This window comes from Geodermatophilus bullaregiensis (assembly GCF_016907675.1).
Classification (GTDB): domain Bacteria; phylum Actinomycetota; class Actinomycetes; order Mycobacteriales; family Geodermatophilaceae; genus Geodermatophilus; species Geodermatophilus bullaregiensis.
The window spans coordinates 1,259,903-1,374,362 of sequence record NZ_JAFBCJ010000001.1 but is presented as its reverse complement, the minus strand read 5'-3'; the positions used below and the strand labels follow the sequence as shown (position 1 = coordinate 1,374,362).

The window sequence follows — 114,460 nt, the reverse complement described above, 5'->3', positions numbered from 1 at the left end:
GTTCTCCGGCCCGGTCGGCGGCACCCGCGTGGCGCTGGTCGACGGTCAGTGGATCGGCTTCCCCACCCACGCCGAGCTCGAGGACGCCGTCTTCGACATGGTCGTGGCCGGCCGCCTCCTCCCGGACGGCGACGTCGCGATCATGATGGTCGAGGCCGAGGCCACCGAGAAGACGATCCAGCTGGTCGCCGGCGGCACGCCCGCCCCGACCGAGGAGGTCGTCGCCCAGGGCCTCGAGGCGGCCAAGCCGTTCATCAAGGCGCTGTGCGAGGCGCAGAGCGCGCTGGCCGACAAGGCCGCCAAGCCGGTCGCGGACTTCCCGCGCTTCCTCGACTACCAGGACGACGTCTACGCCGCCGTCGAGGCGCAGGTGGGCGACGAGCTCACCCGGGTGCAGGCCATCGCCGGCAAGCAGGAGCGCGAGGCCGCGACCGACGAGCTCAAGGAGCGGGTCAAGGCCGCGCTGGCCGGCCAGTTCGAGGGCCGCGAGAAGGAGGTGTCGGCCGCCTTCCGCGCCGTCACCAAGAAGGTCGTCCGGCAGCGCATCCTGCGCGACAAGGTCCGCATCGACGGCCGCGGCGTCACCGACATCCGGCCGCTGTCGGCCGAGGTCGAGGTCGTGCCGCGGGTGCACGGCTCGGCGCTGTTCGAGCGCGGCGAGACGCAGATCCTCGGCGTCACCACGCTGAACATGCTCCGCATGGAGCAGCAGCTCGACACGCTCTCGCCCGAGACGCGCAAGCGCTACATGCACAACTACAACTTCCCGCCGTACTCCACCGGCGAGACCGGCCGCGTGGGCTCGCCCAAGCGGCGCGAGATCGGTCACGGCGCGCTCGCCGAGCGGGCGCTGCTGCCGGTGCTGCCCGACCGCGAGGAGTTCCCCTACGCGATCCGGCAGGTGTCCGAGGCGCTGGGCTCCAACGGCTCGACGTCGATGGGCTCGGTCTGCGCCTCCACCCTGGCCCTGCTCAACGCCGGTGTGCCGCTCAAGGCCCCAGTCGCCGGCATCGCCATGGGCCTGGTCTCCGACGAGGTCGACGGCAAGACCGAGTACGTCGCGCTCACCGACATCCTCGGGGCCGAGGACGCCTTCGGTGACATGGACTTCAAGGTCGCCGGCACCAAGGACTTCGTCACGGCCCTGCAGCTGGACACCAAGCTCGACGGCATCCCGTCCGACGTGCTCGCCCAGGCGCTGACCCAGGCCCGCGCCGCCCGCCTGCACATCCTCGACGTGATGAACGAGGCCATCGACGGCCCCGACGAGATGAGCCCCTACGCCCCGCGGGTGACCACGGTGCGCATCCCGGTCGACAAGATCGGCGCGGTCATCGGCCCCAAGGGCCAGATGATCAACTCGATCCAGGACGAGACCGGCGCCGACATCACCATCGAGGACGACGGCACGATCTACGTCGGCGCCTCCGACGGCCCCTCGGCCCAGGCCGCGGTGGACCGGATCAACGCGATCGCCAACCCGCAGATGCCGAAGGTCGGCGAGCGCTTCCTCGGCACCGTCGTCAAGACGACGCCGTTCGGCGCCTTCGTCTCGCTGCTGCCGGGCAAGGACGGCCTGGTGCACATCAGCAAGCTCGGTGGCGGCAAGCGCATCGGCAAGGTCGAGGACGTCGTCAACGTCGGCGACAAGCTGCAGGTGGAGATCACCGACATCGACGCCCGCGGCAAGATCAGCCTGGTCCCGGTGGCCGCCGAGGGTGCCGGCGACGGCGACGGCGACGCCGCTACCCCGGCCGAGACCCCCGCACCCGCGGAGGCCTGACACGGCCGCCGACCCGATCACGACCGGGGCCGGGGTGGGAGCTGCGTCCGCGGACCTGGCCACCGCCCCGGCCCCGGTCGGTGTCCCCCGTGTCCTGGACGTCGACGAGGTCGGCGGCCGGGTGGAGCGCACGGTGCTGCCCGGCGGGCTGCGCGTGCTCACCGAGACGATGCCGGGCGTGCTCTCGGCCACGCTCGGCATCTGGGTGGGCGTCGGCTCGCGCGACGAGACCGACCGCGTCGCCGGTGCCTCGCACTTCCTCGAGCACCTGCTCTTCAAGGGCACCCGCAGCCGCAGCGCGCTGCAGATCGCGACGGCCATGGACGCCGTGGGCGGTGAGATGAACGCCTTCACCGCCAAGGAGCACACCTGCTACTACGCCAACGTGCTCGCCAGCGACCTGCCGCTGGCCGTCACGCTGCTCGGCGACCTGGTGACCGATGCGCTCAACACCGCCGAGGACCTGGAGTCCGAGCGGACGGTGGTGCTCGAGGAGATCGCCATGCGCGACGACGAGCCCGCCGACCTGGTGCACGACCTGTTCTCCGAGACGCTCTTCGGCGGGACGCCGCTGGGCCGGTCCGTACTCGGCACCGTGGACTCCATCGAGGGCCTGACCCGCGACGACGTCGACGGCTGGTACCGCTCCCGCTACGCCGTCCCCTCGATGGTGGTCACCGCCGCCGGCCGGGTGGACCACCAGCAGGTCGTCGACCTGGTGACGGCGGTCTTCAGGAACCGCCTGTCCGGGTCGGTCGAGCCGACGCCGCTGCGTCGCGGCGAGGACGTCTCCCTCGACCGGCCCGCGCGGCCGGCCGGGCTGGTGTCCCGGCGCACCGAGCAGACCCACCTGCTGCTCGGCAGCCTGGGCCTGAGCCGCTTCGACGAGCGGCGCTACGCCGCCGCGGTGCTCGAGACGGCGGTCGGCGGCGGGATGAGCTCGCGGCTGTTCCAGGAGATCCGGGAGAAGCGGGGGCTGGTCTACAGCGTCGGCTCGGCCCTGACCTCCTACGCCGGCACCGGGTCGTTCTCCGTCTACGCGGGGTGCGCCAAGAAGCGGGTGCCCGAGGTGCTGCGCCTCGTCCGCGAGGAGCTGACCCGGGTGGCCGCCGAGGGGCTCACCGCCGAGGAGGTCGGCCGTGGTCGCGGCCAGCTGCGCGGCGGGACCGTCCTCGGGCTGGAGGACACCGGCTCGCGGATGAGCCGGCTGGGCAAGAGCGAGCTGTCGCACGGGGAGTACGTGCCGGTGCGCGAGGCGCTCGACCGGATCGCCGCCGTCGACGAGGACCAGGTGCGCGACGTGGCCGCCGACCTGCTCGGGCGGGAGACCTGCCTGGCCGTCGTCGGCCCGTACCGCGAGTCCGACCTCGACCGGCTCTGACCCCGACCGGCTCCTGATCCGTCCGTCCCGGAGAGCGCTCGCATGACCGTCCGCCGTCCGCACCCGGCACTGCAGGTGCACGGGACGCTCTCGCGCGGCGCGTTGGCGGTGACGGTGCTCGTCTCCCTCGCCGTCCTGTTCGCGCCGGGCTCCGACGTGCCGTCGGCACCTCCCGGCGTGGACAAGGTGGTGCACCTGACCCTCTTCCTCGCGCTGGTCCTCGCCGGGCGCTGGGCGGGGGTCCGGCCGGCGCCGCTGGTCGTCCTCCTCCTCGCCTACGGCGCGGTGAGCGAGGTGGTCCAGGCGCTCGCGCCGCTGCAGCGGTCGGGGTCGGTCGTCGACTGGCTCGCCGACGCCGCCGGCGTCGTCCTCGGGGTGGCCGCCTGGGCCGTGGGGGAGCGGCGCTCCGCGCTGCGCTGAGACCCCGACCCGGGGCCGCCTTGCGCCGGGTCAGGCCGCCGGGAAGCCTGATCCGGTGACCACCAGCTCCCCCGCACCGCACCAGCAGGCACCGGGCGCAGAGGCGGCGGAACCGCCGCGGATCTCGGTCGGCGTCCTGGGCGCGCGGGGCCGGATGGGCACCGAGGTGGTGCGGGCGGTGAACGCCGCCGACGACCTGGAGCTGGTGGCGATGGTCGACGACGGCGACTGGCTGTTCAACGTCGCCGACGCCGGCGCCCAGGTGGTCGTGGACTTCACCCGCCCGGACGTCGTCATGGACAACATCCGCTTCTGCATCGACCAGGACATCCACTGCGTCGTCGGCACCACCGGTTTCGACGAGGACCGACTGGCCACGGTCGCGCAGTGGCTGGAGCCCAAGCCGGACGTCGGCGTCGTCATCGCGCCGAACTTCGGCATCGGCGCGGTGCTGCTCATGCGCTTCGCGCAGGAGGCGGCCCGCTTCTTCCCGTCGACCGAGATCGTGGAGCTGCACCACCCGAACAAGGTGGACGCCCCGTCGGGTACCGCCGTGCGCACCGCCACCCTGGTCGCGGCCTCCCGCCGCTCGGCCGGCCTCCCGCCGTCGCCGGACGCCACGATCGACGCGCTGCCCGGCGCCCGCGGTGCGGATGTCGACGGGGTGGCCGTCCACGCCGTCCGGCTCTCGGGACTGGTGGCGCACCAGGAGGTGCTCATGGGTGGACCGGGGGAGACCCTCACCCTCCGGCACGACTCGTTCGACCGTGCCTCCTTCATGCCGGGGGTGCTGCTGGCCGTCCGTGAGGTCGGCCGCCGGCCGGGCCTCACGGTGGGCATCGAGAGCTTCATGGGTCTCTGATCCCGACGGTCCGGTCCCCGCCGGACACCCCGTGCGCGCCCCCGCGGAGTGGTGTACTGTTCTCTTCGCGCCGGACGGGCCCGGGAGGGCCGCGGAGAGCACCCGAGCGGTGCGGAGCTCCACGAGCCGGCGTACAGTAGGACAAGCCGCTACCGAGGAAGCCCGTGAGGGTGGAGTTGGTGTGCGTCCGTTCCTTGAGAACTCAACAGCGTGCCGAAAGTCAGTGCCAAGTAACAATCCTCGTGCCGGGGTCCTTCGGGGTTCTGGTGGGGGTTTCTTTGAGGTTGTGTGTCCGAGATCTGTCAGGTCTCGGTTCTCGGCCTGGTGTCAAATCATCTACGGAGAGTTTGATCCTGGCTCAGGACGAACGCTGGCGGCGTGCTTAACACATGCAAGTCGAACGCTGATCCATCTTCGGGTGGTGATGAGTGGCGAACGGGTGAGTAACACGTGGGCAACCTGCCCCCGGCTCTGGGATAACTCCAAGAAATTGGGGCTAATACCGGATGTCCTCTGCTGGCCGCATGGTCTGGTGGTGGAAAGGGTTTCCGGCTGGGGATGGGCCCGCGGCCTATCAGCTTGTTGGTGGGGTAGTGGCCTACCAAGGCGACGACGGGTAGCCGGCCTGAGAGGGTGACCGGCCACACTGGGACTGAGACACGGCCCAGACTCCTACGGGAGGCAGCAGTGGGGAATATTGCGCAATGGGCGGAAGCCTGACGCAGCGACGCCGCGTGGGGGATGACGGCCTTCGGGTTGTAAACCTCTTTCAGCAGGGACGAAGCCGGAAGGTGACGGTACCTGCAGAAGAAGCACCGGCCAACTACGTGCCAGCAGCCGCGGTAATACGTAGGGTGCAAGCGTTGTCCGGAATTATTGGGCGTAAAGAGCTCGTAGGCGGTTCGTCGCGTCGGCTGTGAAAACCTGAGGCTCAACCTCAGGCCTGCAGTCGATACGGGCGGACTGGAGTTCGGCAGGGGAGACTGGAATTCCTGGTGTAGCGGTGAAATGCGCAGATATCAGGAGGAACACCGGTGGCGAAGGCGGGTCTCTGGGCCGATACTGACGCTGAGGAGCGAAAGCGTGGGGAGCGAACAGGATTAGATACCCTGGTAGTCCACGCCGTAAACGTTGGGCGCTAGGTGTGGGGGCCATTCCACGGTCTCCGTGCCGCAGCTAACGCATTAAGCGCCCCGCCTGGGGAGTACGGCCGCAAGGCTAAAACTCAAAGGAATTGACGGGGGCCCGCACAAGCGGCGGAGCATGTTGCTTAATTCGATGCAACGCGAAGAACCTTACCTAGGCTTGACATGCACGGAAATCTCGTAGAGATACGGGGTGCCTTTGGCGTCGTGCACAGGTGGTGCATGGTTGTCGTCAGCTCGTGTCGTGAGATGTTGGGTTAAGTCCCGCAACGAGCGCAACCCTCGTTCCATGTTGCCAGCACGTGATGGTGGGGACTCATGGGAGACTGCCGGGGTCAACTCGGAGGAAGGTGGGGATGACGTCAAATCATCATGCCCCTTATGTCTAGGGCTGCAAACATGCTACAATGGCCGGTACAAAGGGCTGCGATACCGCGAGGTGGAGCGAATCCCAAAAAGCCGGTCTCAGTTCGGATTGGGGTCTGCAACTCGACCCCATGAAGTTGGAGTCGCTAGTAATCGCAGATCAGCAACGCTGCGGTGAATACGTTCCCGGGCCTTGTACACACCGCCCGTCACGTCACGAAAGTCGGTAACGCCCGAAGCCGGTGGCCCAACCCCTCGTGGGAGGGAGCCGTCGAAGGCGGGATCGGCGATTGGGACGAAGTCGTAACAAGGTAGCCGTACCGGAAGGTGCGGCTGGATCACCTCCTTTCTAAGGAGCATCTCGCTCATCGGTTGTGCCGGTGGGTGCAGAGCCGCGCCCGGCCCGAGACGGGTCCTCGACTGTGGGGAACCGCGGGTGGTTGGGGTGGTGCTCGAGGGTGGAACGCTGACCAGTTCGGCCGGCAGCCGGTGGCTGCTCCTAGTACGGCGTCGTGCCCCCTGGCGGGGGGACGGGGTGAGGAACGGGGTGGGTGCGGGTGGGTCGGTCGTAGGCACGCTGTTGGGTCCTGAGGGAACGGGCCTCCCGTGGTCGTGTCCGGTGTGTGCCGGGTGCGGGCGGGGGGTGGTTGTCTCTGGTCCGGGGCCTTCCTGGTCTCACATCGCTCGTCTCGTTGGTCCGCCGGTGGGCGGGTCGGTGGGGTGGGGTCTGGTGGGGTCGTGCGGAAGGTGGCTGGTTGGTCGTTGAGAACTGCACAGTGGACGCGAGCATCTTTTGACCCGCGCGGGGGTTCCGGTTCGTCCGGAGTGTCCGTGCGGGGTCGAGTTTCTTGTAGGTGTCCCGCCCGCATGGTTCGCACCGGGTCTGGTCCTTTCGGGGATCGGGGTCCGGTGCGGGGATGTGGGTGGGTTTTTGTGTGGCCAAGATGTTGAGGGCACACGGTGGATGCCTGGGCACCAGGAGCCGATGAAGGACGTGGGAGGCTGCGATATGCCTCGGGGAGCTGCCAACCGAGCGTTGATCCGAGGGTGTCCGAATGGGGGAACCCCGCACCAGTCATGTGGTGTGACCCGCGCCTGAACACATAGGGCGTGTGGAGGGAACGTGGGGAAGTGAAACATCTCAGTACCCACAGGAAGAGAAAACAACCGTGATTCCGTGAGTAGTGGCGAGCGAAAGCGGATGAGGCTAAACCGATCGCATGTGATAGCCGGCAGGCGTTGTGTGGTCGGGGTCGTGGGACGATTCTGTCGGGGCTGCCGCCCGGGCGGGGAGTGAGAAAGCGTCAGTGTTAGGGGAAGGCCTCTGGAAGGGGTCGCCGCAGAGGGTGAGAGCCCCGTACCCGAAAACGCTGCGTCTCCCGAGTCGTATCCCAAGTAGCACCGAGCCCGTGGAATTCGGTGTGAATCTGGCGGGACCACCCGCTAAGCCTGAATACTCCCTGGTGACCGATAGCGGACGAGTACCGTGAGGGAAAGGTGAAAAGTACCCCGGGAGGGGAGTGAAATAGTACCTGAAACCGTGTGCCTACAAGCCGTGAGAGCCGTGAAGCGCGCACCTTGGGGTGTGCGGCGGTGATTGCGTGCCTTTTGAAGAATGAGCCTGCGAGTTAGTGGTACGTGGCGAGGTTAACCCGTGGGGGGTAGCCGTAGCGAAAGCGAGTCCGAACAGGGCGGTGGCACTTCGGTGTCGACAGTCGCGTGTCCTAGACCCGAAGCCGAGTGATCTACCCATGGCCAGGTTGAAGCGCGGGTAAGACCGCGTGGAGGACCGAACCCACCAGGGTTGAAAACCTGGGGGATGAGCTGTGGGTAGGGGTGAAAGGCCAATCAAACTCGGTGATAGCTGGTTCTCCCCGAAATGCATTTAGGTGCAGCGTCGCGTGTTTCTTGCCGGAGGTAGAGCACTGGATGGCCGATGGGCCCCACAAGGTTACTGACGTCAACCAAACTCCGAATGCCGGTAAGTGAGAGCGCGGCAGTGAGACTGCGGGCGATAAGGTTCGTAGTCGAGAGGGAAACAGCCCAGATCATCGGCTAAGGCCCCTAAGCGTGTGCTAAGTGGAAAAGGATGTGGGATCGCAGAGACAACCAGGAGGTTGGCTTAGAAGCAGCCATCCTTGAAAGAGTGCGTAATAGCTCACTGGTCAAGTGGTTCCGCGCCGACAATGTAGCGGGGCTCAAGCACACCGCCGAAGCCGTGGCACTCCGCCGTGCACCCGTCTTCTGTCTTCGGACCGGAGGCCAGGTGGTGGGGTGGGTAGGGGAGCGTCGTGTGGCGGGTGAAGCGGCGGAGGAATCCAGCCGTGGACGCCATGCGAGTGAGAATGCAGGCATGAGTAGCGAGAGGGGAGTGAGAACCTCCCCCGCCGGAAGACCAAGGGTTCCTGGGCCAGGCTAATCCGCCCAGGGTGAGTCGGGACCTAAGGCGAGGCCGACAGGCGTAGTCGATGGACAACGGGTTGATATTCCCGTACCCGCGAAGGAACGCCCATGCTCAGGCCAGCGATGCTGACCCACCGAAACCGCTCCACGCCTTCGGGTGTGGGGTGGGAGTAGCTGGGGACCCGGACTGGTAGTAGGCAAGCGATGGGGTGACGCAGGAAGGTAGTCGGGCCGGTGAGTGGTAGTACCGGTGCAAGGGTGTGGCCCGTGGCGTAGGTAAATCCGCGCCGCACGCAGGGTGAGGCCTGACGCATAGCCGAATGAGGCGAATCCGATGATCCTATGCTGCCGAGAAAAGCCTCTAGCGAGTTCCGAGCGGCCCGTACCCCAAACCAACTCAGGTGGTCAGGTAGAGAATACCGAGGCGATCGAGCGAACTGTGGTTAAGGAACTCGGCAAAATGCCCCCGTAACTTCGGGAGAAGGGGGGCCGGTGGGTGTGAACACTCTTGCAGTGGGCAGCACCGGCCGGCCGCAGAGACCAGTGAGAAGCGACTGTTTACTAAAAACACAGGTCCGTGCGAAGTCGTAAGACGATGTATACGGACTGACGCCTGCCCGGTGCTGGAACGTTAAGGGGACGGGTTAGTGCGCCCTTCGGGTGTGCGAAGCTCAGAACTCAAGCGCCAGTAAACGGCGGTGGTAACTATAACCATCCTAAGGTAGCGAAATTCCTTGTCGGGTAAGTTCCGACCTGCACGAATGGCGTAACGACTTCTCAGCTGTCTCAACCACAGGCTCGGCGAAATTGCACTACGAGTAAAGATGCTCGTTACGCGCGGCAGGACGGAAAGACCCCGGGACCTTCACTACAGCTTGATATTGGTGTTCGGTTCGGCTTGTGTAGGATAGGTGGGAGACCGTGAAGCGGGCACGCCAGTGTTCGTGGAGTCGCCGTTGAAATACCACTCTGGTCGAATTGGATGTCTAACCTCGGTCCGTGATCCGGATCAGGAACAGTGTCAGGTGGGTAGTTTAACTGGGGCGGTTGCCTCCCAAAATGTAACGGAGGCGCCCAAAGGTTCCCTCAGCCTGGTTGGCAATCAGGTGTCGAGTGCAAGTGCACAAGGGAGCTTGACTGTGAGACCGACGGGTCGAGCAGGAGCGAAAGCTGGGACTAGTGACCCGGCACCGGCAGGTGGAAGCGGTGTCGCTCAACGGATAAAAGGTACCCCGGGGATAACAGGCTGATCTTCCCCAAGAGTCCATATCGACGGGATGGTTTGGCACCTCGATGTCGGCTCGTCGCATCCTGGGGCTGGAGTAGGTCCCAAGGGTTGGGCTGTTCGCCCATTAAAGCGGTACGCGAGCTGGGTTTAGAACGTCGTGAGACAGTTCGGTCCCTATCCGCCGTGCGCGTAAGAGACTTGAGAAGAGCTGTCCCTAGTACGAGAGGACCGGGACGGACGAACCTCTGGTGTGCCAGTTGTACCGCCAGGTGCACTGCTGGTTGGCTACGTTCGGCAGGGATAACCGCTGAAAGCATCTAAGCGGGAAGCTCGCTTCGAGATGAGGTCTCTCACCCAGTCAATGGGGTAAGGCCCCCGCCCAGACCAGCGGGTTGATAGGCCGGAAGTGGAAGCACCGCGAGGTGTGGAGCTGACCGGTACTAACAGGCCGAGGGCTTGACCACACACTCCACCCCTCAAGCAGACTCATCGAGGGTGTCTCGCGTCCACTGTGCGGTTCTGAACGCACCCAACCACCCCCCCCCCGCCTTCCTGGTGGCGGCCCGGGGGCGGACGGTTGGTCGTTCGTCGTGTTACGGCGGTCATGGCGAGAGGGAAACGCCCGGTCCCTTTCCGAACCCGGAAGCTAAGCCTCTCAGCGCCGATGGTACTGCCCTGGAGACGGGGTGGGAGAGTAGGACACCGCCGGACAACCATTCCCTGAAGGGCCTCAGCCACCACGGCCGGGGCCCTTCAGGCATTCCCGCCACGATGCACTCGCCGCCGACACCCGCCCGGGGCCCGGCAGCGCGACGAGGGCGACCAGGACGCGTCCGGGGCCGGTGTCCCGGACCCACCGCTCGCAGCGGCCACTGCCCTAGCGGCGGCGGAGCTCCTTGGTGGTGGCGCCGACGTTGTCCGCCAGCCATGCGTTGAGGGCCACCACGTCCCGCCAGGCCGAGCGCACGTGGTCGAGCGCCTCCCGTCGGTGCAGCCAGTCGGCGAAGGGGAACAGCCGGCCCGCGTGCAGGGAGCGGTGACGCAGCAGGTCGGCTCGGGCGTCGTCGACCTGGTAGCCCTTGGGGACGCGGGTGAGGCGGTCCCCGTCGATCTCCCAGTCCCCACCCGCGAGCCGGTCCACCTCCGCCCGCAGCCGCGGACCCTGGACGTCGTCGGCCACCGCGCGCCGGTAGCGGTCCACCTGGTCGGACTCCAGACGCCAGGCGCCGCCGGCCACGCGCAGCCCCTCGGCGGAGATCTGCACGTACCAGGCGCCCGCGCCGCGGCCCTCCGGGTTCACCACGGCGCCCTGGTGGGTCTTGTACGGCGTCTTGTCGTTGCTGAAGCGCACGTCCCGGTACGGACGGAACAGCTTCGCCGTCCCGAACTCCGGGGCCAGCTCGTCGACCAGGGCCTGCACCGGCGCGCGCACGCAGGCGTCGTAGACCGCGCGGTGCCGGGTCCAGTAGGTCTTCGAGTTGTCCGCCTCCAGACCCTCGTAGAACATCAGACCCTCGTCGGGGAAGCCCTCGAACGTCATGCGTCCCCTCCCAGGAGCGCGTGCCACCGCACCTCGCGCAGGGGTGTCCCCGCCGCGTCCAGGGTGCGGGCCCAGCCGTCGCGCGCCCACCCGGCGGACTCGAGGAAGGCGGCGGTCACCGCGTCGCGTTCGGCGACCCACGCCTGCAGGCGCGCCGCCCCGGTCCCGGCCGCGAGGTCCGCCACCGCGGCCAGCAGCCGGCTGCCGTGCCCGCGCCGTCCCCACCGCGGCTCCACCAGCAGGACGGCCAGCTCCGTGCTCGGGCCCTCGGGGTGCGGCTCCTCGCCCGCGCCGAGCTCCGGCGGCCCGTAGGCGGCGAAGCCGACCACCTGCGCCCCGTCGAGGGCCACGAGGACGCCGTGCGCGGGCGTCGGGGGAGCGGTCACCGCGGCCGTCCACGCCGCCGCCGCGGCCGCGGCGTCCCACTCGTCGAGCACCGCGTCGGGCAGCACGCCGCGGAAGGCGGCCTGCCAGGTCGTGCCCTGCACCCGCGCGACGTCGGCGGCGTCGGCGGGCACCGCCGGGCGCACCGACACGTCCGCGGTGCCGGTCAGGCGCGGGAAGGAGGGCCGGGGGTCCACGCGGGCAGCCTAGGTGGGCGCGCACCGGCGGCGGACCGTCACCGGGGCACGGCAGGATCGGCCCGTGGCCGCCCCCGCCGTCGACCGGCTCCCCGCAGCGCTGGCCCGACGGATCGCCCTGGCCGCCCAGGGTCTCGCCGACCCGCGGCCGGCAGGCGTCGTCGACAGCCGGCAGCTGCGCCGGCTGACCGACCGGCTGGCCGTCGTCCAGATCGACTCGGTCAACGTGCTCTCGCGCTCGCACTACCTGCCGGCGTTCAGCCGGCTCGGCGCCTACCGGCGGCCGGTGCTCGACGCCTTCACCGCCCGCCGGTCGGAGGTGTTCGAGTACTGGGCGCACGAGGCCTCCTACCTGCCGGTGCGGCTGCACCCGCACCTGCGCTGGCGGATGGCCGCGGCCGAGGACCACGCCTGGGGCTCGATGGTCCGCATCCAGCGCGAGCGGCCCGGCTACGTCGCCGAGGTCCTCGACCGCGTCCGCGAGGCCGGGCCCACGAGGGCCAGCGACCTCGCCGAGCCGCGGCCCGACCGGCCCGGGACCATGTGGAACTGGCACGCCGGGAAGGTGGCGCTCGAGTGGCTCTTCTACACCGGCGTGCTCACCGCGCGGGCGCGGACGACGTCCTTCGAGCGGGTCTACGACCTCACCGAGCGGGTGCTGCCGGCCGCCGTCCTGCAGACGCCGACCCCCGAGCCGGCCGACGCCGTGCGCGAGCTGGTGCGCACCGCCGCCCGGGCGCTGGGCGTGGCCACCGAGCGCGACCTGCGCGACTACTTCCGCCTCCGGCCCGGACCGGCCCGCGCGGCCGTCGCCGAGCTCGCCGACGCCGGTGAGCTGCTGCCGGTCGAGGTCGCCGGCTGGGGGACGCCCGCCTGGCTCGACCCGGCCGCGCGCCGACCGCGGTGGGTGCGCGCCCGCGCCCTGCTCTCACCGTTCGACAGCCTGGTGTGGGAGCGGCCGCGGGTCGAGCGGCTCTTCGGCTTCCGCTACCGGCTGGAGATCTACACGCCGGCCGCGCAGCGGGTGCACGGCTACTACGTGCTGCCGTTCCTGCTCGGCGACCGACTGGTGGCCCGGGTCGACCTCAAGGCCGACCGGCAGTCCGGCGTGCTGCGCGCCCAGGCCACGCACGCCGAGCACGGCGTCGACCGGGCCGAGGTGGCCGACGCGCTCGCCGCCGAGCTGCGGCTCATGGCCGGGTGGCTGGAGCTCGACGACGTCACCGTCGCCGACCGGGGTGACCTCGCGGCCGACCTCACCAACGCACTGGCCTCCTCGCCGGCCGACGTCGCCTAGGCTCGGCGGCCGTGGGCAGCACCAGCGGACCGGTCGACACGCAGTACGAGGACCTCCTCCGGCGCATCCTCGAGCAGGGGAGGCCGAAGTCCGACCGGACCGGCACCGGCACCGTCAGCCTGTTCGGTGAGCGGCTGCGCTACGACCTCTCCGAGCGGTTCCCGCTGGTCACCACCAAGAAGGTGCACTTCCGGTCGGTCGCCGTCGAGCTGCTGTGGTTCCTGCGCGGCGACGGCAACACGCGCTGGCTCCGCGACAACGGCGTCACCATCTGGGACGAGTGGGCCGACCAGAACGGCGACCTCGGGCCCGTCTACGGCGTCCAGTGGCGGTCGTGGCCCACCCCGGACGGCGGCACGGTCGACCAGATCGCCGGCGTCCTGGACACGCTGCGCGCCGACCCCGACTCGCGCCGCATGGTCGTCTCGGCCTGGAACGTCGCGGCGCTGCCGGACATGGCGCTGGCCCCGTGCCACGCGCTGTTCCAGTTCGCCGTCCACGACGGGCGGCTGTCCTGCCAGCTGTACCAGCGCAGCGCCGACATGTTCCTCGGTGTGCCGTTCAACATCGCCAGCTACGCCCTGCTCACCCGCATGGTCGCCGACCAGGCCGGCCTGCTGCCGGGGGAGTTCATCTGGGTGGGCGGCGACTGCCACGTCTACAGCAACCACGTCGAGCAGGTGCGCGAGCAGCTCTCCCGCCCGGTGCGGCCCTTCCCGCACCTCGACCTGGCGCCGTCGGCCTCGCTGTTCGACTACTCCTTCGAGCACTTCGCCCTGCGCGGGTACGACCCGCACCCGGCGATCCGCGCCGCCGTCGCGGTGTGACGGTCGCCTGCATCTGGGCGCAGGCCCACGACCGGGTCATCGGCGCCGGCGGCCGGCTGCCCTGGCACCTGCCCGAGGACCTGCGGCTGTTCCGGCGGCTGACCACCGGCGGCACCGTGGTCATGGGCCGGCGCACCTGGGAGTCGCTGCCGGAGCGCAACCGCCCGCTGCCCGGCCGGGTCAACGTCGTCCTCACCACCGACCCCTCCTGGTCGGCCGACGGCGCGCGGCGCGCCGGCTCGGCCGGCGAGGTGCTCGCGTCCCACCCCGACTGCTGGGTGATCGGCGGGGCGGCGGTGTACGCGGCGTTCCTGCCGCACGCCGGCCGGCTCGTCGTCACCGACGTCGACCTGGCCGTCGACGGCGACACCCGCGCCCCCGTCCTGGACGCCGGCTGGCGGCGGATCTCCCGCACACCCGAGGACGGGTGGGCGACGTCGACGACCGGGCTGGCCTACGCCGTCTCGGAGTACCTGCGCGCCTCCGCCGCCGGGCCGGTCGGCACCGGCGCCGGTCGGTAGATTCAGCCGCATGACCACCGACCCTGCCCGGCCGTTCGGGCGCGTCCTCACGGCGATGGTCACCCCGTTCGCCGAGGACGGCTCGATCGACCTCGCCGGGGCCCAGGAGCTGGCCGCGCACCTGGTCGACCGGCAGGCCCACGACGGACTGGTCGTCCACGGCACGACGGGGGAGTCGCCGACCACCAGCGACGCCGAGCAGCGGGCCGTCCTCGAGGCGGTCCTCGACGCGGTCGGCGACCGCGCCACCGTGGTCGCCGGGGTCGGCACGAACGACACGGCGCACTCGATCGACCGGGCGCGGGAGGCCGAGCGGCTGGGCGTGCACGGCCTGCTCGTCGTCACCCCCTACTACAACAAGCCCCCGCAGGCCGGTCTGCTGCGGCACTTCACCGCGGTCGCCGACGCCACCGGTCTGCCGGTGATGCTCTACGACATCCCGCCCCGGTCGGTCGTGCCGATCGAGGTCGAGACGCTGGTGCGGGCCGCCGAGCACCCGCGGATCGTCGCGGTGAAGGACGCCAAGGCCGACCTCGGCGCCGTCGCCTGGACCCTGGCCCGCACCGACCTCGCCTACTACTCCGGCGAGGACATGCTCAACCTGCCGCTGCTGGCGATCGGCGCCGTCGGCGTGGTGAGCGTGGTGGGCCACCTGGTGGGGCAGCGGCTGGCGGAGCTGATCGCCGCCGTGGAGGCCGGCGACCTCGAGCGGGCGCGCAGCGTCAACCAGGCACTCCTGCCGGTCTACACCGGCGTCTTCCGGACCCAGGGCGTCATCATGGTGAAGGCCGCGCTGCGCGAGCTGGGGCTGCCCGCCGGCCCCGTGCGCCCGCCGCTGGTCGACGCCACGCCCGAGCAGATCGCGCAGCTGCGCACCGACCTCGCCGACGGAGGCATCGCCCTGTGAGCACCGCTCCATGACCGTCAGTTCCGCTGGACAGGCCAGCCAGCCGCACCTGGACCTGAAGCACCCGCCGCCGCTGCCGACCGGCGGCCTGCGGGTCATCGCCCTCGGCGGGCTGGGCGAGATCGGCCGCAACATGGCCGTCCTCGAGTTCGACGGCACGCTGCTGGTCATCGACTGCGGCGTGCTGTTCCCCGAGGCCGAGCAGCCCGGCGTCGACCTGATCCTCCCGGACTTCGGCGTCATCGAGCACCGCCTCGACGACGTCGCCGCCGTCGTCCTCACCCACGGGCACGAGGACCACATCGGCGCGATCCCCTACCTGCTGCGGCTGCGCGGCGACATCCCGCTGGTCGGCTCCCGGTTCACCCTCGCGCTGGTCAAGGCCAAGCTGCGCGAGCACCGGCTGGACCCGGTGCTGGTCGAGGTGGCCGCCGGCGACGACCACGTGGCCGGGCCGTTCCACTGCGAGTTCATCTCGGTCAACCACTCGATCCCCGACGCGCTGGCCGTCGCCGTGCACACCCCCGCCGGGGTCCTGGTGCACACCGGTGACTTCAAGATGGACCAGCTCCCGCTCGACGGCGTCCTCACCGACCTCGGCGCGTTCGCCCGGCTCGGCATCGAGGGCATCGACCTGCTGCTCGCCGACTCCACCAACGCGGAGATCCCCGGCTTCGTCGTCCCGGAGCGGGCGATCGGCCCGGTGCTCGAGGACGTGTTCCGCCGCGCCACGCAGCGGCTCATCGTCTCCAGCTTCGCCAGCCACGTGCACCGCATCCAGCAGGTGCTCGACGCCGCCGACGTCCACGGCCGCAAGGTCGCCCTCGTCGGGCGCTCGATGGTGCGCAACATGGGGGTGGCCCGCGACCTCGGCCTGCTGCGCGTCGCGCCCGGCCTCATGGTCGGCCTCGACGAGGCGACGTCGATGCCGCCGGAGCAGGTGGTGCTGGTGAGCACCGGGTCGCAGGGCGAGCCGCTGTCGGCGCTGGGCCGCATGGCGCGCGGCGAGCACCACCAGGTGACCATCGAGGCCGGCGACACGATCGTGCTGGCCTCCTCGCTGGTGCCGGGCAACGAGACCGCCGTCTACAAGGTCATCAACGGCCTGGCGCGGCTGGGTGCGACGGTCGTGCACAAGGAGACGGCGATGGTGCACGTCTCCGGGCACGCGCCGGCCGGGGAGCTGCGCACGCTGCTCAACGTGGCCAAGCCGCGCTACCTCATGCCGGTGCACGGCGAGTGGCGGCACCTGCGGGCGCACGCGGCGCTGGCCGAGCAGACCGGCATGGCCGCCGACCGGGTGCTGCTGGCCGAGGACGGCGTCGTGGTGGACCTCGTGGACGGCAAGGCCTCGATCTCCGGGTCGGTGCCGGTGGGCAACGTCTACGTCGACGGGCTCAACGTCGGCGACGTCGGCGAGGAGTCGCTGCAGGAGCGGCGGATCCTCGGCGACGAGGGCTTCGTGGCGCTCACCGTCGTCGTCGAGCCGTCCACCGGCACGATCGTGCGGCCGGTGCACCTGTCCACCCGCGGCTTCTCCGACGACCCCACGGCCTTCGACGAGGTGCTGCGGCTGGTCGAGGACAACCTCAAGCGGGAGCTCTCCGACGGGCAGAGCGACGCCCACCGGCTCTCCCAGGTGATCCGCCGGACCGTCGGCAAGTGGGTCTCGGACACCCACCGCCGTCGTCCCATGATCATCCCCACCGTCCTCGAGGTCTGAGGACGGACCGCCCTGCCCCCCACTTGCGGGGAGGCCGCGGGTGTCACGGAGTGCTGCGCGCGGCGGTGACGACGAGGTTGTCGACGTAGCTGCGGGCGCCGCGGTCGAAGGCGCCGGTGCAGGTCACCAGCCGGAGCACGTCGTCGGCGGTGGCCCCGAAGACGGCTGCGGTGGGGAACTCGTCCTTCGGGAACTGCTCGGTACCGACGACCTCGTAACGCGCCACCGACCCGTCGGCGACGGTCACCTCGACGACGTCCCCGGGACCGAGGTCGCGCAGGTCGTGGAAGACGGCGGGACCGGCGGTGGAGTCGACGTGCCCGAGCAGGACGGTGGGCCCGCGCGCCCCGGGCCGGCCGCCGCCGGTGAACCAGCCGACCCGGTCGAAGTCGGCGGGCACCTCGGCGGTGCCGTCGGCGCCGACGCCCAGCTCGAGGAGCTCGTCCCTCACCCCGATCGCGGGCACCGAGACCGCGACCGGCTCGGGCACGGTGGCCGGGTCGACGACGGCCGGCCCGCCCGGCGCAGGCACCGCCGACGGCGGCACCGGGCCGGACGGGTCCGCCGTCGCGGTGGGCGGAGGGGGAGCCCCGGACCCGGCTGTGCCCGAGGCGGCGCAGCCGGCGAGCAGCACCGCCGTCACCGCCAGCGTCACCGCGAGGCCGGGGCGCACCCTCAGGCGCCGGTCGTGGTCCGACGGCGCAGCGCCACCGCGCCGGCGGCGACCAGCGCAGCGAGGCCGGCCGCCGGGAGCAGGGCCGCCCCGTCCGCGGTGTCCTCCGCCGTGCCGCCGGCGCCGGTCTCCACGCCCCCGGCCGGGACCGGGGTCAGCTGACCGCGCACGGCGCCGGCCGGTGAGGCGGCGGTGTGGGTGTCGGTGGAGAAGGACGACGGGTCGGCCTCGAGCTGCGCGAGGCTGAAGCCGGCGCCGGTGTCGGCCCCGTCGGTCACGACGCCGGTGGTGAACGGCCCCTGCAGGCAGCCGCTGCTCACCAGCCGGCCCGAGCCGTCGTCCTCGGGGTTCGGGAAGGCGAGCCGCGGCGGCCCGGCCTGGCCGGCGGCCGCCTGGTGGACGTGGGTGGCCGTCTTCGCCGGGCTCTGGAAGGGCGGCGTGACCCCGGAGAGGGTGATGTCGTAGCAGATGATCTCCAGGTCGGAGTTGATCCGGTACGTGAAGGTCCCCGACGCACCCGGCGTGCCCGGGGTGGGGACGCCGTCGCTGTTGATGACCGCATCGGGCGTCGCCATCGCCGTGAAGGCGCTGGTGAAGGTGGCCGGCTCGGCCACCTCCGTCTCGGCGGAGGCACCGCCGGAGCCGACCAGGACCGCGGCTCCGGCGAACCCGGTGACGACAGCGGTGCGGGCCAGGGACGAGTGGAGTCGGGACACGGGGCGCTCCTCGGTGCGGGGACGGTGGTCACCAGGGGGTACGGGGCCGGGCCGTCCGGCGTTCAGGCCCGGCAGCGCCCCGGCCGCTCCCGAGAATTCGTGTCCGGGTGGTGAACGGGACGCGGCTCGCCGCCGTATCCCCCTCTGTGCGGCGTCCGGCAGGCGGACGTCGCGGACCCCGAGGGGAGCTGCCGTGCGATCCACGACCCGGCGTGCCGGCACCGCCGGCGGCCCCTCGACCGTCGCACTGCTCCTGCTCGCCGTGCTCCGGGACGGCGCCGGCGTCGACGGCCCGACGGTGCCGGGCGAGGCCTGACCACCGACCCGCACGGGGGCGCCGACCACGGGGCGGCGCCCCCGCTGCGCGTCCGGGGCCGGTCAGAACTCCGAGCGGGCCACCACGTCGCCGTCGGCGTCGACCACCTCGAAGGCGACCGCGTCGGCCCGCAGCACCGAGGAGTTGAGGTTGCAGCGCATCGGCTGGGGGCCCACCCCGAGGAACTCCCCGGCCGGCACCTCACGCCCGTCGTCGGCGGTGACCGCCACCCGGTACACCTCCCCGGCGTCGAAGCCGGTGCCGGTGAGCCGCACCTCGACGCCCCAGGTGTGCGGCACCAGGTCGGCGCGGGCCTCGACGTCGGACGCCACGGCCTGCACGGACACCGGCTCCAGCGGCACGGGGTCGGGCACCGGGCGCGCGACCCAGCCGACCACGGCGCCGGCCGCGGCGACCCCGGTCACGGCGGCACCCAGGGCGACCCGGCGGCGCACCGTCGTCCTGCGGCGCAGTGGCACGACCCGGCGCTCCTCCTCGGCGATGCGGGCGAGCACCGCCTCGCCCAGGCCCGGTGGGGGAGTGGGCGTCTCGTCGAGGGCGTCGGGGTCGACGGCGGACAGCCGCCGTCCGAGCGGCACCAGCTCGGCCAGCTCGGCCCGGCAGGCGGCGCACCCGTCGAGGTGGGCGCGGACCCGGTCGCGCTCGGGCGGGTCGAGGTGGCCCAGCGCGAAGGCGCCCAGCAGCTCCCGGAGCTCCCGGTGCTCGTCCCTCACGGCTCGACCCCCATCTCGTCGAGGGCCAGGCGCAGCGCCTTGAGCCCGTAGAACACCCGGCTGCGCAGCGTCCCGACGGGGACGCCGAGCTCGGCCGCCACCTCCGCGTACGGCCGGCCGCGCAGGTGCGTCTGCACGATCACCGTGCGGTGCTCCTCGCTGATCCGGCGCAGCGCCTCCTCGACCACCCAGGCGTCCACCAGTCCCTCGTCGGCGGCGGCCGCCGCGGGCGCCTCGAGGTCGGCGCCGTCGGTGAGCTGCTGCTGCCACGGCCGGACGGCGAAGCGGCGGGCCTCGTCGACGACCACGTTGCGGGCGATGGCGAACAGCCACGTGCGCAGGCTGGCCAGCTGGGGATCGTAGGAACCCGACGCCCGCCAGGCCCGCAGGAACACCTCCTGGACGACGTCCTGCGCCGCGCCGCCGTCCCCGAGCTGGCGCAGGGCGAAGCGGTACAGCTCCGCACCGTGCGCGGCGTAGGCGGCCCGCACGTCCAGCGGTGCCGCCGGCACCGGTGTGTGCCGTCCCATCCACACCCTCCCGGGCCTCGGGTCACCCTGTCACGGGGACGTACGCACGCGAGACCCCGGCCGTTCAGCGACTCAGCGCACGACCTCGATCGGCACGATGCCCTCCTCCGCGGGCAGGCCGAAGCCCCACACCTGCGCGTAGAACGACAGCTCGCCGTCCAGGGCGGCGCGGATGTTCTCCGCCCTGCGGAAGCCGTGCTGCTCGCCGGGGAACAGCAGGTAGGCGTGCGGCACGTGCTCGTCCCGCAGGGCCGCCACCAGCACCTCGGCCTGCTCCGGCGGGACGACGCGGTCCTCGTCGCCCTGGAAGACCGCCAGCGGGGTGTCCAGCGCGTCGACGTGCGTGATCGGCGAGCGCTCGGCGTAGACGTCCGCGCCCTCGGGCCAGGGCGCCACCAGCCCGTCGAGGTAGCGGGACTCGAACTTGTGGGTGTCACGCGCCAGGGCGGCGAGGTCGGCGACTCCGAAGTGGCTGGCGCCCGCGGTGAAGACCCCCGGCCGCCGGGTGAGCGCGGCCAGCGTGGTGAACCCGCCGGCCGAGCCGCCGCGGATCGCCATCCGCGCGGGGTCCACCCGCCCGGTGCCGGCCAGGTGCCGCGCGCAGGCGACGACGTCGTCGAGGTCGACCACGCCCCACCTGCCCTGCAGCGCGTCGCGGTAGCGGCGGCCGTAACCGGTGGAGCCCCGGTGGTTGACGTGCGCGACGCAGAAGCCGCGGGAGGTGAAGTACTGGATCTCGAGGTCCAGCGTCCGCGGATGGGCCGACGTCGGGCCGCCGTGGACCATCACGACCAGGGGCGGCAGGTCGCCCTCGGGCGCGCCCACCTCCGGCGCGGTGGGCGGGTAGACCGCCGCATGGGCGAACGGGATGCCGGTGCCGAGGTCCTCGGTCGGGAAGGTGACCGGCTCCGGGACCGAGATCCACGCGGGGTCCAGGCCCGGGTCGCGGGCCGGGCGCAGCACCTCGGTGGCGCCGTCGCCGACATCGACCCGCACGACGACCGGCTCGGTCGTGGGACCCGCGGCCGCGCAGACGACGGCGCCGTCCTGGGCCCGCACCTGGGTGAGCGCTGGGTACGGGAGATCGACCTCGTGCACGTCGCCGCCCGGGGACAGGACGGCGAGGCGGTCGGCGCCGTCCCGCGGGAGTGCGAGCGCCACCCGGCCGTCCCCGAGCGGGGTGGACCGGCTGGCGGCGAAGCGCCACTGCGGCTGGGCGAGGTCGGCGCCGGTGTCCAGCACGAGCTCGGCGGTGCCGCCGGGCCGGCGGCGCCAGAGCGCCCACACGTCGGTGCGGTCGCAGGAGAAGAGGAGCGAGCCGTCGGCGTCCCAGGTCGGCTGCACCACGGACTCACCCGGTCCCCCCGCCACCACGGTCTCGGTGCCGTCGGCGGCGCGGACCACCAGCTGCGCGGCGTCCCAGGGCATCGCCGGGTGGTCCCACTGCAGCCACGCCAGCTGCCCCTCCGGGCCGGGACGCGGGTCGGACACGAAGTCCGGCCCGGTCACCAGCACCTCGACGGTCCCGTCGGGGGCGATCCGCACCACCTCGTTGCGCACGTCGGCCGCGGCCCCGCTCGCGGTGTGCGTCTCCCGGACGGCGAGCAGGGAGACCCCGTCGGCGTCGAGGTGCAGGTCGGCGTACCGGACCCCGGCGGGCAGCTCCGGCTCCGGGGTGAGCGCGACCGGCGCGGCGTCGCCGGGGCCGAGCCGGTACAGCCGCTGGTCGGGGAGGTGCGCGAACCACAGGACGCCGCCGGCCACCGTCCACGCCCCGCCGCCGTACTCGTGCACCCGCGTCCGGGCGTCCCACGGAGCGGGGAGGACGTCGGTGACCGTGCCGTCGGCCGACCGGCGCACCAGCGCGGTGCGCCCGCCCTCGGCCGGGCGTGACTCCGCCCACCAGACGTCGGGGCCGTCGACGGCGACCTCGCCGAGCCGCGCGGCGGCGCGCACGACGAGCGCGGAGGTCACCGGGGTGGGCCAGCTGCCGTACGGGAGGGGTGCTGCGGTGGGCATGCGCCCGACCGTAGGGCCGGGACACGACGCTGCGCCTGCCTGGGAGACGGCTGGGTGGCGGCTACCGTCGGCGCATGCCTGCCCGCACCACGCCCTCGCGCCGGCCGGCCGGCTCGGCCCCGAAGGGCCGGTCCGGGTCGACGGCCTCGGGGAAGCGGCCGGCCCCGCGCACCCCTGCCCGCAACGGCAACCGCAAGCCCCCGGCCCGCCGGCCCGCCCCGAAGCAGGGGCCGGGCGCGGCCGCCGGCGTCTGGCGGGCCACCGCCGGCGCCTGGTCGCTGCTCGCCCGCGGCGCCGGCGGGCTGGCCCGCTCGGTCGCCCGCCCGGAGGAGGCCGAGCCACTGGCCCCCGAGCACCGCCGCGACGGTGCGGGCCTGGCCGTCCTCGGTCTCGCCGTCGTCCTCGGTGCCGCCGCGTGGTTCGACGGGATCGGCCCGGTCGGTGCCGGCCTGGCCGACGCCGTCCGCTGGGTGGTCGGCTCGCTGCTCGTCGTCCTGCCCGTCGTGCTCCTCCTCGCCGCGCTGCGGCTGCTGCGCCGCGGCCCCCGACCGGAGGCCCGCGGCCGGCTGGCGATCGGCTGGCTGTGCGCCGTGCTCGCCGTGCTCGGCATCGCCTCGGTGGTCGGCACCCAGGGCGACCCGCTGGCCGGCCGGCCCGGCACCGGCGGCCTCGTCGGCTGGGCGGTGGGGACGCCGCTGACCGCCGGCCTCGGCGCCGTCGTGGCCGTCGTGTTGCTGTCCCTGCTCGCGGTCTTCGCCGTCCTCGTGCTCACCGCGACGCCGCTGCACCAGGTGCCCGAGCGGCTGCGCGCCTTCGCCGACCGGGCCACCGGCCGCTCGGACGGGGAGTGGGACGAGGACGGCTACGAGCAGGACGGGTACGAGGAGGAGCCGGAGGAGGCGCCGCGCCCGCGCCGCTCGAAGCAGGCCGCGCTCGCCGAGGCGCTGGCCGAGGACCCCTCGCCCGACCTCACCAGCACCGGCCCGATCGACCACGTCCCGGCCGCCGAGGTGCAGGAGGCCGTGCGGCACGAGCCGGCCCCCGCGCCCGCGCCGCGCCGCCCGGTGGAGGACCGCACCGCCCCGCCGGAGGACCTGCCGCCGATCGAGGAGCCGCAGCAGCTGGTCATCCAGCCGGTCGAGGGCGACTACGTGCTGCCCTCGATCAGCACCCTGCGGCCCGGCACCCCGCCGCGGGCGCGCTCGCAGGCCAACGACGTCGCCATCGAGGCGATCACCGGCGTGCTCGAGCAGTTCAACGTCGACGCCGCGGTCACCGGCTTCACCCGCGGCCCGACGGTCACCCGCTACGAGGTCGAGCTCGGCCCCGCGGTGAAGGTCGAGAAGATCACCGCGCTGACGCGCAACCTCGCCTACGCCGTCGCCAACGACAACATCCGCATCCTGGCGCCGATCCCCGGCAAGTCGGCGGTGGGCATCGAGGTGCCCAACACCGACCGCGAGACGGTCAGCCTCGGCGACGTCATGCGCTCGTCGGCGGCCAAGCAGGACCCGCACCCGATGCTTGTCGGCCTGGGCAAGGACATCGAGGGCGGCTTCGTCTGCGCCAACCTGGCGAAGATGCCGCACCTGCTGGTGGCCGGTGCCACCGGCGCCGGCAAGTCCAGCTGCATCAACTCGCTGCTGACCTCGCTGCTGCTGCGGGCCACGCCCGACCAGCTGCGGATGATCCTGGTCGACCCGAAGATGGTCGAGCTCACGCCCTACGACGGCATCCCGCACCTGATCACGCCGATCATCACCGACCCCAAGAAGGCCGCCACCGCGCTGGCCTGGCTGGTCGAGGAGATGGAGCAGCGGTACCAGGACATGCGGGCCACCGGGGTCCGGCACATCGACGACTTCAACCGCAAGGTGGAGCGCGGCGAGATCACCGCGCCGCCCGGCAGCGAGCGGGTGTACCGGCCCTACCCCTACATCCTGGCGATCGTCGACGAGCTCGCCGACCTGATGATGGTGGCCCCGCGCGACGTCGAGGAGTCGATCGTGCGGATCACCCAGAAGGCGCGCGCCGCCGGCATCCACCTGGTGCTGGCCACCCAGCGGCCCTCCGTCGACGTCGTCACCGGCCTGATCAAGGCCAACGTGCCCTCGCGGCTGGCCTTCTCCACCTCCAGCCTCACCGACAGCCGGGTCATCCTCGACCAGCCCGGCGCGGAGAAGCTGATCGGCATGGGCGACGCCCTGTTCCTGCCGATCGGCGCCGGCAAGCCGATCCGCGTGCAGGGCGCCTACGTCTCCGACGCCGAGATCGAGGCGGTCGTCGAGTTCACCAAGCGGCAGGCCGAGCCGGAGTACCGCGAGGAGGTCTTCAGCGCCGCCGCGGCGGAGAAGAAGGAGATCGACGAGGACATCGGCGGGGACCTCGAGCTCCTGGTCCAGGCCGTCGAGCTCGTCGTCACCAGCCAGTTCGGGTCGACGTCGATGCTGCAGCGCAAGCTGCGGGTCGGCTTCGCCAAGGCCGGCCGCCTCATGGACCTCATGGAGACGCGCGGCGTGGTGGGCCCGTCGGAGGGCTCCAAGGCCCGCGACGTGCTGGTCAAGCCCGACGAGCTCGAGTCGGTGCTGTTCACGCTGCGTGGCGGCACGCTGCCCGCCGGCGAGTAGGAGGACCCCGTCGCGGACGGCGCCTACGATGGACCGGTGACAGCTCCGCCCTCCCCTGCGCGCAGAGTGGCGGTGGTGACCCTCGGGTGCGCCCGCAACGAGGTCGACTCCGAGGAGCTGGCCGGCCGGCTGGCCGCCGACGGCTACCGGCTGGTCGAGGACGCCGAGGGCGCCGACGCCGTCCTGGTGAACACCTGCGGCTTCATCGAGTCGGCGAAGAAGGACTCCGTCGACGCGATCCTCGCCGCCACGGACTCCGGTGCCGAGGTGGTCGCCGTCGGCTGCATGGCCGAGCGCTACGGCGCCGAGCTCGCCGGGGCGCTGCCGGAGGCCACCGTCCTCGGCTTCGACGACTACGCCGCGATCGGCGACCGGCTCGACGACGTCCTGACCGGCCGCCCGCTGGTGCCGCACTCGCCCCGTGACCGACGCACGCTGCTGCCGATCAGCCCGGTGGCCCGCACCGCGGCGGCCACCGCCCCGGAGGCCCCGGCCATCCCCGGCCACGGCTGGGTGCAGCGCCGCCGGCTGGCCGCGGGACCGACGGCGGCACTCAAGCTCGCCTCCGGCTGCGACCGCCGCTGCGCCTTCTGCGCCATCCCCACCTTCCGCGGCTCGTTCGTCTCCCGGCCGCCGGCCGACGTGCTCACCGAGGCGCGCTGGCTGGCCGGGCAGGGCGTCACCGAGCTGGTGCTGGTCAGCGAGAACTCCACCTCCTACGGCAAGGACCTCGGCGACCTGCGCTCGCTGGAGCGGCTGCTGCCCCAGCTGGCCGCGGTCGAGGGCGTCGTCCGCGTCCGGGTGGCCTACCTGCAGCCGGCCGAGCTGCGGCCGGGCCTGCTCGAGGTCATCGCCGCCACCGACGGGATCGCGCCCTACTTCGACCTGTCGTTCCAGCACTCCTCGCCCGGCCTGCTGCGCCGCATGCGCCGCTTCGGCGGCACCGACGACTTCCTGGCGCTCGTCGAGCGGGCCCGGGCGCTGGCGCCCGACGCCGGCTTCCGCACCAACGTCATCCTCGGCTTCCCCGGGGAGACCGAGGACGACGTCGCCGAGCTCGAGCGCTTCCTCACCGAGGCCCGGCTCGACGCCGTCGGGGTGTTCGGCTACTCCGACGAGGAGGGCACCGAGGCGATCGGCCTGCCCGGCAAGCTCGACCAGCCCGGGATCGACGCGCGGGTCCGCCGGATCACCGACCTGGTCGAGGAGCTGACCGCCCAGCGCGCCGAGGAGCGCGTCGGCTCGCGGGTCGAGGTGCTGCTCACCGAGGACCTCGCCGCCTCCCCGGACAGCGAGGAGGGGCCCGGGGTGTGGGCCGGGCACGCCGCCCACCAGGACCCCGACGCCGACGGCACGACGAGGGTCACCGGGGTGCCCGCGGACGCCCGGCCGGGACAGCTGCTGACCGCCGAGGTGGTCGCGACCGAGGGCGTGGACCTCGTCGCCGCCGCGCTCGAACCCGCCCTCCCCGGGCCGGCCACCCGGTGAGCGCCCGGTGAGCGACGTGGCCCCCGACCCCGCGGCCACGCCCCCGCAGTCGGCGCGGCTGGTCAACCTGCCCAACGCGCTGACCGTGCTGCGGCTGGCGGTCGTGCCGGTCTTCGCCGCCCTGCTGATCTCCGACGGCGGGGTGGACGACGGCCGGCGGGTGTGGGCCACGGTGTTCTTCGGGCTGGCGATCATCACCGACCGCTACGACGGGCTCATCGCGCGGCGCACCGGTCAGGTGACCGAGTTCGGCAAGCTGGCCGACCCGATCGCCGACAAGGCGCTCACCGGCACCGCGCTCATCGGGCTGTCGGTCCTCGGGCTGCTGCCCTGGTGGGTGACGCTGGCGATCCTCGTCCGCGAGGTCGGGGTGACCCTGCTGCGGTTCTGGGTGATCCGCCACGGCGTCATCGCCGCCAGCCGCGGCGGCAAGGCGAAGACCGTCGTGCAGGCCCTGGCGATCGGCCTCTACATCCTGCCGCTGACCGGGCTGCTGGCCAGCGCCCGCTGGTGGGTCATGGCCGCCGCGCTGGTACTGACCCTGGCCACCGGCCTGGACTACGTCTACCGAGCGCTGACGCTGCGCCGGACCAGTGCCCGGGCCATGCGCGCGGCCACCGCCCGGCGTGCCGCCGGGCCGGCCGGCTCCCGCAGCGACACCGTCGCCTGACCCCGACGCGCCCACCGGTCGGGGACGGAACGTCCTGGTCGGTGGCGGCGTTACGCCATGAGCGGACGTGACCGCGCCGGGCCGGTGCGCGTCAGACCGGCCAAGTACCGTGGGCGCACGGCACCGGCGGGTGCCGCCGCTCTTCCCCCGCCAGACAGGAGACGGCCATGACGCTGCTGCGCACCCAGCTCGGGCGGACCCTGCGTGGTCACCGCCTGCGCCAGCGGCGGACGCTGCGCGACGTCTCCGGTGCCGCCCGGGTGAGCCTGGGCTACCTCTCGGAGGTGGAGCGGGGCCAGAAGGAGGCCTCCTCGGAACTGCTCGCCTCCATCTGCGACGCCCTCGACGTCGAGCTGGCCGACCTGCTCGCCGAGATCAGCACCGAGCTGCGCGGGCCCGACGGCCGGGTCCGTCCGCTCACCCCCGCCACGGCCGGCGCCGCCGTCGGGGGCCCCGTGGAGGACGCACCGGCCGAGCCGGTCGCCGTCCCCGCCGACGCCGGCACCCCGGCGCCCGAGCCCGCGCTCGCGCTGGTCGGCACCACCACCCGCGCCGCGCACCGCGCGGGCAGCGCCGTCTCCCTGGCCGCCTGAGGCCGGTCGCGGCGCCCGCGGCGGGACGCCCCGAGGGGGCCGGCAGCGGGGGACACCGAGGACGGGCGGGCGACGCGCCCGGGGAACAGCGGAGGGTCGCCGGAGGCGCGCGACGGCGTCACGGTCGTGGCATGGTGAGGCCGGCAGCCCCACCGTGTGCGGTCGGCTGCCGACCGCCCAGCCACGGAGGTCGCCGTGCGGTACCTGTTCCGTCCCCCGGGGACGGACGGCGCGAGGTTGCTCGCCCTGCCCTGGGACCAGCCGCTCGAGGAGTGGGACCCCGGACTCCTGCTCGAGGTGCCGCAGCGCGGCATCTCGCGGCACGTCGTGCGCTTCGTCGCCGAGCAGGGCGCGGTCTTCGCCCTCAAGGAGATCGCCGAGCCGCTGGCCAGGCACGAGTACGCGCTGCTCGGCGAGTTCGAGGCGGAGGGCCTGCCGGCGGTCTCCGTGCTGGGCATCTGCGTGGACCGGCCCCACGGGCAGGACGCCATCCTCGTCACCCGCTACCTCGAGTACTCGATGTCCTACCGCTACCTGTTCTCCCGGCCCAGCGCGCGGCAGTCGGTGGACCAGCTCATGGACACCCTCGTCGTGCTGCTCGTGCGCCTGCACCTGGCCGGGGTGTTCTGGGGTGACTGCTCGCTGTCCAACACGCTCTTCCGGCTGGACGCCGGTGCGCTGGCGGCCCACCTCGTCGACGCCGAGACCGCCGAGCGCCACCCGCAGCTGAGCCGGGGGCAGCGCGGCTACGACGTCGACCTGGCGCGGGAGCGCGTGGGCGCCGAGCTGCTGGACCTGCAGTTCGGAGAGCTGCTGCCGGCCGGCGTCGACCCGATCGAGGTCGCCGACAGCCTGCCCGTGCGCTACGAGTCCCTGTGGGAGGAGGTCAACCGCGAGGAGGCCTTCCGCGCCGAGGAGCAGCGCTACCGGGTGGCCGAGCGGCTGCGGCGGCTCAACGACCTCGGCTTCGACGTCGGCGAGGTCGAGCTGGTGACCTCCGAGGAGGGTGCGCGCCTGCGGGTCGAGACCCGGGTCTCCGCGCCGGGACAGCACCGGCGGGAGCTCTTCCGGCTCACCGGCCTGGAGGTGCAGGAGAACCAGGCGCGGCGGCTGCTCAACGACCTGCGCACCTACCGCGCCTACCTGGAGCAGAGGAGCGGCGCCCCGGTGTCGGAGGCGGTGGCCGGGGCCCGCTGGCTGTCCGAGGTCTACCAACCCGTGGTCGACGCCATCCCCGCGGAGCTCGCCGGGCGGCTGGCACCGGCCGAGGTCTTCCACGAGGTGCTCGAGCACCGGTGGTTCCTCTCGGAGAAGGCCGGGCGCGACGTCGGCACGACGGAGGCCACCCGGTCCTACGTCAGCACCGTCCTCGCGGCCACCCCCGTGGAGCTCACGACGCCCTCGGTGATCGCCACCCGGCCCTGATCCGTCCGGAACGCCGCACCCCTGGTCACACGAGGGACACGACCGGGTTGCGGCGGCCTGTGAGGTGGGCCACCGTACGGGAGCGGTGATCGTCAGAGCTCGCCGAATCGGGAGGCGATGAGGTTGTCCATCGGGAAACGACCGGGGCCGGACGCCGGGGGGCGCCGACCGTCCCGCACGCCACGCAGGCGACGCCGACGCGTGCTGGGCGGGGCTGCGACCGCGTTCGTCCTGGCGTCCACCCTGGCAGCCTGCGGTGGCGGGGGAGAGGACTCCGCCACCCCGGTCCTCAACTGGTACATCAACCCCGACTCGGGGGGACAGGCGACCATCGCCGAGAGGTGCTCCGAGGAGTCGGACGGCGCCTACCGGATCGCGGTGTCCATCCTGCCACGGGAGTCCTCGGCCCAGCGCGAGCAGCTCGTCCGCCGGCTCGCGGCCAACGACGCCTCGATCGACATCGTCAGCCTCGACCCGCCCTACATCCCCGAGTTCGCCCAGGCCGGCTTCCTCGCTCCCGTCCCGGCGGACCTCGCCGACCGGGTGACCGAGGGCGTCGTCCAGAGCTCCATCGAGGGCTCGACCTGGAACGAGGAGCTGGTCACGGTGCCGTTCTGGGCCAACACCCAGCTGCTCTGGTACCGCAAGTCGGTCGCCGAGGCCGCCGGGCTGGACATGACCCAGCCGGTCACGTGGGAGCAGATCGTCCAGGCCGCCCAGGACACCGGGACGATCGTCAGCGCCCAGGGACGGCGAGCCGAGTCGCTCACCGTGTGGTTCAACGCGCTCATCGAGTCGGCGGGCGGCTCGGTCATCGAGGAGAACTCCACCGACCCCGACCAGATCCAGCTCGGCCTGACCAGCCCGGCCGGTGAGCGTGCCGCCGAGGTCATGGCGCTCGTGGCGGACTCCGGCGTCGTCGGGGCGGCCTTCTCCACCTCGAGCGAGGACACCTCCGCCACGCAGTTCGAGAGCGAGGACGGCGGCTTCATGGTCAACTGGCCGTTCGTCTGGTCCCGCGCCCTCAGCGCCGTCGAGGCCGGCACGCTCGACGCCTCGGTGCCCGACGACTACGGGTGGACGATCTACCCGCGGGTGGACGCCGAGACCCCGAGCGCGCCGCCGTACGGCGGGATCAACCTCGGCGTGGGTGCCTTCAGCGACAACGTCGACCTCGCCTACCAGGCGACCGAGTGCATCACCACCGACGAGAACCAGGCCGAGTACATGATCACCAACGGCAACCCGGCGTCGTCGGTGGCCGTGTACGACGACCCGGAGGTCCAGGAGGCCTTCCCGATGGCGGCCACCATCCGGGACTCCCTGGAGCTGGCGGCACCCCGGCCGCAGACCCCCTACTACAGCGAGGTCTCCGGCGGCCTCCAGCGCGAGTACCACCCGCCGTCGTCGGCCTCACCCGAGACGGCCCAGCGGGCCGCCGAACTCATCAGCGCCGTTCTGAGCGGAGAGCAGCTGCTATGACCCAGACCACCCTCCCGCCGGTCGAGAAGACCCAGCCGGTCTCCTCACCTCGCGGGACGATCAGCGACCGATCGCGGGCCGAGCGCAAACTCGGCTGGCTCCTGGCCGGACCGGCGTTCCTGGTCATGCTCCTGGTGACCGCGTACCCGATCCTGCAGGCGGTCTACGACTCGCTGTTCAGCTACCGGCTCACCGACCCCGAGAACCGGGCGTTCAACGGGCTGTCGAACTACTGGGTGGTCCTCACCGACCCCCTGTGGTGGCAGTCGGTGGGCGTCACGGTGCTCATCACGGTGGTCACCGTCGCCGTGGAGCTGGTGCTCGGCTTTGCCCTGGCGCTGGTCATGGTCAAGGCCCTGTCGTCGATCCGGCCCGTCGTCCGGGCGGCGATCCTCATCCCGTACGCGGTCATCACGGTCGTGTCCGCCTTCGCCTGGCAGTTCGCCTTCAACATCCAGACCGGCTTCGTCAACAGCTGGTTCGCGTGGCTCCCCGGGATCGCCTCGACCACCGACTGGTTCGGCGGCACCGGCACCTCGCTGCTGGTGATCTGCCTGGCCGAGATCTGGAAGACCACACCGTTCATCTCCCTCCTCCTGCTCGCCGGCCTGGCGCAGGTGCCCGAGGTGCTCCAGGAGGCGGCGAAGGTCGACGGCGCCACCCGGTGGCAGCGGCTGTGGAAGGTGACCATCCCGAACATGAAGGCCGCGATCATGGTGGCCCTGCTGTTCCGGACGCTGGACGCCTTCCGGGTCTTCGACAGCATCTACATCATGACGGCGGGGGCCAACGGCACCGAGTCGGTGTCCTTCCTCGCCTACCGGCAGACCATCGCGCGGTTGGAGATCGGCCTCGGCTCGGCGGTCTCGGTCCTGCTCTTCCTCGCGGTCGTGCTGATCGCGTTCCTGTTCATCAAGGGCTTCAAGGTCGACCTGGCCCAGGCGAGGGGTGAGCGCTGATGTCGACGAGGTCGAAGGTCTGGTGGGTCGTCGGCGGCGTCCTGATCATCGTCTACTGCCTGTTCCCGATCGCGTGGATCATCTCGCTGTCGTTGAAGGCGCCGTCGGACGTGGCCAACGGCCAGTTCCTGCCGACCGAGTTCTCGTTCGTGAACTACTCGACGATCCTCACCGGGTCGGCGAGTGACCTGTTCCTGCCGGCGCTGCGCAACAGCTTCGGGATCTGCCTGATCGCCACGGCGATCTCCTGCATCCTGTCGATGTTCGCCGCGTACGCGATCGCCCGGCTGGACTTCCCGGGCAAGAAGGTCATCCTCGGCACCGCGCTGGGGGTGGCGATCTTCCCGGTGATCTCGATCGTCACGCCGCTGTTCAACCTGTGGCGGCAGATCGGGCTCTACGACACCTGGCCCGGGCTGATCATCCCGTACCTGTCACTGACCCTGCCCATCTCCATCTGGACGATGTCGGCGTTCTTCCGGGAGATCCCCTGGGAGATGGAGCAGGCCGCGCAGGTCGACGGTGCGACCACGTGGCAGGCGTTCCGCAAGGTCATCGTCCCGCTCGCCGCCCCGGGCGTCTTCACCACCGCGATCATCGCCTTCTTCATCGCGTGGAACGACTTCGCCTACGGCATCTCGCTGACGTCGACGGACGCGTCCCGTCCCGTCCCGGCCGCGCTGGGCCTGTTCACCGGCGCCTCGCAGTTCGAGGACCCGACGGGGGCCATCGCCGCGGCCGCGGTGATCGTCACCATCCCCGTCGTCGTCCTGGTCCTGCTGTTCCAGCGGCGCATCGTCGCCGGCCTCACCAACGGCGCGGTCAAGGGCTGACCCGGCTGTGCTCCCCACTCCACTCACGTCCAGAGGGGACGAGATCTGATGGCCTCCATCGAGATGAAGCACATCGTCAAGCAGTACGGCGACGGCTACCCGGCCGTGAACGACGTCAGCCTGGACATCGCCGACGGCGAGTTCATGATCCTGGTCGGCCCGTCCGGCTGCGGGAAGTCGACGCTGCTGCGGATGATCGTCGGGCTGGAGGACATCACCAGCGGCGACATGATCATCGGCGGCAAGCGGGTCAACGACCTCGCCCCGCGCGAGCGCAACCTGTCGATGGTCTTCCAGAACTACGCGCTGTACCCGCACATGACCGTGTACGAGAACATCGCCTTCCCGCTGCGGCTGTCCAAGACGCCCGACGACGAGGTCCGCCGCCGGGTGAACGAGGCCTCCGACGTGCTCGAGCTCAAGGAGCACCTGGAGCGCAAGCCGGCCAACCTCTCCGGCGGTCAGCGCCAGCGGGTGGCGATGGGCCGGGCGATCGTGCGCCAGGCCGAGGCGTTCCTGTTCGACGAGCCGCTGTCCAACCTCGACGCCAAGCTGCGCGGGCAGATGCGCACCGAGATCTCGCGGCTGCAGCGCCGGCTGGGCATCACCACGGTCTACGTCACCCACGACCAGACCGAGGCCATGACCCTCGGCGACCGGGTCTGCGTCCTGCGCAAGGGCAAGATCCAGCAGGTCGCCTCGCCCCGGGAGCTCTACGAGCAGCCGGTCAACCTCTTCGTCGCCGGGTTCATCGGCTCCCCGCCGATGAACTTCCTGCCCGCGACGCTGGAGGGCAACGCCCTCTCGACGCCGTTCGGGTCGGTCACGCTCGACGAGCAGCGGGTCGCGGCCGTCCGGGGACGGGACCTGCTGCTGGTGGGCATCCGGCCGGAGTACTTCGAGGACGCCAGCCTGGTCGACGAGGCCAAGCGCCCCCTCGGGTCGGTGTTCCGCGCCCGGGTCGACGTCACGGAGTGGCTGGGCGACTCGCAGTACGCCTACATCCCGTACGAGGCGCCGGAGGCGATCACCGCCCAGCTGCGCAGCCTGTCCCGCGAGCTGGACTCCGAGGAGCTGCGGACGCAGGCGATCGTGTCCATCGACTCGACCAGCCGGATCCGCGAGGGCCGGGAGGCGGAGTTCTGGCTGGACAGCCGGAAGGTGCACGTCTTCGACCCGCAGACGGGCGACAACCTGACCCGCGACGCCGAGGCCGGCGCCCGCCTCACGCAGATGGCCGCCGAGGACCGGGTCGAGCAGGTGCAGGACGCGCAGGGCCGGGGCGGCACCGGCGACGGTGGCGGCGGCAGCGTCGGCTCCGGGGCGCACCGGGCCGGCGCCGCCTAGCAGAGCCGCCTGCCTCCCACCGCTCCCGGGCCCGCGGTGGGCCCGGCAGGGGCCGCCCGTCCTCCCGCTCCTCGCAGGCCCGGGGCGGGAGGACGCGGCCGCCCGCACTCGGGGACGCCCGGGGAGGGAGCCGGGACCGTGCCGACGTCGGACGACCGCCGTCCGTGGTGGCGGACGGCGGTCGTCTACGAGGTTCACCTGCCCAGTTCCGCCGACGGCGACGGCGACGGACTCGGTGCCGTCCGGGGTCTGCGCAGCCGGCTGGAGCACCTCGCCGACCTCGGCGTGGACGCCCTCTGGACGACCCCGTGGTACCCGTCCCCGATGGCCGACGGCGGCTACGACGTCGCCGAGTACCGCGACGTCGACCCGCGCTTCGGGACCCTCGCCGACGTCGACGCACTGCTCGCCGACGCCCACGCCCTGGGGCTGCGCGTCGTCGTCGACCTGGTGGCGAGCCACACCTCGGCGGAGCACCCGTGGTTCCGGGCAGCCCCCGGCGCGGGTCCTGGGTCACCGGAGCGGGGGCGGTACTCCTTCCGGGACGCCGGGCCGGGGGCGCCGAGCCGCCCAACGACTGGATCGGCGCCTTCGGCGGCCCGGCGTGGACGTGGGTCGACGAGCCCGGTGGCCGGCCGGGGCAGTGGTACCTGCACCTGTTCGCCCCCGAGCAGCCCGACCTCGACTGGGAGCACCCCGGTGTCCGGGAGGAGTTCGACGGGATCGTCCGCTTCCGGCTCGACCGGGGTGTCGACGGCATCCGCGTCCACGCGGCGCCCGCCGTGGCCAAGGTCCCCCGTGGTCCGGGGACCGCCCGCCGTTCGGCTTCAGCGCGGACGGCGTCGCCCCCCGGCTGCCGCAGCCGGCGGCGTGGCGGGACCTCACCGTGGCCGCCCAGCGCGAGGACCCGTCGTCCACGCTGTCGCTCCACCGGGCCGCCCTGCGGCTGCGCCGCGACCGGCCCGCCGACACCGCCGCCTGGCTGGCGACCGGCTAGCGGCCCGGGTCGGCGTCCCGCTCCGCCCGGGCGGCGGCCAGCTCCTCGGCGGTCGGCGGGTCGGCACCCACGCGGGTGCAGTTGAGCGCGGCGACCAGGGCGGCGTCGTCGACCAGGCGGACCAGGTCGTCGTCGGACAGCGCCTCCAGCGCCGCGCGGGAGGTCACCCCGGCGGCCAGCAGGCCGGCGAACAGCCCGGCGGCCAGCGAGTCGCCGGCGCCGACGGTGTCGACGACGGTCACCGGCGGCGGCGCGCGGTGCAGCAGCGGGCGTCCCGGCCGCGCCACCCGCAGCGGGGCGCCGCCGTCGGTGAGCAGGACCAGCGCCGGACCGCGTCCGGCCCACCGCTGCGCGGCGCCGTCGAGGTCGGCTCCGGCGTCGGGCTCCAGCCACCCGAGGTCCTCGGCGCTGACCTTCACGACGTCGGCCACGGCGACCAGCCGGTCCAGGCGGGCGCGGACGGCGTCCGGGTCGTTGCCCAGCGAGGCGCCGACCGGGCCGCCGGCGAGCATCGGCCGCAGGTTGGGGTCGACGCTGACCAGCGCCCGCCCGGCGACCCGCTCGGCCAGGCGGGCGATCGCGTCGCACCCCGGCGGCGTCCAGGAGGAGATGGAGCCGACGTGCAGCACCGCCGTGGCCCCGGGCAGCGCCGCCGCCAGCTCCTCGTCGGTCCACTGCCAGTCGGCCGCGCCCTGCACGTGGAAGCCGTAGTCGGGGGAGCCCGAGTCGTCGAGGCCGACGACGGCCAGGCTGACCGGCTCGACGGCGTCGACGACCCCTGCCAGGTCGACCCCGGACAGCTCGGCGTGCCGGCGCAGCGGCGTGGCCAGCGGGCCGGTGCCCAGCCGGGCCAGCAGCGCGACCGGCGTGCCGAGCCGGCCGGCCGCGACGGCGACGTTGAGCGCGTTGCCGCCGGGGCGGGCGACGTAGTGGGGGGTGGTGCCCTCCGGTCCGGCGCCGGCCGACGGGTCGGGGAGCAGGTCGACGACGAACTCGCCGAGGACCGTGAGGGCGGGGACGTCGCTGTCCATCGCCCGACCCTAGGGCCCCGCGGCCGCCGGCACCCGGGGATCCCCGGAGGGAGGACGGGGAACCTCCCTGTTGGCCGGGGTGCCGGTCCTCCTGGGACGATGGCGGGGGAGGACCGTCGTCGACCACGGCGGCCCGAGGAGCCACGAGCGGCGCGGACCGCGCCGGAGCAGGAGGAGCCATGCCCAACCCGTTCGTCAAGCTCTGGCGGTACATGACCGCGTCGGCCAACGCGCAGATCGACCAGCGGGCCGACCCGAAGATCCAGATCGCCCAGGCCATCGAGGCCGAGCAGCAGCGGCACCAGTCGCTGGCCAACCAGGCCGCCGCGGTGCTGGGCAACCAGCGGCAGCTGGAGATGCGGCTCAACCGGCAGCTGGGGGAGGTCGAGAAGCTGCAGGCCTCCGCGCGCCAGGCGCTGGTGCTGGCCGATCAGACGCGCGGCCGGGGCGACGCGGCCAAGGCCGCCGAGTACGAGCAGGCCGCGCAGGCCTTCGCCACCCAGCTGGTGGCCGCCGAGCAGGCGATGGAGGACCTCAAGCGCAGCCACGACGAGGCGCTGCAGGCCGCCGAGCAGGCCCGCGGGGCGGTCGAGCAGAGCCGCATGCGGCTGCAGACGACGCTGGCCGAGCGCACCAAGCTGATGAGCCAGCTCGAGCAGGCCAAGATGCAGGAGCACGTGGCCGCCTCGATGCGCCAGGTCAACGAGCTGTCCGCGCCGGGCAACACGCCGAGCCTGGCCGAGGTGCGCGACAAGATCGAGGCGCGCTACGCCAACGCGCTGGGTCAGGCGGAGCTCGCCCAGACCTCCGTCGAGGGCCGCATGCTCGAGGTGCAGAAGGCCACCCTCGACGTCGCCGGAGCCTCGCGACTGGAGCAGATCCGCGCCGCGATGGGCGGGCAGGAGGCCGGCGGCCAGGCGATCGAGGGCGGCACCGGCGCCGCCGGGGCCCTGGGCCCGGGCGCCCCGTCGTTCGAGAAGCAGTCGTTCGACCAGCCGGCCGTCCAGCCGGCCGACCGCCCGGGGCAGCAGGGCACCTGAGACACGGGGGCCGGCCGCGCACGCGCGCGGCCGGCCCCCGGTGTGTCGGGGCGCTCAGGCGGCGCGCCGCCGGCCGCGCACCGCGCCCACGGCGAGCAGCAGGAGCCCGCCGGCCGCCCACGCCGTCAGCACCGTGACCGGACCGGCGGCACCCGTGCCACCGAAGCCGGACACCGCCCGCAGCGCGGCGACGACGGCGCCGGGCGGCAGCAGCTGGCCGAGCTGCGCCCAGCCGTCCGGCAGCAGCACCGGCGCGCCGGCCGCGGCCGACAGCGGGTTGCCGAGGGCGACCACGGTGGCCATGCCCAGCCCGAGACCCACCCGCCCGGCGACGGCGGCCAGCCCGAGCACCCCCAGGGTCGTGGCGGCCAGTCCCAGCGAGAGCACCGCGGCCTCCGCGACGGGGTGCCCGCTCAGTGCGCCCAGCCAGCCGTGCAGCACGCCGGCCGCCGCAGGACCGCCGAGCAGGGCCAGCACCACCGCGCCCGCGGCCTGCCGTCCCGGGCCGCGCACCCGCAGCGCCAGGAGCACCGCGCCGGCCCCGCCGCCCAGTGCGATGGGCAGGGCCCCGGCGGCCAGCCCCGCGCCGCGCGGGTCACCCGCCGCGGCCGGGGCGACGTCGTCCACCTGCACCGCCGCGCCGCCGGTCGCAGCGGCGGCCGCGGAGGTGAGCAGCTGGGCGACCGGGGGACCGGCCTGGGTGGCGACGACGACCTGCGGCGCCGCCGGGTCGAGCACGAGGGCGCCGTAGACCTCACGGTCCTCGACCAGCCGGCGGGCCTCGACGAGGTCGGCCGCGGGCCGCAGGTCGAGCGCCCCGGGCTGGGCCTGCTCGACGGCGGCGCGGACCTGCTCCACGGCGACCGGGGGCCCCACCACCGCGACCGGGACGTCCCGCGGGGCCGTGCGGGTGGCCGGCCACGCGAAGGCGGCGAGCAGGACGGTCAGGCCGACGGCCACCGCGGCGGCCAGCGCGACGACGCGCGGCCAGGGCGTGACGGCGGTCGCCTCCGCGCCGGCGTGCCCGGGCGGGGAGGAGAGGAGCGGAGTGGTGGTCACGGTGACCTCCTGAGCTGCAAATCGGACGCTCGTTCAGTGGGTGGTTCGAGTGTCCACCTCGTGCGCCTGCGATGCAAGACGGACGACCGTTCTCTATGCTCGCCGACGTGCCCCGAGTCTCCGACGACCACCTCGCCGCCCGACGCCGCCAGGTCCTCGACGCCGCGCTGCGCTGCTTCGAGCGCGACGGCTTCCACGCCACGTCCGTCCGCGACGTCGTGCGCGAGTCGGGGCTGTCGGCCGGAGCCGTCTACAGCTACTTCCCGAGCAAGGACGCCCTCGTCGTCGCCGTCGTCGAGCCGATCATCCAGACGGTGACGGGCGTGCTCGACGGGGTGCTGGCCGACGGCCGGCGCTCACCGGCCGAGGTCGTGCAGGGCGTGCTGCTGGGCGTGTGGCCGATCGCGGTCGGTGGCGGTGCGAACTACACGCGGGTGGCGGTCACGGCGTGGGGCGAGGCACTGCGCGACGCGACGGTCCACGGCATCGCCACGCGCACCTACGGGATGGTCCGCCGGCGGCTGGGTGAGCGGGTGGCCCACTGGCGCGACGCCGGCCACCTGCCGCCGGACACCGACGCCGAGGCGCTCGGCCAGGCGCTGTTCTCGCTGCTCGTGGGGGCGGTGCTGCAGCACGCCCTGCTCGGCGACCTCGACCCCGAGCGCTACGCCGCCGCGGTGGGGCGCCTGCTCCCGCCGGGATGAGCGGTGGCTCCCGGCGGCGCCCGTACGGGTGACCCGTCTCAGGTGGCGCTGGGCAGCGGTGGCGGGTGGTCGGGCTCGCCGGTGCGCGCCATCGGGTCCACGGGGGCGCCGGTGGCCTGGCAGCGCGGGCACCAGTAGGTGATGCGCTCCTGCAGATCGGGACCCTGGTCGCCGCGCAGGATCGCGGTCCCGCACCGGTAGCAGGACTTGTCCTTGCGGCCGTAGACCCAGTGGTCCCGGCCGCGGCGCAGGTCGCCGGTGGTGCTCTGCTCCGGGCGGTCGCGGTTGGCGAGCATCAGCGACCGCGTGCGCTCGACCAGCCCGGGGAGGTCCTCGACGTCGGCCACCCGCATCCACGGGTGCACGCCGCAGACGAACAGGCCCTCGACCTTGTAGAGGTTGCCGGGCCCGCACAGGTTGCGCTGGTCGAGGATCGCGGCACCGATCTGCTCGGCGGGGTGGCTCCGCAGCCGGCGCAGCGCCTCGTCGAGGTCCCAGTCGGGGGACAGCACGTCGGGGCCGAGGTGGCCGACGAGCTGGTCCTCGTGCTCGGTGCGCACCATGGCGACGTCGTGCAGCCGGTAGCCGACGCACTCCCACTCGTCGGTCGCGAGCACCGCCCGGATGGCGAACGCCGGGCCGCCGCGCCACCGCGCGCCGTGCCGGTAGATGTGCCAGCTGCCGTCCATCCGGTAGTGCGTGCGCAGGGTCCAGCCGTCGGTGAACCGGGTGAGCATGTGCTTGCCGCGCGGGACCACCTCGGCGACGGTGCGGCCCCTCAGGTCGGTGGCGGCCAGCTGGGGCACCCGCAGCTCACCGCGGCGCAGCGTCGCGCCGCCGAGCGCGGTGTTCATCCGCTTGGCCGCCAGCCAGACGGTGTCTCCCTCGGGCACGCGCTCCAGTGTCCCCCGCGTGCCCACCCCGCGCGCGGACGCGGCGCAGGTCACCCCGGTGGCGGGAACGCGCAGGTCCGCCGCGGTGCTGAGCGTCTCGTGCAGCGACGGAACCGTGCCCCGAGCTCCCCGGTCGACGCGCCCGAGGCGGTGGTCGCAGCCGCGGAGCCGGTGACGGTGACCGTCGCCCGCGACGTGCGTGCCGACCAGCGGGAGGCCTTCGAGCGGTGGGCCGCCGAGGTGCTGGGCATGGCCGCGGAGTTCCCGGGCAACCTGGGCACCAGCCTGCTGCGCCCCGGCCCGGGCTCGACCCGCTACCACCTGGTCTACCGCTTCGCCGACGGCGAGTCGCTGGCCCGCTGGGAGCGCTCGGCGCAGCGGCGGGCGGCGCTGCAGCGCGTCGAGCACCTGACCGACCGCGTCGACTACGCCCACGTCGCCGGCCTGGACACCTTCTTCACCGCGCTGACCCCCTCCCGGCCGGGGCCGCGCTGGCGGATGACCGTGCTCACCGTCGCCGCCGTCTTCGCCATCACGCTGGCCTTCTCGCTGCTGGTCGCGCCGCACGTCACGGGCTGGCCGCTGCCGGTGCGGCTCCTGCTGTCGGCCGTCGTCGTCGTGGTGCTGCTCGGCTACGTCGTCATGCCGGCCCTGACCCGGCTGTTCCGCGGCTGGCTGCACCCGCGCCGCTGACCCCCGGTCGCCGGAACCGGTCGGGGAGCGTCGCCCCCGGCGTAGACAGCCGGCGTCGGGACCGACGGGGCGGTGCCCGACCGGCTGGCTGACCAGGTGGCGCGCATCCTCGGCCTCGACGTCGACGGCTCGGACTTCCCGGCGGTCGCCGCAGCCGACCCGGTCGTGGCCGCGCTGGCGGCGCGGTACGCGGGCTGCGCCGGGTCTGCTTCTGCTCGCCGTACGAGGCGGCCTGCTGCGCGGTGCTCCCGCAGCGCTCGTCCATCGTGCAGGCCGCCGCGGTGGAGGAACGCCTGTCGCAGCGGTTCGGCACCCGGCACGACGTCGACGGAGTCGAGCTGTGGGCGTTCCCGACGCCGGAGCGGCTGCGCGTCGTCGCCGGCGAGCTGCCCGTGCCGGAGGTCACGCGGCACCGGCCGGCCGGCCTGGCCCAGGCCGCTCTGGACGGCCGGCTCGACGCGCGCAGCTGCGGTCGGTGCCGGCCGGGGAGGCACGCGCGGCGGTCCGCGAGCTGCCCGGCATCGGGCCGTTCTCCGCCGACTTGGTGGTGGTCCGCGGCGCCGGGGCGCCCGACGTCCTGCCGACCGCCGAGCCGCGGCTGACCGCCTCGCTGGCCGAGCTGTACGGCCTGACCGACCCGTCGCCGGCCGGGCTCGCGGCGCTCGCCGAGCGGTGGCGGCCCTACCGCAGCAGGGTCTGGGTCTTTCTCAGCCGAGGGGGCGGACGCCGGTCGCACTCGTGCCGCGGGCGCCCGAGGTGCGGGTGAAGGCGACCCGCTGCCCCTCTTCGAGCTCGCGGTAGCCGCCGTCGTCGGCGATCTCGGAGAAGTGCACGAACACGTCCTCGCCGCCGTCGTCGGGGGTGATGAAGCCGAAGCCCTTCTCGCCGTTGAACCACTGCACGGTGCCCTCGGCGGACCCGCCGGGCGCGCCGCCGTCGTCCCCGCCGCGGCCGCCCCGGGGCGCCGCGCGCTGCTCACGGCCACGGTCCCGGTCACCGCCCCGGTCGCCGCCCCGGTCCCGGTCGCCGCCGCGGTCGCCGCGGTCGCGCGCCGGCCGGTCGTAGCCGCCGCGCCGGGCCGGCGGCAGCAGCCGCACCGCCTCGGCCTGCAGCCCGCGGTTGCCCTCGACCAGCTCGAACTCGACCCGGTCGCCCTCCTCCAGCTCGCCGCCGCGGCCCACCGCGGAGACGTGCACGAAGACGTCCTCGGGGACGATGAAGCCGAAGCCGCGGTCGGGGTCGAAGCGGGCAACGGTGCCCTGGACGACGAGGCCCCGCGGGGCGCGGCTGCCCGAGCGGCCGCGGTCGCCGCGGTCGTCGCGGTACCGGTCGCCGCCGCGGTCCCGGTCGCCCCGGTCGTCGCGCCCCCGGTCACGGTCGTCGCGGCGGCCGCGCGGGGCGCCGCCGACGGGCCGCACCCGCTCGGCCTGCGGACCACGGGGGCCCGCGGTGGCGTCGAAGTCGACCGCCTGGCCCTCCTCGAGGGTGCGGAAGCCCCCGGTGTCCTCGATGGCCGAGAAGTGGACGAAGACGTCGTCCCCGCCCTCCTGCGGCTCGATGAACCCGAAGCCCTTCTCCGCGTCGAACCAGCGGACCGTGCCGGCAGCCATGTCTGTTCCCTCATCCCTCACGTCGTGCGTCGGCCAACGGTACGCGGGACCGCCGGCGGGCCGGTCAGCCGCGCAGCCGCAGCCCGCGGGGGGTGGCGGCGAACCCGGCGGCCTGCAGCGCCGCCGACAGCGGGGTGGACTCGTGCACCGAGGCGCCGTCGGCCTTCTGCACCACCATCCGGCCCAGCGCCCCGGCCGCGACGGCCCCCGACAGCGCCGTCGCGGCCTCCTTGAGGGTCGTCTCGTCCTCGGTCCACGACAGCAGGGTCTTCCCGCCGCGCTCGACGTAGAGGACGAGCTCGCCGTCGACCAGCACCACCAGCGCGCCGGCCTTGCGCCCGGCGCGGTGCCCGGTGGCCCTCCGCCCCCCGCCGGTGCCCTCGCCGACGTCGACGGCGACCTGCTCCGCGCCGTCCCCGTCGGCGGGGCCGGTGCGGTCGGGCCACGGCAGCGCGGCGCCGTAGACGTTGGCCGGGTCGGTGGCCGCCAGCACGACCGGTCCCTCCGGCGCGCGGTCGGGCGTGGCGAAGGCGCGCAGCCGGTCGACCGAGCCGGGGGTGCCGAACTGCGCGGCGCCGAGGGTCTCGACGAAGTAGCCGCGCCGCGCCCGGTTGTTCTCCTCGAACGCGCGCAGCACCGGGTAGACGGCGGAGAAGCCGCCGGGCACCTGCTCGGCCATCACCGCGCCGCGGGTGAGCACGCCGTGCCGCTCCAGCAGCGCCTCGGCGCGCGCGGTGGTGCGCCGGGTCGCGTTGGGCTCGCGCTCGGGCAGCCGCGACCACCGGCCGGCCACCGTGGGCGGGCCGGTGCGGGTGGGCATCGCCGGGCGGCCCAGCCGGGTGCGCCCGTAGCGGGTGCGGTCCACGCGGGCCCGGGGCGGCGCGGGCTGCCGCTTGTGCGTGCCGCCGCCGGCCAGGCGGGTGCGCAGCGGGGCGAGCGTGTCGTTGGTGAGCAGGCCCGCCCACACCAGGTCCCAGACGACGTCGGCCATCGCGGTGTCGTCGGTGGCGCCCACCAGGTCCGACAGGCCGCGGAAGAACACCGCCTGGCCCGCCGCCAGGTGCTCGAGGACGGCGGCGCCGTACCCGCCCTCCTGCGGCAGCTCCAGCGGGTCGGGCAGCAGCAGCGGCGCCAGGTCGGCGGGCACCAGGCTCACCCAGCCGTCGCCGCCGGGCAGCCCGCCGGCGCCGGCCCACAGCACCTCGCCGGCGCTGGTCAGCTCGTCGAGCACCGCCGGGGAGTAGTCGCGCACCCGGGAGGGGAGGACCAGCGTCTCCAGTGCGCTGGCCGGCACCAGCGCGCCGGCCAGCTGCTCGACCACGGCCAGCACGCCGTCGACCCCGCGCATCCGGCTGCCCACCGACTGCCAGGACGGCGTGAACCGGGCCAGCGTGCCGATCGGCACCGGCTCGACCTCCTGGCGCAGCTTGGCCAGGCTGCGGCGGCGCACCGAGCGCAGCACGTCGGCGTCGCACCACTCCTGGCCGCTGCCGCCGGGCCGGAACTCGCCGGTGACCAGCCGGCCGGTGCCCACCAGCCGCTGCAGCGTGGCGGTGACCACCGCGACGCCGAGGCCGAGCCGCGCGGCGACCTCGGCCGGCTGGAACGGCCCGTGGGTGCGGGCGTAGCGCCCGACGAGGTCGCCGAGCGGGTCGGCGACCGGCTCGGTGAACGCCTCGGGGACCCCCACCGGCAGCGCGGTGCCGAGGGCGTCGCGCAGCCGGCCGGCGTCCTCGATGGCGACGTGCCGCTCCTCGCCGGCGATCCGCACGACGATGGCCCGGCGGGAGGCGACGAGCTCCCCGAGCCACTCGGCGGGCACGCCGCGGGACGCCGCCTCGGCCGGCGTGAGGTCGCCGAGCAGCCGCAGCAGGTCGCCGGCGCCGTCGACGTCGCGCGGGTGCCGCTCGGCCGGCAGCCGCTGCAGCTCCCGCTCCACCTCGGCCAGTGCCTCGGCGTCGAGCAGCTCGCGCAGCTCGGAGCGGCCGAGCAGCTCGGCGAGCAGGCCGGTGTCGAGGGCCAGCGCCTGCGCCCGCCGCTCGGCCAGCGGGGCGTCGCCCTCGTAGAGGAACTGCCCGACGTAGCCGAACAGCAGCGACTGGGCGAAGGGTGAGGCCGCCTGCGTCTGGACGTCGACCACGCGCACCCGGCGGGAGCGGACGTCGCGCATCAGCTCGACCAGGCCCGGCACGTCGTAGACGTCCTGCAGCACCTCGCGGGCGGCCTCGAGCGTGATCGGGAAGGAGGAGAACTCGCTGGCCACGGAGAGCAGCTGGGCGGCGCGCTGGCGCTGCTGCCACAGCGGCGTGCGGCGGCGCGGGTCGCGGCGGGGCAGCAGCAGCGCCCGGGCGGCGCACTCTCGGAAGCGGCTGGCGAACAGCGCCGAGCTGCCGACCTCGGCGGTCACCTCGCGCTCGACGTCGTCGGGGTCGAGGACGGCGAGGTCGGCCTCCGGCGGCTCGCCGGTGGTGTCGGGCAGCCGCAGCACGATGCCGTCGTCGGAGTGCATCGAGGCGACGTCGACGCCGTAGCGCTCGCGCAGCCGGGCGGCCAGCACCAGCGCCCACGGGGCGTTGACCTGGGCGCCGAAGGGGGAGTGGACGACCAGCCGCCAGTCGCCGAGCTCGTCGCGGAAGCGCTCGACCAGCAGCGTGCGGTCGTCGGGGAGGTGGCCGGTGGCCGCCTTCTGCTCGGCGAGGTAGGCCAGCAGGTTGGCCGCGCCCCACTCGTCGAGCCCGGCCGCGCGGGCTCGCTCCCGGCCGACCTCCTGGGTCGCCGAGCCGACCTCGCGGAGGAAGGCGCCCAGCGCCCGGCCCAGCTCCAGCGGCCGGCCGGGGGCGTCGCCGTGCCAGAACGGCATCTTCCCGGGCTGGCCGGGGGCGGGGGAGACCAGCACCCGGTCGTGGGTGATCTCCTCGATCCGCCACGACGAGGAGCCGAGCAGGAAGACGTCGCCGGGGCGCGACTCGTAGACCATCTCCTCGTCGAGCTCGCCGACCCGCCGCCCGCCGGACCCCTCGCCGCCGACGAGGAAGACGCCGAACAGCCCGCGGTCGGGGATGGTGCCGCCGCTGGTCACGGCCAGCCGCTGCGCGCCGCTGCGGGCGGTGAGGGTGTCGGCCACCCGGTCCCACGTCAGCCGCGGGCGCAGCTCGGCGAACGCGTCGGAGGGGTAGCGCCCGGCGAGCATGTCCAGGACGGCGTGCAGCGCGGAGTCGGGCAGCCCGGAGAACGGCGCGGACCGGCGGACCAGCGCGCCGACCTCCTCGACGGTGCGCGGGCCCTCGGAGACGATCGCCACGATCTGCTGGGCGAGCACGTCGAGCGGGTTGCGCAGGTAGCGGATCGACTCGATGGCGCCGGCCTTCATCCGCTCGGCGACCAGCGCGCACTGCACCAGGTCGCCGCGGTACTTGGGGAACAGCACACCGCGGCTGACCGCGCCGACCTGGTGCCCGGCGCGGCCGACCCGCTGCAGGCCGGCGGCGACGGTGGGCGGGGCCTCCACCTGGACGACGAGGTCGACCGAGCCCATGTCGATGCCGAGCTCGAGGGAGGACGTCGCCACCACCGCCGGCAGCCGCCCGGACTTCAGCGCCTCCTCGACGACCGCCCGCTGCTCCCGGGAGACCGAGCCGTGGTGGGCCGCGGCGACCGGCTGCCAGCCCTCGGGGGTGCCACCGCCGGAGCCGGCCTGCGCCATGAGCGCGGCGGCGTTGGTGCCCGGCGGGACGGTCTCGCCGGTGGTCCGCTCGTAGGACATCTCGTTGAGCCGGCTGGTCAGCCGCTCGGCCAGCCGCCGGGAGTTGGCGAACACGATCGTGCTGCGGTGCGCCTCGACCAGGTCGAGCACCCGCTCCTCGACCGCCGGCCAGATCGACGTCCGCGGCTGGTCGCCGGCCGCCGACCCCTCCAGCTCCCCGGTCGGCTGGCCCAGGGTGCTCATGTCCTCGATCGGGACGACGACCGAGAGGTCCCACTGCTTGACCGACGTCGGCTGCACGACCTGCACCGGCCGGCCGCCTGCGAGGAACGTGGCGACCTCCTCGATGGGCCGGACGGTGGCCGAGAGGCCGATCCGCTGCGCCGGGCGCTCCAGCAGCTCGTCGAGCCGGTCGAGCGTGACGGCCATGTGCGCGCCGCGCTTGCTGTCGGCGACGGCGTGCACCTCGTCGACGATCACCGTCTCGACGCCGCGCAGCGCCTCGCGGGCGGCGCTGGTCATGAGCAGGAACAGCGACTCCGGCGTCGTGATGAGGATGTCGGTGGGCCGCCGGGCGAAGGCTCGCCGCTCGTCGGCCGGGGTGTCGCCCGACCGGATGCCGACGGAGATATCCGGGCGGGGCAGGCCCAGCCGCATCGCCGCCTGGCCGATGCCGGTCAGCGGGGCGCGCAGGTTGCGCTCGACGTCGACGGCCAGCGCCTTGAGCGGGGAGACGTAGAGGACGCGGCAGCGGCGGCTCTCGTCGGCCGGCGCGGTGGCGGTGAGCCGGTCGAGCGACCACAGGAAGGCGGCCAGCGTCTTGCCCGACCCGGTCGGGGCGACGACGAGCGCGTGCCCGCCGCTGCTGATGGCCTCCCAGGCGCCCTCCTGGGCGGCGGTCGGCTCGGCGAAGGCGCCGGTGAACCACGCCCGGGTGGGCTCGGAGAACCGGTCGAGAGCGGGCACGCGTCCAGTGTCCCCGCGGGTACGACAGTCCGCTGGCCTGCGCGGACGCGCCCCCGCGCAGGGGTCGCCCGTCCGGGTCGTGGCGTGCGGCACACTGCCGGGCATGCGCCACTCGCTTCACGAGGCCGAGCACGAGGACTTCCGGCAGATGGTCCGGGACTGGGCGGAGAAGAACGTCGCCCCCTTCCACGACCAGTGGGAGCGCGACGGCATCGTCCCGCGCGAGCTGTGGCTCTCCGGCGGGGAGCAGGGCCTGCTGGGCTTCGACGTCGACGAGCGGTACGGCGGCGGCGGGGTCCGCGACTTCCGCTACAACGCCGTCCTCGACGAGGAGATGACCCGCATCGGCGCCAGCGGCGTCGGCTTCGGGCTGCACAACGACGTCGTCGCGCCCTACCTGCGCGACCTGTGCACCGAGGAGCAGGCGCAGCGGTGGCTGCCCGCGTTCTGCCGCGGCGAGCTGATCACCGCGATCGCCATGACCGAGCCGGGCACCGGCAGCGACCTGCAGGCGATCCGCACCACCGCCCGCCGCGACGGCGGGGACTGGGTGCTCGACGGCGCCAAGACCTTCATCACCAACGGCATCAACGCCGACCTGGTGATCGTGGTGGCCCGCACCGACCCCGAGGCGCCGGGCGCGAAGGGCACCAGCCTGCTCGTCGTCGAGCGCGGGATGCCCGGCTTCACCCGTGGCCGCAACCTCGACAAGGTGGGCCTGAAGGCACAGGACACCGCGGAGCTGTTCTTCGACGACGTCCGGGTCCCGGCCGCGAACCTGCTCGGCACGGAGAACGGCGGCTTCGCCCACCTGATGGCCAACCTGCCGCAGGAGCGGCTGTCGATCGCCGTCGGCGCGGTCGCCGCCTGCGAGACGGTGCTGGCGCAGACCCGCGAGTACGTGGGCAGCCGGACGGCGTTCGGCCGCCCGGTCGGCAGCTTCCAGCACAGCCGCTTCGTCCTCGCCGAGCTGCACACCGAGACGACGATCGCGCGCACCTTCGTCGACGAGTGCGTGCGGCAGCTGAACACCGGCGAGCTGACCGCCGTCGACGCGGCCATGGCCAAGTACTGGACCAGCGAGCTGCAGAACAAGGTGGCCGACCGCTGCCTGCAGCTGCACGGCGGCTACGGCTACATGGACGAGTACCCGGTGTCCAAGGCCTGGCGCGACGCCCGCGTGCAGTCGATCTACGGCGGCACCAACGAGATCATGCGGGAGATCATCGGCCGCTCGCTGGGACTGTGAGCCGCCCGTGACGACCGGGGTCCCCGCCGCCCTCGACGTCGAGCGGGTCCAGCGGCGCACGGTCGGCGTCCTGTCCGCCGCGGTGGCGCTCGGCGGGCTGGGCGTGACCGTCGGCATCACCGTCGGCGGGCTGCTCGCCCGCCAGGTCGCCGGCAGCGACGCCGCCGCCGGCCTCGGGCAGACGGCGGGCGTGCTGGGTGCCGCGGTGCTCGCCGTCCCCCTGGCGCGGCTGTCGGACCGGGCCGGCCGGCGGGCGGGGCTGGCCGCCGGGTACGCGGTCGCCGTCGCCGGTGCCGCGCTGACCGTCCTCGCCGCGGCGCTGTCGTCGCTGCCGCTGCTGCTGGCCGGGCTGTTCGCCTTCGGCGCGTCCACCGCGTGCGGGCTGCAGGCCCGCTACGCCGCCGCCGACCTCGCCGCTCCCGAGCGGCGCGGCCGGGCGCTGTCGCTCGTCGTCTGGGCCACGACCGTCGGGTCGGTGCTCGGACCCAACCTCGCCGCCCCCGGCGCCGGGCTGGGGCGGGCGCTCGGGCTGCCGTCGCTCGGCGGCGGCTTCGTCGTCTCCGCCGCGGTGTTCGCCGTCGTCGCCGCCGGGCTGTGGCTCGCGCTGCGCCCGGACCCGCTGCTGCTGGCCCGCCGGCTCCGCGGCCCGGCCGCCACCGCGGACCGTCCGCGGCGGGCGACCCGGGCGGCGCTGGCGGCGGTGTGGGCCGACCCCGGCGGCCGGCTCGGGCTGGTCGCCGTCGTGGTCTCCCACGCGGTGATGGTCGGCGTCATGGTCATGACCCCGGTGCACATGGGGCACGCCGGCGGCCCCGAGGGGACGACGCTGCGGCTGGTCGGCGTGGTGATCAGCGTGCACGTCGCCGGCATGTACCTGTTCAGCCCGCTGGTGGGCCTGCTGGCCGACCGCGCCGGACGGCGGACGACGGTGGCGGTCGGCGGTGGGCTGCTGCTCGCCGCCGCCGCGCTGGCCGGGACGGCGCCGCCGGAGGCCGCCGGCCGGCTGGGCGCGGGCCTGCTGCTGCTCGGGCTCGGCTGGTCGTGCGGCCTGATCGCGGGGTCCACCCTCGTCACCGAGTCGGTGTCCGCCGACGTCCGGCCGACGGCGCAGGGCGGCACCGACCTGCTCATGGGCCTGGGCGCCGCCGTCGCGGGCGCCGTCGGCGGGCCGCTGCTGGCCCTCGGCGGCTTCGGTCTGGTGGCCGCCGTCTCGGCGGCGCTGGTGCTGCCGCTGGTCGCGGTGTGGCTGCGGAGGGGGGCGGCGGGCTGACCGCGCAGCGGCCCGCGTGCCGCTCAGCGACCCCGCATGTTGCGCCAGAGCAGGACGAGCGTCACCAGCATGCACAGCGCGATGCCGATCTCCAGGACGGTGTCCCAGACGGCCGAGCCGGTGGTGGGGAACACGCGTCCAGCGTAGGTCCCGCGCTATGGTGAGGTGACTTCACCGTGAAGGGGGCACAGCATGTCCGGCTCGACGTCCGCCGACGCCCGCCGGGTGGCCGCGCTCGACCGGGTGCTGGAGGTGACCGTCCTCCTCGGCCGCGACATGACGTCGTCCCTGGCCGCCTCGGGCCTGACCGTCGCCCGCACCACGCTGCTGTGGCAGCTGCGCGCCACCGGGCCGAGCACCCAGCGCGCGCTCGCCGACGCCCTCGGCACCAGTGCGCGCAACGTCACCGGGCTGGTCGACGGGCTGGCCGGGGCCGGCCTGGTCACCCGGGAGCCGCACCCCACCGACCGGCGGGCCACCCTCGTCACCCTCACCGCCCGCGCCGAGGAGCTGCTCTCCGGCATGGCCGTCGAGCAGGCGCAGCTCGCGGACCAGCTGTTCGGCGGCCTGTCGCCGGAGCGGCTCGACGGGCTGGTGTCCGCGCTCGACGAGGTCCTCGGGCGGCTGCGGCCCCTGGTCCCGGACGGAGCGGCGTCGTGACGGTCCGCGGCCTGCTGCGGGCGGCCGTCGCGTCCGAGGTCGGCACGTGGCGGAGCCTGGCGCGCTGGGTCCGCCGGCGGCCCGACGTCCCGACCGGCGCGGAGCCGTTCCCGTACGCATCGGCGGCGACCCCGGTGCTGTGGACCTTCGTCGTGCTGCCCGCGGTGGAGATCCCGCTCGTCGACTGGCTGCTGCCGTGGCCGTCGCTGCGCGTCGCCCTGCTCGTCGTCGGCGCCTACGGGCTGCTGTGGATGGTCGGCCTGCTCGCGTCGATGCAGGTCCACCCGCACACCGTCGGCGACGACGGCCTCCGGGTGCGGTCGGGGTCCTCCGTCGACGTCCGGGTGCCGTGGGAGGAGATCGCCGCCGCCCGCGTGCGCCGGCGCAGCGTGGAGGGCTCGCGCACGGTCGTCGTCGAGGAGGCGGGGGAGCGGCGGGCGGTGTCGGTCACCGTGGTGTCGTCCACCCAGGTCGACGTGGAGCTCCGGACGCCGCTGGTGCTCCCCCTGGCGCGCACCGGCGGGCGGCCGGTGACGGAGCTGCGCCTGGCCGCCGACGACCCGGCCGCGCTGGTGCGGCGGCTGCGGGCCGGGATCGCCACGGCGGCCGCCACCCCCGACGGGGACGCGCGCTAGCGTCGGGTCGTGCGCCTGCAGGAGTTCTGGTCCCGGCTCGAGGCCCACTTCGGGTCGATGCGGGCGCAGAGCGTGGCGCGCGACCACGTCTTCGCCGCCCTCGGTGGCCGCACCGCGACGGACGCCATCGAGGCGGGGCTGCCGGTGCGCCGGGTGTGGCTGGCCATCTGCGAGGAGTACGACGTCCCGCCCAGGGACCGCTGAGCCCCGCCCTCCCCGGCGCCCCTGCCGCGCGCTCGCCCGCGCGCCTGCGTGTCGCTCGACTCGAACACGTGTTCGCCATACAGTGGCGTCCACAGGGAGGTCGCTCCTCCACAGGTCCGGCACGTCACCGGGAAGTGTCAGACCCCCGACATAGCGTCGCCCCCGACACCCACACGACTCCGCACCGCGACTCTCCCGAAGGTGAGCACCATGGCAACGCTCGACCGCGACAAGGCCCTCGACATGGCCCTGGCCCAGATCGACAAGCAGTTCGGCAAGGGCTCGGTCATGCGGCTGGGCGACACCCCGGCCCAGGCCATGAAGGTCATCCCGACCGGCTCGATCGCGCTCGACATCGCGCTCGGCATCGGCGGCCTGCCCCGCGGCCGGGTCGTCGAGGTCTACGGCCCGGAGGCCTCCGGCAAGACCACGGTCGCCCTGCACGCGGTGGCCAACGCCCAGGCCGCCGGCGGCATCGCGGCCTTCATCGACGCCGAGCACGCCCTCGACCCCGACTACGCCCGCGCCATCGGCGTCGACACCGACGCGCTGCTGGTCAGCCAGCCCGACACCGGTGAGCAGGCGCTCGAGATCGCCGACATGCTGATCCGCTCCGGCGCCCTCGACGTCATCGTCATCGACTCCGTGGCGGCCCTGGTGCCCCGCGCCGAGATCGAGGGCGAGATGGGTGACAGCCACGTCGGCCTGCAGGCCCGCCTGATGAGCCAGGCGCTGCGCAAGATCACCGGTGCCCTGAACAACTCCGGCACCACCGCGATCTTCATCAACCAGCTGCGCGAGAAGGTGGGCATCGTCTACGGCTCGCCCGAGGTCACCACCGGTGGTCGCGCGCTGAAGTTCTACTCGTCGGTGCGCCTCGACGTCCGCCGCATCGAGACCCTCAAGCAGGGCACCGACGCCGTCGGCAGCCGGGTCCGCGTCAAGGTCGTCAAGAACAAGGTGGCTGCCCCGTTCAAGCAGGCCGAGCTCGACCTGCTGTGGGGTCAGGGCTTCAGTCGTGAGGGCGGCCTCATCGACGCCGGCGTCGAGCAGGGCTTCATCCGCAAGTCCGGCGCCTGGTACACGTACGAGGGCGACCAGCTCGGCCAGGGCAAGGAGAACGTCCGCACCTTCCTGCGCGACAACCCCGACCTCGCCGACGAGATCGAGAAGAAGGTCAAGGAGAAGCTGGGCATCGGCCCGCAGGTCGATGCCCCGGTCGCTGAGCCGGCCGCTGCTCCGGTCGACTTCTGAGCGACGCGGTGACCGGCTGGTCCGGCTCGGCTCCCGGGTGGGCCGACCCCGAGCAGTCCGACCGACCCGGGGGCCGGCGGGGTCGCGCGCCACGCGACCGCGCCGCCCGCCGACGGCGGTCCGGACCGTCCCCTGACCCGGACGGTCCGGCCGCCGTGCCCGCCGCGGACGACGCGCCTCCCGGGGACCCCGCCGACGACCCGGGCGACCCGGAGTCCGTCGCCCGCGCCATCTGCCTGCGGGCGCTGACCGGCTCGGCGAAGACCCGCCAGCAGCTCGCCGACCTGCTCGCGCGGCGCGGTGTCCCCGAGGAGGCCGCCGAGGCCGTCCTCGACCGGTTCGGCGAGGTCGGACTCATCGACGACGCCGCCTTCGCCCGTGCCTGGGTGAGCTCCCGGCAGGCCGGCCGCGGCCTGGCCCGCCGCGCGCTCAAGTCCGAGCTGCGGGCCAAGGGCGTCGACGGGGAGGACGCCCAGCAGGCCCTCGCCCTCGTCGACGACGAGGACGAGCGCGTCTCCGCCCGGCGGCTCGTCGAGCGGCGGCTGCCGAGCCTGCGCCGCGTCGACCGGGTCACCGCCACCCGCCGGCTCGTCGGCATGCTCGCCCGCAAGGGCTACGGCGGAGGGCTGGCCGGGGCCGTCGTCCGCGAGGTCCTCGACGAGACCGGCTTCGGCACCCACCCCGAGGGGGACGGCTGGGAGGACGACCTGCCCTGAGAGGCAGCACGCACGACGACGGGCCCCGTCGCGACCGCGGCAGCGGCCGGCGACGGGGCCCGTCGGGTGTCGGGGGGACCGGCGTCCCGGAGGTCAGCCGGCGGTGGCGCTCCACGCGGTGAGGTCGACCGCGCGCCCGTCGGGGGCCTCGTCGTCGGCCACCAGCCAGGCACCCCGGCCGCCGTGCGCCGTGTCGTGACCGGCGCGCAGCCACTGCTGGATCAGCGCCTCGAAGCTGCGCTCGGGGCGTGCGGCCGGTCGGCTCACCGGGCCGAGGAAGGTCAGGTCGAGCTCGTCCCGGTCGCGGGTCCGCAGGACGATGCGGCAGCGCGCGCGACGGTGCCGCGCCGGGGGGACCACCTCGCGGATGACGGCGGACTCGGCGCCTGCGGCGAGCGCGAAGTGCCCGGCGGTCCCGCGCAGCCGGTCCACGAACTCCTGGGCGGCGTCGACCTGCCCCTCGGGCTGGCGCACCACGGCGGGCAGCGGCGGCACGACGGGGCGGAGAGCGGTGTCCACGCTCCCTCTCTCGGCAGGCCCGCCGCCACGCCTGACCGCCCGCGCGCCGGCGGTGCGCCACGGTGCGCCACGGTGCGCGCGGGACTCCGCGTGACCGTTCCGTGTCCCGTCCCGCCGGTCAGACGGGACCGCCGCCCCCGCCCATCTGCACGTCGGCCGGGAGCTCGATCTCCTTGGCCGCTGCCGTCTTGCTGCTGCTGCGGGTGCGCTTCTCGATGGTGCGCGCCAGCTGTGACAGCACCACGTTGAGGACGATGTAGATGAGGCCGGCGGCCACGTAGAGCTGGAAGGTGTACTGGCTGCCGAACTGGAAGTTGAAGAACTCGACCAGGCTGCGCGCGGTCCGCAGGAGCTCGACGTAGCCGACGATGAAGCCCAGTGACGAGTCCTTGAGCAGGACGACGAGCTGCGCGACCAGTACCGGCAGCATGCGGCGCACCGCCTGCGGCAGCAGGACCAGCGTCATCACCTGCGTCTTGCGCATGCCCAGCGCGAAGGCCGCCTCTCGCTGACCGCGGTCGACCGATAGGATCCCGGCGCGGAAGATCTCGGCCAGGACGGCCATGTTGTAGAGCGTCAGGCCCAGGGCCAGCGCCCGGAAGGCCGTCATCGGGACGCCGACGGTCGGCAGGAACAGCAGGCAGAACAGGATCAGGATCAGCAGCGGCACGGCGCGGAAGAACTCGATCACCACGCCGACGGGGATGCGCACCCAGGCGTGGTCGGAGAGCCGTCCGACGGCCAGCAGGGCGCCGAGCACGGTGGCCGCCACCATGCCGACCGCCGCGACCGCGAGGGTGTTGACCAGGCCGTCACCGAGGGCCTGCGGCACGCCCGAGGCGGGGTCGAACAGCACCGCCCAGCGGTCGGGCTGCAGCTGACCGTTGGCGCCCAGCCGCCACAGCACCAGGCCGATCAGACCGAGGACGACCAGCGCGCCGACGGCGGTGCCGATGCGCTGGCGCCGGCGGGCGCTCGGACCGGGCAGGTCGAACAGGACGCTAGTGCTCATCGGACGATCGCCACCCGGGTCTCGATGGCCCGGATCAGCCAGGCGGAGGGCAGCGTGATGACGAGGTAGCCGAGGACGACCGCGGCGAAGACGGCCAGGAGCTGGTCGGCGTTGGCGTTGGCCAGCCGCTGCAGCGCGGCGGTGAGGTCGGTGACGGCGAAGCCCGCGGCGATCGAGGTGTTCTTCGCCAGCGCGATCCAGACGTTGCCCAGGGGCGGGACCACGGTGCGGAACGCCTGGGGCAGCACGACCTGGCGCAGCGACTGCCCGAACGTCAGACCGAGCGCGCGGGCGGCCTCGGCCTGGCCCGGCGGGACGGCGTTGATGCCCGAGCGCAGCGCCTCGCAGACGAACGCGGCGGTGTAGAGCGACAGCGCAGCGACGGCGGTGATGAACCGGCTCGGGAACTGCAGGTCGATCTGCACGATGCCGAAGGCCAGGAAGAAGAAGACGACGGTGAGCGGCGTGTTGCGGAAGACCTCCACGTAGAAGGTCGCCAGGCCCCGCAGCGGCGCCACGGGGCTGACCCGCATCGCGGCGAGCACGGTGCCGAGCACCAGGGCGCACACGCCGCTCACGACCGCGAGCGAGAGCGTCGTCAGGAACGCGCTCCACAACAGGTCTGCGTTGTCGCTGAGGAACTGCACCGCGCCCTCGATGTGTCAGGTGACGGGTGGCGCCGCCGGGCGGTGGACCCGCCCGGCGGCGCCTCGGACTCAGGAGCCGCGAGGGCTCAGTAGCGGTCGACCATCGGGGGCTCGGGGGCCTCCTCGCCGGTGATCCGGCCGGCGGTGCGGTCCCAGGCGTCGGCCCAGCGGCCGTCCTCGAAGGACTCCTCGAGGACCGTGTTGACGAAGTCGCGGAACTCGGTGTCACCCAGCTGCAGGCCGATGCCGTACGGCTCCTCGGTGAACGGGTTGCCGACCAGCTCGAAGCCCTCGGGGTTGCCGGCGACCAGGCCGGTCAGGATGACGTTGTCCGTCGTCACCGCCTGCACGTTGCCGTTGGCCAGGTCGTCGGCGCACTTGGAGTAGACGTCGTAGGTGACCAGCTGGGCCTCGGGGTAGTTGTCCCGGATGTTCTGCGCGGGCGTCGAGCCCTCCACGGAGCAGACGCTCTTGCCGGCGAGGTCCTCGGGGCCCTCGATGCCCTCGGGGTTGCCGGCGGCGACCATGATGTCCTGGCCGGCGACGTAGTACGGCCCGGCGAAGTCGACGACCTGCTTGCGGGCGTCGTTGATCGTGTACGTCGCCACGACCATGTCGACCTGGCCGTTCTGGATGAACGGCTCGCGGTTGGCCGACACCGTCTCGGTCCAGTTGATGTCGCCCTCGGCGATGCCGAGCTCGGCGGCCACGAGCTTGGCGATCTCGACGTCGAAGCCCTCGGGGTCGCCGCTCTGCGGGTTGAGCAGGCCGAAGCCGGGCTGGTCGAACTTGGTGCCGATGGTGATGGAACCGGCCTCGTTGAGCTCGGCCATGGTGGTGCCGGCGTCGAACGAGACGTCCTCCTGCACCTCGGCGGTGCTCTCGGCCTGGTCGGCGGCCTGACTGCCCGCCTCGCTGGAGCAGGCGGCGAGGGTGAGGCCGAGTGCGGCGAACGCCGCGAACCGTCGGGTGCTGCGCATGGGTGTCCTCCCGTGGGTGGGTCAGTGGTTGAGGATCTTGGACAGGAAGTCGCGCGCCCGGTCCGAGCGTGGGGCGGTGAAGAACGTCTCCGGGTCGGCGGACTCGACGATCCGGCCGCCGTCCATGAACACGACCCGGTTGGCCGCCCGGCGGGCGAAGCCCATCTCGTGGGTGACGACGATCATTGTCATCCCCTCGCGGGCGAGCGAGATCATCACGTCGAGGACCTCGTTGATCATCTCCGGGTCGAGGGCCGACGTCGGCTCGTCGAAGAGCATGACCTTGGGGTCCATCGCCAGGGCGCGGGCGATGGCCACGCGCTGCTGCTGACCGCCGGAGAGCTGTGCCGGGTACTTGTCGGCCTGGACGCCGACGCCCACGCGGTCGAGCAGCTCGCGTGCGCGCCTCTCGGCGTCGGCCCTGGACTGCCCGCGCACCTTCGTCGGGCCGAGCGTGACGTTCTGCAGGATCGTCTTGTGGGCGAAGAGGTTGAAGCTCTGGAAGACCATGCCGACGTCGCTGCGCAGCCTCGCGAGCTCCTTGCCCTCCTCGGGCAGCCGCTGGCCGTCGATGGAGATCTCGCCCTGCTCGATCGACTCGAGCCGGTTGATCGTGCGGCAGAGCGTGGACTTGCCCGAGCCCGACGGGCCGATGACGACGACGACCTCGCCGCGGTCGATCGAGAGGTCGATGTCCTGCAGGACGTGCAGTTCGCCGAACCACTTGTTGACGCCGGTCAGCTGGACGAGAGGTCCTCCGGCGAGCTGGCTGGTCACCCGGGGAACCCTAGGGCCGGCCGAGGACGGGGAGGTCCCGAGGTCATCACGAAGCAGTAACGAAGGTCGCGGCCCGTACCCTCGCAGGAGCCATGGGAACCGAGGTCGAGACCCCGCTGCGCACCTACCGCGTGCGCACCTACGGGTGCCAGATGAACGTGCACGACTCCGAGCGACTCTCCGGGCTGCTGGAGGCGGCCGGCTACGCCGCCGCGGCCGAGGGGGAGGACGCCGACGTCGTCGTCCTCAACACCTGCGCGGTGCGGGAGAACGCCGACAACCGGCTGTACGGCAACCTCGGTCACCTGCGGCCGGTCAAGGACGCCCACCCCGGCATGCAGATCGCCGTCGGCGGCTGCCTCGCGCAGAAGGACCGCGGCGAGATCGTCCGGCGGGCCCCGTGGGTGGACGTCGTCTTCGGCACGCACAACGTCGGCTCGCTGCCGGCGCTGCTCGAGCGCGCGCGGCACAACGCCGAAGCTCAGGTCGAGATCGCCGAGGCGCTGGAGGTGTTCCCGTCGACGCTGCCGGCGAAGCGGGACTCGGCCTACGCCGGCTGGGTGTCGATCAGCGTCGGCTGCAACAACACCTGCACGTTCTGCATCGTCCCGGCGCTGCGCGGCCGCGAGAAGGACCGCCGGCCCGGCGAGATCCTGGCCGAGGTGCAGGCGCTGGTCGACCAGGGCGTGCTCGAGGTGACGCTGCTGGGCCAGAACGTCAACGCCTACGGCGTGGAGTTCCGCGACCGGGGCGCCTTCGCCGACCTGCTGCGCGCGACCGGCCGCATCGAGGGCCTGGAGCGGGTCCGCTTCACCAGCCCCCACCCGCGCGAGTTCACCGACGACGTCATCGAGGCGATGGCCGGGACGCCGGCGGTCTGCCACCAGCTGCACATGCCGCTGCAGAGCGGGTCCGACGACGTCCTGCGCCGGATGCGCCGCGGTTACCGGCAGGAGCGCTACCTCGGCATCATCGACCGCGTCCGCGCCGCGATGCCCGACGCGGCGATCACCACCGACGTCATCGTCGGGTTCCCCGGCGAGACCGAGGCCGACTTCGAGCAGACCCTCGAGGTGGTCCGCCAGGCCCGCTTCGCCAGCGCCTTCACGTTCCAGTACTCCAGGCGCCCCGGGACGCCCGCCGCCGAGATGGAGGGCCAGCTGCCCAAGGCGGTCGTGCAGGAGCGCTACCTGCGGCTGACCGCGCTGCAGGAGGAGATCAGCTGGGCGGAGAACCGCGTCCAGGTCGGGCGCACCGTCGAGCTGCTGGTCGCCGCGGGGGAGGGCAGCAAGGACGCCCGCACCGGGCGGCTGTCCGGCCGCGCCCGCGACGGCCGGCTCGTGCACTTCACGGCCGCCGACGGCGTCCGGCCCGGTGACGTCGTCGAGACCGTCGTCACCCAGGCCGCGCCACACCACCTGGTCGCCGACGGTCCGCTGCTGTCGCACCGGCGCACCCGCGCCGGCGACGCGCACGAGGCCGGCACCCGGCCGAGCACGCCCGGTGTGCTGCTCGGCATGCCCCGCGTCGGCGCCCCCGCCTGAGGCCCCCTGCAGGGGCCCGCCGCGAGCCTGCGAGCGGTGGGGGCAGGGGGGTCCTCACCGGCGGGAGGCGGTCTTCTCCGCCTCGGCCAGCCACTCCCGGCGGGTCTCGAGGTTCGCGCGGGCCTCCTGGACGCGCCGCGCGTCGCCGGCGGCCTCGGCCTTGGCCAGCTGCTCCTCGGCCTTGGTGACCGCGGCCCGCATCGAGGCGACCATCGGGTTCTCCGGCGCGGTGCGCACCCGCCCGGCGTCGGAGGCGCCGCGCACGCGCTGCTCCACGGCCTGCATGCGGTCCTCGAGCGAGCGCATGGCGCCGCGGGGCACGTGCCCGATGGCGTCGTAGCGCTCCTGCAGCTTGCGCAGCGCGTTCTGGGCCTGCCGCAGGTCGCCGGACGGGTCGAGCTTCTCGGCCTCGGCGAGGATCTCCTCCTTGGCCTGCTGGTTGGCCAGCTGCTCGCTGTTGCGCGCCTTGTCCGACTCCGACCGGGCGGTGAAGAAGACGTCCTGGGCGGCGCGGAACTGCTTCCACAGGTCGTCGTCGCCGTCGCGGCTGGTGCGCGGCACGGCCTTCCAGCGGTCCATGAGCGAGCGCATCGCCGCGCTGGTCGCGCCCCAGTCGGTCGACGTCGACAGCCGCTGCGCCTCGGCGATGAGCTCCTGCTTGGCGGCGCGGGCCTCGCCGCGCTGCGCGTCGAGCGCGGCGAAGTGCGCGCCGCGCCGGCGGCCGAAGGCGTCCCGGGCCGCGGCGAACCGGGTCCACAGCGCCTCGTCGGTCTTGCGGTCGATGCCGCGGATGGTCTTCCACTCCTCGACGATCGACTTGAGCCGGTCGCCGGCGGCCTTCCAGGACGTCGACTCCGCGGCGATCTGCTCCGCCTCGGCGGCCAGCGCCTCCTTGCGGGCCACCTGCGCGGCCCGGGCGGCGGCCTTCTCGGCGCGGGACTCGGCGGCGGCGGAGTCGGCCGTCCCGACCATCGCCCGGGCGCGCGCGGCCAACCCGTCGAGGTCGCCGACGGCGGTCGCGGTGGGGATGGTCTCGGCCAGCGCCTGCGCCTTGGCCTTGAGCTCCGACGGGTTGCCGGTGTGCGCCCGCAGGCGCGCCTCGAGCAGCGAGACCTCGGTGGCCAGGTCGTCGTAGCGGCGGGCGAAGTGGGCCAGGCCCGCCGAGGGGTCACCGGCCTGCCACGAGCCGACCGCCCGCTCGCCGTCGGCGGTGCGGACGTAGACGGTGCCGTCCTCGTCGACCCGGCCCCACCGCGCGGGGTCGGACACCACGTGCACCACCGGGGCCGTCGGCGCCGCGGCCGGGGTGGCCGCCTCGGGGGCGCTCGCGGCGGCGCCGTCGTCCGTCGGGTCGGGCAGCGCCGCTGCCCCGGGGGTCGGCGCGGCAGGGGTCCCGGCGTCCGCGGTCACCGCGTCAGGGGTCCCGGCCGCCGGGGTCACCGCGTCGGGGGCCGCGTCAGGGGTCGCGGCGTCCGGGGCGGCGGCGTCCGGGGCGACGGCGTCCGGGGCGGCGGCGTCCGGGGCGACGGCGTCCGGGGCGGCGGCGTCGGGGGCCGCGTCAGGGGTTGCGGCGTCCGGGGTGGTCACGTCGGGACCGGCCGTCTCGGGCGGGGGGACCTGCTGCGACCCGTCTCCGGGGCTCTCCGTGCTCGACACGCACCGCAGTGTCCCACGCCGCATCGGCGACACTGCTGCGGTGAGCAGCAGCCCTGCCGGACCCGCGACCGCAGCCGTGTCGGTCGCCTTCTGCCCGTGCCCGCCGCTGCTGCTCCCCGCCGTCGCCGGGCGGGCGGCCGGGGAGACCGCGGGACTGCGCGCGGCCTGCGCCGAGGCGGTGGACACGGTGCTCGCCGCCCGGCCCGAGGTGGTCGTCGTCGTGGGACCGGGCGCGGAGGGCCGCTTCGGTCCCGGGGACGCCGGCGACCTGCGCGGGTTCGGCGTCGACGTGGAGGTGCCGCTGTCCGGCGGGGTGCGCCCCGGCGGCCGCCGCATGCCGCCGGCGCTCACCGTCGGCGCGGCCCTGCTGGACGCCGCCGGGCACGCCGGCGCCCGGGTCGGCGTCGCACCGGAGGAGCTGGCCGCCGTCGTGGCCGGCCTCCCCGGTCCGGTGGGGGTCCTGGCCGTGGGCGACGGCTCGGCCCGGCGCAGCGTGAAGGCCCCCGGCCACCTCGACGCCGCGGCGGCACCCTTCGACGCCGCGGTCGCCGCCGCGCTGGCCGCCGGCGACGCCGCCGCGCTGGCCGCCCTCGACCCGGGGGAGGGCCGGCGCCTGCTGGCGGCCGGCGTGCCCGTCTGGCGGGCGGTCGGGACCCTGCTGGCCGGCCGCGAGGTGGGCGCCCGGCTGCTGGCCGACGAGGCGCCGTACGGGGTCGGCTACCTGGTGGCCGCCTGGGCGGCCCGGTGAGCTCTGCGGACGACGGGCGCCCGCCCGTGGTCGCCGTCGTCGGGCCCACCGCCACCGGCAAGACGGCGCTGGCCGTCGCGCTGGCGCAGCGGCTCGGCGGCGAGGTGGTCAACGCCGACTCCATGCAGCTCTACCGCGGCATGGACGTCGGCACCGCCAAGCCCGACGCGGCCGAGCGGCAGGGCGTGCCGCACCACCTGCTCGACGTCTGGCACGTCCGCGAGGCCGCCTCGGTGGCCGCGTACCGGCGCCTCGCGCGTGCCGAGGTCGACCGGCTGCGCGCGGCCGGCGTCCTGCCGCTGCTGGTCGGCGGGTCCGGCCTGTACGTGCGCGCCGTCCTCGACGACCTCGACTTCCCCGGCACCGACCCGGCGGTGCGAGCCCGGCTGGAGGGCGAGCTGGCCGACGCCGGGCCGGCCGCGCTGCACGCCCGGCTGGCCGCCGTCGACCCGGCCGCCGCGGCCGCCGTCCTGCCGAGCAACGGACGGCGGATCGTGCGCGCGCTGGAGGTCGTCGAGCTGACCGGCGGCCCGTTCCGGGCGACGCTGCCCGAGCCGCGGCCGCACTACCCGGCCGTCGTCGTCGGCCTGGACCGGGAGCCGGCCGAGCTCGACGCCCGGGTGGCGCAGCGGGTGGACCGGATGTGGGCCGCCGGGCTCGTCGCCGAGGTCGAGGCGCTGGCCGCCGACGGGCTGCGCGAGGGGCCGACCGCCTCGCGTGCGCTCGGCTACGCGCAGGTGCTCGCCCAGCTCGACGGCGTGCTGACGCCGGAGGAGGCGCGGGAGCGGACGGTCACCGCGACCCGGCGGTTCGTCCGGCGGCAGCGGTCGTGGTTCCGCCGTGACGCGGCCACCACCTGGTTCGACGCCGCCCGCCCCGACCTGGCCGACGCCGTCGGGGCACTGGTAGGCGGCCGTACGATCGGGCGGTGAGCGACCGGTTCCTCCTCGGGCACGGCACCGAGAACGACTTCGTCGTCCTGCCCGACCCCGACGGGGACCGCTGGCCCGAGGACCGCCTCGACGCCGCGCTGGTCGCGCGCCTGTGCGAGCGCCGTTCCGGCCTCGGCGGCGACGGCGTCCTGCGGGTGGTGCGCAGCCGGCACGTGCCCGACGCGCCCGCCGTCCTCGGCGCGGACCTCGACCGCTGCGAGTGGTTCATGGACCACCGCAACGCCGACGGCTCCCACGCCGAGATGTGCGGCAACGGCGTCCGGCTGTTCCTCCACGTGCTCGTCGGCGAGGGGCTGCTCGACCGGTCGGCCTGCGCCGACGGCGTGCTCGTCGGCACCCGCGGTGGGCCGCGCCGCGTGGGCGCCGGACCCGACGGCACCTACTGGGTGGACATGGGCCCGGCCCGGCCGTTCGGCCGCGGCGAGGCGGCCGTCGGCGGGCGGACCTTCCCCGGTCAGGCGGTCTCGATGGGCAACCCGCACCTCGTGTGCCTCACCGACGCCGACCTCGATGCGCTCGACCTCACCGCGCGGCCGGACGTCGACCCGGGGCTGTTCCCCGACGGCGTCAACGTCGAGTTCGTGCGGGTGCTGGCGGCCGACGTCGAGGGCGCGGACGCGCACGTGCGGCTGCGGGTGCACGAGCGCGGCGTGGGGGAGACGCGCTCCTGCGGCACCGGCGCCTGCGCCACCGCCTACGCCGCGCTGGCCCACGCCCGGCCGGCCGCGGGGTCCGGCGACGGCTCGGTGCGCGGCACGGTCGTCGTCGACGTCCCCGGCGGGCGGCTGTCGGTCGACGTCTCCCCGGAGACGACGGTGCTGCGCGGCCCCGCCGTCGTGGTGGCCGCCGGGGAGCTCACCCGCGAGTGGCTGGACGGCTGACGCCCGGCTAGGGGTTGTCGGGGGTGTCGGCGCGGGTCTCCGGCTCGTCGGTCGGCGCCTCCGGCTTGTCGCCGGGGCCCACGTTCCCGGTGCCGCGCGGCTTGCCCGCCCCGGTGTCCTGGTCGGCGCCGCCGAAGGGGTTGCGCGGGACCTCGAGGCCCACGGGGTCGCGGCCCGGGTCGTCAGTAGCTTCGTCGCTGCTCGTGCTCACGGGTCCTCCTGGGGGATCGCTGCGGTCACCCCGGCCCTACCCGGTGGGCCCCCGGACGTGAACGCCGGGATGCGATCGCCGTCCAGCGGTGTTGTACGGCGCGTATGAGGACTGCACAGGTAAGTGAGATGACCGGGGACGGCGCACGTGCCACGCTGGACCCGATGACGACTGCACAGAACCGCGCCGTGCTCACGGACGCGCAGGACCGGGCCGAGCGAGCAGAGGGCACCCCGCGCCCCGCACCGGACGGTCAGTGGGACGACGACTCGACCGGCTCCTACGACCTCGAGGCCCGTGGCGCACTGCGCCGCGTGGCCGGGCTGTCGACCGAGCTCGCCGACATCAGCGAGGTCGAGTACCGGCAGCTGCGCCTCGAGCGGGTCGTGCTGGTCGGCGTCTGGACCGAGGGCACGCAGGCCGACGCCGACCGGTCGCTGGCCGAGCTCGCGGCCCTGGCCGAGACGGCCGGCTCCGAGGTGCTCGAGGCGGTCAGCCAGCGGCGCGACAAGCCCGACGCCGGCACCTACGTGGGCTCGGGCAAGGCGGGGGAGATCCGCGACATCGTGGCCGCCAGCGGTGCCGACACCGTGATCTGCGACGGCGAGCTGACCCCCGGCCAGCTCAACGCGCTGGAGAAGATCCTCAAGGTCAAGGTGGTCGACCGGACCGCGCTGATCCTCGACATCTTCGCCCAGCACGCCACCAGCCGGGAGGGCAAGGCCCAGGTCGAGCTCGCCCAGATGCAGTACATGCTGCCGCGGCTGCGCGGCTGGGGTGAGTCGCTGTCCCGGCAGGCCGGTGGCCGCGTCGCCGGTGGTGGCGGCATCGGTACCCGCGGTCCCGGTGAGACCAAGATCGAGACCGACCGGCGCCGCATCCGGTCGCGGGTGAGCAAGCTCCGCCGCGAGATCGCCGGCATGGCCACCGCCCGCGCCACGCAGCGCTCGGGCCGGGACCGCAACGCCGTCCCCAGCGTGGCGATCGCCGGGTACACCAACGCCGGCAAGTCCAGCCTGCTCAACCGGCTGACCGGCGCCGGCGTGCTGGTGGAGGACGCGCTGTTCGCCACCCTCGACCCGACGGTGCGCCGCGCGCAGTCGCCCGACGGCCGCGAGTACACCCTCACCGACACCGTCGGCTTCGTGCGGCACCTGCCGCACCAGCTGGTGGACGCGTTCCGGTCGACGCTCGAGGAGGTGGCCGGCGCGGACCTGCTGCTGCACGTCGTCGACGGCTCCGACCCCGACCCGCTCGGCCAGATCGACGCGGTGCACGTCGTCCTCCGGGAGATCGACGCGGCGGCGGTGTCCGAGCTGATCGTCGTCAACAAGGTCGACGCCATGACCGAGGACGACGTGCTGACACTGCGCCGCGCCCTGCCCGGCGCGGTGTGGGTCTCGGCCCGCACCGGTGAGGGCATCGAGACGCTGCGCGAGATCGTCGCCACCCGCCTGCCGCACCCGGACGTCGAGGTCGAGGTGCTCGTCCCCTACGACCGCGGTGACCTGGTGGCCCGCGTGCACCGGGACGGCGAGGTGCTCACCGAGCAGCACGAGGTGGCCGGCACCCGGCTGTCCGCCCGGGTCGACGGCGGCCTGGCCGCCGCGCTGGAGGCGTTCGCCGCACCCGTCGGCTGACCCGTCCCCTGCCCCCGCCGCCCGGGTGCCCGGCTCCCCGCCGGGCACCCGGGCGGCTCGCCGTCGGCCGCTCCGAGGTCACGGGCCGGTCACGGGCCGGTACCGTGACCGCGTGACCAGCGGCGTGGCGCGACGCCCGGCCGGCGCGCCGTCCGGCGACGAGCCGGGTGAGCACGCGGCCCCGTCCGGGCGCGTGGTGACGTCCGGCCGGCCGCCGTGGTGGCTGCTGCTGGGCGCCCTCCTCGTCGCCGTCGCCGTCACCGCCGACCTGCTCACCCGCGGCTACCTGGAGCGGGTGGACCTGCAGGTCTCCGAGGTGGTCAGCGGCTGGGACCTGCGGAACTCACCGGCCTACTGGCCGGTCTGGGTGGTCACCCAGATCGGGGGCCGCGGCACCATCCTGGCCGTGCTGGCCGTCCTGGTCGGCTGGTTGTGCGTTCGGCGGCGGACGCTGCTCCCGCTCGTGCGGGTCCTCGCCGCGCTGCTGCTGCTGACGGTCGTCGTCTACGCCGTCAAGTTCGGCACCGGGCGCACCGCACCGGCCTACCCCGGGTCGTTCTTCCACCGCGACGGGGCGTCCTACCCCTCCGGTCACGTGGCCAACGCCGTGCTCATGTGGGGCGTGGCCCGCTGGCAGGCGGTCGAGTACCGGCTCCGGCCCTGGTTGCAGCGCACCCTGTGGTGGCTCTCCGTCCTGGGGCCGGTGGCCACCGGTGTGGCCATGGTGTCGCTGGACTTCCACTGGGTCACCGACGCGGTGGTCGGCGCGGCCGTCGGACTGCTCCTGCTGGGCGTGGTTCGCGGACTCGACTCATCCGTGCTGTCACGCTGGGCACGTGTCCGAGCCGGCCGCCCACCGGCGCAGACCTGACGCGGGCGCCCGGTCCGTCCCCGGCCGGTGCGTCCGTGCGGTCGCCCTCGCCGGCGCCGCGCTCGGCCTGGCACTGGGAGCCGCGCCGCCCGCCGCCGCCGCCGAGGAGCCGGTCGCCCCGTCGACGCGCTGCCAGGTGACCGATCCGCGGCTGGCCGAGCTCTCCGGGCTGGTCGACGTCGGCGACCGCGTGCTGGCGATGGTCGACGGCGGCGACCAGGCGGCCGTGTACGTCCTCGACGGCGCCTGCCAGGTCGTCGACGTGGTCACCGCGCCGCTGGACCCCTACGACCCCGAGGACCTCGCCGTCGGTCCCGACGGCACCGTCTGGCTGGCCGACACCGGGGACAACAACGCCACCCGCGCCACTGTCGCGCTCCTCGCGCTGCGCCCCGACGGGACGACGGGGCTGTACCGGATGACCTTCCCCGACGGCCCGCACGACGCCGAGGCACTGCTGCTGGCGCCCGACGGCACGCCGTACGTGGTCACCAAGGAGGTGCTCGGCGCCAGTCACGTCTACCGGCCGGCGACGGCGCTGGTCGACGGCGGGACGGTCGGGCTGGCCGACGTCGGCACGGTGACCGTCACGCTCACCGGCACGCCCGGGGGCCCGGTGGGGCGCGCCGGCCAGCTGCTGGTGACCGGCGGGGCGGTCGCCCGTGACGGCAGCCGGCTCGCGCTGCGGACCTACACCGACGCCTACGTCTGGCCGCTGGCCGGCTCCGACGTCCCGGGCGCGCTGGCCGGCGAGCCGGTCCGCGTCGCCCTGCCGGCCGCGCCGCAGGGGGAGGCGGTCAGCTTCACCGCGGACGGCAGCGCCCTGCTCGTGGCCGGCGAGGGCGTCCCCGGCGACGTCACGCTGGTCCCCGTCCCCGCCACCACGGCACCGTCGTCTGCGGCGGCCCCCGCCGACCCGTCGCTGCCGGAGCTGCTCTCCGACGGCAGCAGCGGCGTCTCGCCGGTCACCGCCGGGCTGGTCGCCGCGGCCGTCGCGACCGCGCTGGTCTGGATCGGGGGGCGGCTGCTCCGGCGGCGCCCCGCGGCCGGCCCACCCCGGAACGGCTGACGGCCGCCCCGCAGGCGCGGGACGGCCGTCGGACCGGAGCGGCCGTGAGGGCGCCAGCGGTGGTCAGACGCGGCGCAGCACCGTGACGACCCGGCCGAGGACGGTCGCCTCGTCGCCCGGGATCGGCTCGTAGGCGGGGTTGTGCGGCAGCAGCCACACGTGCCCGTCGCGCCGCTTGTAGGTCTTCACCGTGGCCTCGCCGTCGAGCATGGCGGCGACGATCTCGCCGTTCTCCGCGGTGGGCTGCTGGCGCACGACCACCCAGTCGCCGTCGCAGATGGCCGCGTCGACCATCGAGTCGCCGGCGACGCGCAGCATGAACAGCGTGCCCTCGCCGACCAGCTCGCGGGGCAGCGGGAAGACGTCCTCCACCGCCTGCTCGGCGAGCACCGGGCCACCGGCGGCGATCCGGCCGACCAGCGGCACGTAGGTGGGTGCGCCGGCGTCGGCCGCGGCGGCCGGCGCCGCGGGTGCACCGGCCTCGCCGGGCGTCTCGCCGGGGAGCCGGACGTCGAGCGCGCGGGGGCGGTTGGGGTCGCGCCGCAACCAGCCCTTCTTCTGCAGCACCGAGAGCTGGTGGGCGACCGACGACGCGGAGGACAGGCCGACGGCCTCGCCGATCTCGCGCACCGAGGGCGGGTAGCCGCGCCGCTCGATCGAGTCGCGGATGACCTCGAGCACCCGGCGCTGCCGCTGGGTGAGACCGTCGCCGGCCTCCGTGCGGTCGGGGAAGGTGCGCACCGCGCCGGCCTGGTCGCCCGCGGCCGGGGTCTCCGTCGTCGCGCCGGCCTTCGCGCCGCGCCGGGTCGCCGTCCCACCGGTCCGCGTGCGCTGGCCGGTCCCGCTCGTGCCCGCCACGTCTCCTCCTCGCCGACTGTGCCGCCACAGCCCTCGTGTCCTGCCCCTCCGCCCGGGGTGCCCGGTCCGGCCGCCGTCCCGTGCGGGATCCGCAGCCGGCCGTGACCCCCACGACGTCCGGAGACGACGGCGGACGGGTGCTGATCGGACGGTAGCGCCTCGGCGCCGGTACTTCAAACGTGTGTTCGAAACCGCCGGGGACGTGTCGGGTCGCCCCTGTCGGAGGCGTGCGGTAGGAATCGCAGTGGCGTTCGGTCGAACACGTGTTCGACCAGGTGGGTCCGAGGAGGAGGAGGAGTGGTCATGGGGAGCGTGCGGCAGGACGTGCTGCAGTTCGACGCGACGGTCCAGGTCCCGTGGCGGCCGTTGCTCGGAGCGGGAGCCGGTGGGGGTGCGGCGGCTCCCGATCGCCCTGCGTGGCCGGTGGAGCGGGCTGCCCTGCCGGGCTCCGGTCCGCGGGTCGCGGCGCACCTGCGCCCGGTCCCCGACCGGCCGGCCACCGCCGAGGCGCGCACCGGCGGGGCCGGCGCCGGACCGTCCGCCGAGGCGCCGCGCACCCGCCGCGACCCGGCCCGCCCGAGTGGGCGCCCGCTGCGCTCCCGGACCACCGCGGGCGCGGTCCGCGGCGGGTGCGCGCCGGCGCCGTCCGCCGTGCGGCTGACCCGCCGGGGCCGCCGCCTGCTCACCGCGCTCGCCCTGGGCGCGGCGGTCGCCCTGGGCTCGTGGGTCTCGCCGTTGCTCCCCGGCGGCGACGGCGGGCTGCGGCTGGCGGGGGAGAGCAGCGTCGTGGTCGAGCCGGGTGACACGGTCTGGTCGATCGCGGGGGAGGTCACCGGCGACGGGCAGGACGTGCGGGTCGTGGTCGACGCCATCGAGGAGCTCAACGACCTCGAGGACTCGGTGGTCGTGCCCGGCCAGGTCCTCCAGCTGCCGTGAGCACGGGCGCGACCCGCGGGGGCGCACCCGGCGTGCACGCCGCGCCCCGGCCCCGTCCCGGCAGACTTGGACGAGGCTGCCGCGTCCGGTTCGTCAACCCTCCGGGCGAGGTCGCTCACGGACCGGAGCCGTTCCGGCGCATACGGTCGGGGGCGTGTCAGCAGCCGTGAACAGCCGGGCCGCAGTCGCCTTCCGCTCGCCGCAGGACGTCGAGGTCCTGGTGGACGGTGCCTGGGTCCCCGGTGCCATGCTGGGCTGGCGGCACGACGAGACCGGTGGCTGCCAGGCGCAGGTCCGGTGGCGCGACGGGGCCGACGGGGAGACGACCTGGGTCGACCTCGCGGCCGTGCGGCTGCCGGAGCGGCACCTCTCCCTCGCCTCCGCAGAGGCGCCGGCCGCACCGCCGGCGGCCCACACCGGCGGGCAGGGATCCGCGGCGCGACCCGACGCGACAGTGGTCATGACCGCCGTCACGCCGGCCCGCCGTGCCTTCCGCGCCGCCCGCCGCCACGGCGCCGACGGCACCGCCGAGCAGTCCGCCGTCGGCCCCGCCGGCGCCGGCCGGCACCGTGCGCCCGCCGACGCCGGCCGCCACCGCGCCCTCACCGCCGAGACGCCCGCGATCGCCCTCGGCGCACCGGCCCACACCCCCGCCGCTGCTGCCGACGCCGCCGGTGAGCCCGACCTGCTGACCCGCCCGATCCGCCTCGACGACCTGGCCTCACACCCGCGGCCCGGCCGTCCGGCCGTCCGCCCCTCCGTCTGAGCCGTCCGGTCCCGCGTCCCCGTCGGGCGCCCCTGGACCGCGCTCCGGGCCCCGGCGCGTCCTCCGAGCCTCCGTCACAGGGGACCCGTCGGCGTCGGTGCGACGGGCCTCCGGCCTCGGTCCGGTGCCCGTCCGGTCGCGCCCATACCCCTGCCCCGGCCCGTTCCGCACGCCGACACGCGCGGCGTCCCGGCGTGTCGTGTGACGGGTGGGAAGCGTGCTCGCGCCTGGTCACCAGTGGGTCACGACCGCGTCTCGGCGGAAGAGACACGCCCGCATCCGGCTTGCAGATGTAGTGGGGCCCGGCCTAGGGTCCCCCTACATCTAGTAGTTGCACCGCCGGGAGTTCTCCACAGGCCCGTCCTCAGGACCTCCCCCGGGCATCCACCGGATGTCCCCAGCGGGGTCCACAGACGGACGCCGGGGGGTGACCAGCGGCCGCCGGCACCAGCCGCCGGGACCGGGACACCGGTCACCGACGCCGGGCCGTCCGCGGAGGGAGGTGAACCGCAGTGCGCTGCCCGTTCTGCCACAACCCCGACAGCCGGGTGATCGACTCGCGCGAGGCCGACGAGGGGGCCACCACCCGCCGTCGCCGCTCGTGCCCGGCCTGCGGTCGCCGCTTCACCACCGTGGAGGAGGCGGTCCTCGCCGTCGTCAAGCGCAGTGGCGTCAGCGAGCCGTTCAACCGGGCCAAGGTCGTCGCCGGTGTCCGCCGGGCCTGCCAGGGCCGGCCGGTCGACGAGGACCAGCTGCAGCAGCTCGCCCAGCAGGTGGAGGACGCCATCCGCGCCAGCGGGGCGGCCGAGGTCCCCAGCCACGAGGTGGGGCTGGCCATCCTGCGGCCGCTGCGGGAGCTCGACGAGGTGGCCTACCTCCGCTTCGCCAGCGTCTACCGCGCCTTCACCTCGCTCGAGGACTTCGAGAAGGCGATCACCGAGCTGCGGGCCCGCCACCTCGCCGGCGGCACCCCGCCGCTGCCCGGGATGCAGCTCGACCCACCGGCGCCCCGGCGCCGCGGCGGCGGGCGCGCGCAGCCCGCGGCCGACCGCACGCCGTCCCCCTGACCGCCGTCCTCCGACCGACCGTCGTCCCGACCCGCCGGCACCCACGAAACGTCAGTACCGACCGATAGAACGGTCGCGGCTCTTCCCCAGCCGCCGACCACCACACGAGGGAGAGCTCCGTGACCGAGACCGAGGACCGCTTGACAGGCCGCACGCGTCGCGCCACCGCCAAGGCGCCGACCCGGGGGAAGGGCCTGAAGGTCAAGCGCGTCTACACCACCGCCGGGGTGCACCCCTACGACGAGGTGACCTGGGAGCGGCGCGACGTCGTCATGACCAACTGGCGTGACGGCTCGGTCAACTTCGAGCAGCGCGGCGTCGAGTTCCCCGCCGAGTGGAGCATCAACGCCACCAACATCGTCACCACGAAGTACTTCCGCGGCGCCGTCGGCACCCCGCAGCGCGAGACCAGCCTGCGCCAGCTCATCGACCGGGTGGTGCTCACCTACGGCGCGGCCGGCCGCGAGCACGGCTACTTCGCCAGCGAGGGCGACGCCGAGATCTTCGAGCACGAGCTCGCCTGGATGCTGCTGCACCAGGTGTTCAGCTTCAACAGCCCCGTGTGGTTCAACGTCGGCACCAGCGCGCCGCAGCAGGTCAGCGCCTGCTTCATCCTCGCCGTCGACGACACGATGGACTCGATCCTCAACTGGTACCGCGAGGAGGGGCTGATCTTCAAGGGCGGCTCCGGCGCCGGCCTCAACCTCTCCCGCATCCGCTCGTCGAAGGAGCTGCTGTCCTCCGGCGGCACCGCCTCGGGCCCGGTCAGCTTCATGCGCGGCGCCGACGCCTCCGCCGGGACGATCAAGTCCGGTGGCGCCACCCGCCGCGCGGCCAAGATGGTCGTCCTCGACATCGACCACCCCGACATCGAGGAGTTCATCGAGACCAAGGCGCGCGAGGAGGACAAGATCCGCGCGCTGCGCGACGCCGGGTACGACATGGACCTCGGCGGCCGGGACATCACCAGCGTCCAGTACCAGAACGCCAACAACTCCGTCCGCGTCTCCGACGAGTTCATGCGCGCGGTCGAGGACGGCAGCGGCTTCGCGCTGCGCGGCCGCCTGGACGGCTCGGTGATCGAGACCGTCGACGCCAAGGACCTGTTCCGCAAGGTCACCAAGGCCGCCTGGGAGTGCGCCGACCCCGGCATCCAGTACGACGACACGATCAACGACTGGCACACCAACCCCGAGACCGGGCGGATCAACGCGTCCAACCCGTGCTCGGAGTACATGAGCCTGGACAACAGCTCGTGCAACCTGGCGTCGCTGAACCTCATGAAGTTCCTGAAGGACGACGGGACCTTCGACGCCAAGACCTTCGTCAAGGCCGTCGAGCTGGTCATCACGGCGATGGACATCTCCATCTGCTTCGCCGACTTCCCGACCGAGCCGATCGGTGAGACCACCCGCGCCTACCGGCAGCTGGGCATCGGCTACGCCAACCTCGGCGCGCTGCTCATGGCCACCGGCCACGCCTACGACTCGCGCGGTGGCCAGACGCTGGCCGCGGCGATCACCTCGCTGATGACCGGCACCGCCTACCGGCGCTCGGCCGAGCTGGCCGGCATCGTCGGCGCCTACGAGGGCTTCGCCCGCAACGCCGACGCCCACGCCCGGGTCATGCGCAAGCACGCCGCGGCCAACGACGCCATCCGCCCGGTCGGTGCCGACGACGCCGACGTGCTGCGGGTCGCCACCGCCCAGTGGCAGGAGTGCCTGGAGATCGGTGCCGACAACGGCTGGCGCAACGCGCAGGCCTCGGTGCTGGCCCCCACCGGGACCATCGGCTTCATGATGGACTGCGACACGACCGGCATCGAGCCGGACTTCTCGCTGGTCAAGTACAAGAAGCTGGTCGGCGGCGGGTCCATGCAGATCGTCAACCAGACGGTCCCGCGGGCGCTGAAGAGCCTGGGCTACCAGGACGAGCAGGTCGAGGCGATCGTCGAGTTCATCGCCGAGCACGGCCACGTCGTCGACGCCCCGAGCCTGCGCCCGGAGCACTACGAGGTCTTCGACTGCGCGATGGGCGAGCGGGCCATCTCCCCGATGGGCCACGTCCGGATGATGGCCGCGGTGCAGCCGTTCATCTCCGGCGCGATCAGCAAGACGGTCAACATGCCGGAGACGGCGACCGTCGAGGACGTCGAGAACATCTACTTCCAGGGCTGGAAGCTCGGCCTCAAGGCGCTGGCGATCTACCGCGACAACTGCAAGGTCGGCCAGCCGCTGTCCGACGCCAAGGCCAAGACCAAGAAGGCGGACTCCCCGGTCGAGGCCGCCGCGCCGGTCACCACGACGTCGCACCCGGTGCGCCGCCGGCTGCCCAAGAAGCGGCAGAGCATGACGACGTCGTTCAGCGTCGCCGGCGCCGAGGGCTACATGACCGCCGGGATGTACGAGGACGGCAGCCTCGGCGAGGTGTTCCTCAAGCTCGGCAAGCAGGGCTCGACCCTGGCCGGTGTCATGGACGCCTTCTCGATCGGCATCTCGATCGCGCTGCAGCACGGTGTGCCGCTGGAGACCTACATCCAGAAGTTCACCAACATGCGCTTCGAGCCGGCCGGCATGACCGACGACCCGGACATCCGGATCGCCCAGTCGGTGATGGACTACATCTTCCGTCGCCTGGCGCTGGACCACCTGCCGGTCGAGACCCGCGCCACCCTCGGCATCTTCACCGCCGAGGAGCGCGCGGCGCAGGTGGCGGGCTACGGCACCTCCGCGTCGACGGCCGCCGTCGTCGAGGAGGAGGAGGTCGACGTCGAGGCGCTGCGCAGCTCGGTGCCCACCGAGGGCCCGGCCAAGCCCGAGGTGGCCGACAAGCCGGTCAAGGAGGCCCACTCCTCGGCCGAGCTGTTCGAGCTGGTCACCGGGACCGCCACCGACGCGCCGCTGTGCATGACCTGCGGCACGAAGATGCGCCCGGCCGGCAGCTGCTACGTCTGCGAGGGCTGCGGCTCCACCAGCGGCTGCAGCTGATGACGGCTCTCACGAGTGGTGCACGGCGCTGTCGCGAACAGTGCACGCATTATCGGCAATCGTGCAGGGCCTGTCACGGGTAGTGCGCAGCAACGGCTGGCGAGAAGGCCCGTGACGTGACTGAGGGGCGAGGCTCATGACGGCCTCGCCCCTCAGTCACGTCACGCCGGCACCTCCCGTGCGTCGAAGCCGGGGAGCGCCACGGCGTGGCCGAGCAGCTCGGTGGTCAGGTCCGGTGGGTGGGCTGGCCGCGGGCGGCGCGCAGGAGGTGCGCCCGGTCGCGCCGTCTGCCGGTGCGGTGGCGGGCGTCGATGCACTGCAGCAGCACCTCGTCGGCCTCGGCGAGCAGCGGGTGCCAGGCGTGCAGGGTGCTCAGCCAGCTCCGCGCCGGTCCGCGGTCGAACCGGGCGGTCCGACCGCGGACCCGGCCGCGCACGCCCGGCACCCGGCCCGCGGCGGCGGGCAGATCGCTGCCGACGAGCACCAGCGTCCACTCCGGCGCGGTCTCCTCGAGGTCGATCAGCCGGTCCGGGCTGCGCCGCTGGGCGCGGTGGGCCTCCTCGACGACCACGACCGAGGAGTGCTCGGTCAGCAGCTCGCCCAGGTCGTCGGCGAGGGCGGCGCACCGCCAGCGGGATGCCGCACCACCCCCATGCGGCGCGGACCGGACCCCGCACGAACCCGCCGGCGTGGGCCGCTGTCCCGTTCCGGACGCTGCCGGGCCAGATCGTCGGCCAGCGTCTGGACAGCACGTCCTGGCGGCGGTGGACTACCAGTCCGCACAGGAGGCGCCATGACCGCGGAGCACGTCGCCGAGCCCGCCCGCGCCGGTGTGCGCGGCGCCGCGGACTCCTTCGGATCCCCTCACGCCGCCAGCGGCATCCGGAGCTGAGACTCCACGCTCACCGACAGGAGGACGTCCCGTGGACACCTTCTCCACCGACCTCACCGGCCTGCCCGAGGCCACGCGGCCCGAGCTGCTCGAGCTCGGCGACGGCGAGGAACTGCGGCTGCGCCCCGCTCCCGTGGCCAAGCGGCTGGGCGACAGCACGGTGCGGATGCTCGGCTACAACGGCTCGATCCCCGGCCCCACGCTGAAGGTCCGGCAGGGCTCGGAGATCGTCGTGCACGTCACCAACGGCACCGACCTGGACACCACGGTGCACTGGCACGGGCTTCGCCTGGAGAACCGCTACGACGGCGTGCCGCACGAGACGCAGGCACCGATCCCGCCGGGCGGGGAGTTCACCTACCGCATCCAGTTCCCCGATCCGGGCCTGTACTGGTACCACCCGCACATCCGCGAGGACGTCACCCAGGAGCTGGGCCTCTACGGCAGCATCCTGGTCGAGCCGACCGGGCCGGACTACTGGCCGCCGGCGCACCGCGACCTGGTGCTGACCCTCGACGACCTGCTGCTCGAGGACGGCCTGATCGCCCCGTTCAGCCGCACCGGGACCAACTACGCGGCGATGGGCCGCTACGGCAACGTGATGCTCACCGGCGGCGAGACGGCCCCGGCCTTCACCGCGTGGACCGGCGAGGTGGTGCGGCTGTGGCTGATCGGCACCGCCAACAGCCGCGTGTTCCGGGTCGCCGTGCCCGGAGCCCGGATGAAGCTGGTCGGCGGGGACAGCGGCCGGGTGGAGCACGAGGAGTTCGTCGACGACGTGGTGCTCGCCCCGTCGGAGCGGGCGGTGGTCGACGTGCTGTTCGACCGGGCGGGGGAGTTCGCGCTGGAGCACCGCACCCCGAAGCGCACCTACCGGCTGGCGGCGATCACCGTCACCGGTGAGGTCGCCGAGCCGCCGCTGGCCGAGCAGTTCGAGGTGCTGCGCACCGCGCCGGAGCTGGTGGCCGAGCGTGCGCAACTGGAGACGTGGCTGGCCGCGCCGCCGGACGAGGTCCTCGCCATCGTCGCGGAGATGGACGACCCTGCCGCACCTCCGGCCGGACCGGCGAGCTACGCCTGCCCCATGCACCCCGAGGTGGTCAGCGACCAGCCCGGGCGCTGCCCGAGGTGCGGGATGAAGCTGATGGCGACCGCCCCGGCCGGCGCCGTCGCCGGCCACGACACGGGTCACGACACGGGCCACAGCGCCGCCCTCCCGGAGACGTCAGCGACGGGCCCCGGCGCCGCGCACGCGCACCACCACGGTTCGTCCACCGCCGACGGGATCGAGTGGGAGGACGAGATGGCCGAGACGAACCGGGCCACCACCGCGGAGACGACGCGCTGGAAGCTGTTGGACCGCACCGCCGGCCGCGACGGGCTGCCGGTGGACTGGCGGTTCACCGCCGGGCAGCGGGTCAAGCTCCGGCTGGTCAACGAGATGGACTCCGACCACCCGATGCACCACCCGTTCCACATCCACGGCGCCGGCCGCTTCCTCGTGCTGGCCCGGGACGGGACACCCGAGCCGAACCTGGTGTGGAAGGACACCGTGCTCATCCCGACCGGGCAGACCGTCGACATCCTCCTCGACGTCACCAACCCCGGCCTGTGGATGGCGCACTGCCACATCGCCGAGCACATGCACTCGGGGATGATGTTCAGCTTCACCGTGGACCGAGCGGCGACCTCGTGACCGCCCCGGTCGAGCCGTACGACGTCGTGGTCGTCGGTGGCGGGCAGGCCGGCCTGGCCGCCGCCTGGCACCTGCGGCGGCGAGGGATGCGGTTCCTGGTCCTGGAGGCCGCGGCGGAGCTCGGGCACACCTGGCGCACGCGGTGGGAGTCGCTGCGGCTGTTCACCCCGGCCGAGCACGACGCACTGCCCGGCCGGCCGTTCCCGGCGCCGGCGGGCACCCACCCGGGCAGGGAGGCGGTCGTCGACTACCTGCGCGACCACGCCGCCGCCTTCGACCTGCCGGTGGCGCTGGGCGCGCGGGTCACCGGGCTGCGGCGCACCGACGCCGGGTTCCGGCTCCGCACCGCCGACCAGGAGTTCGCTGCCCGTCAGGTGATCGTGGCCACCGGACCGTTCCAGACGCCGTTCGTCCCGCCGCTGGCCGCCGGGCTGGACGCGTCGGTGACCCAGCTGCACAGCTCCGCCTACCGCAGCCCCGGCGCGCTGCCCGGGGGGCCCGCACTGGTGGTCGGCGGCGGCAACTCCGGCTTCCAGATCGCCGAGGAGCTGGCCGCCACCCGGCCGGTGGATCTGTCGGTCGGCTCGGCCTACCCAGCCCTGCCGCAGCGGCTGCTCGGCCGCGACCTGTTCTGGTGGCTGACCCGGCTGCGGCTGATGCGGGTCACCGCCGGCTCCCGGCTCGGCCGCCGGGTGCAGTCCCGCGGCGAGTTCCTCATCGGCAGCAGCCGGCGCGGGCTGCAGCGGGCCGGCGTCCGGTTCCGGCCGCGGCTGGTCGAGGTCGCCGGTCGCACGGCGCGGTTCGCCGACGGCAGCAGCGGGGAGGTGGGTGTCGTCGTCTGGGCGACCGGCTACCGGCCCGACCACTCCTGGATCGACGTCCGGGCGTGCTGCGCGACGGCCGCGTCGTCCATCGCCGTGGCGTCACCGACGTCCCCGGGCTGTGTACGTCCTCGGTCTGTCCTGGCAGCACACCCGTGGCTCGGCGCTGCTGGGCTTCGTCGCCGACGACGCCGCCCACGTCGTCGCCCACGTCGTCGCCCACGTGGCTCGCACGGCCGCCGCGAGGAGCCGCGCCCACGTACCCGAACCGCGCGGTGCGGCCGAGGCGCAGGCGGCACCGGACCCCGTGCGGGACTGACCCCAGAGCACCGGAGGGAGACCGCCGTGCCCGGCAACGAGAAGGTCCTCGCGTTCCCGATCTACCCCGGCGTGACGCCGCTGGACCTCATCGGCCCGCTCACCGCGCTCAAGGTCCCCGGCATCCGGGGCGCGCGGTACCGCACCGTCGTGGTCGGCGAGCGCGCCGAACCACTGGCCACCGACACGCCGCTGCGGCTGCTGCCGGTCGCCACCTTCGCCGACGTGCCGAACCCGTGGGCGGTGATCGTGCCCGGCGGCGGCGCGGCCACCCTCGCCGCGACGGAGGACGGGCCGCTGCTGTCCTACGTCGGCTCGGCCGCCGTCGGGGCGGAGGTGGTGGGTTCCACCGGCAACGGAGCGCTCGTGCTGGCCGCGGCCGACCTGCTGCGCCGCAGGCGGGCGGCCGTCCACTGGGCCTACCGGGAGCCCCTGGAGGAGCTGGGCGCCATCCCCGCCGCCGACCGGTGGCTGGCCGACGGCCGGCTGCACACCGCCGCCGGCGGCACGGCCGGCATGGACATGACGCTGCCCCTGCTGGCCCGGTTGCGAGGCAAGGCCATCGCCCGGCTGGGCCAGTTGACCTGGGAGTACGACCCGCAGCCCCCGTTCGGTCGGGTCGGGCCGGATCCCTCCGACGACGAGCTCGCCCGGATGCTGCGCGACCCCGGCGGCGCGCCCACCGCCGATCCGGGCACGGGCGACGAGCGGCTCATCGCCTTCGTGCTCTACCCGGGGCTGACCGTGCTGGACCTGGTCGGCCCGCTGCAGGTGCTGACCATGCTGCAGCGGCTCGCGCCGGGTTACCGCACCGTGACCGTGTGGGCCCGCCGCGAGCCGGTGCCCACCGACGCCGGTGTGCCGGTGATCCCCGACCGGACGTTCGAGGAGGTCCCGCACCCGGCGATCGTGCTCGTGCCCGGCGGCGCGATGCCCACCATCCGCGCGATGAGCGACCCGCTGGTCCGCGACTACGTGCGCGCCACAGCTGCGTCCGCGGACCTGGTCACGTCGGTGTGCACCGGCTCGCTGATCCTCGGCGCCGTCGGGCTCCTGGAGGGGCGCGACGCCACGACGAACTGGTTCTACTCCGGGGTCCTCGAGGACCTGGGCGCCGCGTACCACCAGCGCAGGTGGGTCGAGGACGGCAACCTGATCATGTCCGCCGGCGTCTCCGCCGGCATCGACATGGCCCTGCACCTCGCGGCCCGCCTGACCGACGAGGCCACCGCCCGCCGGGTGCAACGGGCCATCGACTACGACCCGCAACCGCCCTGGGGCGGCATCGACTACGCCCACATCCCGCGCTTGCCCCGCGCAGTGCGCGGCGCGATCGGGTTGACCGCGCCGGTCGTCACCGCACGCGCCAAGCGGCTGACCCGTGCCGGACGCTGACCTCCGCGTCCGAGCCGACGACCGTGGATCGTCCCGTCCTGCCGGACCCTCCGCGATCGACCGGGACCAGGGATGAGGGCGTGACCGCCCCTGAGCGTGCCCCGGACGCGCAGCGCCGCACCGCGACGGCCGTCGGTGCGCGCGGCCTGCGCACACCGATCACCTGGGGGGTGGTCCGGGGCTGTCTGCAGGCGGCGTCACCGCTGGCCTTCTCCTGGCTCGATGACGCCACCGTCCACGCGTTGGGGCTCGTCCTGATCGCTGTGGTCTCCATCGGGTTCGGCGTGGCCGACGGGCGGGGCAGGGTCATCGCCGTCGACGTCGTCGCCGCCCTCATCGCCGCCGGGATCGTGGCCGACGTCCACCTCGGCTGGTGAGCAGCCGGTGGGGTCGGGGCTGCTGAGGACGTGGCGCTGGTCGACTCCCTGCCGTTCGAGCGCATCGAGGACGCCGTCGTGCTCCGGGCGTCCCGGCCACGCGGCGACGCCCCGCCCGGTCAGGGCAGCCGCGCGAGCAGTGCCCGGGCGAACGCCTCGGCGGCCGGTGCCACCGGCTCGTGCGTCGCCGCGGCGCGCAGCCAGTTCGCCAGGGGCGCGGCCAGCGCGGGGGAGAGGGTCGCGATCCACGCACCGGTCCGGGCCCGCGCCTCGGCCACGTGCTCGGTGCTCCCGTCGGGGAGGTGCGCGACCACCTCGGGGCGGGTCGCCAGCAGTCCGCCGGCCCGCCAGTCGCCGGGGGTCGTCCGGGCGGCGAGCGCGTCCAGCCGGTCGGCCGCCGTCCGCAGCATCTGCTCGGGGTCCACGGCCGGAGATGGTGCCCGACACGGAGTCCGGCCCACGCCCCGTCCCGGCCGTGGCACGCCGGCCTCTCGACAGGCCACGGCGGGCCTGCGACCGTGCTGGCGACCGGGCAGCGCGGAGGGGGATCCCCATGGCGTCGGCGGCGGCGGAGACGTCCGGGCAGGTCGACCGCTGGGCCGGGCTCGACCTCGCGCGGGTGGTCGTCGTCGGCGGCCTGATCCCGTTCCACGCCGCGCTGGTCTTCGACGCGACCGACGACTTCTACGTGAAGAGCGACCGCACCGCCGACCTGGTGCCGTTCGCCGCCCCGGTGGTCGTGGCGGCGATGCCCCTGCTCTTCCTGGTCGCCGGGATCGGTGCGTGGCACTCCTGGTCGGCCCGGGGCACCGGTGCGTACCTGCTCCGGAGGGTGCGTCGGCTGCTCGTGCCGCTGGTGGCCGGCACGGTGCTGCTCGTCCCGCTGCCGGTCTGGCTCCGGCTGCGCGCGGACCCCGGGTACACCGAGTCCTACGCCGCCTTCTGGCCCCGCTTCTTCCGCGTCCGGTGGGACTGGACGGAGTTCCCGTTCGTCCTCCGGCCCGCCGCCGACGGCCGGGGCTTCGAGACCGGCCACCTGTGGTTCGTGTACCTGCTCCTCCTCTACTCGCTGGCCGTGCTGCCGCTCCTCCGGTGGCTGGGCTCCGCCGGCGGCGGGCGCGTGGTCGCTGCGCTGGCCGACTCGGCGGGGCGGCGGGGCGTGGTCCTGCTGCCCGCGGTCCTGCTGGGGGCCGTGGCCGCCGCACTCGGCCTCGACGAGGGGATCGCTGCGGGGACCACCCTCGGCTACCTCCTCTTCTTCGCGGCCGGTGCCGTCCTGGCGGCCGACCCGCGCTTCCGCGAGGTGCTCCGCCGCGACGCGGGCCTCGCGGCCGTGGTGGCGGTCGGGCTCGTGGTGGTCGCCGGCGCGGCCCTCCTGCTCGGCGGCGAGGGCGACCTCCTGCTCGGCCGCGATCCGCTCCACCTCGCCGGGAGGGCGGCGTTCGGTGCGGCGGGGTGGTGCGCGGTCGTGGCGATCGTCGGCGGGCTGGCCCGGTGGCGACCGTCCTCGGGCGGTGCGGGGCCCGCCGGCGCACGGGGTGGCCGGGTCGTCCGGTACGCCGCTCCGGCGGTGCTGGCCTGGTACGTGCTGCACCAGCCGGTCGTCGTCGCGGTCGCCTACCTCGTCGTCGGCAGCCCGCTGCACCCCGTGCTGGAGTACCTGCTCGTCTGCGCCGTGTCCGCCGTCCTCACGCTGCTCGCGTACGACCTGCTGGTCCGCCGGACCGCGCTGACCCGGGCGCTGTTCGCCGGGACCTGAGCCCGGCCGGAGGGAGGAGGATCTGCCCGCCCTGCCCCGGGATGTCGTCAGCAGTGGAGCTCGTGGTCGAGCCGCGGTGCCGGCGCTATCTGGGCCGAGGACGGTCCCTCTCGACGCCGCGGATCCCGTGTCAGGGTGGGCGGGTGCGGATCCTGGTCACCGGCAGCTCGGGACACCTCGGTGAGGCGCTGGTGCGGGAGCTGCGGGCCACGGGGGACGACGCCGTCGGCCTGGACGTGCTCCCGTCGGAGTGGACCGACGTCGTCGCGTCGGTCACCGACCGGGCCGCCGTGCGCGCGGCGCTGGCCGGTGCCGACGCCGTCCTGCACACCGCGACGCTGCACAAGCCGCACGTCGGCTCGCACGACCGGCAGGCGTTCGTCGACACCAACGTGACCGGCACGCTGACCGTGCTCGAGGAGGCGGTGGCCGCCGGCGTCGGCCGGTTCGTGTACACGAGCACGACCAGCGCGTTCGGGCGCGCGCTGGTCCCCGCACCCGGGGAGCCGGCCGCCTGGATCACCGAGGCGGTGCCCCCGCGGGTGCGCAACGTCTACGGCGCCACCAAGGTCGCCGCCGAGGACCTCTGCGAGCTCGTCGCCCGCGACGCCGGGCTCCCCGTGGTCGTCCTGCGCACGTCGCGCTTCTTCCCCGAGGGCGACGACGCCGACGACGTCCGCACCGCCTACGCCGACGACAACGCCAAGGTCAACGAGCTGCTGTACCGGCGCGTGGACCTCGCCGACGTCGTCTCCGCCCACCGCGCCGCCCTCGACCGGGCGCCCGCGCTCGGTTTCGGCCGGTACGTCGTCAGCGCCACCACGCCGTTCCGGCAGGACGACCTCGCCGAACTGCGCACCGACGCCCCGGCCGTCGTCGCCCGGCTGTTCCCCGACTCCGTCGGGCTCTACCGGCAGCTCGGCTGGCGCGTGTTCCCCGACATCGACCGGGTGTACGTCAACGACGCCGCCCGCGCCGACCTCGGGTGGACACCGGAGTACGACTTCCGCCGGGCCCTCGACCTGCTCGCCGAGGGCCGGCCGCCGCGCAGCGAGCTGGCCGCGGCCGTCGGCGCCAAGGGCTACCACCCGGTCAGCACCGGGCCGTACACCTCGCGGTGACCCGGGCGTGGCGGAGCGGTGCCGTCACGCCCCCGTCGCGAACAGCGCGGCGATCGGCTCGACGGCCTCCGGCTGCCCGGCCGGCGCGCGCACGGTGAGGACGGCGTCGCCCCCGGCCTGCGCCACGCTCCAGTCGACGAAGGTGCAGCAGTTCTGCTCGGCGGCTGCCAGGGCGCTCAGCTCGGCGAGGACGCCCGGTGCACCGGGGTAGCGGACCTCGAGGACGCCGTGCCGGAGGGAGCTCACCGGCGCAGCGCTGCGGTGCAGCGCCTCCCAGCGCCGCAGCCGGTCGCGCCCGTCCTGCGGTCCCAGCGTGCAGGCCAGTGGCAGGGAGCTGCCCGGGTCGAGGTCGGTCACGACGGCAGTCGACGCCCGCGCCGAGCGCCGTGTCAACCGGGACCGGCAGGGCCTGACCGCGCGGCACGGTGGCCGCAACCGGCTCCCCCGGTGTCGATCCGGGAGCCCCTCCGTTCGACCTGGGGGTGAGAGGGTCCGACGGGGACCCCGAGCAGGAGGAGACCACCGTGAAGTACATGCTGATCATGCGCGCGACCGACGAGACGTGGGCCGCCTCCCAGGACGTCGACCTCACCGAGGTCCTCGACTCGATGGGCCGGTTCAACGACGAGCTGGTCCGGGCCGGCGTCCTGGTTGCGGCCGAGGGCCTCGACGAGGCGGCCGAGGGCGTCGTCGTCGACTACTCCTCGCAGCCGCCGGTCGTCACCGACGGCCCGTACGGGGAGACCAAGGAGCTGTTCGCCGGCTTCTGGATCCTCGACGTGGCGAACCAGGAGGAGGCCGTCGAGTGGGCCAAGCGCGCACCGATGGCCGGTCCCGGCTCGAAGACCGAGATCCGCCGCGTCGCCAGCATCGACGAGTTCCCGCAGGACAACGAGTGGATCCGGAAGGAGCGGGAGTGGCGGGTGGCGACCGGCCAGCTGTGAGCCGTCCGGGGGGTGGCCCCGCGGCCACCCCCCGGACCGCCGGCGGGCGGGAGGCCGTCGAGGCCGTGTGGCGGATCGAGTCCGCGCGCATCGTCGGCACGCTGGCCCGCTCGACCGGGGACCTCGCCCTGGCCGAGGACCTCGCCCAGGAGGCCCTCGCCGAGGCGCTGGTCGCCTGGCCGAGGGACGGCGTGCCGCGCGAGCCCGCCGGGTGGTTGCTGACCGTGGGGCGACGCCGCGCGATCGACGCCTACCGCCGGCGCTCGGCCCTCGACGAGAGGTACGCCGTCCTGTCCCGGGACCTCACCGAGGGCGGCGCCGTCACCGGGACGGCCAGGACCGGCCCGGGTGACCCCGAGCCCGGCCTGCTCTGGGACCCCGACCGGATCGACGACGACGTGCTGGCGCTCGCCTTCACCGCCTGCCACCCGGTGCTCGCGCGCGAGGCGCAGGTCGCGCTCACCCTGCGCGTGCTGGGCGGCCTCACCAGCGACGAGATCGCCCGCGCGTTCCTGGTGCCGACGGCCACCGTGCAGGCCCGGATCACGCGGGCCAAGAAGACGCTCGCGGCCGCGCAGGTGCCCTTCGGCGTGCCGCCGCCCGAGGAGCGCCGGGCACGGCTCGGCTCGGTGCTCAGCGTGCTGTACGTGGTCTTCACCGAGGGGTCGACGGCGAGCTCCGGCAGCGAGTGGATCCGGCCGGACCTGGCCCGCGAGGCCGTCCGGCTGACCCGCGTGCTGGCGCAGCTGGTCCCCGACGAGCCGGAGGTGCACGGCCTGCTCGCCCTCCTCGAGCTCACCGCAGCCCGGTTCCCGGCACGGGTCGGGGAGGACGGCGAGCCGGTCCTGCTGGAGGCGCAGGACCGCCGGCGGTGGGACCGGGCGGCGATCCGGCGCGGGCGGGCGGCGCTGGTCCGGGCCGGCCGGGTCGGGCGGGGCCTCGGTCCGTACGGTGTCCAGGCCGCGATCGCCGAGTGCCACGCGGTCGCGCCGTCGGTGGCGCGGACGGACTGGGACCGCGTCGTGCTGCTCTACGACGTGCTGGGGCGGCTCGCGCCGTCCCCGGTCGTCGAGCTCAACCGGGCGGTCGCCGTCTCGGTCGCCCAGGGCCCCGCCGCCGGACTCGCGATCGTCGACGACCTGGCCGCAGCCGGCCACCTCCCGGGCTCGCACCTGCTGCCGAGCGTCCGGGGTGAGCTGCTCGCGCGCCTCGACCGGTTCGACGAGGCGCGGCAGGAGATCGGGCGTGCGCTGCAGCTCTGCGGCAACGACCGCGAGCGGGAGCTGCTCCGGCGCAAGCTCGCCGCCTGGGACTGACGACGTCCGGCTGCCGACCGCGCCGGTGCCGCTCACGGCTCGCCGCCGGTCCCCACGTCCGCGAGATGGGCGAGCAGGTCGAGCGCGGTGTCCTGCACCCGGCCGGCCCGGTCGTGGGCGGGGTCGTAGGCGGCCAGGGTCGCCGACACCACCGGCAGCCGCTCGGCCGCCCGGTGCACGAGCCGCAGCACGTCCGCGGCCAGCAGCCCGTCGCCGACCGCGTAGCCGTTCGCCGGGGCCACCGCGTCGGGGTCGTGCACGTCGAGGTCGACGTGCAGGTGGAGGACGTCGACCCGGGCGGCGAGGTCGTCGAGCGCGGCCGCCACGACCCGGGCCCGCCGGGCGCCGTCCGGGGGCAGCCACCGGACGCCGGACGCGCGCAGCGCCGCCTCCTCCGCCGTGCCGAGGTCACGGGCGCCGACCAGCACCACCTGCTGCTCGGGCAGCGGCACGAACCCCTCGACGCCGGAGGTCGCCGTCCGCCAGCACCACCCGAGGACCATCGCCAGCCCCTGCCCGTCCAGGAAGCCGGTCGACGTCGTCTCCGGCGTGTTGAGGTCGCCGTGGGCGTCGAGCCACACCAGCCCGACCCGCCGGCCGGGCGGCGACAGCCCGGCCAGCACCCCGAGCGTGGTGTTGCAGTTGCCGGCCAGCAGCACGGGCAGCCGGCCGTCCCCGCGGGCCTCGCGGACGGCGCCGGCCACCACGCGGTGCAACTCGAAGGCGGTCTGTACCTCGGCGCGCCAGGCCGACGTCGGCTCGAGCACCTGCTCGTCGACGTCGGAGCCGCCGGCCCGCAGCCGGGCTGCCGCACCGGCGCGGCGCAGGGCGAGCGGGCCGGCGCCCATCCGCGCGTCGTGGACGCCGGAGTCGTACGGCACGTACAGCAGGCGCACGGGCGGGAGGGCGGCGTCCGTCACGCCGTCACCGTGCCAGAGCCGAACCGCCGAGGGCGCGGCCGAGCCGCCGCACGGCGTCGGTGAGGCGGTCGGGGGTGTGCGCGGCGTAGCCCAGGACCAGGCCGGGCGGGCCGGGTCGCTGCCGGTGCCAGGACAGCGGGTGGACCAGGACGCCGGCGTCCCGGGCCCGCGCCGCCAGGTCGACGTCGTCCCCGGCCGGCAGGGTCAGCAGCAGGTGCAGCCCGGCGGCGGCGCCCTCGACGCGCGCGGCGGGCAGGTGCTCGCGGACGGCGGCCACCACGGCGTCGCGCCGGGCGCGCTGCCGGGCACGGACCTGGCGCAGGTGCCGGTCGTAGGCCCCGCTCACGAGCAGCTCGGCCAGCACCAGCTGCGGCAGCACGGGGCTGCCCAGGTCGTTGGCGTGCTTGGCGGCGACCACTTCGGTCACCAGGGCGGCCGGCGGCACCAGCCACCCCAGCCGCATGCCCGGCGCCAGGGTCTTGGACGTGCTGCCGGTGTGCGCGACCAGGTCCGGGGCGCCGGCCTGCAGGGCGGGGACCGGTGCGCGGTCGTAGCGGTGCTCGGCGTCGTAGTCGTCCTCGACGACGAGGCCGTCCGCCGCCCGGGCCCACGCCAGGAGCTCGCGCCGCCGCCGGGGGGCCAGGACCACGCCGGTGGGGAACTGGTGTGCCGGGGTGAGCACCGCGGCGCGGGCGCCGGTCGCGGTCAGGTCGTCCACCCGGACGCCGTCGCCGTCGACCGGGACGGGCAGGACGTCCAGTCCCCAGTACCCGATCGCGTCGCGGGCGCCGCGCGACCCCGGGTCCTCCATCGCGACGGCGGTCTCGCCGCGGGCGCGGAGGACCTGCGCCAGCAGCGCCAGCGACTGGGCGACGCCGGCGACGACGACGATCCCCTCGGCGGGGACGCGCAGGCCGCGGGTGCGGGCCAGCCAGGTCGCGAGCTCGCCGCGCAGCCGGGCGCTGCCCCGCGGGTCGCCGTAGCCGAGGTCGGCCGCGGCGGCGTGGGCGAGGACGGCCCGCTCGGCCCGGAGCCACACCGCGCGCGGGAACGCCGACAGGTCCGGCACGCCGGGGGAGAGGTCGGCGTCCACCCCGGCGGGTGGCCGGGCCGGCAGGAGCGGGACGGCGACGTCGGCGGACCCGGCGGGCGGGACGGCGACCGCGGCGGGTCGTCCGGCGACGACGGTGCCCGACCCGGTCCGGCCGACGACGACGCCCTCGTCGGCCAGGCGCTGGTAGGCCTCCACGACCACTCCGCGGGAGACGCCGAGGTCGCGGGCGAGCGTCCGCGTCGGCGGGAGGGCCGAGCCGGGACCCAGGCGCCCGTCCGCGACGGCGGTCCGGACCTCGGCGACCAGCCACGCGGTCAGCCCGCGCGGGGGAGCCGCTCTCCGCTGGAGCTGGAGGAAGTCCGTCCCGCTCGGCGACCGCACCGGCGCCTCCTCCCATTGGTCCACCTGCGGGCGTCTCGATCGGCCCTGCACGCTGGACCATCGAGCGTCCAGGCTGGCCGGGTGGTCAAGCGGTGGTGGGCGGCCCTGCCCGGAGCGGTGGCGATGGGCTTCGTCGGCGGCAGCGTCGCGGTGTCCGGGTTGCTGTCGCCGGCGGACCTGTTCACCGCGCAGGCCGTGCGCTACGCCGTCGCCTGCGCGCTGCTCGTCGGGTTCGCCCGCCTCGCCGGTCAGCGGCTGGTGCGCCCGCGGGGGACCGAGTGGGCGTGGCTGCTGGGCGTGGCCGTGGCCGGTCTCGTGGTGTTCAACGTGGCCCTCGTGCACGGCGCCGGCCACGCCGAGCCCGCGGTGCTCGGCGTGGCCGTCGCCTGCGTGCCCGTGGCGCTGGCCGTGGGCGGCGCGGCGCTGGAGCGGCGGCGACCCGCCCCGTCCCTGCTGGCCGCCGGCGTCGTCGTGACCTGCGGCGCGGTGCTCGTGCAGGGCCTCGGGCGGGCCGACGCGGTGGGCACCGGCTGGGCCCTGGTCGTGCTCGCCGGCGAGGCGGGGTTCACGCTGCTCGCCGTCCCGGTGCTCGGCCGGCACGGGCCGTGGGGCGTGTCGGCGTGGAGCACCGGTGTCGCCTGCGGTGTGTTCGCCGTCCTCGGGCTCGCGGTCGAGGGGCCCGCGGCGGTCGGCGGCCTCGGCCTGCGGGACCTGCTGGCCGCCGCCTACCTGGCGGTCGCCGTCACCGCCGTCGCCTTCGTGCTCTGGTACTCCACCGTGACCCGTCTCGGTGCCGGCCGGGCCGGGCTGCTCACCGGCATCGCGCCCGTGGCGGCGGCCGGGACCGGCGTCCTCCTGGGCGGCGCGGTCCCCGCGGCGCCGGTGTGGGCCGGCGTCGCCCTCGTCGCCGCCGGCCTCGTGCTGGGCCTGACCCGCGGGGACGGCGTCCCTCCGGAGCCCCGGCGGGCCGCGGCACCGGAGGGAGGGGAGCGGCGCGGGGTCCCCGCCTCCGGCTGAGCCGGGCGCCGGGCACGGGCCCTCGTCGGCGGCGCCCGTACCGTGCGGTGGATCCGACGACGCGAGGGAGTGCCGTGCGGCCCACCGACACCACAGCCGCCGTCCGGGTGCGGCGCGCCCGGACCGCCGTGGCGGTCGCCTTCGTCGTCAACGGGTTCGCCTTCGCGTCGTGGATCTCCCGCGTCCCGGCCACCCGCGACACGCTGTCGCTGTCGGCGGCCGGGCTCGGCCTGCTGCTGCTGTGCGTGGCGGCGGGGTCGACGGTGGCGCTGCCGGCCACCGGCCCGGTCGTGCACCGCATCGGCCCGGCCCGCGGCGTGCTGGCCGGTGCCGCCGTCGCCACCACCGGCCTGGTCCTGCTCGGCGCGGCCCTCGGCTGGGCGTCGGTCCCGCTGGCCGGCGCCGGGCTGGCGCTGATCGGCGTCGGTGTCGGCGGCTGGGACGTCGCCATGAACATCGAGGGCGCCGCCGTCGAGCAGCGGCTCGGCCGGCCGCTGATGCCCCGCCTGCACGCCGGCTTCAGCCTCGGCACCGTCGCCGGTGCGCTGATCGGCGCGGCGGCCGCGGCGCTGGCCTTCCCGCTGGCGGCGCACCTGGTGCTCGTCGCGGTGCTCTCGCTCGGCACGGTGGCCCTCGCCGTCCGCTCCTTCCTGCCCGCCGACCCGGACGAGTCGGCGGTCGCCCGCCGGCAGGGCTCCGGCGTCGGCCGCGCCTGGCGCGAGCCGCGCACCCTGCTCGTCGGCGTGCTGACGCTGGCGTTCGCGTTCACCGAGGGCAGCGCCAACGACTGGCTCGCCGTCGCGCTCGTCGACGGGCAGGGCGTCTCGGAGGCCACCGCCGCCGTCGGCTTCGCCTGCTTCGTCGCCGCCATGACCGCCGTCCGACTGTTCGGCGGTGCGCTGCTGCAGCGGTGGGGGCGGGTGGCCACCCTGCGGGCGGGCGGCGTCACCGCCGTCCTCGGGCTGCTGCTCTTCGTGACCGCGCCGGCGCTGCCCCTGGCGGTCGCCGGTGCGGTCCTCTGGGGTGCCGGCGCCGCGCTCGGCTTCCCGGTCGGCATGAGCGCGGCCGCCGACGACCCGGTGCGGGCGGCGGCGCGGGTCTCGGTGGTCAGCTCGATCGCCTACACGGCGTTCCTCGCCGGGCCGCCGCTGATCGGCCTCGTCGCCGAGGTCGTCGGCGTCGTGGACGCGCTCCTCGTGGTGCTCGTCGTCCTGGCCGCGGGCCTGCTGGCCGCCGGGGCCACCCGGCCGCCGGCGACCGGTCAGTCGGTCGCGGCGCGCAGCTCCGCGACGTAGCGGGCGGTCACGGGGACGGCGATGCCGTGGCGGCCGGCGGCCCGGACGACGGCCCCGCCGATCGCGTCGAGCTCGGTCGGCCGGCCCGCGGCGGCGTCGCGCTGCATGGACGAGCGCATGCCCTCGGGGACGCTGTCGAGGAACGCCACGACCAGCTCGGCGTCGATCGGCACGCCCTCGGCGCGGGCCACCGACGCGACCTCGTGCACGAGGGCCAGCAGGTCCTCGCGCCGCTCCTGGCGCACCTGGCCGACGGGCGCCCGTGCCGACGTCGTGAGCAGCGCGAACGGCGCGAGGAAGGCGAGCTTGCCCCACAGCACGGCCGCCTCGTCACCACTGGTCCGCACCGTCACGCCGGCCCGCTCCAGGACACCGGTCAGCCGGTCCACCCGCTCCCGGAGCCCGGCGGTCGCGGCCAGGTCGACGGTGACGAACGGGCTGTCGTGGCGCACCACACCGGGCTCGATGCGGGTGCTCTCGACGCGGATCGCGGCCGGGACGACGGCGGCACGCGGACGGCGGCGCCGCAGCTCGGCGACGTGCTCGATCCCGTTGAGCAGCGGCACCACCAGCGCGTTGCCGAGCACGTCGGCCGGCACCCGCTCCAGCGCGGCGTCCAGGTGCGTGGCCTTGACGCAGACCAGGCAGACGTCGACCGGCGCGGTCAGCTGCTCGGCGGCCGCGACCCGCGTGGTGACGACCCCGAGCAGCCGGCTCTCCACCCGCAGCCCGTGGGTGCGGAGCACCTCGACGGTCCGCGCGCCGGCCAGGCAGGTCACGCTCGCCCCCGCCTGGGTCAGCAGCGCGGCCAGCAGGCCGCCGACCCCGCCCGGGCCGAGCACCGCCACGCGCAGGGCGTCGGACGGGTCCCGGGCCGGTTCACCGCTCATGGGCGGTCATGCAAGCAGAGCCGGGGGGTGGCGTCACCGGCCGTCGGCGCGCCCGTCCCGACGGGTTCGCCCGGCCAGCAGTGCTCCGGTGAGGTCGGCCAGGACGTCGGCGCCGTCCGGGGACAGCAGCGACTCGAGGTGGAACTGCACCGAGGCGAAGGCCGGCCCGCGCAGCGCCTGCACCTCGCCGGTCCGCGGCTCGAGAGCCGCTACGGGTGGGGTCGAGCAGGTGGCAGGGCGGGCGCCCAGGGGGCGCGCCACCACGACCGCGGAGCTGCCGACGCGGGCGTGGGGGTTGGCGGTCCGGGGCTGCGGACGCCTGGGGCATCTGCGCCCGGAGTGACAAGCCCTACGGCGACAGCCGCGCACGACTCGCGGCGAGGTCTCGGTCCGGTCCGGCGGGGTTGTGCACGTTGGTCCGCGGGTCCCCGTGCACGGCGACGACCGCCCCGAGGTCGCCGTCTGCCGAGCGGCGCACCGCGAGCAGGCAGCCGGGCAGCACCTGCCGGCCGTCCGCCTCGGTCACGCGGCGTCGGCTCGGGCACCGCGACGCAGCCCCGTGACGTGGAGTCCCGCGCCCGTGCCGAGCTCACCCCGGTGTCGCGGCCGACTCCCTGACCCGTGTCCACCCCCGTTCGCCCCGGGCCCGCTCCGTACCCGCCGTCGGGCGACCGGTGCGCCGCCCAGGATGGGCGGGGCCGACAGCCGCCCGGACGGTGGGGTGACTGCGCCCGGCGCCGCCTGGGCAGGACCCGGGCATGACCTACACCGCCGCCGACGACCGCTACGAGACGATGACCTACCGCCGCACCGGCCGCAGTGGCCTGGACCTGCCGGCGATCAGCCTCGGGCTCTGGCACAACTTCGGCGACGACGTCCCGTTCGAGCGGCAGCGCGCCGTCCTGCGCCGCGCCTTCGACCTGGGCATCACGCACTTCGACCTCGCCAACAACTACGGCCCGCCCTACGGCTCGGCGGAGACCAACTTCGGCCGGCACCTGCGCGACGACTTCGCGCCCTACCGCGACGAGCTCGTCCTCTCGACCAAGGCCGGCTGGGACATGTGGCCCGGCCCGTACGGGCAGGGCGGCGGGTCGCGGAAGTACGTGCTGGCCAGCCTCGACCAGTCGCTGCGCCGCATGGGCCTGGACCACGTCGACGTCTTCTACTCCCACCGGCCCGACCCGACGACGCCGCTCGAGGAGACGATGGGCGCCCTCGACACCGCCGTCCGCTCGGGCCGCGCGCTCTACGCCGGCATCTCCTCGTACTCGCCGGAGGACACCGCCCGGGCGGCGGCGATCCTGGCCGACCTGGGCACGCCGCTGCTCATCCACCAGCCGAGCTACTCGATGCTCAACCGCTGGGTGGAGACCGAGGGGCTGCTCGACACGCTGCAGGAGGTGGGCGCGGGCTGCATCGCCTTCTCCCCACTGGCGCAGGGGATGCTCACCAACAAGTACCTCGACGGGATCCCCGAGGGCTCGCGGGCCAGCCAGGGCAAGTCGCTCTCGCCCGACCTGCTCAGCGAGGAGTCGCTGGCGCACGTCCGCGCGCTGGGGGAGCTCGCGCGCGAGCGGGGGCAGGAGCTCGCGCAGATGGCGCTGGCCTGGGCGCTGCGCGACCCGCGGGTGACCAGCGTGCTCATCGGGGCGAGCAGCGTCGCCCAGCTCGAGCAGAACGTCGCGGCGCTGGACCGGCTCGACTTCTCCGACGAGGAGCTCGCCCGCATCGACCGGCACGCCGTCGACGCCGGCATCGACCTCTGGGCGGGGGCCCGCACGGGCTCCTGACGGCGCACCGGGCCGGCCCACGGATGCGGGCCGGCCCGGGTCTCAGCGGCGCCGGCGCGCCAGGACGGCCAGGAGCAGCAGCAGGGACGCCGCGGCGGCCAGACCGGCCGGCCCACTGCTGCGCAGCGCGCCGGCCGGGTGCACGCGTGCGTGCCGCGTCCCGAGCAGGCCGGCCCCGGCCGCCGAGTCGACCGCCGCACCCAGGGTCAGCACCCGGCCGGCCGGCCCGTCGAGCCGGGCGGTGAGGCCGTGGCCGGCGAGCGTGTCGGCCACCCGGGCCAGCTGCGCCCGCCCCGGCGTCCCCTGGGTCGTCGCGCCCCCGGCCGACCGGACCGCGGACACGAGCCGGCGGACGTCCCCGGAGGTCACCGACACGTCGGACCCCGACGCCCGGATCTGCACCGGCACGCCATCGACCTCGAGCGAGAGGTCGGCGGTCACGTCGAGGGCGCGCTCGCCCCCCGGCGTCATCCGCGGCTGGCGTTCTCGGCGGTGGTGATGCGCAGCGTCCCGTTCAGCTTCCACGTCGCCCGCGGCGCCTGGGGGCCGGTCTCGCGCGGCACCTCGACGGTCATGTCGACGAACTCGTAGTTGATCGCGGCGCCCTTCCCGGTGAGGTAGGACCACATCTCCTTGCCGAGGTCGGCGAAGCTGGTGGTCTCGTGCGACTTGATGTCGCGCGGGCCGGTGGCGGCGTCGCGGGTGGTGGTCTCGGGCGTGGTCATGGAGGCTCCCCGGGCTGGAAGGTGCAGGTCAGCGGGCCCCTACCCGTGCCCCCGCGGCCGCACACGACGCGCCGCGGACGGCTCGGTTCCCCCGGGACGCCGGTCCCGGCGATCGGCCCCAGGCGTGAGGGCGCGGTCCTGCGCGGTCGACGGCGGTTCGGGGTAGGACGCGGGCATGGATCTCCAGGACGCCGTCGCCGTCGTCACCGGGGCGGGCAGCGGCATCGGTGCCGCGCTGGCCCGCCGGTTCGCCGCGGAGGGCGCGGCCGCCGTCGTGGTCAGCGACCGCGACGGCGCGGCCGCCCAGCGGGTGGCCGAGGAGGTCGGCGGGACGGCGGACACCACCGACGTCACCGACGAGGCCGCCGTCGCCGCGCTGGTCGAGGCGACGCTGGCCGCGCACGGGCGGATCGACCTCCTCTGCTCCAACGCCGGGGTGTTCACCGGCGGGGGACTGGAGGTCGAGACGTCGGAGTGGCAGCGGGTCTTCGCCGTCAACGTGCTCTCCCACGTCTACGCCGCGCGGGCGGTGCTGCCGTCGATGCTCGAGCGCGGCCGCGGGCACCTGCTCAACGTCGCCTCGGCGGCCGGCCTGCTCACCACCCCCGGCGACGCCCCGTACTCCGTGACCAAGCACGGCGCGGTCGCGCTGGCCGAGTGGCTGGCGGTGACCTACGGCGACCGCGGCATCGGCGTCAGCGTCGTCTGCCCGCTCGGCGTCGCCACCCCGCTGCTGCTCGACCCGCTGGAGCAGGGCCGGTCCGCGGCCTCGGTGGTCGCGGCGTCGGGCGCGGTCATCACGCCGGAGGACGTGGCGCAGGCGGTGGTCGAGGGCCTGGCCGAGGACCGCTTCCTCGTCCTGCCGCACCCCGAGGTCGGCACCTACTGGGCGCAGAAGGCCGCCGCCCCGGAGAAGTGGCTGGCCGGCGTCCGCAAGCTCGTGCGGAGGACCGCCGGGGAGCGCTAGCGGCCGGCGGCCGGGAGCCCCGTCGCGGCGGCCATCCGCCCGTCGGGGTCCAGCCGGGAGAGCACCGCGCCCGCGACGTCCGCGAGCTGGGTGACCTGCTCGGGGGTCAGCGCGTCGAGCACGTGCTCCCGGACCGTGGCCACGTGCCCGGGTGCCGTCGCCCGCACCTTCTCCCAGCCGGCCGGCGTCAGGCGCGCGTTGGTGGCCCGGCCGTCGTACGGGCACGGTGCCCGCTCGACCAGCCCGCGCTCCTCGAGCCGGCGCACGACGTGGGACAGGCGGGGGAGCGTGGCGTTGGTCCGCGTCGCCAGCTCGGTCATGCGCAGGGTCTGCTCCGGCGCCTCGGAGAGCATCGCGAGCACGTGGTAGTCGAAGTGCGTCAGGCCGGCGTCGCGGCGCAGCTGGCCGTCGAGGACGCCGGGCAGCAGCTCCACGACGGCGACCAGCCGCACCCACGCCGCCATCTCGGTCTCGTCCAGCCACCGCGGTTCCACGACGACATCGTCCCACCGAGGTACTTGTAGCTTCAACCTCTGCGCGCTAACGTCTCAGTTGTAGGTACAACGAATCCGGAGGTCGCGATGACCCTCACCCTCGGCGCCGACGTGGTGTCCCCGGTCCCGTCGGCGGCGGTGCGCACCCGGGTGACGGTCCCGCTGCACTTCGCCGACGGCTACGCCACGACCGCGGAGGTGTTCACCTTCACCGGCCTGTCCGACGGCAGGGAGCACCTGGCGCTGGGTCTGGGGGACTGGCGCGGCGCCGTGGACCGGGCCGCCGCTGGCGGGCCGGCGCCGCTGGTGCGCCCGCACAGCGAGTGCCTCACCGGCGACGTCTTCGGCTCGCAGCGCTGCGACTGCGGCCCGCAGCTGCGCGAGGCGGCCGAGCGGATCACCGAGGCCGGCGGCGTCCTGCTCTACCTGCGCCAGGAGGGCCGCGGCATCGGCCTGTACGCCAAGCTCGACGCCTACGCCCTGCAGGAGGCGGGCCTGGACACCTACGAGGCGAACCTGGCCCTGGGCCGCGGCGAGGACGAGCGCGACTACACCGTCGCCGCCCAGATGCTGCAGGCCCTGGGCGCCGGGCGGGTCCGGTTGCTGTCGAACAACCCCGACAAGGCGCTGCAGCTGGAGCTGCTCGGCGTCGCCGTCACCGAGCGCGTGGCCACCGGCGTGCACCTGTCCGCGGCCAACGCGCGGTACCTGACCGTCAAGCGCGACCACACCGCGCACACCCTCGACCTCTCGCTGGCCGGCTGACCCGTGGACACCACCGCCGCCGCCGACGCGCGCACTGACCCGCGGCACCCGTTCGCCGCGCACCTGCGGCACGTCGCCGGGCTCGGGGAGCACCGCCCCTGGACGCCGGACGACGGCCCGCTGCCGGCGCTCTACCTGAGCCACGGCGCCCCGCCGCTGTTCGAGGACGCGCCGTGGATGCGCGAGCTGGCCGCCTGGGCCCGCGCCCTGCCCCGGCCGCGCGCGGTCCTCATCGTGAGCGCGCACTGGGAGTCGGACTCCCTCGGCATCACCAGCACCGTGCCGACCGAGCTGGTCTACGACTTCGGCGGCTTCGACCCGATGTACTCCCGGATGCGCTACGACACCCCCGAGGCGGGTGCGCTGGCCCGGCAGCTGCGGGCGGTCCTGCCGGGGACGGCGCACGTGTTCGAGCACCGCGGCCGCGGCCTGGACCACGGCGCGTGGGTGCCGCTGAAGGTCATGTACCCGGAGGCCGACGTCCCGGTGCTGCAGCTGAGCCTGCCCACGCACGACACCGCCACGCTGCTGGCCCTGGGCGAGCGGCTGCGGCCGCTGCGCGAGCAGGGCGTGCTGGTGGTCGGCTCGGGGTTCATGACCCACGGCCTGCCGTACCTCACCCGGGAGATGCTCGGCGGCGCCGTCCCGGAGTGGTCGGCGGACTTCGACGCCTGGGCCGCCGACGCGCTCGACCGCGGCGACGTCGAGGAGCTCGCGCGGTTCCGGCTGCGGGCGCCGGGGCTTCGCTACGCCCACCCGACCGTGGAGCACTTCACGCCGCTGTTCGTCACCCTCGGTGCCGCCACCGACCCGGCGGCCGGCGTCACCACGACGATCGACGGCTTCTTCATCGGCCTGGCCAGGCGCTCGTTCCAGGTCGCCTGAGGCGGTCGCTCCCGGCGTCAGAGGTCGAGGGGCGTCAGAGGTCGAGGGTCTCCGAGAACAGCCGCTTCCGGCTCGCCAGCAGCGGGATGGTGGGGACGGCGTGCCGCTGGAAGTGCGCCGACTCCTGGTGCGCCCGGTAGGCGTCGGCGTCGTCGTAGACCTCGAACAGCTCGAACACCAGCGGGGTGGCCGGGTCCTGGTGGGCGATCCAGTGCCGGCAGCCCGGCTCCTCCCGCGACAGCGGCCCCAGCTCGGCCAGCGCCGACCGGACGGCGTCCACCGACTCCCCGGTCGCCGTCCACGTGGCCCGCACGACGTGGCCCACCGGTCCTCCTCGCCTCGTCCGCCGTCAGCCGGAGCCCCGCCGCGCGGGCCGACCACGGCGTGAGTGTGACAGCCGGGGACACCCGACCCCGCCCGTCCGCCGCCATCCCGCCTGGGGCAGGCTCGCCCCCCGACGAGCAGAGGGGGACGCCAGGCGTGCGGGGAGGCGGGAGCGGTGCCGGGGCGGGGACGCGGACCCGGTGAGCGAGTTCTTCCTCCCCGACGGGCTGACGCCGTCGGTCCTCGCGTTCGTGCTCGTGGCGGCGCTGGCGGCCGGCTGGGTCGACGCCGTCGTCGGCGGTGGCGGGCTGGTGCAGCTGCCCGCGCTGCTGCTCGTGCCCGGGCTCTCCCCGGTGCAGGCGCTGGCCACCAACAAGCTGGGGTCGGTCTTCGGCACCACCACCAGCGCGGTCACCTACCAGCGGCGGGTGCACCCCGACCTGCGGACGGCGCTGCCCATGGCCGCGGTCGCGCTGGCCGCCAGCGCCGGCGGGGCGTCGGTGGCCGCGCTGCTGCCGGCGCCGGTGTTCAAACCGGTCATCGTCCTCGCGCTGGTGGGCATCGCGCTGTTCACCGCGTTCCGCCCGGCGCTGGGGGAGGTGACCGCGCTCCGGCACGCCGGTCGCCGGCACCACGGCACCGCGCTCGCCGTCGGCGCGGGGATCGGCTTCTACGACGGCGTCCTCGGGCCGGGCACGGGCTCGTTCCTCGTCTTCGCGCTGGTGTCGCTGCTGGGCTACGACTTCCTCAACGCCAGCGCCAAGGCCAAGATCGTCAACGTCGCCACCAACCTCGGGGCGCTGGCGTTCTTCGTGCCGCACGGGTCCGTCGTCTGGGGCCTGGGCCTGCTCCTCGGCGCGGCGAACACCCTCGGCGGCTACCTCGGCTCCCGGACGGCGACCAGCCGCGGCACCGGCTTCATCCGCGCGGTGTTCCTCGTGGTGGTCACGGCGCTGATCGTCCGGCTCGGCTGGGACGTGTGGACGGAGAACCTGCGCCCGCTGCTCGGCTGACCGGCCCCCGCCCCTCAGCCCGCGGGGACGACGCTCTTGGTGACCTGGCCGGAGGCGACGACCACGCCGTCCACCGTGGCCTCGGACCGCAGGAAGGCCACTGCCCGGCCGCGGCGCAGGACCGAGCCGGTGACGTCGACCCGCGCGCCGGCGCGCACCGGCCGCAGCAGCGACACCGACAGGTCGTGGGTGACGGCGTGCTCGGCGTCCCCGAGGGAGGGCAGCAGCGCCAGGAAGCCCGCGACGTCGAGCAGCGTGTAGACGACGCCGCCGTGCAGCAGCGCGGCCTGGTTCTGCGCCGCGTCGTCGACCGGGAACCAGATGCCCGCGGACGGCTCGGCCGGGTCGCGCAGCCGGACGCCGAGGAAGCGGTGCAGGGGGATGTCGAGCACGCCCTGCACGCGGGCGGCGACGACGTCGGGGGACGGCACGGGCGGGGACCTCTCGTCGGGGGCGACGGGCAGCCTCGCACGGCCGGTCCGCCCGGGGCCCGGCCGTCCCCGGGGCGGCGGGGCGACCGGGTCAGTTGACGACGTGCAGCTGACCGATCCAGGCGATCTCCCAGGCGTTGCCGTCCGGGTCGGTGAAGGTCCGGCTGTACCGGACGTCCTCCTCCTGCGCGGACGGCCCGGGCCGGGCGCCGGCGTCCACGGCCCTGCCGACGAGCTCGTCGACCGCCGCGGGGCTGTCCGCGGTCAGGCAGTGCACCGCCGTCGGTCCCTGCACCGGGTCGCCCACCGCCCCGGAGACGAGGTCGGCGAACCGCTCGCGGGTGTGCAGCGCGACGACGATCTCCTCGCCCAGCACCACCGCGGCCTCGCCCTCGTCCGAGGAGGTCTCCTCGATCCGGAAACCGAGGGCCTCGTAGAACGCCCGGGCCGCCGCCAGGTCGCGCACCGGGAGCTTGACGAACAGCATGCTCACGACGCCGCCCCGGCCTTCCGGTGCGCCAGCTCGGCGAAGGTGTCGGCCACCCAGTCGGCGATGAAGGTGCTCACGTGGGGCAGGTGGTCCAGGCCGATGTGCTCGGTCGCGCCCTCGTCGGGTGTGAACACGCGCAGCTCCCGCTTGGGGGAGTTGACCGCCTGGTCGTAGGACCGGTGGGCCATCTCCAGCGGGATCTGCCGGTCGTTCGCGCCGTGCGCGACGAGGAACGGCACGCGGATCCGCTCCACGGTGCCCTCCAGGTTCACCTGGTCGGCGAACTCGATGAACTCGTCGAGGTCGGTGTGACCCCACACCCAGAGCACGTGCTCCCAGTAGTGCGGCACGGGACGCTCACCCTCGCGCTCGCGCCGGCGGCGCTGCACCGCGCCCCAGTCGTGGTTGGCGCCCCAGGCCACGCACAGCGCGAACCGCGGCTCGAAGGCCGCCGCGCGGGGCGCGTAGTAGCCGCCCAGCGACCAGCCGACGACGCCGATCCGGTCGCCGTCGACGTCGTCGCGGGCCTGCAGGAAGTCGACCGCCGCCGCGCCCCACGCCTCGGCGTCCACGCGCCCGGTGAGCCCCTGCAGGCGCAGTGCCTCGCCGGTGCCGGGCTGGTCGAGCATCAGGCAGGAGATCCCGCGCGCGGCCAGCTCCTCCCAGTGCCTGGAGGCGTACATGTGCTCCTTGGTCGAGTCCAGCCCGTTGACCAGCACCACCACCGGCACGGGACCGTCGTCGGCGGCCGGCGCCCGGCTGAGGTAGGCCGGCAGCGTGGTGCCCTCGTAGGGGACCTCCACCCGGCTGACCCGCGGGCTGTGCGTCTCGAACGCCTTCTGCGCGAGCTCGAGCATCCGCCGGTACGTCGGCACCCGGTTCGGGTCGGAGTGGGCCAGCATCCGCTCGGCCTGGGCCAGGTAGTTGCTGGCGCGGAACCACAGCTGCCCGGCGGTGCGGGTGTGCCCGGCCTTCTCCGCCTCCTCGGCCTGGCCGACGAGCTGGTCGGTCAGGGTGGTCCAGGCGCGCAGGAAGTTCGGCGTCCCGGCGTCCTCGCCGTTGTTCGCGGCGTCCTTGATCGGCCGGCACGCGCGGTCGACCTCGTCGATGAGCCCGCCGGAGTTCAGCGTGGCGACCACGCTGAGGTTCCAGGTGTAGGGGCCGGTGGGGAAGTACTCGAACACGGGTGGTTCCTCTCAGGCGGTGCGCGTGCGGGTACGGGGCCGCGGGCGGGCGGCCCGGACCGGTGGCAGGTCGGCGCCCTCGACGACGCGGTTGCGGATGGTGCCGATGCCCTCGACGGTCATCTCCACGACGTCGCCGGGCCGCAGCGGGGGAGGGGCGGACTCCCCGCGCCGTCCCCACAGCTCGGCCAGGCAGCCGCCGTTGCCGCAGGTGCCCGAGCCGAGCACGTCACCGGCGCGGACCCGGGTGCCGCGCGAGGCGTAGCTGATCAGCTCCTCGAACGGCCAGCCCATGTTCGAGAGCAGGTCCTGGCCGACCCCGGTGCCGTTGACCGAGACCCGCATGTCGAGGGCCAGGAAGCCCTCCTCGTCGCGGTAGGGCTCGAGCTCGTCGGCGGTCACCAGCCACGGTCCGAGCGTGGTCGCGGAGTCCTTGCCCTTGGCCGGGCCGAGGTTGACCCGCATCTCCCGCGCCTGCAGGTCGCGGGCGGACCAGTCGTTGAGCACCGTGTAGCCGAAGACGTGCTCTCGGGCGGCCTCCGGCGACAGCGAGGCGCCGTCGCGGCCGACCACGACGGCGACCTCGAGCTCGAAGTCGAACCGCTGCGAGCCCGGGGGCACCGCGACGTCGTCGTGCGCGCCGACGAGCGCGTACGGGTTGGTGAAGTAGAACGTCGGCGCCTGGTACCACTCCTCGACCACGCCGGCGACGCCGTCGATGGCCTTGCGCACGCCCTCGACGTGCTCCTCGAACGCGACGAAGTCGCGCACGGTCGGCGCCTCCAGCGGCGGCAGCAGCCGCACCTCGGACACCGGCACCGCCGGTCCGCGCAGTGCCTCGGCACCGGCCTCCAGCGCGGCGGGCAGCCCCGCCCGGACGAGGTCGAGCACCGTCGTCCGGGCGGGGAGCTCGTGCAGCCCGGCGTCGCTGACGACGCCGGCGCGGACCCGGCCGTCCGCCTCCCAGGTGGCGAACCGCATCAGACCGGCGGGGCGACGAACAGACCCTCGTCGGGGTCGTTGAACGACTTCTTCGCCACGAACTCGTTCATCGCGTTCGCGGTGCCCCACTGGTCGGAGACCTCGGGGTCGCTGAAGTCGTAGACGTGCGGGTGCCAGGTGTCCTCGTCGAGGACCTCGAGCTCGGTCGTGTACTCGACGGTGTTGCCGTGCGGGTCGAGGAAGTAGCTGAAGGTGTTGTTGCCGGCCATGTGCCGGCCCGGGCCCCAGATCTTCTCGACGCCGGCGCGCAGCAGGCGACCCGTGCCCCGCATGTACTCGTCGATGCCGCGCATCTCGAAGCTGGCGTGGTGCAGCGAGGGGTGCGGGCCCCGGGCGATCGCCATGGAGTGGTGCCAGGCGTTGACCCGCATGAACCACATCATCTCGCCCATCCGCGGGTGCATGAGCGTGTCCGACAGGGCGAAGGCCAGGTGCTTCTCGTAGAAGGCGCGGGTGCCCTCGGGGTCGGCGGAGTTGACGACCACGTGGGAGAGGCGGACCGGGATCGACTCGCCCTCCTCGATCGCCCGGTGCTGCCGGACGGCGACGTCGGAGCTGATCTCGACGGTGCGGCCCTCGTTGTCGAAGAACCGGAAGCCGTAGCCGCCGCCGGGGGTCTGCAGGTCACGCGGCTCGTGCACCAGCTGGACGCCGTCGCGGGCCAGGCCGCCGGCCAGCGTGTCGACGTCGGCCCGGTTCGCGGCGCCGAAGGAGATCAGGTCGATCCGCTTGTCGCTGGACTCGCGCAGCCGGACGACGTACTGCTCCGGGCTGCCCTCGGCGGCGAGGAAGGCCAGGCCCGCGTCGCTGTGCTCGGCCGTCAGGCCCCAGGTGCCGGTGTAGAAGTCGAGCTGCTTGCCGAAGTCGGGCACGGCGAGGTCGACGTGCCGCAGGTGGGTGATCAGTCGCTGGGTCACGGGGTTCCTCGATTCAGGCGGGCTGGGCGACGAGCTGGGCGATCGAGCGCATGAGCCCCGGGATGTCGCCCCGGACGTGCTCGAGCTGCCACTGGGCGAGCTGGTTGGAGGCGTCGACGACGGTCCTCGCGCGCTCGAACCGGCGGCCGTGGAAGGCGTCCCACAGGTCCTGGTCGAGCGCGTCGCGGCTGAGCAGCAGGTCGCTGAGGACGGCGGCGTCCTCGAGGGCCATGGCCCCGCCCTGCGCGATGGTCGGCGGGCAGGTGTGCGCGGCGTCGCCGATCAGGACGACGCGGCCGCGGTTCCACGGCGCCGGCAGCACGTGCGTCTCGAACCAGGTGTAGTTCACCCGGGCCGGGTCGGTGAGCTGCTCGCGGATCTCGTCCCACGGCCCGTGGTAGGCCGCGGCGAGCTCCTTCATCGTGGCCAGCTGCTCCTCGGGCGTGAGCGTGGAGCGGTCCTGCGCCGGCTCGACGACGTAGGCGTAGAGGGAGTCCTCGCTCGTCGGGCAGTAGCCGGCGATGAACGAGGGCCCGCCGTAGTACAGGTCGGTGCGGGTGACGCTCGCCGGCCGCGGGCCGAACGCGCGCCAGATGCCCATGCCGACCGGCCTGGTCTCCAGCTCCACGCCGATCGCCCGGCGGGTCCACGAGCGCAGCCCGTCGGCGCCGACGACGAGGTCGTGGCGGCCGGTCGAGCCGTCGGCGAAGGTCACGTCCACGCCGGCGTCGTCCTGCGCGAGGACCGTGTGCGTGGTCCCGCAGCGCACCTCGACGCCCACCTCGGTCGCGCGGTCGGTGAGGATCCGCGCCAGCTCCGGCCGGGGCATGCCCATGGCGGCCGGCAGGTCCGGGCCGCCGGTGCGCGCGTCGGGGATCTCCGCGACGACGGTGCCGTCCGGGTCGGGCGCCCGGATGCCGGTCACGTCGAAGGCGTAGCCGGCGGCGGAGACCTCCTCCCAGACGCCGAGGGTGCGCAGCTCGCGCAGCGCGTTCCCCTGCAGGGTGATGCCGGAGCCGAGCGCTGCGGTGTCGGGCTTGATCTCGACCAGGTCGACGGCGACGCCGGCCTCGGCCAGGCGGATGGCGGTGGCGGCACCGGCGAGGCCGGCCCCGACCACGAGCACGCTGTTGACGGCGGGCACGGCGGTCTCCTACTTGACGGCGATGGGGTTGACCGGGGCGCCGACGGCGCCGGTCACGGGCAGCGGAGCGGCGGTGAGGAAGAACTCCCACACGCCGTCGGCGGCGCAGTCGGCGGCGAGGGCGTCGAGGTCCCACAGCTCGCCGAGGAACAGGCCGATGTGCGGGATGGCGACCTGGTGCAGCGGCTGGAAGGCGACGTCGAACTCGTTGGGCCGCACCTCGAAGCCCCAGGTGTCGGTGGCGATGCCGGCGATCTCGGTGGCGTGCAGCCAGTCGGCGCTGGTGAAGCTCAGGCCGGGCGCGGGGCCGCCGGCGTAGTCGCCCCAGCCCCGTCCGGCGGCCACCGAGCGGAGGGCGCGGGTGAGCTGCCCGGTGCGCACGCACAGCAGGTCGCCGCGGCCCACGCGGGCGGTGTCGCCCTGCGCGGCGATGGTGGCCTCCAGGTGGGCGGGGGTGATGGCGAACCCGTCGGGCAGCTCTCCGTCGGTGCCCAGCGCCCGGCCGACGTCGAGCAGCACGCCACGCCCGGCGATGCGGTCGGCGGCGGTCTCGATGCCGGTCACCGAGTCGCCGAGGCTGGTGACGACGTCGCCGGCGCGGCGGCCGTTCCAGGCGTTGCCGTGGTCGAAGATGTGGCCGAGGCCGTCCCACTGGGTGGAGGCCTGCAGCGGCATCGCGATCACGTCGTCGGCGCCGCCGATGCCGTGCGGGAAGCCCTGCACGCCGCGCTCGGCGTCGGTGCCGGTGTCGAGCATGGTGTGCACCGGGTTGGTGCGGCGGCGCCAGCCCTTCTGCGGGCCGTCGGCGTCGAAGCGCTGCGACAGCGAGAAGCTCGCCCCGCGGCGGACCAGCGCGGCACCGTCGGCGCGCCTGGCGTCGTCGAGGAAGTTGAGCGTGCCGAGCACGTCGTCGGTGCCCCAGCGGCCCCAGTTCGAGCAGCGCTTCGCGGCCGCGGCGATCGCCCCCTCGGGGTCGGTGCGGTCGAGCCCTGCAGGGTCCAGCCAGGTGCGGTCGGGCACGTCGCGTCCTCCTCGTCGTGACGCGGACCACCGTCGGTCATCCGTGCGGGGGAGGGGAAGACGAGATGTCTGATGAGGGGCATCGACGGCGCCGATACCGTCGGCGCCGTGAACCTCGCGAGCCTGGACCTCAACCTGCTCGTGTCCCTCGACGCCCTGCTCCAGCAGCGCAGCGTCACCCGCGCCGCGGCGCAGATGGGGCTGTCGCAGCCGGCGCTGTCGGCGTCGCTGGCCCGGCTGCGCCGCCACTTCGGCGACGAGCTGCTCACCCGGGTCGGCAACGAGTACCGGCTCACGCCGCTCGCGGTGCAGCTGCGCGAGCTGGTGCGGGTGGCGCTCACCGGTGTCGAGCGGGTCTTCACCGCCCAGCCCGGCTTCGACCCGGCGTCGTCGACCCGAGAGTTCTCCGTGCTGGTCAGCGACTACGTGGTCGTCGTCCTCGGGGACACCATCGCCGGGCTGCTCGCGGAGGAGGCGCCGCACACCCGGCTGCGGCTCACCCCGCACTCGCCGGCCGTCGTCGACAGCGCCCACCAGGTGCTGCTCACCGCCGACCTGCTGCTGCTGCCGCACGGGTTCGTCACCGACCTGTCCCACCGCGACCTCTACCGCGACGAGTGGGTGTGCGTGGTCGCCGCCGACAACCCGGTCGTCGAGCGCGGGCTGACCGTGGCGGACCTCGAGGCGCTGCCGTGGGTGGCCACCTACCACGGCCAGACGGCGTCCACCCCGGCCGCGCGGCAGATGCGCCAGCTCGGCATCGAGCCCCGCGTGCAGGTGGTCAACGAGAGCTTTCTGACCGTGCCCGCGCTGGTCGCCGGCAGCGACCGGATCGCGCTCCTGCAGCGCCGGCTGGTCGACCTGCTGCCGCTGGGCTCGGGCATCCGGGCGCTGCCGCCGCCGTTCGAGGCCGGCCCGCTGGTGGAGGCGATGTGGTGGCACCCCGTCTACGACGACGACCCCGAGCACCGGTACCTGCGCGACGTCGTCTCGCGCGCCGCCGAGCTGGCCGTCTCGCCCGGCGCCCGGGAGGGCATCGACCTGACTGATACCGCACCCCGGGAGAAGTGATTTCCGCTCCCGCGCCGCGGTGCCGACACTCGCCGTCCAGTGATGCCGGTCACCGGGACCGGCACCCGTCCCCCCGGAGACGCCCGTGTCGGTCCACGACGCCGCACCCCCCGCCGACGAGGTCGCCGTCGACCCCGCCACCGGCCGCCCTGCTGGCCGGGCGCAGGCGCTGGTGCTGCTGTTCTCCAGCTGCCTGTCCGTGCTGGGCGCAGTGCTGCTGGCCCCCGTCCTGCCGCGGATCCAGGACGCCTTCGCCGGCACCGCGGGGGTGGAGACGCTGACCCCGGTCGTGCTCACCGCGCCGGCGCTGGTCATCGGGCTGACCGCGGTGATCGCCGGGCGCATCGTCGACCGGGTGGGTCGCAAGCGGCTGCTCGTCGGCTCGCTGGTCGCCTACGCCTTCTGCGGCACCGCACCCCTGTGGCTGGACTCGCTGCAGCTGATCGTGGCCAGCCGCGTGCTCGTCGGCCTCACCGAGGCGGCGATCATGACCTGCTGCACCACGCTGCTGGCCGACTACTTCTCCGGCCCGGCGCGCGAGCGCTACTTCGGCCTGCAGGTCGTGTTCACCACCGTCTCGGCGACCGTCTTCTTCGGTGTCGGCGGCGCGCTCGGTGCCCAGGACTGGCGGACGCCGTTCTGGCTCTACGCCGTCAGCCTGCCGCTGGCCGCCCTGGCGGCGCGGTACGTCTGGCAGCCCGCGCCGCGGCTCGCCCGCTCGCGGCGGCTGCCCCGCCTGCCCTGGGCGCAGCTGGCCGTGCCGGTCGCGGTGACCCTGGTGGGCGGTCTGGTCTTCTACGTCCTGATCGTCGAGCTGTCCTTCACGCTCGACACCATCGGCGTGGAGTCCACCGGCGCCATCGGTGCGATCAGCGCCATCGGCTCCCTCGGCACCGCCGTGGGCGCCTTCTCCTTCGGCCGGGTGGCCCGGCTCGGCCCGGCGGTCACCGTGCCGGCCGCCTTCGCCCTCTCCGGTGTCGGGCTGGTCGCCCTCGGCGTCGCCGACACGGTGCCGGCGGTCGTCGTCGCGGCGGTGGTCACCGGCCTCGGCAACGGCCTGCTGCTGCCCTCGCTGCTGACCTGGGCGCTGGGCCCGCTGTCGTTCGAGCAGCGCGGCCGCGGCACCGGCGTCTGGACCTCGGCGGTCTTCCTCGGCCAGTTCGTCTGCCCGCTGGTGGTGCTCGCGCTCAGCGGGGCGCTGGGCGGCCTGACCGCGGCGCTCGTCGTCCTCGGCGTGGTCAGCGTGCTCGCCGCGGTCGCCGTGCGGCTGGCCCGGCCCGCCCGCCCCGTCGAGCCGGTCGGACCGGTCGCGCACTGACGTCCGCGCGGCGCCCCGGCACCCGCGTCCGCGGGGCCGGGGCGCCTTGACGCCGGCACCCGGTCGTCGTGGACTGGGCCCTCCGGCTCCCCGTCGTCGGAGGAGGTCCCCGTGGACGTCGCCGTCGTCTCCGTCCCCGTGCGCGACCAGGAGGCCGCCGTCCGGTTCTGGACCGGCCAGGTGGGCCTGCAGGTGCTCGCCGACGCGGAGTTCGCCCCTGGGATGCGCTGGGTGCAGGTGGGTGCACCCGGCAGCGGGACGTCGCTGTCGCTGGTCACCTGGTTCGAGCAGATGCCGCCCGGGTCCCTGCAGGGGGTGGTGTTCGAGGTCGACGACGTCGACGCGGCGTTCGCGCGGCTGTCGGCGGTGGGCGTGCCCGTCGAGGGACCGCCGTCGGACGAGGCGTGGGGCCGGCAGGCGGTGTTCCGCGACCCCGACGGCAACGGGTTCGTGCTCAGCAGCCGGTCGCCCGCACCCGCCTGAGCGCCGCCGGCCGGGTCAGGAGCCGGTGCGTCGCCGCATGCCCACGGCGGCCGTGACGAGGAAGAGCCCGAGGCCGACGACGGTGAGCCAGAACAGGCCCTCGACGACCCAGCCGATCACGGTCACGACCAGCCAGACGACCAGCAGCAGACCGAGCAGGCGCAGCAGCACGGTGACCTCCGGGACGCCGTCGGGGTGGGTGCGGCCAGCCTAGGCCCGAGCGGGTGCGCGCAGGCCGGCTCGCGCCGCCCCGGGTGCGGCGCGGGAGCACCCGCTCCCCGCCGTGCCCGGGCGCCGCCCGGCGGGTCAGTCGGCCAGTTCGGTGAGCAGCCCGCGCACCCGGCGGTCCAGCTCGTCACGCACCGGCCGGACGCCCGCGACGTCGCGGCCGGTGGGGTCCTCGACCGGCCAGTCGAGGTAGCGCGTCCCGGGCAGCAGGGGGCACGGCTGGGCCCCGCCGAGGACCACCACGACGTCGGAGAGGTGCACCGCGTCGGCGGTCAGCGGCTTCGGGAAGCGGGCGGTGAGGTCGACCCCGACCTCGGCCATCGCGGCGACCGCGGCGGGGTCGACCCGGACCGCGGGCGCGGACCCGGCCGACAGCGCGCGCACCCGGCCACCGGCACGGGTGGTGAGCAGTGCGGCGGCCATCTGCGAGGTCGCGGCGTCGTGCGCGCCGACGAACAGGACCGTCGGTGGGCCGACCGGCGACGGGACGGCGCTGGGCTGACTGGCGGGGGAGGGGACCACGGCTGCCTCCGGGAGAGGTCGGCGGTGCGCCGGCGCGGCGGGACGTCGTCCGGCCGGGGGACCACGCCGTCTCCCGGGTACACCGTGCCACCGCGCCCGCGCGTGCGCCAGCTCACTCCCGCAGCAGCGTGACCTCCTCCAGGTCCAGCTCGTGCTGCACCCGCCGGAACACCTCGTCGTCGATGCGCCGCTGGTCGCGCTGGGACACGAACACCTCCCGCTCGGCCTCGAGCATCGCCCGCCGCAGCCGCCGGTAGCGGGCACTCGGCGTCTCCCCGCCGTGGGCCACCGGCCCACCGAGCCGCTCCCACGCGGCGTTGGTGCGCGCCTCGATGCGCCGGCGCAGCTCGGTCACCGCCTGGGCGTGCAGCGGGTCGCCGTCGTCGAGCTCCTCGAGCCGGGCGGCGGCGGCCCGCCCGGCGGCCGACTGCGCCTGCGCCTCGGCGAGCGCGTCGGCGGAGTCCTCGGATCCCTGCACGCCCAGCCGGCGGATGACGGCCGGCAGCGTCAGCCCGTGCAGCAGCAGCGTGCCGACCGTGACGACGAAGGTCAGGTAGAGCACCTCCGCGCGCCCGGGGAACGGCTCGCCGGACATCGTGGTGAGCGGGATGCCGGCCGCCGCGGCGAGGGAGACCACCCCCCGCATGCCGGCCCAGGAGACGACGACGGCGTGCGTCCACGGCGGGTACACCCAGCCGGGACGGCGGCGGGCCAGTGGCCGCAGGTAGGCGGTGGGGAAGACGAAGGCCACCCGGGCGAGGAACGCGACGCCGACGAGCGCCAGGCCCACCGCGGTCAGCGTGGCCACCCCGGGCCCGATGCCCTCCAGCACGGTGGGCAGCTGCAGGCCGATGAGCGCGAAGACCGTCGCCTCGAGCAGCGTGTCGGCGGCCTTCCACACCGCGCGGTCCTGCAGCCGGGCGACCGGGTCGGCCTGCGGCGAGCGGTGGCCGAGGTACAGGCCGGCCAGCACCACGGCGAGCACCCCCGAGGCGTGCACCTCCTCGGCGACGACGAAGCCGACGAAGGGGACCAGCAGCCCGAGCGCGCTCTCCAGCACGCCGTCGCCGAGGGCCAGCCGCACCCGGTGCACCAGCCAGCCGAGCCCCCAGCCGATCGCCGCGCCGCCGACCGCGGCCAGCGCGAAGACGCCGAGCCCCTCGACGATGCCGTAGCCGGCACCGGCGGCCAGCGCGACGGCGACCCGGTAGAGGGTCAGCGCGGTGGCGTCGTTGACCAGGCTCTCGCCGCCGAGGATGGTCGTCACCTTGCGCGGCAGGCCCAGCCGGCGGCCCACGGCGGTGGCCGCGACGGCGTCCGGCGGCGCGACGACGGCGCCGAGCACGAGCGCCGAGGCCAGCGGCAGCCCGGGCACCAGCCACCACGCCGCCAGCCCGACGGCCACCGTGGTGAGCAGCACCGCGCCGACGGCGAGCATCCCGATCGGCCGCAGGTTGGCGCGCAGCCGCAGGTAGGAGCTGTCCAGCGCCGCCGAGTACAGCAGCGGCGGCAGGACCAGCGTGAGGATCAGCTGGGGGTCGAGCGCGTAGTCCGGGACCCCGGGGACGGAGGACAGACCCAGCCCGACGAGCACCAGGACCAGCGGCGGCGAGACGCCGAGCCGCCGCGCCAGCGCGGTGACCGCGAACGAGCCGGCCAGCAGGGCGATGACCGGCAGCTCCATCAGACCAGCGACTGGTCCGGGTAGCACCACCGCCAGTCCTCACCCGGCTCGAAGGACCGGACGATCGGGTGACCGCTGCCGTCGGCGTGGGCGGTCGCGTGCCGGTTCGGCGAGGAGTCGCAGCACGCGACGTGGCCGCACGTCAGGCACTCCCGCAGGTGCACCCAGCCCGAGCCGATCGCCAGGCAGTCGCTGCAGCCCTCCGTCGAGTCCGGCGTCACGTCCCGGATCTGGTCCAGGTGTCCGCACGTCGTCATCCCGCCACCCCTCTCGTCGTCGCGGCGAGTCGACCACCCGCACGACGACGGCGGCAACGCCGTCCCGTGCCCGGTGTCTTCCCGGCGGCGCCTCCCCCGGGCGTCGTGGCAGGTTGGCGGGGACGTCCGGCCGGTCGAGGAGGTGCCGTGGACCTCGACGAGGTCGCCGACGAGCTGTACGGGCTGCCGCCGGGGGAGTTCGTGGCCGCCCGCACCGAGGCCGCCCGGCGGGCCCGTGCGGCCGGGGACCGCGCCCTCGCCGGGGAGATCGGCGCGCTGGGCCGGCCCTCGACCGCCGCGTGGGCGTGCAACGCGCTGGTGCGCGACCGGCCCGACGAGATCGCCGGGCTGGTCGAGCTCGGCGACCTGCTCCGCGAGGCACAGCAGACGCTGGCCGGCGACGAGCTCAGGGCGCTGGGCACCCAGCGCTCCCGCCTGCTGGCCGCGCTCACCCGGCAGGCGCGGGTGCTGGCGGCGCGGCTGGGGCACCCGCTCAGCGAGGCCGTCGCCGGCCAGGTCGAGGAGACGCTGCGGGCCGCCCTGGCCGACCCGGACGCCGGGGAGGCGCTGCTGGCCGGCCGGCTGACCGGCGCGCTGTCCTACCAGGGCTTGGGCCCCGGCCTCGGGTCGCGGCCGGACCTGCGGGTGGTCCCCCCGCCGCGGCCGGCCCGCCCCGCGACACCGGCGGAGGCGCCGGCCCGCCGGTCGCGGTCCGGCGAGGACGAGCGGGCCCGCCGCGCGGCGGAGGAGCGCCGTCGGGCCGCGGAGGAGCGCCGCCGACGCGAGGTCGAGGCCGCCCGGGAGGAGGCACGCGCGGCCGCCGCGGCCGCGGAGGAGGCGGCCGACGCCGCGCGGGCGGCGCACGACCGGGCCGCCCGCGCCGCCGAGCGGCAGCAGGAGCTGCTCGACCGCGCCGAGGAGCTGGCCGCCGAGCTGACCCGTGTCCGCGAGGAGGCGACCGCCGCCGAGGGCGACGCCGGCCGGGCCCGGCGGCGGGCCACCTCCGCCGACCGGGCCGCCGAGCGGGCTGCCGCGGAGCACGACCGCGCCGCGGCCCGGGTGGAGGAGCTGGAGCGGGCGCCGCTGGAGGGGTAGGCGGTCCTCAGCCCATCGTCTTCTGGCCGTCGAGCGACTCGCGCAGGATGTCGGCGTGCCCGGCGTGCTGGGCGGTCTCGGCCACCAGGTGCAGGAACACCCGGCGCGCCGAGCGGGTGGCTCCGGGCGTGAACCACGGGGCCTCCGGCAGCGGGTGGGTGCGGTCGAGGTCGATCGTGCGCACCAGCTCGTCGGTGCGGGCTGCGACCTGCTCGTAGCGGGCCAGCACGTCCGCCAGCGTCTCGCCGGGCTCGAGCACCCACTCCTGCGCCCAGACCTCCGGCGTGGTGTCGGCGAACGCGGCCGGACCGCGGACGGCGAAGTCCGCCCACGTGGCCTCGGTGGCGGCCACGTGCTTGACGAGGCCGGCCAGGGTGAGCGCGCTGACCGTCGTCCGCCGGGTGGCCTGCTCGTCGGTCAGGCCGCGGACGGTGAAGCGCAGGAACGCCCGATGGGTGCCGAGGGTCTCCAGCAGGTCGGCGCGCTCGGTGTCCAGGGCGGGGGCGGTGGGAGCGGTCACGGTGTCCTCCGGGGGAGTGGTGGGGGCTGCCGGGACCACGGTCCCGCGCATTGCGGTCAGATCCTGACCGCTGTGTCGCCGAGGATGGGGACGTGACCGACCCGAGCGCCCGCACCCTGCGCCTGCTCTCCCTCCTGCAGGCCCGCCGCTACTGGCCCGGCCCCGACCTCGCCGGCCGCCTGGGCGTCTCCGTGCGCACGCTGCGCCGCGACGTCGACCGGCTCCGCGAGCTCGGTTACCCGGTGTCGGCCTCGCGCGGGGTGGACGGCGGCTACGCGCTGGCACCCGGCGCCGCGCTGCCGCCGCTGGTGCTCGACGACGACGAGGCCGTCGCCCTGGCCGTGGGACTGCAGGCGGCCGCGGCCGGCCCGGTCGCCGGGATGGCCGAGACGTCGGTGCGGGCGCTGGCCAAGCTGGTGCAGGTGATGCCCGCCCGGCTGCGGCGGCGGGTCGACGCGCTGCGCGCGATGACCGTCCCGGCCGGGTGGGGACCGACCTCGACCGACGACGCCGTCGACCCCGCTGTCCTGACCGCCGTCGCGCTGGCCTGCCGCGACACCGAGCGCACCGTCTTCGGCTACACGCCGCCCGGCCGGGAGCGGTCCGAGCGCACGGTCGAGCCGCACCGGCTGGTCGCGCTGGGCCGCCGCTGGTACCTCGTCGGCTGGGACCTCGATCGCGGCGACTGGCGGGTGTTCCGGCTCGACCGGCTGGACGCCCCACGCGGCACCGGCGCCGTCTTCGGCCCCCGGCGGTTCCCGGCCGAGGACGCCGCGGCCTACGTGCGCGAGCGGATCGGCAGCGCCTGGACGCGGTTCGTCGTCGAGGCCGTCGTCGCCGCCCCGGCCGGGCGGGTGCGCGAGCGGATCGGCCGCTGGGCCGCGGTGACCGACGACGGCGACGGGGGCTGCCGCGTGCGCATCGAGGCCGACGACCTCGACTGGGCGGCGCTGGCCCTGGGCGTCACCGGCGCGCCGTTCACCGTGCTGTCCCCGCCGGAGATGGGGCCGCACCTGCGCGACCTCGCCGCCCGGTACACCGCCGCCGGCGCCGCCCTTAGCTGACCGGGACCGCGGCCGACTCCTCGGCCGGCGCGCTACTGGCCGCGGCAGCGGGCGTCCGTGGCCGAGCCGTTGGATCAGCCGCCCGTGCTGGTGTCCTCGCCGTTGCCTCCACTGGTGTCGGTGTCTGTTTCGGTGCCGCCGGTGTCGGGGTTGGTGGTCTCCCCGGTGCCGGTGCCGCCGGTGTCGGGGTTGGTGGTCTCCCCGGTGCCGGTGCCGCCGGTGTCGGGGTTGGTGGTCTCCCCGGTGCCGGTGCCGCCGGTGTCGGGGTTGGTGGTCTCCCCGGTGCCGGTGCCGCCGGTGTCGGGGTTGGTGGTCTCCCCGGTGCCGGTGCCGCCGGTGTCGGGGTTGGTGGTCTCCCCGGTGCCGGTGCCGCCGGTGTCGGGGTTGGTGGTCTCCCCGGTGCCGGTGCCGCCGGTGTCGGGGTTGGTGGTCTCCCCGGTGCCGGTGCCGCCGGTGTCGGGGTTGGTGGTCTCCCCGGTGCCGGTGCCGCCGGTGTCGGGGTTGGTGGTCTCCCCGGTGCCGGTGCCGCCGGTGTCGGGGTTGGTGGTCTCCCCGGTGCCGGTGCCGCCGGTGTCGGGGTTGGTGGTCTCCCCGGTGCCGGTGCCGCCGGTGTCGGGGTTGGTGGTCTCCCCGGTGCCGGTGCCGCCGGTGTCGGGGTTGGTGGTCTCCCCGGTGCCGGTGCCGCCGGTGTCGGGGTTGCTGGTCTCCCCGGTGCCGGTGCCGCCGGTGCCGTCATCGGGCGGGCTCGTGCTCGGCGAGCTCTGCGAGGCCGGAGCCGAGGCGGGCGGGCTCGTGCTCGGCGAGCTCTGCGAGGCCGGAGCCGAGGCGGGCGGGCTCGTGCTCGGCGAGCTCTGCGAGGCCGGAGCCGAGGCGGGCGGGGTGGCGGTCGTCGGGTCCTCGACGAACTCCTCGGCATCCATCAACACCTCGGGCGGCGGGGTCTTGTCCTCCTCACCGCTGGTGCTCAGCGGCCGCTCGCGGATCTGCCCGTCGGCGTAGACCACGACCAGCGCGTTCACAACCACCGGCGCCGGGGTCACGTTCACCACGACGTCCTCGGAGAAGGACGGCCACGGCTCTCCCTCGTACTCCGGGGACGGACGCGGCGCGGGCGGGTCGAGCGGGTTGCCGCACGCGCAGCGCACCTGCGGGGAGCCGAACTCGTCCACGAGGACGGCGGTCCCGGCCTGCAGCACCGAGTGGAACGGCGTCGCCCGGCCGTCGACGAACCCGTGGTTGGTGACGGCGGTGTCGAAGCGGAGCACCACCGGGGTCAGGTCGGCGATGAAGGCGCCAATCCCCTCGGGCTCGATCCCCTGGACCTCGGCCCACGCGGCGGCTTGGCTGGGGTTCGCCTCGAGGAACCGCGTCAGCCCTGCTGCGTCACAGACCTGCGCGCCGGTCCCGCCGTACAGGCCGGGCTGATCACCGGACACACCTTCCGTCGGCGCGGACGACTGCTCGGGCGCGGGCACCTGCTCCCCCATCTGGCCGCCTCCCCCTGGCGGGCGGTGGAACGGGGAGTCGCCGGGGTCGTCGGCTGCCTCGGTGATCACGGGCGTGCTGTCCCCGTCGAGGACCCGTGCTGCGACCACGCCACCCGCGGCGGCGGCGGCGACCGCGACGGCGATCAGCGCCCCTGCCAGACGTCGCCGGGCCGGCCGCCTCCCCACCGGCTGCCGTGGGTCGGGTGGCTCGTCCCGGGACGGCGGTGCCGTCCCGGTGACGGTCGGGGGGAGCGCCCCCTCGGACCGGGCCGCCGCGGTCACGGCGGGGACCGGTGGCGTGGACGCGGGTGCCCCGTGCCCACCGGTCGTCGCCGGCGCCGGCGGTGTCAGGGGCGGCGGGGTCACGGTCGGCGGTGCACCCCGCAGGGGCACGACCGGCGTCCGGACGTCGTCGCCGCCGAGAGCCGCCCGGGCCGCCCAGGCCAGGGCACCGGCGCTCGGGAACCGTGCGTCGGGGTCCTTGGCCATCCCGCGGGCGACGACCGCGTCGAGGGCCGGCGGGAGGGAGGGAACCGTGGCCGACGGCCGCGGCGGCTCGCGGTAGAGGTGCGCGGCGCACAGCGCGGCCGGGTCGAACGTGGGGAACGGCGGCTGGCCGGTGAGGAGCTGGTGCAGCAGGCACGCCAGGGAGTAGACGTCGACGCGGTGGTCGGTCGGCCCGTTGCCCAGGCGCTCGGGAGCGACGTACTCCAGGGTGCCCACGAACATGCCGGTCCGGGTCAGCGAGCCGGTCGTCCTGCCCCCGGTGGTCCCGGCGATGCCGAAGTCCACCAAGTAGCAGTGCGGGACCGACCCCGTGCCGGTCACTAGCACGTTCGACGGCTTCACGTCGCGGTGGATGATCCCGGCCGCGTGCGCGGCGTCCAGCGCTGCCGCCACCTGCTCGACGACGGTGACGGCCAGGTCGGCCGGGAACGGCCCCTCCTGCTCGAGGAGCTCGGACAGGTCCCGGCCGTCGACCAGGCGCATGTCGAGGTACAGCCGGCCCTCGATCTCGCCGAAGTCGTGGATGGGGACGACGTGCGCCTCGTTGAGCCGGGCGGCGCCGTTGCACTCCCGGTAGAAGCGGGCGCGGAACTGCTCGTCGTCGGCCAGTTCGGGCAGGAGTCGCTTGAGTGCCACGACCCGCTCGCGGCGGGTGTCCCAGGCGCGGTGGACCTCGCCCATGCCGCCACGGCCGAGCAGTTCGAGCAGTTCGTACGGACCGAAGGTCTCAGGGCTCACGGGTGACCTCCCGTCGGGGCCGCTGACGACGGGTACTCCATCGGACGCCGGAGTCTTCCCGACCGTCCCGGCGATGTGTCCACCCGTTTACTCCCCGCGCCGGGGGGTGCCCGAGGGTGGGCGCGGCGTGGTCCCGCACGCGGTCGCCGCCGCACTGCGCACGGTGAGGGGGACCGGTTCGTCTCGAACCGACCGGGCAGCGGGACGCCGGGCCGTGGGCGGAGGAGCTCGCAAAGTGACTGGACAGGGCGTGTCGTCACCGGGCGGTGCGCCACCGCGGCAGTCCGAGCGCTCAGGCCCCGGGGTCGCCGGTCACGGGACGGTCGGCTCCTCAGTGGCCGTCCCCGCGGTGGGCGTGCCTGTCGAGGGTGCCTCCGTCGTGGGCGCCTCCGCCGTCGACGCCTCCGCCGAGGACGTCGCCTCGGTGGGTGCCCCGTCGGTGGGTGTCTCTCCGGCGGGCGTCTCACCGGCAGGTGCCTGGTAGGCGGGCGCCTCGTCGGTCGCTGTCTCGGTGGGTGTGTCCTCGGTAGGTGTCTGCTCGGTAGGCGTCTCCTCGGCGGGTGTCTCCTCGGCGGGTGTCTCCTCGGCGGGTGTCTCCTCGGCGGGTGTCTCCTCCGCGGGCACCTCCTCGGCAGGCACCTCGTCGGTCGGTGTCTCCGTGCCCGTCTCCCCAGCGGGTGCCTCGTCGTCGGGTGGCTGCTCCGCGGGCGGCTCGTAGGCGGGCCCGTCCCCGTCGGTCCCGCCGTCCGGCGCGGGGGCGTCCGGCTGCTCCGCGTCGCCGGGGCTCGGCGGATCCCCGTCCGGGAAGCCTCCGGTCCCGGGGCCCGGGTCGGGCTGGGTCGCGCCCTCGGGCTCCTCGCCGGTCCCCTCCGGTGGGCTCCCGCCGCCGGCCGACGTGGGACCGGTACCGGCCGACCCGCCGCTGGACGACGTGCTGCTGTCCGAGGAGGACGGTGCCCCGGCCGTCCGGAACAGGCGGGCCGTCTCGGCCAGTGCCGGGTCGACCCCCAGGTCGGCGTCGCCGGTGGTCCCCACGGGCCGGGACTCGACGACGCCGCTGGCGTCGTCGACGAGGACGAAGGCGGGCACGGGCGCCGGGCTGCCCTCGACCGCGACGACCGTGGCCGGCGAGAAGCCCGGCCACGGGTCGCCCTGGTACTCCGGGGCGGGCCGGGAGGCGGGCGCGTCCAGGGGGTTGCCGCAGATGCAGCGGACCTGCGGGACACCCGAGTCGTCGACCAGCACGGCGGTCCCCGCCTGCAGCACCGACTGGAAGGGAACGGCCCGCCCGTCGACGAGGCCGTGGTTGGTGACCGCGGTGTCGAACCGCAGGACGACCGGCGTCAGCGTCGCGAGGTAGTCACCCACCCGGTCCGCCGGGACGTCCTGCGCGTCGGCCCACGCCTCGGCCACCTCGGGGTGCTCCGCGAGGTATTCGGTCATGCCCGCGGGGTCGCAGACCTCGTCGCCGGTGCCCCCGTACAGACCGGGCCGGTCACCCGTGACCTGGCCGCCGGTCGCCGCGGCGGGCGCGCCCTGACCCGGCCGGCTGCCGCCGGTCCCCGCGGTGGGGTCACCCGCGCCCGACGCGGGCCCGTCCGCTGCTGACGTGGTGGTCCCCATCCCGTCTGTCGGGTCCGCCGTCCCGCCGGTGGGGCCGTCCGTGCCCGACGTGGGGTCGCCCGTGGTGGGGTCGGCCGTCCCCGGCGGTGCCTGCGCGGACGGCGGGACGAACGGGTCCTCGGCGGGGTCGTCGGCCGGCTCGACGACGACCGGTGTCGGCGGCGTCGCCTCAGAGGCGTCGGAGGCCAGCTGGGTCGCGACCACCCCACCGGCACCGGCCAGGACCAGGACCCCGGCCAGCAGGGCCGCCGCGAGTCCCCTGCGCCGCACGAACCACGGTGGCGGGGGCGCGTGGCGCCGTCGCCCGGCGG

At 74.8% G+C, this 114,460-nt stretch carries 105 protein-coding genes, 3 rRNA genes and 2 pseudogenes (2 of these 110 cut by a window edge); 64 read left to right on the top strand and 46 right to left on the bottom strand.

Going from position 1 to position 114,460, the window contains the following annotated elements; all coding sequences use genetic code 11:
• From JOD57_RS06340 to rrf, 7 genes are all read left to right on the top strand, one after another.
• Positions 1-1,783 carry the 3' portion of a polyribonucleotide nucleotidyltransferase gene (locus JOD57_RS06340; protein WP_204691113.1) on the top strand. 494 nt of this gene lie to the left of the window's left edge, so 1,783 of the gene's 2,277 nt are visible here — the last part of the coding sequence; its start codon lies off the left edge, out of view; it ends in the stop codon at positions 1,781-1,783.
• 34 nt (positions 1,784-1,817) lie between these two features.
• On the top strand, positions 1,818-3,164 hold the full coding sequence (locus tag JOD57_RS06335) for a M16 family metallopeptidase (protein WP_307824507.1): 1,347 nt from the start codon (positions 1,818-1,820) through the stop codon (positions 3,162-3,164).
• Between the two features lie 42 nt (positions 3,165-3,206).
• The gene (locus JOD57_RS06330) at positions 3,207-3,584 is read left to right on the top strand and encodes a VanZ family protein (RefSeq protein WP_204691112.1); all 378 of its coding nucleotides are present in this window, start codon (positions 3,207-3,209) and stop codon (positions 3,582-3,584) included.
• Positions 3,585-3,639: 55 nt separating this feature from the next.
• On the top strand, positions 3,640-4,446 hold the full coding sequence (gene dapB / locus JOD57_RS06325; protein WP_204691111.1) for a 4-hydroxy-tetrahydrodipicolinate reductase: 807 nt from the start codon (positions 3,640-3,642) through the stop codon (positions 4,444-4,446).
• 335 nt (positions 4,447-4,781) lie between these two features.
• Positions 4,782-6,306: ribosomal RNA gene (locus JOD57_RS06320) — 16S ribosomal RNA — on the top strand.
• Positions 6,307-6,894: 588 nt separating this feature from the next.
• Positions 6,895-10,052 (top strand): 23S ribosomal RNA (locus JOD57_RS06315).
• A 130-nt stretch (positions 10,053-10,182) separates the two neighbouring features.
• Positions 10,183-10,299 (top strand): 5S ribosomal RNA (rrf, locus tag JOD57_RS06310).
• Together the 16S, 23S and 5S rRNA genes form the textbook arrangement of a ribosomal RNA operon.
• A gap of 166 nt (positions 10,300-10,465) precedes the next feature.
• On the opposite strand, the gene JOD57_RS06305 is transcribed toward rrf, so the two are convergent.
• Both JOD57_RS06305 and JOD57_RS06300 read right to left on the bottom strand, forming a co-directional pair.
• The gene (locus JOD57_RS06305; RefSeq protein WP_204691110.1) at positions 10,466-11,128 is read right to left on the bottom strand and encodes a DUF2461 domain-containing protein; all 663 of its coding nucleotides are present in this window, start codon (positions 11,126-11,128) and stop codon (positions 10,466-10,468) included.
• A complete protein-coding gene (locus tag JOD57_RS06300) occupies positions 11,125-11,709 on the bottom strand; it encodes a GNAT family N-acetyltransferase (RefSeq protein WP_204691109.1) in 585 nt (194 codons plus the stop codon). The genes JOD57_RS06305 and JOD57_RS06300 overlap by 4 nt, the downstream gene beginning before the upstream one ends.
• 64 nt (positions 11,710-11,773) lie before the next feature.
• Between JOD57_RS06300 and JOD57_RS06295 the strand changes: the two genes are divergently transcribed.
• From JOD57_RS06295 to JOD57_RS06275, 5 genes are read left to right on the top strand one after another with little or no spacing between them, the layout of a single operon-like run.
• Entirely contained in the window at positions 11,774-13,006 is a 1,233-nt protein-coding gene (locus JOD57_RS06295; RefSeq protein WP_204691108.1) for a winged helix-turn-helix domain-containing protein, read from the top strand.
• 11 nt (positions 13,007-13,017) lie between these two features.
• Positions 13,018-13,833, top strand: a complete 816-nt coding sequence (locus JOD57_RS06290; RefSeq protein WP_204691107.1) for a thymidylate synthase — start codon at positions 13,018-13,020, stop codon at positions 13,831-13,833.
• Positions 13,830-14,354 carry a dihydrofolate reductase gene (locus tag JOD57_RS06285; RefSeq protein WP_204691106.1) on the top strand — a complete coding sequence of 175 codons (525 nt, stop codon included), beginning with the start codon at positions 13,830-13,832 and terminating at the stop codon, positions 14,352-14,354. Before JOD57_RS06290 ends, JOD57_RS06285 begins: the two co-directional genes overlap by 4 nt.
• A gap of 10 nt (positions 14,355-14,364) precedes the next feature.
• Entirely contained in the window at positions 14,365-15,261 is an 897-nt protein-coding gene (dapA, locus tag JOD57_RS06280) for a 4-hydroxy-tetrahydrodipicolinate synthase (RefSeq protein ID WP_204691105.1), read from the top strand.
• 10 nt (positions 15,262-15,271) lie between these two features.
• Positions 15,272-16,984, top strand: a complete 1,713-nt coding sequence (locus JOD57_RS06275) for a ribonuclease J (RefSeq protein WP_204691104.1) — start codon at positions 15,272-15,274, stop codon at positions 16,982-16,984.
• Positions 16,985-17,027: 43 nt separating this feature from the next.
• Here the strand turns inward: JOD57_RS06275 and JOD57_RS06270 are convergent, their stop codons facing one another.
• The gene (locus tag JOD57_RS06270; RefSeq protein ID WP_204691103.1) at positions 17,028-17,657 is read right to left on the bottom strand and encodes a class F sortase; all 630 of its coding nucleotides are present in this window, start codon (positions 17,655-17,657) and stop codon (positions 17,028-17,030) included.
• Positions 17,658-17,659: 2 nt separating this feature from the next.
• Positions 17,660-18,373 (bottom strand): CHRD domain-containing protein, encoded by a 714-nt coding sequence (locus tag JOD57_RS06265; protein WP_204691102.1) that lies wholly within the window; start codon positions 18,371-18,373, stop codon positions 17,660-17,662.
• Between the two features lie 193 nt (positions 18,374-18,566).
• Between JOD57_RS06265 and JOD57_RS26155 the strand changes: the two genes are divergently transcribed.
• Positions 18,567-18,689: a hypothetical protein gene (locus JOD57_RS26155; protein WP_275582060.1), complete on the top strand. Its 123-nt coding sequence runs from the start codon at positions 18,567-18,569 to the stop codon at positions 18,687-18,689.
• Positions 18,690-18,751: 62 nt separating this feature from the next.
• On the opposite strand, the gene JOD57_RS06260 is transcribed toward JOD57_RS26155, so the two are convergent.
• From JOD57_RS06260 to JOD57_RS06250, 3 genes are all read right to left on the bottom strand, one after another.
• Entirely contained in the window at positions 18,752-19,423 is a 672-nt protein-coding gene (locus tag JOD57_RS06260) for an anti-sigma factor family protein (protein ID WP_204691101.1), read from the bottom strand.
• Positions 19,420-19,953, bottom strand: coding sequence for a sigma-70 family RNA polymerase sigma factor (locus JOD57_RS06255; protein WP_204691100.1), 534 nt, complete (start codon positions 19,951-19,953; stop codon positions 19,420-19,422). The genes JOD57_RS06260 and JOD57_RS06255 overlap by 4 nt, the downstream gene beginning before the upstream one ends.
• A gap of 72 nt (positions 19,954-20,025) precedes the next feature.
• Positions 20,026-21,972 carry an alpha/beta hydrolase family protein gene (locus JOD57_RS06250; protein WP_204691099.1) on the bottom strand — a complete coding sequence of 649 codons (1,947 nt, stop codon included), beginning with the start codon at positions 21,970-21,972 and terminating at the stop codon, positions 20,026-20,028.
• A gap of 74 nt (positions 21,973-22,046) precedes the next feature.
• On the opposite strand from JOD57_RS06250, the gene JOD57_RS06245 reads away from it, so the two are divergent.
• The 11 genes and pseudogenes from JOD57_RS06245 to JOD57_RS26725 all read left to right on the top strand — a co-directional run.
• Positions 22,047-24,599, top strand: a complete 2,553-nt coding sequence (locus JOD57_RS06245; RefSeq protein WP_204691098.1) for a DNA translocase FtsK — start codon at positions 22,047-22,049, stop codon at positions 24,597-24,599.
• Positions 24,600-24,635: 36 nt separating this feature from the next.
• Positions 24,636-26,087, top strand: a complete 1,452-nt coding sequence (locus JOD57_RS06240; RefSeq protein WP_204691097.1) for a MiaB/RimO family radical SAM methylthiotransferase — start codon at positions 24,636-24,638, stop codon at positions 26,085-26,087.
• A gap of 7 nt (positions 26,088-26,094) precedes the next feature.
• Positions 26,095-26,757 (top strand): CDP-diacylglycerol--glycerol-3-phosphate 3-phosphatidyltransferase, encoded by a 663-nt coding sequence (pgsA, locus tag JOD57_RS06235; protein WP_204691096.1) that lies wholly within the window; start codon positions 26,095-26,097, stop codon positions 26,755-26,757.
• A 167-nt stretch (positions 26,758-26,924) separates the two neighbouring features.
• The gene (locus tag JOD57_RS06230; RefSeq protein WP_204691095.1) at positions 26,925-27,350 is read left to right on the top strand and encodes a helix-turn-helix domain-containing protein; all 426 of its coding nucleotides are present in this window, start codon (positions 26,925-26,927) and stop codon (positions 27,348-27,350) included.
• Between the two features lie 195 nt (positions 27,351-27,545).
• Positions 27,546-28,775: a DUF4032 domain-containing protein gene (locus tag JOD57_RS06225; RefSeq protein WP_204691094.1), complete on the top strand. Its 1,230-nt coding sequence runs from the start codon at positions 27,546-27,548 to the stop codon at positions 28,773-28,775.
• Positions 28,776-28,976: 201 nt separating this feature from the next.
• Positions 28,977-30,257, top strand: coding sequence for an extracellular solute-binding protein (locus JOD57_RS06220; RefSeq protein WP_307824506.1), 1,281 nt, complete (start codon positions 28,977-28,979; stop codon positions 30,255-30,257).
• The gene (locus tag JOD57_RS06215; protein WP_204691092.1) at positions 30,254-31,216 is read left to right on the top strand and encodes a carbohydrate ABC transporter permease; all 963 of its coding nucleotides are present in this window, start codon (positions 30,254-30,256) and stop codon (positions 31,214-31,216) included. Before JOD57_RS06220 ends, JOD57_RS06215 begins: the two co-directional genes overlap by 4 nt.
• Positions 31,216-32,049: a carbohydrate ABC transporter permease gene (locus JOD57_RS06210; RefSeq protein WP_204691091.1), complete on the top strand. Its 834-nt coding sequence runs from the start codon at positions 31,216-31,218 to the stop codon at positions 32,047-32,049. Before JOD57_RS06215 ends, JOD57_RS06210 begins: the two co-directional genes overlap by 1 nt.
• Before the next feature lie 48 nt (positions 32,050-32,097).
• Positions 32,098-33,396, top strand: coding sequence for an ABC transporter ATP-binding protein (locus JOD57_RS06205; RefSeq protein ID WP_239568223.1), 1,299 nt, complete (start codon positions 32,098-32,100; stop codon positions 33,394-33,396).
• A gap of 36 nt (positions 33,397-33,432) precedes the next feature.
• Positions 33,433-33,837: pseudogene (locus tag JOD57_RS26730) on the top strand (alpha-amylase family glycosyl hydrolase); the annotation flags it as partial.
• 38 nt (positions 33,838-33,875) lie between these two features.
• Positions 33,876-34,160 (top strand): annotated as a pseudogene (locus tag JOD57_RS26725) (alpha-amylase family glycosyl hydrolase); the annotation flags it as partial.
• A gap of 229 nt (positions 34,161-34,389) precedes the next feature.
• Here the strand turns inward: JOD57_RS26725 and JOD57_RS06195 are convergent.
• Positions 34,390-35,424, bottom strand: coding sequence for a carbohydrate kinase family protein (locus JOD57_RS06195; protein ID WP_204691090.1), 1,035 nt, complete (start codon positions 35,422-35,424; stop codon positions 34,390-34,392).
• Between the two features lie 179 nt (positions 35,425-35,603).
• Between JOD57_RS06195 and JOD57_RS06190 the strand changes: the two genes are divergently transcribed.
• On the top strand, positions 35,604-36,464 hold the full coding sequence (locus tag JOD57_RS06190; protein WP_204691089.1) for a PspA/IM30 family protein: 861 nt from the start codon (positions 35,604-35,606) through the stop codon (positions 36,462-36,464).
• Between the two features lie 54 nt (positions 36,465-36,518).
• Here the strand turns inward: JOD57_RS06190 and JOD57_RS06185 are convergent, their stop codons facing one another.
• Entirely contained in the window at positions 36,519-37,523 is a 1,005-nt protein-coding gene (locus JOD57_RS06185; protein WP_204691088.1) for a hypothetical protein, read from the bottom strand.
• A gap of 107 nt (positions 37,524-37,630) precedes the next feature.
• Between JOD57_RS06185 and JOD57_RS06180 the strand changes: the two genes are divergently transcribed.
• The gene (locus tag JOD57_RS06180) at positions 37,631-38,227 is read left to right on the top strand and encodes a TetR/AcrR family transcriptional regulator (protein WP_204691087.1); all 597 of its coding nucleotides are present in this window, start codon (positions 37,631-37,633) and stop codon (positions 38,225-38,227) included.
• 38 nt (positions 38,228-38,265) lie between these two features.
• Here the strand turns inward: JOD57_RS06180 and JOD57_RS06175 are convergent, their stop codons facing one another.
• Positions 38,266-39,120 (bottom strand): DNA-formamidopyrimidine glycosylase family protein, encoded by an 855-nt coding sequence (locus JOD57_RS06175; RefSeq protein ID WP_204691086.1) that lies wholly within the window; start codon positions 39,118-39,120, stop codon positions 38,266-38,268.
• A gap of 99 nt (positions 39,121-39,219) precedes the next feature.
• Between JOD57_RS06175 and JOD57_RS06170 the strand changes: the two genes are divergently transcribed.
• On the top strand, positions 39,220-39,813 hold the full coding sequence (locus JOD57_RS06170) for an antibiotic biosynthesis monooxygenase (protein WP_204691085.1): 594 nt from the start codon (positions 39,220-39,222) through the stop codon (positions 39,811-39,813).
• Between the two features lie 707 nt (positions 39,814-40,520).
• Here the strand turns inward: JOD57_RS06170 and JOD57_RS27405 are convergent.
• Both JOD57_RS27405 and JOD57_RS06150 read right to left on the bottom strand, forming a co-directional pair.
• The gene (locus tag JOD57_RS27405; protein ID WP_443667577.1) at positions 40,521-41,423 is read right to left on the bottom strand and encodes a cold shock domain-containing protein; all 903 of its coding nucleotides are present in this window, start codon (positions 41,421-41,423) and stop codon (positions 40,521-40,523) included.
• 64 nt (positions 41,424-41,487) lie between these two features.
• Positions 41,488-46,092, bottom strand: a complete 4,605-nt coding sequence (locus tag JOD57_RS06150) for an ATP-dependent helicase (RefSeq protein ID WP_204691084.1) — start codon at positions 46,090-46,092, stop codon at positions 41,488-41,490.
• A 103-nt stretch (positions 46,093-46,195) separates the two neighbouring features.
• Between JOD57_RS06150 and JOD57_RS06145 the strand changes: the two genes are divergently transcribed.
• From JOD57_RS06145 to JOD57_RS25190, 7 genes are all read left to right on the top strand, one after another.
• Positions 46,196-47,341, top strand: coding sequence for an acyl-CoA dehydrogenase family protein (locus JOD57_RS06145; protein WP_204691083.1), 1,146 nt, complete (start codon positions 46,196-46,198; stop codon positions 47,339-47,341).
• A 7-nt stretch (positions 47,342-47,348) separates the two neighbouring features.
• A complete protein-coding gene (locus tag JOD57_RS06140; RefSeq protein WP_204691082.1) occupies positions 47,349-48,611 on the top strand; it encodes an MFS transporter in 1,263 nt (420 codons plus the stop codon).
• A 192-nt stretch (positions 48,612-48,803) separates the two neighbouring features.
• Positions 48,804-49,271, top strand: coding sequence for a MarR family winged helix-turn-helix transcriptional regulator (locus JOD57_RS06135; RefSeq protein WP_204691081.1), 468 nt, complete (start codon positions 48,804-48,806; stop codon positions 49,269-49,271).
• The gene (locus JOD57_RS06130; protein WP_204691080.1) at positions 49,268-49,906 is read left to right on the top strand and encodes a hypothetical protein; all 639 of its coding nucleotides are present in this window, start codon (positions 49,268-49,270) and stop codon (positions 49,904-49,906) included. The genes JOD57_RS06135 and JOD57_RS06130 overlap by 4 nt, the downstream gene beginning before the upstream one ends.
• 9 nt (positions 49,907-49,915) lie before the next feature.
• The gene (locus tag JOD57_RS06125) at positions 49,916-50,110 is read left to right on the top strand and encodes a DUF3046 domain-containing protein (protein WP_204691079.1); all 195 of its coding nucleotides are present in this window, start codon (positions 49,916-49,918) and stop codon (positions 50,108-50,110) included.
• 210 nt (positions 50,111-50,320) lie between these two features.
• Positions 50,321-51,364: a recombinase RecA gene (recA, locus tag JOD57_RS06120; protein ID WP_204691078.1), complete on the top strand. Its 1,044-nt coding sequence runs from the start codon at positions 50,321-50,323 to the stop codon at positions 51,362-51,364.
• A 155-nt stretch (positions 51,365-51,519) separates the two neighbouring features.
• On the top strand, positions 51,520-52,080 hold the full coding sequence (locus JOD57_RS25190) for a regulatory protein RecX (RefSeq protein WP_307824505.1): 561 nt from the start codon (positions 51,520-51,522) through the stop codon (positions 52,078-52,080).
• 93 nt (positions 52,081-52,173) lie between these two features.
• Here the strand turns inward: JOD57_RS25190 and JOD57_RS06110 are convergent, their stop codons facing one another.
• The 5 genes from JOD57_RS06110 to JOD57_RS06090 all read right to left on the bottom strand — a co-directional run bounded on the left by JOD57_RS06110 (position 52,174) and on the right by JOD57_RS06090 (position 56,015).
• Positions 52,174-52,599, bottom strand: coding sequence for a hypothetical protein (locus tag JOD57_RS06110; protein ID WP_204691076.1), 426 nt, complete (start codon positions 52,597-52,599; stop codon positions 52,174-52,176).
• Between the two features lie 118 nt (positions 52,600-52,717).
• The gene (locus JOD57_RS06105; protein WP_204691075.1) at positions 52,718-53,611 is read right to left on the bottom strand and encodes an amino acid ABC transporter permease; all 894 of its coding nucleotides are present in this window, start codon (positions 53,609-53,611) and stop codon (positions 52,718-52,720) included.
• Positions 53,608-54,258 carry an amino acid ABC transporter permease gene (locus tag JOD57_RS06100; protein ID WP_204691074.1) on the bottom strand — a complete coding sequence of 217 codons (651 nt, stop codon included), beginning with the start codon at positions 54,256-54,258 and terminating at the stop codon, positions 53,608-53,610. Before JOD57_RS06100 ends, JOD57_RS06105 begins: the two co-directional genes overlap by 4 nt.
• An 86-nt stretch (positions 54,259-54,344) precedes the next feature.
• Positions 54,345-55,238, bottom strand: a complete 894-nt coding sequence (locus JOD57_RS06095; protein WP_204691073.1) for a glutamate ABC transporter substrate-binding protein — start codon at positions 55,236-55,238, stop codon at positions 54,345-54,347.
• 21 nt (positions 55,239-55,259) lie between these two features.
• Positions 55,260-56,015 carry an amino acid ABC transporter ATP-binding protein gene (locus JOD57_RS06090; protein WP_204691072.1) on the bottom strand — a complete coding sequence of 252 codons (756 nt, stop codon included), beginning with the start codon at positions 56,013-56,015 and terminating at the stop codon, positions 55,260-55,262.
• A 92-nt stretch (positions 56,016-56,107) separates the two neighbouring features.
• On the opposite strand from JOD57_RS06090, the gene miaB reads away from it, so the two are divergent.
• Complete coding sequence (gene miaB / locus JOD57_RS06085; RefSeq protein WP_204691071.1) at positions 56,108-57,559, top strand: tRNA (N6-isopentenyl adenosine(37)-C2)-methylthiotransferase MiaB; 1,452 nt, start codon at positions 56,108-56,110, stop codon at positions 57,557-57,559.
• Between the two features lie 54 nt (positions 57,560-57,613).
• On the opposite strand, the gene JOD57_RS06080 is transcribed toward miaB, so the two are convergent.
• Positions 57,614-59,215, bottom strand: coding sequence for a DUF349 domain-containing protein (locus JOD57_RS06080; protein WP_204691070.1), 1,602 nt, complete (start codon positions 59,213-59,215; stop codon positions 57,614-57,616).
• Between the two features lie 40 nt (positions 59,216-59,255).
• Here JOD57_RS06080 and JOD57_RS06075 point away from each other — a divergent pair, with 40 nt between their 5' ends.
• The 3 genes from JOD57_RS06075 to dapF are packed head-to-tail and all read left to right on the top strand — an operon-like array spanning position 59,256 to position 61,797.
• Positions 59,256-59,963: a class III extradiol ring-cleavage dioxygenase family protein gene (locus tag JOD57_RS06075; RefSeq protein WP_204691069.1), complete on the top strand. Its 708-nt coding sequence runs from the start codon at positions 59,256-59,258 to the stop codon at positions 59,961-59,963.
• Positions 59,960-60,895: a tRNA (adenosine(37)-N6)-dimethylallyltransferase MiaA gene (gene miaA / locus JOD57_RS06070; protein WP_204691068.1), complete on the top strand. Its 936-nt coding sequence runs from the start codon at positions 59,960-59,962 to the stop codon at positions 60,893-60,895. The genes JOD57_RS06075 and miaA overlap by 4 nt, the downstream gene beginning before the upstream one ends.
• Positions 60,892-61,797: a diaminopimelate epimerase gene (dapF, locus tag JOD57_RS06065; protein WP_204691067.1), complete on the top strand. Its 906-nt coding sequence runs from the start codon at positions 60,892-60,894 to the stop codon at positions 61,795-61,797. Before miaA ends, dapF begins: the two co-directional genes overlap by 4 nt.
• A 7-nt stretch (positions 61,798-61,804) precedes the next feature.
• Here dapF and JOD57_RS06060 read toward each other — a convergent pair whose 3' ends face one another.
• A complete protein-coding gene (locus tag JOD57_RS06060; RefSeq protein WP_204691066.1) occupies positions 61,805-62,008 on the bottom strand; it encodes a hypothetical protein in 204 nt (67 codons plus the stop codon).
• Positions 62,009-62,172: 164 nt separating this feature from the next.
• Between JOD57_RS06060 and hflX the strand changes: the two genes are divergently transcribed.
• From hflX to JOD57_RS06045, 3 genes are all read left to right on the top strand, one after another.
• Positions 62,173-63,648, top strand: a complete 1,476-nt coding sequence (gene hflX / locus JOD57_RS06055; protein WP_204691065.1) for a GTPase HflX — start codon at positions 62,173-62,175, stop codon at positions 63,646-63,648.
• Positions 63,649-63,760: 112 nt separating this feature from the next.
• A complete protein-coding gene (locus JOD57_RS06050) occupies positions 63,761-64,519 on the top strand; it encodes a phosphatase PAP2 family protein (protein WP_307824504.1) in 759 nt (252 codons plus the stop codon).
• Complete coding sequence (locus tag JOD57_RS06045) at positions 64,485-65,588, top strand: hypothetical protein (protein WP_307824503.1); 1,104 nt, start codon at positions 64,485-64,487, stop codon at positions 65,586-65,588. The genes JOD57_RS06050 and JOD57_RS06045 overlap by 35 nt, the downstream gene beginning before the upstream one ends.
• Before the next feature lie 63 nt (positions 65,589-65,651).
• Here the strand turns inward: JOD57_RS06045 and lexA are convergent, their stop codons facing one another.
• A complete protein-coding gene (gene lexA, locus JOD57_RS06040) occupies positions 65,652-66,446 on the bottom strand; it encodes a transcriptional repressor LexA (protein WP_204691064.1) in 795 nt (264 codons plus the stop codon).
• Between the two features lie 303 nt (positions 66,447-66,749).
• Here lexA and JOD57_RS06035 point away from each other — a divergent pair, with 303 nt between their 5' ends.
• The 4 genes from JOD57_RS06035 to JOD57_RS06020 all read left to right on the top strand — a co-directional run bounded on the left by JOD57_RS06035 (position 66,750) and on the right by JOD57_RS06020 (position 72,202).
• On the top strand, positions 66,750-67,382 hold the full coding sequence (locus JOD57_RS06035; protein WP_204691063.1) for a LysM peptidoglycan-binding domain-containing protein: 633 nt from the start codon (positions 66,750-66,752) through the stop codon (positions 67,380-67,382).
• 154 nt (positions 67,383-67,536) lie between these two features.
• Positions 67,537-68,148, top strand: coding sequence for a hypothetical protein (locus tag JOD57_RS06030; RefSeq protein ID WP_204691062.1), 612 nt, complete (start codon positions 67,537-67,539; stop codon positions 68,146-68,148).
• A gap of 512 nt (positions 68,149-68,660) precedes the next feature.
• Positions 68,661-69,215, top strand: a complete 555-nt coding sequence (nrdR, locus tag JOD57_RS06025) for a transcriptional regulator NrdR (protein ID WP_204691061.1) — start codon at positions 68,661-68,663, stop codon at positions 69,213-69,215.
• A gap of 119 nt (positions 69,216-69,334) precedes the next feature.
• Entirely contained in the window at positions 69,335-72,202 is a 2,868-nt protein-coding gene (locus JOD57_RS06020; protein WP_204691060.1) for a vitamin B12-dependent ribonucleotide reductase, read from the top strand.
• 226 nt (positions 72,203-72,428) lie between these two features.
• Here JOD57_RS06020 and JOD57_RS06015 read toward each other — a convergent pair whose 3' ends face one another.
• On the bottom strand, positions 72,429-72,773 hold the full coding sequence (locus JOD57_RS06015; protein ID WP_204691059.1) for a hypothetical protein: 345 nt from the start codon (positions 72,771-72,773) through the stop codon (positions 72,429-72,431).
• A 352-nt stretch (positions 72,774-73,125) separates the two neighbouring features.
• Here JOD57_RS06015 and JOD57_RS06010 point away from each other — a divergent pair, with 352 nt between their 5' ends.
• The 3 genes from JOD57_RS06010 to JOD57_RS06000 all read left to right on the top strand — a co-directional run bounded on the left by JOD57_RS06010 (position 73,126) and on the right by JOD57_RS06000 (position 77,701).
• On the top strand, positions 73,126-74,790 hold the full coding sequence (locus JOD57_RS06010) for a multicopper oxidase domain-containing protein (protein WP_204691058.1): 1,665 nt from the start codon (positions 73,126-73,128) through the stop codon (positions 74,788-74,790).
• Positions 74,787-77,324 (top strand): FAD-dependent oxidoreductase, encoded by a 2,538-nt coding sequence (locus tag JOD57_RS06005; protein ID WP_204691057.1) that lies wholly within the window; start codon positions 74,787-74,789, stop codon positions 77,322-77,324. The genes JOD57_RS06010 and JOD57_RS06005 overlap by 4 nt, the downstream gene beginning before the upstream one ends.
• Before the next feature lie 80 nt (positions 77,325-77,404).
• A complete protein-coding gene (locus tag JOD57_RS06000; protein WP_204691056.1) occupies positions 77,405-77,701 on the top strand; it encodes a hypothetical protein in 297 nt (98 codons plus the stop codon).
• A gap of 119 nt (positions 77,702-77,820) precedes the next feature.
• Here JOD57_RS06000 and JOD57_RS05995 read toward each other — a convergent pair whose 3' ends face one another.
• Entirely contained in the window at positions 77,821-78,126 is a 306-nt protein-coding gene (locus JOD57_RS05995) for a hypothetical protein (RefSeq protein WP_204691055.1), read from the bottom strand.
• A gap of 128 nt (positions 78,127-78,254) precedes the next feature.
• On the opposite strand from JOD57_RS05995, the gene JOD57_RS05990 reads away from it, so the two are divergent.
• Complete coding sequence (locus JOD57_RS05990) at positions 78,255-79,460, top strand: acyltransferase family protein (protein WP_204691054.1); 1,206 nt, start codon at positions 78,255-78,257, stop codon at positions 79,458-79,460.
• 143 nt (positions 79,461-79,603) lie between these two features.
• Positions 79,604-80,581: an NAD-dependent epimerase/dehydratase family protein gene (locus JOD57_RS05985; protein ID WP_204691053.1), complete on the top strand. Its 978-nt coding sequence runs from the start codon at positions 79,604-79,606 to the stop codon at positions 80,579-80,581.
• 24 nt (positions 80,582-80,605) lie between these two features.
• Here the strand turns inward: JOD57_RS05985 and JOD57_RS05980 are convergent, their stop codons facing one another.
• Positions 80,606-80,938: a hypothetical protein gene (locus JOD57_RS05980; RefSeq protein WP_204691052.1), complete on the bottom strand. Its 333-nt coding sequence runs from the start codon at positions 80,936-80,938 to the stop codon at positions 80,606-80,608.
• Positions 80,939-81,114: 176 nt separating this feature from the next.
• Here JOD57_RS05980 and JOD57_RS05975 point away from each other — a divergent pair, with 176 nt between their 5' ends.
• Together JOD57_RS05975 and JOD57_RS05970 are read left to right on the top strand one after the other, a co-directional pair.
• On the top strand, positions 81,115-81,525 hold the full coding sequence (locus JOD57_RS05975; RefSeq protein ID WP_239570050.1) for a YciI family protein: 411 nt from the start codon (positions 81,115-81,117) through the stop codon (positions 81,523-81,525).
• Positions 81,522-82,841 (top strand): RNA polymerase sigma factor, encoded by a 1,320-nt coding sequence (locus tag JOD57_RS05970; RefSeq protein ID WP_204691050.1) that lies wholly within the window; start codon positions 81,522-81,524, stop codon positions 82,839-82,841. Before JOD57_RS05975 ends, JOD57_RS05970 begins: the two co-directional genes overlap by 4 nt.
• Positions 82,842-82,873: 32 nt before the next feature.
• Here JOD57_RS05970 and JOD57_RS05965 read toward each other — a convergent pair whose 3' ends face one another.
• Positions 82,874-83,761, bottom strand: a complete 888-nt coding sequence (locus JOD57_RS05965; RefSeq protein WP_204691049.1) for an arginase family protein — start codon at positions 83,759-83,761, stop codon at positions 82,874-82,876.
• 4 nt (positions 83,762-83,765) lie between these two features.
• On the bottom strand, positions 83,766-85,196 hold the full coding sequence (gene pdxR, locus JOD57_RS05960) for a MocR-like pyridoxine biosynthesis transcription factor PdxR (protein ID WP_204691048.1): 1,431 nt from the start codon (positions 85,194-85,196) through the stop codon (positions 83,766-83,768).
• Positions 85,197-85,277: 81 nt separating this feature from the next.
• On the opposite strand from pdxR, the gene JOD57_RS05955 reads away from it, so the two are divergent.
• On the top strand, positions 85,278-86,213 hold the full coding sequence (locus tag JOD57_RS05955; RefSeq protein WP_307824502.1) for a DMT family transporter: 936 nt from the start codon (positions 85,278-85,280) through the stop codon (positions 86,211-86,213).
• 74 nt (positions 86,214-86,287) lie between these two features.
• Positions 86,288-87,508, top strand: coding sequence for an MFS transporter (locus tag JOD57_RS05950; protein ID WP_204691047.1), 1,221 nt, complete (start codon positions 86,288-86,290; stop codon positions 87,506-87,508).
• Here the strand turns inward: JOD57_RS05950 and JOD57_RS05945 are convergent.
• From JOD57_RS05945 to JOD57_RS05935, 3 genes are all read right to left on the bottom strand, one after another.
• The gene (locus JOD57_RS05945; RefSeq protein ID WP_204691046.1) at positions 87,475-88,398 is read right to left on the bottom strand and encodes a ketopantoate reductase family protein; all 924 of its coding nucleotides are present in this window, start codon (positions 88,396-88,398) and stop codon (positions 87,475-87,477) included. The two genes, JOD57_RS05950 and JOD57_RS05945, sit on opposite strands and share 34 nt — an antisense overlap.
• Positions 88,399-88,431: 33 nt before the next feature.
• The gene (locus tag JOD57_RS05940; RefSeq protein WP_204691045.1) at positions 88,432-88,581 is read right to left on the bottom strand and encodes a hypothetical protein; all 150 of its coding nucleotides are present in this window, start codon (positions 88,579-88,581) and stop codon (positions 88,432-88,434) included.
• A 166-nt stretch (positions 88,582-88,747) separates the two neighbouring features.
• A complete protein-coding gene (locus tag JOD57_RS05935) occupies positions 88,748-88,924 on the bottom strand; it encodes a hypothetical protein (RefSeq protein ID WP_204691044.1) in 177 nt (58 codons plus the stop codon).
• Between the two features lie 232 nt (positions 88,925-89,156).
• Here JOD57_RS05935 and mgrA point away from each other — a divergent pair, with 232 nt between their 5' ends.
• Positions 89,157-90,191 (top strand): L-glyceraldehyde 3-phosphate reductase, encoded by a 1,035-nt coding sequence (gene mgrA / locus JOD57_RS05930; RefSeq protein ID WP_204691043.1) that lies wholly within the window; start codon positions 89,157-89,159, stop codon positions 90,189-90,191.
• A gap of 42 nt (positions 90,192-90,233) precedes the next feature.
• On the opposite strand, the gene JOD57_RS05925 is transcribed toward mgrA, so the two are convergent.
• Positions 90,234-90,662, bottom strand: coding sequence for a hypothetical protein (locus JOD57_RS05925; protein ID WP_204691042.1), 429 nt, complete (start codon positions 90,660-90,662; stop codon positions 90,234-90,236).
• Positions 90,659-90,916 (bottom strand): hypothetical protein, encoded by a 258-nt coding sequence (locus JOD57_RS05920; RefSeq protein WP_204691041.1) that lies wholly within the window; start codon positions 90,914-90,916, stop codon positions 90,659-90,661. Before JOD57_RS05920 ends, JOD57_RS05925 begins: the two co-directional genes overlap by 4 nt.
• A gap of 175 nt (positions 90,917-91,091) precedes the next feature.
• On the opposite strand from JOD57_RS05920, the gene JOD57_RS05915 reads away from it, so the two are divergent.
• Positions 91,092-91,883, top strand: a complete 792-nt coding sequence (locus JOD57_RS05915; protein ID WP_204691040.1) for an SDR family oxidoreductase — start codon at positions 91,092-91,094, stop codon at positions 91,881-91,883.
• Here JOD57_RS05915 and JOD57_RS05910 read toward each other — a convergent pair.
• A complete protein-coding gene (locus JOD57_RS05910; RefSeq protein ID WP_204691039.1) occupies positions 91,880-92,377 on the bottom strand; it encodes a MarR family winged helix-turn-helix transcriptional regulator in 498 nt (165 codons plus the stop codon). The genes JOD57_RS05915 and JOD57_RS05910 overlap by 4 nt on opposite strands.
• A gap of 87 nt (positions 92,378-92,464) precedes the next feature.
• Between JOD57_RS05910 and JOD57_RS05905 the strand changes: the two genes are divergently transcribed.
• Positions 92,465-93,142, top strand: a complete 678-nt coding sequence (locus tag JOD57_RS05905; protein ID WP_204691038.1) for a GTP cyclohydrolase II — start codon at positions 92,465-92,467, stop codon at positions 93,140-93,142.
• A 3-nt stretch (positions 93,143-93,145) separates the two neighbouring features.
• Positions 93,146-94,027, top strand: a complete 882-nt coding sequence (locus JOD57_RS05900; RefSeq protein ID WP_307824501.1) for a dioxygenase family protein — start codon at positions 93,146-93,148, stop codon at positions 94,025-94,027.
• Between the two features lie 34 nt (positions 94,028-94,061).
• Here JOD57_RS05900 and JOD57_RS05895 read toward each other — a convergent pair whose 3' ends face one another.
• Positions 94,062-94,352: a putative quinol monooxygenase gene (locus tag JOD57_RS05895; protein WP_204691037.1), complete on the bottom strand. Its 291-nt coding sequence runs from the start codon at positions 94,350-94,352 to the stop codon at positions 94,062-94,064.
• A gap of 199 nt (positions 94,353-94,551) precedes the next feature.
• Between JOD57_RS05895 and JOD57_RS05890 the strand changes: the two genes are divergently transcribed.
• A complete protein-coding gene (locus JOD57_RS05890) occupies positions 94,552-95,364 on the top strand; it encodes a sulfite exporter TauE/SafE family protein (RefSeq protein WP_204691036.1) in 813 nt (270 codons plus the stop codon).
• Between the two features lie 14 nt (positions 95,365-95,378).
• Here the strand turns inward: JOD57_RS05890 and JOD57_RS05885 are convergent, their stop codons facing one another.
• From JOD57_RS05885 to JOD57_RS05855, 7 genes are all read right to left on the bottom strand, one after another.
• On the bottom strand, positions 95,379-95,795 hold the full coding sequence (locus tag JOD57_RS05885; protein WP_204691035.1) for a PaaI family thioesterase: 417 nt from the start codon (positions 95,793-95,795) through the stop codon (positions 95,379-95,381).
• A 91-nt stretch (positions 95,796-95,886) separates the two neighbouring features.
• The gene (locus JOD57_RS05880; RefSeq protein ID WP_239570026.1) at positions 95,887-96,282 is read right to left on the bottom strand and encodes a VOC family protein; all 396 of its coding nucleotides are present in this window, start codon (positions 96,280-96,282) and stop codon (positions 95,887-95,889) included.
• 2 nt (positions 96,283-96,284) lie between these two features.
• On the bottom strand, positions 96,285-97,469 hold the full coding sequence (locus JOD57_RS05875) for an alpha/beta hydrolase family protein (RefSeq protein ID WP_204691033.1): 1,185 nt from the start codon (positions 97,467-97,469) through the stop codon (positions 96,285-96,287).
• A 12-nt stretch (positions 97,470-97,481) separates the two neighbouring features.
• Complete coding sequence (locus JOD57_RS05870; protein WP_204691032.1) at positions 97,482-98,450, bottom strand: fumarylacetoacetate hydrolase family protein; 969 nt, start codon at positions 98,448-98,450, stop codon at positions 97,482-97,484.
• Positions 98,450-99,388, bottom strand: coding sequence for a VOC family protein (locus tag JOD57_RS05865; RefSeq protein WP_204691031.1), 939 nt, complete (start codon positions 99,386-99,388; stop codon positions 98,450-98,452). The genes JOD57_RS05870 and JOD57_RS05865 overlap by 1 nt, the downstream gene beginning before the upstream one ends.
• A gap of 13 nt (positions 99,389-99,401) precedes the next feature.
• On the bottom strand, positions 99,402-100,532 hold the full coding sequence (locus tag JOD57_RS05860; RefSeq protein ID WP_204691030.1) for an FAD-dependent oxidoreductase: 1,131 nt from the start codon (positions 100,530-100,532) through the stop codon (positions 99,402-99,404).
• Between the two features lie 9 nt (positions 100,533-100,541).
• Complete coding sequence (locus JOD57_RS05855; RefSeq protein WP_307824500.1) at positions 100,542-101,552, bottom strand: cyclase family protein; 1,011 nt, start codon at positions 101,550-101,552, stop codon at positions 100,542-100,544.
• A gap of 108 nt (positions 101,553-101,660) precedes the next feature.
• On the opposite strand from JOD57_RS05855, the gene JOD57_RS05850 reads away from it, so the two are divergent.
• From JOD57_RS05850 to JOD57_RS05840, 3 genes are all read left to right on the top strand, one after another.
• Positions 101,661-102,623, top strand: a complete 963-nt coding sequence (locus JOD57_RS05850; RefSeq protein WP_204691029.1) for a LysR family transcriptional regulator — start codon at positions 101,661-101,663, stop codon at positions 102,621-102,623.
• Between the two features lie 85 nt (positions 102,624-102,708).
• Positions 102,709-103,941 carry an MFS transporter gene (locus JOD57_RS05845; RefSeq protein ID WP_204691028.1) on the top strand — a complete coding sequence of 411 codons (1,233 nt, stop codon included), beginning with the start codon at positions 102,709-102,711 and terminating at the stop codon, positions 103,939-103,941.
• A 111-nt stretch (positions 103,942-104,052) separates the two neighbouring features.
• The gene (locus JOD57_RS05840) at positions 104,053-104,424 is read left to right on the top strand and encodes a VOC family protein (RefSeq protein WP_204691027.1); all 372 of its coding nucleotides are present in this window, start codon (positions 104,053-104,055) and stop codon (positions 104,422-104,424) included.
• A 15-nt stretch (positions 104,425-104,439) separates the two neighbouring features.
• Here JOD57_RS05840 and JOD57_RS05835 read toward each other — a convergent pair whose 3' ends face one another.
• From JOD57_RS05835 to JOD57_RS05820, 4 genes are all read right to left on the bottom strand, one after another.
• On the bottom strand, positions 104,440-104,595 hold the full coding sequence (locus JOD57_RS05835; RefSeq protein WP_204691026.1) for a hypothetical protein: 156 nt from the start codon (positions 104,593-104,595) through the stop codon (positions 104,440-104,442).
• Between the two features lie 135 nt (positions 104,596-104,730).
• Complete coding sequence (locus JOD57_RS05830) at positions 104,731-105,174, bottom strand: arsenate reductase/protein-tyrosine-phosphatase family protein (protein ID WP_307824499.1); 444 nt, start codon at positions 105,172-105,174, stop codon at positions 104,731-104,733.
• Between the two features lie 112 nt (positions 105,175-105,286).
• On the bottom strand, positions 105,287-106,858 hold the full coding sequence (locus JOD57_RS05825) for a Na+/H+ antiporter (RefSeq protein WP_239568212.1): 1,572 nt from the start codon (positions 106,856-106,858) through the stop codon (positions 105,287-105,289).
• Positions 106,858-107,115, bottom strand: a complete 258-nt coding sequence (locus tag JOD57_RS05820; RefSeq protein WP_204691025.1) for a UBP-type zinc finger domain-containing protein — start codon at positions 107,113-107,115, stop codon at positions 106,858-106,860. Before JOD57_RS05820 ends, JOD57_RS05825 begins: the two co-directional genes overlap by 1 nt.
• A gap of 147 nt (positions 107,116-107,262) precedes the next feature.
• Here JOD57_RS05820 and JOD57_RS05815 point away from each other — a divergent pair, with 147 nt between their 5' ends.
• The gene (locus JOD57_RS05815) at positions 107,263-108,210 is read left to right on the top strand and encodes a hypothetical protein (RefSeq protein WP_204691024.1); all 948 of its coding nucleotides are present in this window, start codon (positions 107,263-107,265) and stop codon (positions 108,208-108,210) included.
• A 7-nt stretch (positions 108,211-108,217) separates the two neighbouring features.
• Here the strand turns inward: JOD57_RS05815 and JOD57_RS05810 are convergent, their stop codons facing one another.
• Positions 108,218-108,730 carry a DinB family protein gene (locus JOD57_RS05810; protein WP_307824498.1) on the bottom strand — a complete coding sequence of 171 codons (513 nt, stop codon included), beginning with the start codon at positions 108,728-108,730 and terminating at the stop codon, positions 108,218-108,220.
• Positions 108,731-108,822: 92 nt separating this feature from the next.
• Between JOD57_RS05810 and JOD57_RS05805 the strand changes: the two genes are divergently transcribed.
• Positions 108,823-109,794: a helix-turn-helix transcriptional regulator gene (locus JOD57_RS05805; RefSeq protein ID WP_204691022.1), complete on the top strand. Its 972-nt coding sequence runs from the start codon at positions 108,823-108,825 to the stop codon at positions 109,792-109,794.
• A gap of 74 nt (positions 109,795-109,868) precedes the next feature.
• On the opposite strand, the gene JOD57_RS05800 is transcribed toward JOD57_RS05805, so the two are convergent.
• On the bottom strand, positions 109,869-112,526 hold the full coding sequence (locus tag JOD57_RS05800) for a serine/threonine-protein kinase (RefSeq protein ID WP_204691021.1): 2,658 nt from the start codon (positions 112,524-112,526) through the stop codon (positions 109,869-109,871).
• Positions 112,527-112,838: 312 nt separating this feature from the next.
• Positions 112,839-114,460, bottom strand: the 3' portion of a protein-coding gene (locus tag JOD57_RS05795; RefSeq protein WP_204691020.1) for a serine/threonine protein kinase. It continues 1,036 nt past the right edge of the window; only the last 1,622 of its 2,658 coding nucleotides appear in the window; the start codon falls outside the window, past its right edge — the gene reads right to left on this strand; the stop codon is at positions 112,839-112,841.

What these genes read in the sequence shown, in the direction of transcription:
- JOD57_RS06330 (WP_204691112.1), top strand. Translation starts at nt 3,207, where the DNA reads ATGACCGTCCGCCGTCCGCACCCGGCACTGCAGGTGCACGGGACGCTC.
- JOD57_RS06305 (WP_204691110.1), bottom strand. Translation starts at nt 11,128, where the DNA reads ATGACGTTCGAGGGCTTCCCCGACGAGGGTCTGATGTTCTACGAGGGT.
- dapA (WP_204691105.1), top strand. Translation starts at nt 14,365, where the DNA reads ATGACCACCGACCCTGCCCGGCCGTTCGGGCGCGTCCTCACGGCGATG.
- JOD57_RS06275 (WP_204691104.1), top strand. Translation starts at nt 15,272, where the DNA reads ATGACCGTCAGTTCCGCTGGACAGGCCAGCCAGCCGCACCTGGACCTG.
- JOD57_RS06255 (WP_204691100.1), bottom strand. Translation starts at nt 19,953, where the DNA reads ATGGGACGGCACACACCGGTGCCGGCGGCACCGCTGGACGTGCGGGCC.
- JOD57_RS06250 (WP_204691099.1), bottom strand. Translation starts at nt 21,972, where the DNA reads ATGCCCACCGCAGCACCCCTCCCGTACGGCAGCTGGCCCACCCCGGTG.
- JOD57_RS06245 (WP_204691098.1), top strand. Translation starts at nt 22,047, where the DNA reads ATGCCTGCCCGCACCACGCCCTCGCGCCGGCCGGCCGGCTCGGCCCCG.
- JOD57_RS06230 (WP_204691095.1), top strand. Translation starts at nt 26,925, where the DNA reads ATGACGCTGCTGCGCACCCAGCTCGGGCGGACCCTGCGTGGTCACCGC.
- JOD57_RS06215 (WP_204691092.1), top strand. Translation starts at nt 30,254, where the DNA reads ATGACCCAGACCACCCTCCCGCCGGTCGAGAAGACCCAGCCGGTCTCC.
- JOD57_RS06210 (WP_204691091.1), top strand. Translation starts at nt 31,216, where the DNA reads ATGTCGACGAGGTCGAAGGTCTGGTGGGTCGTCGGCGGCGTCCTGATC.
- JOD57_RS06205 (WP_239568223.1), top strand. Translation starts at nt 32,098, where the DNA reads ATGGCCTCCATCGAGATGAAGCACATCGTCAAGCAGTACGGCGACGGC.
- JOD57_RS06195 (WP_204691090.1), bottom strand. Translation starts at nt 35,424, where the DNA reads ATGGACAGCGACGTCCCCGCCCTCACGGTCCTCGGCGAGTTCGTCGTC.
- JOD57_RS06190 (WP_204691089.1), top strand. Translation starts at nt 35,604, where the DNA reads ATGCCCAACCCGTTCGTCAAGCTCTGGCGGTACATGACCGCGTCGGCC.
- JOD57_RS27405 (WP_443667577.1), bottom strand. Translation starts at nt 41,423, where the DNA reads ATGGCTGCCGGCACGGTCCGCTGGTTCGACGCGGAGAAGGGCTTCGGG.
- JOD57_RS06145 (WP_204691083.1), top strand. Translation starts at nt 46,196, where the DNA reads ATGCGCCACTCGCTTCACGAGGCCGAGCACGAGGACTTCCGGCAGATG.
- JOD57_RS06135 (WP_204691081.1), top strand. Translation starts at nt 48,804, where the DNA reads ATGTCCGGCTCGACGTCCGCCGACGCCCGCCGGGTGGCCGCGCTCGAC.
- recA (WP_204691078.1), top strand. Translation starts at nt 50,321, where the DNA reads ATGGCAACGCTCGACCGCGACAAGGCCCTCGACATGGCCCTGGCCCAG.
- JOD57_RS06105 (WP_204691075.1), bottom strand. Translation starts at nt 53,611, where the DNA reads ATGAGCACTAGCGTCCTGTTCGACCTGCCCGGTCCGAGCGCCCGCCGG.
- JOD57_RS06095 (WP_204691073.1), bottom strand. Translation starts at nt 55,238, where the DNA reads ATGCGCAGCACCCGACGGTTCGCGGCGTTCGCCGCACTCGGCCTCACC.
- miaB (WP_204691071.1), top strand. Translation starts at nt 56,108, where the DNA reads ATGGGAACCGAGGTCGAGACCCCGCTGCGCACCTACCGCGTGCGCACC.
- hflX (WP_204691065.1), top strand. Translation starts at nt 62,173, where the DNA reads ATGACGACTGCACAGAACCGCGCCGTGCTCACGGACGCGCAGGACCGG.
- JOD57_RS06035 (WP_204691063.1), top strand. Translation starts at nt 66,750, where the DNA reads ATGGGGAGCGTGCGGCAGGACGTGCTGCAGTTCGACGCGACGGTCCAG.
- JOD57_RS05990 (WP_204691054.1), top strand. Translation starts at nt 78,255, where the DNA reads ATGGCGTCGGCGGCGGCGGAGACGTCCGGGCAGGTCGACCGCTGGGCC.
- JOD57_RS05975 (WP_239570050.1), top strand. Translation starts at nt 81,115, where the DNA reads ATGCTGATCATGCGCGCGACCGACGAGACGTGGGCCGCCTCCCAGGAC.
- JOD57_RS05945 (WP_204691046.1), bottom strand. Translation starts at nt 88,398, where the DNA reads ATGAGCGGTGAACCGGCCCGGGACCCGTCCGACGCCCTGCGCGTGGCG.
- mgrA (WP_204691043.1), top strand. Translation starts at nt 89,157, where the DNA reads ATGACCTACACCGCCGCCGACGACCGCTACGAGACGATGACCTACCGC.
- JOD57_RS05925 (WP_204691042.1), bottom strand. Translation starts at nt 90,662, where the DNA reads ATGACGCCGGGGGGCGAGCGCGCCCTCGACGTGACCGCCGACCTCTCG.
- JOD57_RS05920 (WP_204691041.1), bottom strand. Translation starts at nt 90,916, where the DNA reads ATGACCACGCCCGAGACCACCACCCGCGACGCCGCCACCGGCCCGCGC.
- JOD57_RS05915 (WP_204691040.1), top strand. Translation starts at nt 91,092, where the DNA reads ATGGATCTCCAGGACGCCGTCGCCGTCGTCACCGGGGCGGGCAGCGGC.
- JOD57_RS05905 (WP_204691038.1), top strand. Translation starts at nt 92,465, where the DNA reads ATGACCCTCACCCTCGGCGCCGACGTGGTGTCCCCGGTCCCGTCGGCG.
- JOD57_RS05880 (WP_239570026.1), bottom strand. Translation starts at nt 96,282, where the DNA reads ATGCTGTTCGTCAAGCTCCCGGTGCGCGACCTGGCGGCGGCCCGGGCG.
- JOD57_RS05870 (WP_204691032.1), bottom strand. Translation starts at nt 98,450, where the DNA reads ATGCGGTTCGCCACCTGGGAGGCGGACGGCCGGGTCCGCGCCGGCGTC.
- JOD57_RS05825 (WP_239568212.1), bottom strand. Translation starts at nt 106,858, where the DNA reads ATGGAGCTGCCGGTCATCGCCCTGCTGGCCGGCTCGTTCGCGGTCACC.
- JOD57_RS05820 (WP_204691025.1), bottom strand. Translation starts at nt 107,115, where the DNA reads ATGACGACGTGCGGACACCTGGACCAGATCCGGGACGTGACGCCGGAC.